The following is a 115,092-nucleotide window of genomic DNA, read 5'->3' as shown; positions in this document are numbered from 1 at the left end:
CGTTGGTGGACTCAAGAGCCGGATCCGGCCGGACTGACCGGGCCGACGAGTCCAGATGTGTTTCGAGCGCAAACGGGCGGCCGGGTGCCAGACTGCCCTTGCGGCCGATGATACACACCGGTGTCCCAATCGTGACCAGCCACCGGTGCGGCCAACCCGGCGGTCCGGTCCGAGGATTGACGCAGCACCTCCTGCCGGGCGCTCCGACCGCGCACGGCCGGCCCCGGAATCCCCGGTCAGGCCCGGTCCGCCGGGGCCCTCCGGGCGCAGCAGCACGGCCACCGGGGCGGGCGGACGGTCCGGGGTCCGCGGGCGGGAACGTCGAAGGCCCCGGAGTGGATCACTCCGGGGCCTTCGGGGAGGTGGGCCTAACAGGACTTGAACCTGTGGCCTCTTCCTTATCAGGGAAGCGCTCTAACCGTCTGAGCTATAGGCCCTCGCCGAACAGAGAGCGTACCCGAATCCGGCCGATCCGCGAAAACGTCGAAGGCCCCGGAGTGGATCACTCCGGGGCCTTCGCGGTGGTGGGCCTAACAGGACTTGAACCTGTGGCCTCTTCCTTATCAGGGAAGCGCTCTAACCGTCTGAGCTATAGGCCCTTGCCGCACTGAAAGATTAGCGGACCGACGGCCGATCTCCCAAATCCGGTTCGGCCGGACCGGCGGCGGGGACCCCGACGGCCTGCTGCGACGCGCCGGCGGCGGGACGCAGCAGCCACTCCTCGCGGGTCGACGGGAGGCCCGCCGTGCCCTCCTCGGTGCTGCGCACGGCGAGGACCTGGTTGATCCCGATCCGGTTCTGCTCGAAGGCCAGCGCGGAGGCCGCCATGTACAGCCGCCAGACCCGGGCGCGGCCGCGGCCGACCAGCCGGACCGCCTCCGTCCAGTGCGCTTCGAGGTTGGCCACCCACTCGCGCAGGGTCAGCCCGTAGTGCTCGCGAAGCGACTCGACGTCGCGGACCTCGAAGCCGGCCTCCTCCAGCCGGGCCACGGTGGAACCGACGGGGGAGAGCTCGCCGTCGGGGAAGACGTAGCGGTCGATGAAGGGACTGGCGTGGTGCTGCTCACCGGGGTGGTTCGGGCGGCGGGCGATCTGGTGGTTGAGCAGCCGGCCGCCGGGCGCCAGCAGCCGGTACAGGACCTCGGCGTAGACCCGGTACTGCTCGGAGCCGACGTGCTCGGCCATCCCGACGCTGGAGATCGCGTCGAACGGCCCGTCGGCGGTCTCCCGGTAGTCCTGGAGCCGGACCTCGACCCGGTCGGCCAGGCCGGCCTCCTCGACCCGCGCGCGGGCCAGCGCGACCTGTTCCGCGGAGATGGAGACGCCGACCGCGGTGACGCCGTAGTGCCGGGCCGCGTGCAGCAGCAGTGACCCCCAGCCGCAACCGACGTCCAGCAGCCGCAGGCCGGGCCGCAGTCCGAGCTTGCGGCAGATCAGGTCGAGCTTGGCCTCCTGGGCCGCCTCCAGGCTCTTCGCCTCCGGCGTCCAGTAGGCGCACGAGTAGACCATCGACGGGCCGAGCACGAGGCCGTAGAAGTCGTTCCCGACGTCGTAGTGGTGGCTGATGGCCGCGCGGTCCCGGCTGCGGCTGTGCAGCCGCCCTGCGGCCTTCCGGACCTCCTCCCGGGGCGGTGCGGGCTCGGGGCCGAGCGCCCCGGCCCGCAGGGCGGCCGCGAGGACCCGACGGCCCTTGGCGCCGAGCACGTCGCGCGGCCCGAGGTCGAGGGTGCGGATCTCCGGCCGTTCGGCGAACCGGCCGACCACCGAGAGCACCTCGTAGAGGTCGCTGCCGGGGGCGATCTCCAGGTCTCCCGCGACGTAGGCGCGGGCCAGTCCCAGCTCGCCCGGCTGCCAGAGCAGGCGGCGCAGTGCCCGGCGGTTGCGCAGGACCAGGGTGGGCGCTTCCGGCGGCCCGGCGACGCTGCCGTCCCAGGCCTGCACCCGCAGCGGTACCGGAACCCCCAGCAGCCCGTCCAGGGCCTCGACCAGTTGACCTGCGAGCTTCGCCACCGCGCGCCTCCGTCCAGTCGTCCTGCTGAACCTCACCTGGCCCGGTCGGGCGGACCGGGGGCGGCCTGCGGCACTCCCAGGCGCGGAACGGGCGGCACCCAGCTAATCCCACGGCAGCCGACCGGCTTCCGGACGGCACGCCGCGGGGTGCCGGCTGTCACCCGAATGCCGACGGGCCCCACCGACCTGAACAGTCGGTGGGGCCCGTGCATTCCGTCCGTGGACGGGGAGCTGAGCGGGGGTCAGGACCCGGCCGGGGTCAGTCCTCCTCGGCCAAGGTCAGCTCGACGCCGCCGGTGAAGCCGGCCGCCGCGTTGTAGATGAACGCGGAGAGGGTGGACAGCGCGGTCAGCAGGACGACGTCGACCACGGCGATCAGCGTGGTGAAGGTCATCACCTTGCCGAAGCCGATGTAGTCCATCAGGTTCACGCCGCCGCTGCTGTCGGAGCCGGTGACGTCCTTGAGGGTCTTGCTCAGGGAGTCGAAGACGCCGAGCGAGTCCAGCGTCATCCACAGCACGGCCGAGGCCACGATGATGATGATGCCGACGGCCAGCGACAGCAGGAAGCTGACCTTCATCACCGACCACGGGTCGACCTTGGTCACCCGCAGCCGGGCCTTGCGGGTCCGGCCGAGGCCCGGTCCGCCGGCCGCGGGCGCGGCGGCGGGACGGCGCGCCGCCCCGGGGACGGGGGTGCCGCCGGGCGGGGTGTTGCCGGAGGTCCGGGTGCCCCGGGCCGGGGTCGGCTGCCCCTTGGCGTAGGTGGTCGGCTGGGAGAAGCCCCCCGAGCCGGGCGCCGGGGTCCCCGGCGCCGGGGGCGTCTGGCCGCCGACCGGCGGCATCAGCGAGGTGGACGCGGTCGAGTGCTCGGTCGGCGGCTGCGGCACGCCGTACGAACCCCCGCCCTGCGCGCCCGGACGGCCGCCGGAGGTCCCTCCCGCAGCACCCGTGGCTCCACTCACCTGGTCCTCCCGCACTTCCACCAGGGCGGCGGCGCCGCCCTGCTTCGTCACTCGTCATCCAGCGCCCGGCGGGATTGCCCGGAACTGGTCGGCGTCCGGTGTCGCCACGCCCTCTGTGTGTGGACGCGGCGACACCGGTCTGCGGTTTCGGGTCAGGCCCCGGCGTCTCCGCCGATTGCCGTCTCCGTACCCTCGGCCGTCTCGGTGGCCTCGGTGGACTCGGTGCCAGCGACCTCGTCCTCCACCGTGTCCTCGTCCTCGGCCTCCGCGTTGCGGGCCATGCCCACGACCGCATCGCGCTTCCCGAGGTTGATCAGTTGGACGCCCATCGTGTCACGTCCGGTTTCACGAACCTCGGAAACCCTCGTGCGGATCACCCCACCCGAGAGGGTGATCGCCATGATCTCGTCGGTCTCGTCGACCACGAGCGCGCCGACCAGCGAACCCCGGCCCTCGACGATCTTCGCCGCCTTGGTGCCGTAGCCGCCGCGTCCCTGGACACGGTACTCGTCCACACCGGTGCGCTTGGCGTACCCGCCGTCGGTGGCGGTGAAGACGTAGGTGCCCGGACGGACGACGTTCATCGAGAGCAGCTCGTCGTCCTCCCGGAAGGCCATGCCCTTGACGCCGGATGTGGCGCGGCCGGTGGGCCGCAGGGCGTCGTCGGTCGCGGTGAAGCGGATCGACTGGGCCTTCTTGGAGACCAGCAGCAGGTCGTCCTCGGAGGAGACCAGCTCGGCGCCGATCAGCTCGTCGTCCCGGCCCTCCTCGTCCTGGCGCAGGTTGATCGCGATCAGGCCGCCGGAGCGCGGGGAGTCGTAGTCCTTCAGCGGGGACTTCTTCACCAGGCCGGCCCGGGTGGCGAGGACCAGGTACGGCTTGTCCTCGTACGTCCGGACGGCCATCACCTGGGCGATGTGCTCCTCCGGCTGGAAGGCCAGCAGGTTGGCGACGTGCTGGCCGCGGGCGTCGCGGCCGGCGTCCGGCAGCTCGTAGCCCTTGGCGCGGTAGACCCTGCCCTTGTTGGTGAAGAACAGGATCCAGTTGTGGGTCGTCGTCACGAAGAAGTGGTCGACGATGTCGTCCTGCTTCAGCTGGGCACCGCGCACGCCCTTGCCGCCGCGCTTCTGCGAGCGGTAGAGGTCGGAGCGGGTCCGCTTGACGTAGCCGCCACGGGTGATCGTGACGACGATGTCCTCCTCGGCGATGAGGTCCTCGATGGAGAGGTCGCCGTCGGAGGGGATGAGCATGGAGCGCCGGTCGTCGCCGTACTTCTCGACGATCGCGGTGAGCTCCTCGGAGATGATCTCCCGCTGGCGGGTCGGCGAGGCCAGGATCGCGTTGTACTCGTCGATCTTGCGCTGCAGCTCGTCGTGCTCGTCGGTGATCCGCTGGCGCTCCAGGGCGGCCAGGCGGCGCAGCTGCATCTCCAGGATGGCGTTGGCCTGGAGCTCGTCGATGTCGAGCAGGCCCATCAGGCCGGTGCGGGCGGCGTCGGCGCTCGCCGAGGCCCGGATCAGCGCGATGACCTCGTCGATCACGTCCAGGGCCTTGAGCAGGGCGCGCAGGATGTGCGCGCGCTCCTCGGCCTTGCGCAGCCGGAAGCGGGTGCGCCGGACGATGACCTCGACCTGGTGGTTGACCCAGTGCCGGATGAAGGCGTCCAGCGACAGGGTGCGCGGCACGCCGTCGACCAGGGCCAGCATGTTGGCGCCGAAGTTGGTCTGCAGCTCGGTGTGCTTGTACAGGTTGTTCAGCACGACCTTGGCGACCGCGTCGCGCTTGAGCACGACCACCAGGCGGGTGCCGGTGCGGGACGAGGACTCGTCGCGGACGTCCGCGATGCCGGCGATCTTGCCGTCCTTGACCAGGTCGGCGATCTTCAGCGCGAGGTTGTCCGGGTTGACCTGGTACGGCAGCTCGGTGATCACCAGGCACTGGCGGCCCTGGATCTCCTCGACCTCGACCACGGCGCGCATCGTGACCGAGCCGCGGCCGGTGCGGAAGTAGTCGTCGATGCCGCGACGGCCGACGATCAGCGCGCCGGTGGGGAAGTCGGGGCCCTTGATCCGCTCGATCAGGGCCTCCAGCAGCTCCTCGTTGGAGGCCTCCGGGTTCTCCAGGTACCAGAGCGCGCCGGAGGCGACCTCGCGGAGGTTGTGCGGCGGGATGTTGGTGGCCATGCCGACCGCGATGCCGGTGGCACCGTTGATCAGCAGGTTGGGGATGCGCGCCGGCAGGACGGTGGGCTCCTGCGAGCGGCCGTCGTAGTTGGCCGCGAAGTCGACGGTGTCCTCGTCGATGTCGCGCATCATCTCCATGGCCAGCGGCATCATCTTGCACTCGGTGTAGCGCATGGCCGCGGCCGGGTCGTTGCCCGGGGAGCCGAAGTTGCCGTTGCCGTCCACCAGCGGCATCCGCAGCGACCACGGCTGGGCCAGGCGGACCACGGTGTCGTAGATCGAGGTGTCACCGTGCGGGTGGTAGTTGCCCATCACGTCGCCGACGACGCGGGCGCACTTGTAGTAGCCCTTCTCCGGGCGGTACCCGCCGTCGTACATCGCGTAGAGCACGCGGCGGTGCACCGGCTTGAGGCCGTCGCGGACCTCGGGCAGCGCACGGCTGACGATCACGCTCATCGCGTAGTCGAGGTACGAGCGCTGCATCTCGGTTTCGAGCTCGACCGGCTCGATCCGCATGGTCGCCTGGGCGGTGGCCTCGGCGGCCTCGGGGGTCTCGGGCTGTTCGCCTTCGGGACGGTTGTCGTCGACCACTGGTGGTCAGTTTCCTTTCACGCGGACTGGTACGTGCGGGGCCTGGGGTGCAGGCGTCACACGTCCAGGAAGCGGACGTCCTTGGCGTTGCGCTGGATGAAGGAGCGGCGGGCCTCGACGTCCTCGCCCATCAGCACGGAGAACAGCTCGTCGGCGCGGGCGGCGTCCTCCAGGGTGACCTGGAGCAGCAGCCGGTGCTCGGCGTCCATGGTGGTGACGCGGAGCTCCTCGGCGTTCATCTCGCCGAGACCCTTGAAGCGCTGGATCGCGTCGTCCTTGGGGAGCCGGCGCCCGGCCTCCACGCCGGCCGCGATCAGCGCGTCGCGCTCGCGGTCGGAGTAGGCGTACTCGAAGTCGTCCTTGCCCCACTTGATCTTGTACAGCGGGGGCATGGCCAGGTAGACGTACCCGGCCTCGACCAGCGGCCGCATGAAGCGGAACAGCAGCGTCAGCAGCAGGGTGCGGATGTGCTGACCGTCGACGTCGGCGTCGGCCATCAGCACGATCTTGTGGTACCGCAGCTTGGACTCGTCGTAGTCCTCCTGGATGCCGCAGCCGAAGGCCGAGATCAGCGCCTGGACCTCGGTGTTCTGCAGCACCTTGTCGATCCGGGCCTTCTCGACGTTCAGGATCTTGCCGCGGATCGGCAGGATGGCCTGGGTGCGCGGGTCACGGCCCTGCTTGGCCGAGCCGCCGGCGGAGTCACCCTCGACGATGAAGATCTCGCACTCGGACGGGTCCTTGGACTGGCAGTCCGAGAGCTTGCCCGGCAGCGAGGCGGACTCCAGCAGGCCCTTGCGGCGGGTGAGGTCGCGGGCCTTGCGGGCGGCGACGCGCGCGGTGGCGGCCTGGATGGACTTGCGGATGATGTCCGCGGCCTCGTTGGGGTTGCGGTCCAGCCAGTCGTTCAGGTGCTCGTGGACGACCTTCTGGACGAAGGTCTTGGCCTCGGTGTTGCCGAGCTTGTCCTTGGTCTGGCCCTCGAACTGCGGCTCGCCGAGCTTGACCGAGATGATCGCGGTCAGGCCCTCGCGGATGTCCTCGCCGGAGAGGTTGTCGTCCTTCTCGCGGAGCAGCTTCTTGTCGCGCGCGTAGCGGTTGACCAGACCGGTCAGGGCCGCGCGGAAGCCCTCCTCGTGGGTGCCGCCGCCGTGGGTGTGGATGGTGTTCGCGAAGCTGTAGACACCCTCGGTGTAGGAGGTGTTCCACTGCATCGCGATCTCCACCGAGATCGCCTTGTCCTTGTCCTCCGCCTCGAAGTCGATCACCGAGGGGTGGATGACCTCGCCCTTGCGGGAGTTGAGGTGGGCGACGAAGTCGGCGATGCCGCCGTCGTACTTGTACGTGACGGTGAGCGGCTTGCCCTCCTCGTCCACGTGCTCCGGGCGCTCGTCGGTCAGCGAGATCGACAGGCCCTTGTTGAGGAAGGCCATCTCCTGGAAGCGCCGGGAGAGCGTCTCGAAGGAGTAGACGGTGGTCTCGAAGATGTCGGCGTCGGCCCAGAAGGTGACGCTGGTGCCGGTGCGGTCGGCCTCCTCGGCGGCCAGCTCGGTGCTCGCCAGGGCGGCGGTCGGGGCGCCCATCTTGTAGTCCTGGGTCCAGCGGCGGCCGTCCCGGAGGATCTCGACGGAGAGCCGGGTGGACAGCGCGTTCACCACGGAGACGCCGACGCCGTGCAGACCGCCGGAGACCGCGTAGCCGCCGCCGCCGAACTTGCCGCCGGCGTGCAGGACGGTGAGGACGACCTCGACGGCCGGCTTCTCCTGACCGGGGACGATGTCCACCGGGATGCCGCGGCCGTTGTCGACGCAGCGGACCGCGCCGTCGGGCAGGATCGTGACGTCGATGTGCGTGGCGTACCCGGCCATCGCCTCGTCGACGGAGTTGTCCACGACCTCCTGCACCAGGTGGTGCAGGCCGCGCTCGCCGGTGGAACCGATGTACATGCCGGGGCGCTTGCGGACGGCGTCGAGGCCTTCCAGCACCTGGATGTTGCTACCGGTGTAGGAAGCCTGGTCGGACTGGTCTGGGGTCTGGCTGGGGTTGCCGGAATCGGCCACGAAGCGCCCTCTCTGGCACAGCACGGGCCGCATTCCCGCCCCGTGCGGGCGAGCGTGCGACCACGGCGTTTCGACTCGGTTGCCACTAGCAACAGTGTTTGGCTCTCAGTCTACCGGTACGACTGACAGAGATGGGCGTTTGGCAGCCCTTGAAGGCAGATACGCCGCCCTGAATCCCCTCTGCACATGTCCCGATACTCGCCCGGGGGCCCCAGAGCGCCTGGGAGGGCTGTCAGGGGTTCCGGAAGATCGGCATCCGATCGGCACGGGGCGGGCGCCGGGGCGACACCGCGCCGGCACCCGTCAGCCCCAGGTGTCGCCCGGCCCCTTGCTCCCCGGCGCGCGCAGCCGGCCGTAGCCGCGGGCGGGCGCCGCGGGGCCCAGCACCTTGATGGTCTTCACCGTGCCGTGGCCCAGCTCGTGGTTCAGACGGGCCACCAACTGCCGCGCCAGCCAGCGAAGTTGGGTGGCCCAGGCGGTGGAGTCGCACTGCACGGTGAGCACCGCGGCGGCCTCGTCGTAGGAGGAGGGGTGGCAGTGCGCGGCGATGTCCGGGCCGACGATCTGCGGCCAGCGGCCCATCACGCCGCCGACGGCGGCCGAGGACTCCCAGCCGCGCTCGGTCAGCAGCCGGTTCAGCGCGGCGCCCAGCGGGACCGGGTCGCGGCCGTCCGAACGGGCACCGCTGCGCAGACCGTGCCGCTTCGCCTCGCGCTTCTCCCGGACCTGCTCGCCGCGCTGCTTGGCCTGGGCCCGGGCCGCCCGCAGCGCGGAGCGGGCGAGGTCGGCACCGGTCGGCTCGGGGGCCCCGGGCCCGGGGGCGCCGGGCTTCGGGGCGCCGGGCTTGGGGGAGTGCTCCGCCGACTCGCTCACGGCGATCTCCTTTCCCCAGCCTGTGGACAACGGTCGCGGTCACGCGCCCGCCGAGCCGTCCAGCCTACGGGAGTACTCGGACGCCGCGGATCGCGGTGGGCCCGGGGGAGCGCGACGGGGGTCGTGGAACGGGTGCGCGGTCAGCCGTCGACGCGGCGCACGGCGCCGTCGGACACCGCGAACCGGGCGCCGGCCAGCGCCTTCGGGACGTCCTCGGCGACCGCCGCGGTCACCAGCACCTGCTCGCCGTCGGCCACCAGTTCGGCCAGCCGGTCCCGGCGGGCGGCGTCCAGCTCGGCGAACACGTCGTCCAGGATCAGCACCGGCTCACCGCCGTCGGAGCGCAGCAGCTCGTACGAGGCCAGCCGCAGCGCCAGCGCGTACGACCAGGACTCGCCGTGGCTGGCGTAGCCCTTGGCGGGCATCGGGCCGAGTTTGAGCCCCAGCTCGTCGCGGTGCGGGCCGACCAGGGTGAGGCCGCGGTCGACCTCCTGCTTGCGGACCGCCTGCAGCGCGCCCAGCAGCTGCTCCTCGGCCTGTTCGCGGCTGGTCGGCAGCTCGCCCTCGAAGGAGCTGCGGTACTCCAGGGCGGTCTCGCCGCCGCCGGGGGCCAGCTGCCCGTAGGCGGCCGTCACCAGCGGCTGCAGGGCGGCCACCAGCTGGATCCGGAAGGCCGTCAACTCGGCTCCGGCGCGGGCCAGGTGGCCGTCCCAGACCTCCAGGGTGGAGAGGTCCGCGCCCTTGCCGCCGCCCGCCCGACGGGCCATCGCGGCGGTCTTCAGCAGGGCGTTGCGCTGCTTGAGCACCCGCTCGTAGTCCTGCCGCACGCCGGCCAGCCGGGGCGCACGGGCCGTCAGCAGCTCGTCCAGGAAGCGCCGGCGCTCGCCCGGGTCGCCCTTGACCAGGCTGAGGTCCTCGGGGGCGAACAGCACGGTGCGCAACAGACCCAGCACGTCGCGCGGGCGGACGTTGTCGGAGCGGTTGATCCGGGCGCGGTTGGCCTTGCCGGGGGTGAGTTCCAGCTCGACCAGGGTGGACCGGCCGCGGTCCACCACCGAGGTGCGGATCACCGCCCGCTCGGCGCCCAGCCGGATCAGCGGGGCGTCGGTGGCGACCCGGTGGCTGCCCAGGGTGGCGACGTAGCCGATCGCCTCGACCAGGTTGGTCTTGCCCTGGCCGTTGGGCCCCACGAAGGCCGTCACGCCCGGGTCGAGGGGAACCTCGGCCCGGGCGTACGACCGGAAGTCGGCGAGCGACAGGTGCGCGACGTGCATGGCTGTGGACTGCGCCCGCCTTCTGTGGATGAACCGGGGCCGCGCCCCGGTGGGGCCGGTCCCCGGAGGGAACTACTTCGACTCGACCGCGTGGCCGCCGAACTGGTTGCGCAGCGCGGCGATCATCTTCATCTGCGGCGAGTCGTCCTGGCGGGACGCGAAGCGGGCGAACAGCGAGGCGGTGATCGCCGGCAGCGGCACGGCGTGGTCGATCGCGGCCTCGACGGTCCATCGGCCCTCGCCGGAGTCGGCGGCCCAGCCGCGCAGCTTGGCCAGGTGCTCGTCCTCGTCCAGGGCGCGGACGGCCAGGTCCAGCAGCCAGGAGCGGATGACGGTGCCCTCCTGCCAGCTGCGGAAGACCTCGCGCACGTCGGTGACCTCGGGCGCGGCCTCCAGCAGCTCCCAGCCCTCGGCGAAGGCCTGCATCATCGCGTACTCGATGCCGTTGTGGACCATCTTGGCGAAGTGGCCGGCGCCCACCGCGCCCGCGTGCACCGAGCCGAAGTCGCCCTCGGGCTTGAGCGCGTCGAAGACCGGCTGGACCCGCGCGACGTGCTCGGCGTCGCCGCCGTACATCAGCGCGTAGCCGTTCTCCAGGCCCCAGACGCCGCCGGAGACGCCGCAGTCGACGAAGCCGATGCCCTTGGCGGCCAGCGCCTCGGCGTGCTTGACGTCGTCGGTCCAGCGGGAGTTGCCGCCGTCGACGACCACGTCGCCGGGGGAGAGCAGCTCGGCGAGCTCGTCGACGGTCGCCTGGGTGGCGGCGCCGGCCGGGACCATCACCCAGACCACGCGCGGGCCCTGCAGCTTGGTGACGAGTTCCTGCAGGCTCTCGACGTCGGAGATGTCCGGATTGCGGTCGTAGCCGATGACGGTGTGGCCGGCGCGGCGGATCCGCTCGCGCATGTTGCCGCCCATCTTGCCGAGACCGATGAGGCCGAGCTCCATGACCAAGTCCTTACCTGTGGTGACGTGCCTGGCGGCGGCGCCGTTGCCGCACTCCCTGAGCCTACGCGCTGAACCACCGGCTCCCGCCTGTGGTCGGGCCGAGCGGGGGAGACGTCCACAGGCTGTGCACAGCGGGTGTGCACAGCCTGTGGACGGTCACGCGGAAGCGGAGCGGATCGGCGGATCAGCCGGAGAGGCGGACCGGCATGATCAGGTACTGGTACGCCTTGTCCTCCTCGGCGTCCACCGAGACCTTGCCGCTGAGCAGGGCGGGCTTGGTCGGGGTGGTGAAGCTCAGCTGGGCGTAGGCGGAGTCGATGGCCTTGAGGCCCTCCTCCAGGTAGCCCGGGTTGAAGGCGATCGAGATGGCGTCGCCCTCCAGGGAGGCCTCGATCCGCTCGGTGGCCTGGGCGTCGTCGCCCGAGCCGGCCTCCAGCGTCAGCACGCCCTCCTCGAAGTTGAGGCGGACCGGGGTGTTGCGCTCGGCGACCAGCGAGACGCGCTTGAGCGCCTCCAGGAAGGGCTGGGTCTGGATCGCGGCGATCGCGTTGAACTCGGTCGGGAAGAGGCTGCGGAACTTGGGGAACTCGCCCTCCAGCAGCCGCGTGGTGGTCCGGCGGCCGGCGCCCTCGAAGCCGATCAGGCCCTCGCCCGCGCCGCCCGAGGAGAGCGCGATGGAGACGTTGTCGCCGCTGCCCAGGGACTTGGCGATGTCCTGCAGGGTCTTGGCCGGCACCAGGGCGACCGCGGAGATGTCCGACTGCTCGGGCTTCCACAGCAGCTCGCGGACGGCGAAGCGGTAGCGGTCGGTGGCGGCCAGGGTGATCCGGTCGCCCTCGATCTCGACCCGGACACCGGTGAGCACCGGCAGGGTGTCGTCCCGGCCGGCGGCGACCGCGGCCTGGCTGACGGCCGAGGCGAAGACGTCCCCGGAGACGGTGCCGGTGGCGGTCGGCATCTGGGGCAGGGCCGGGTACTCGTCGACCGGGAGGGTGGGCAGGGTGAAGCGGGAGCTGCCGCACACCACGCTGACCCGCTGGCCGTCGGTGGAGATCTCCACAGGCCTGTTGGGAAGGTTGCGGGAGATGTCGTTCAGCAGTCGACCGGAGACCAGGACGGTGCCGGCCTCCTCGACGTCGGCCTCCAGCTCGACCCGGGCCGAGACCTCGTAGTCGAAGCCGGACAGCGCCAGGCTGCCCTCCTGCGCCGTCAGCAGCAGGCCGGCCAGCACCGGCACCGGCGGCCGTGCCGGGAGGCTGCGGGCAGCCCAGGCCACCGCCTCCGCGAGGACGTCACGCTCCACCCGGAACTTCACCGGTAACCGCCTCCTGGATCGAGCGCTCCCGCTCGCACTCTGGTTCGTCTGATCTTGATCGTCGGTCGGGCTGTCCGCCGAGCTCTGCCCGCTCTGCTTCCAGTCGCAAGGACAGTCTGACGTACTCCGCCGACAGACGGGGCAGACGGGCGGAAGCAAGCCGAACAGATGTCGGGGCGCGGTTGTCCACAGATTTCGGGCCCACCCACTTTGAAAGCAGGTTCACGGTCTATCTGTGTAGTGGTAGTAGTAGGGCCTGTGGAAACCGTGGATAACCCCGTTTCCGCAGGTCAGGGCCCGGATTTTGTCCACAGCGCATGTGGACGGCGGCTGTGGACGGGCAGGCCGCGCTGTGGACAGCCGAGCGTTACCCACAGGGCACGCAGGGTATCCACAGGTTATCCCCAGGGCTATCCCCAGATCCGGGCCCGGTTATCCACGGGCGCCGGTCAACTTTTCGTGACGCCTTTCACACCAGGGTATGAACGACAGCACACGGTTGTCGAACTGTGGACGCCGCTGTGGACAACCTGGGGATAACCCGCCCCGGCCTGGGGACAACCGGTGGATAACCCGGACGGCCCACTGGCGGGCCGTCAATTGTCCACACCCTGTGGATAACCGTTGTGCACAAGTCCACAGGCACCTGACCTGCGCGGAAGAGCGTAGCGGGGACGGGCTTGTGGACGAATTCTGGATAACTCCGGGCTCCCCGGCCTGTGGACGGCCGGGAGGGTGCCCCGCCTGTGGACAACGGCCTTGCGCGCCCCGGGTGTTCGAATCACCGGTCAGTTGTTCGGCGCGGGCTGTGGACTGGCACACCGTCCGTCGACGGCATTCCTGCCCGGCCGGCGGCGGTCGCACACCTGTGGATGCGCGAAAAGGGCGTCAGGATCGCTCCTGACGCCCTCGGGCCGCGGTGCGCGGCGGTGGCTAGCTCTTGATGCGGTTGGTGAGTTCGGTGACCTGGTTGTAGATCGAGCGCCGCTCGGCCATCAGCGAGCGGATCTTGCGGTCGGCGTGCATCACCGTGGTGTGGTCCCGGCCGCCGAACTGCGCGCCGATCTTCGGCAGTGACAGGTCGGTGAGCTCCCGGCACAGGTACATCGCGATCTGGCGGGCCGTCACCAGGACGCGGCTGCGCGAGGATCCGCAGAGGTCGTCCACGCCCAGGCCGAAGTAGGCGGCGGTCTGCTGCATGATGACCTGCGCGGTGATCTCCGGCCCCGCGTCCTCGTCGCCGCCGGGGATCAGGTCCTTGAGGACGATCCCGGCCAGCTCCAGGTCCACCGGCGCCCGGTTGAGGTTGGCGAAGGCGGTGACCCGGATCAGGGCGCCCTCCAACTCCCGGATGTTGCGGGTGATCCGGGACGCGATGAACTCCAGGACGTCGGCGGGAGCGTTGAGTTGCTCCTGGATCGCCTTCTTGCGCAGGATCGCGATCCGGGTCTCCAGCTCCGGCGGGGTGACGTCGGTGATCAGACCCCACTCGAAGCGGTTGCGCAGCCGGTCCTCCAGCGTGGTCAGCAGCTTGGGCGGCCGGTCCGAGGACAGCACGATCTGCTTGTTCGCGTTGTGGAGGGTGTTGAAGGTGTGGAAGAACTCCTCCTGCGTGGACTCCTTGCTCGCGAGGAACTGGACGTCGTCCACGAGCAGGATGTCCATGTCCCGGTAGCGGCGGCGGAAGGTGTCCGCCTTGCCGTCCCGGATCGAGTTGATGAACTCGTTGGTGAACTCCTCGGAGGACACGTAGCGCACCCGGGTGCCCGGGAAGAGGCTGCGCGAGTAGTGCCCGATGGCGTGCAGCAGGTGGGTCTTGCCCAGCCCGGACTCGCCGTAGATGAAGAGCGGGTTGTACGCCTTGGCCGGGGCCTCGGCGACCGCCACCGCCGCCGCGTGCGCGAAGCGGTTGCTCGCGCCGATGACGAAGGTGTCGAACAGGTACTTGGGGTTCAGCCGCGCGGCCGGTTCGTCCTTGCGGGAGCCGCCGGCCGGGGGAGCGCCGGGCGGGGCGGGCACGCCGGGGACGGCGGGACGCTCGCCCGGCCGCTCCGGGGCCGCCTTCTCGGCCGGGCGGCCGCCGGTGGGGCGGGAGCCGGCGGAACGGCGGCCGGCGCCGCCGCGGGGCTGCTCGTTCGGGCCGGGGCCGTAGGCGCCGCCGAAGAGGTCGCCCTGGGTGGTCGCGGGCGGGCCCGGCAGGGGCCGCGGCGCCGTACGGGGCGCGGGCTCCTCGTGCTCGTAGGAGGCGGGCGGCTGGTCCTGGTAGCCCGGCCAGCCCTGCGGGCCGGCGGAGGGGCCGCCGTAGGGGGCCGGACGCTGCTCGTAGCCGCCGGTGTCGTAGCGGGGGCGCTCGTAGTCCTGCTCGTACGGCTGGTCCTGCTCGTACCGCTGCCGCTGTTCGTAGGGCTGGTCCTGCTCGTACGGCTGCTGGTAGTCCTGGCCGCCGTAGCCCCCGGTGTCCTCGGCGGGACCGGGGTAGGGCTCGGCGGGGGCCTGGGGGGCGGGCGCGGGGGTGGTCGGCACGGCGTTGGCGTCGACCATCACGGCGATCCGGACCGGGCGGCTGAGCTCGCGGCTGAGGGCCTCGGTCAGCTGCGGCAGCAGCCGGCCCTCCAGCACCTGCTTGGCCCGCTCGTTCGGGGTCGCCAGCAGGGCGGTGTCGTGCATCATCCACATCGGCTGGGTGCGCTGCACCCACTGCTTGTCCATCTCCCCGACATCGGGGTCGCTGACCAGCCGCTCGACGACCCTGGCCCAGACCGGGACGAGGTCGCTGTTGACATCAGCCACTGGTGCACGCTTTCCAAGAACAAACCAGACAAGTTCTGCAACGGTAGTCAGCGAACAGGGCGGGATCAAGTCGTTGTCCACAGGCTGTGGGTAAAGCGGGCCGGAGAGGCCGGTTTGACCCTCGTGCCCCGTCCCGCGTACCGTAACCAGGTCGAGTTGTCGATGGCCGCTGCCGCATGTCCGCGGGTCCGCCCGCTCCATAAGGCGCGCAGCACGGGCGCCGTGGATTGCCTCAGACCCCAGCCGAACTGGGGCGATGGGCCGGATTTCCGAATTCAGGGGAGATCACGCGGACGCACGGTGACGGCCAAGCGACTCCCCGTCATCCTACGATTCACCTCAGGAGCCCCCGAGTGAGCAAGCGCACCTTCCAGCCGAACAACCGTCGTCGCGCGAAGACCCACGGCTTCCGGCTGCGTATGCGTACCCGCGCCGGCCGCGCCATCCTGGCTGCCCGCCGTGGCAAGGGCCGCGCCAGCCTGTCCGCCTGATCCGCGCCAGAGTCTGTCGTGCTGCCCTCCGAGAATCGGCTGCGGCGGCGCCAGGACTTCGCGACCGCGGTGAAACGCGGTCGCCGGGCCGGCCGGCCCCTTCTGGTCGTCCATCTCAGCAGAGAGGGTGACCCTCAGGGGCAGACCGACCGGACCAGCGACTCCCGCCCGCACGTCGCCGAGGGGACTCCTTCGGCGCGTGCGGGTTTCGTCGTGAGCAAGGCCGTTGGTCCGGCGGTCGTCCGCAATCTGGTGAAGCGCAGGTTGCGTCATCTCGTTCGTGATCGTCTGTCCAGGCTGCCCGCCGGTAGCCTGATAGTGGTGCGTGCGCTGCCCCAGGCCGCGTCCGCCTCGTACCAGGACCTCGAACGGGACCTGGACGCGGCGCTGAAGCGGTTGCTGAGGGCCGAGCCCGCCGCCACGGCGCCGACGGGAGCAGGGCGATGAAGTACCTGCTGATGGGTCTGATCAGGGTCTACCAGTGGACGATCAGCCCACTGCTGGGTCCCGTGTGCCGTTACTACCCCTCCTGCTCGCACTACGGCTACGAGGCCGTGAAGGTACACGGGGCGGTCAAGGGCGGCGGTCTGACCGTGTGGCGCATCCTGCGCTGCAATCCATGGACGCCCGGCGGGGTCGATCACGTCCCGCCGCGCAAGCATCCGGTGTGGCACCGCCGGCTGCGTGATCTTCTGAGCCCCCAGAGCGGGACCGCCGAGCCGGAGCCGGTGGCGAAGCCCGATGCCCAAGGAGTCTGACCGGTGACCTTCGGTTTTCTGAGTCCCCTCTACACAGCAGTGTCCTGGATCATCGTCCAGTTCCACTCGCTGTACAGCCACATCTTCGACCCGGACGGTGGCTGGGCCTGGGGTCTGTCCATCGCCTCGATGGTGGTCGTCATCCGGATCTGCCTGATCCCGCTCTTCGTGAAGCAGATCAAGGCGACCCGGGCCATGCAGGCGATCCAGCCGAAGATGAAGGCCATCCAGGAGCGCTACAAGAACGACCGCCAGCGCCAGTCCGAAGAGATGATGAAGCTGTACAAGGAGGCGGGTACCAACCCGTTCTCCAGCTGCCTTCCCATCATCGTGCAGGCGCCGTTCTTCACCGCGCTCTACGGCGTGCTGGCCAAGGTGGCCAAGGGCCAGGACATCGGCGTCATCCACGGTGACCTGCTGGTGAGCGCCGGCAAGGCGCACATCTTCGGCGCCCCGCTCTCCGCGACCTTCCTCGGCAGCAGCGAGACCAGCGTCAAGATCGTCACCGCGGTGATGATCATCCTGATGTCGCTGTCGCAGTTCGTCACCCAGCGCCAGCTGATGACCAAGAACGTCGACCTCACGGTCAAGACGCCGTTCATGCAGCAGCAGAAGATGCTGATGTACGTCTTCCCGGTGATGTTCGCCGTGATGGGCATCAACTTCCCCGTCGGTGTCCTGGTCTACTGGCTGACCACCAACGTGTGGTCGATGGGCCAGCAGCTGATCGTCATCCACAACAACCCGACCCCGGGCAGCAAGGCCTTCCAGGAGCGCCAGGCGCGGCTGAAGAAGGCCGGCCGGCTGCGTCCGGACGGCACGGAGATCAAGGGCGCGCTCTGGGGCATCCTGCCCCCGTCCAAGGAGGCCCTCAGCGCCGCGTCGAGTGCGTCCGCGGTGGTCGAGGAGTCGGTGCAGGCGCGCCGCCAGCAGCCCCGTCGGCAGAGCAAGTCGCAGCGCCAGCACGGTGGCGCCGGTCACGCGACGGCCGAGCTGAGCAAGGACATCCCGGCCGAGGAACCCGCCGACGCCGTCCCGGCCGAGCCGGAGACCAAGCCGACGGCTGCCAAGCAGGCCGCGGCCAAGCCGACCGGTACCAAGCAGGGCACCCGGCAGCAGCCGAAGCGCGGTGGCGGCCAGCGGCCGAAGAAGAAGTCCTGACCGGCCCCGGGCCTGTTGTGACAGCCGCGAAGAGCTTCGTTCCCGGCCCGCCAGACGGGCCCATCTCCGAAGGAGTCCATCAGTGACGGAAGGCACCACCTCCGCCATCGAGGCCGAGGCCGCCGCCAGCGCCGACGAGAGCCTCATCACCCGCCTGGAGCAGGAGGGGGACATCGCGGCGGACTACCTGGAGGGTCTGCTCGACATCGCGGACCTCGACGGTGACATCGACATGGACGTCGAGGGCGACCGCGCCCTGGTCTCCATCGTCAGCGACGGCAACGACCGCGCGCTGCAGCGCCTGGTCGGCCAGGACGGCGAGGTGTTGGAGGCGCTGCAGGAGCTGACCCGGTTGGCTGTCCACCGGGAGACCGGCGAGCGCAGCCGCCTCATGCTGGACATTGCCGGCTTCCGGGCCCGCAAGCGTTCGGAGCTGGCCACGCTCGGTGCCCAGGCGGCCGAGCAGGCGAAGAGCAGCGGCGAGCAGGTCAAGCTGCGTCCGATGACGCCGTTCGAGCGCAAGGTCGTCCACGACGCGGTCGCCGCGGCCGGTCTGCGCAGCGAGTCGGAGGGCGAAGAGCCCCAGCGGTGCGTGGTCGTGCTGCCGGCCTGAGGCCGGCGGATCGATGACCGGCCGCGGTGGCGGCCGGAGAGCTTCACCGGACGCGACCCCGTCCGCCTCGTGCGGGCGGGGTCGTCGTCCCTTCCGCGGGCAGCGGCCCGGCGGGAGACGTTTCACGTGAAACAGTGCGTTGAGCGGGTCGGTGGATCCGGGGATCGGAGAGGTCGAGATGGACACGGAGAACGCGGCTGCCGGCCGGCCGGGGGCGGACGTGGATCCGGCCGCCGAGGGGCGGGCCGCCGAGGTGGTGGCGCCGCCGGAGGCCCCGGCCGTCGCCCGGGAGGTCTTCGGCGACCGTTACGACGCCGCCGTCCGGTACACCGAGCTGCTGGCGACCGCCGGTGTCCAGCGCGGGCTGATCGGTCCGCGTGAGGTGCCCCGGCTCTGGGACCGCCACGTCCTCAACTGCGCGGTGCTGGCCGAGCTGCTGCCCGCTGGCACCAGCCTGTGCGACGTCGGCTCCGGCGCCGGCCTGCCCGGCATCCCGGTGGCGCTGGCCCGTCCGGACGTCTCGGTGACGCTGCTGGAGCCGCTGCTGCGCCGGACCACCTTCCTGGAGGAGGTCGTCCGGGAGCTGGGGCTGGAGAACGTCACGGTGCTGCGCGGCCGCGCCGAGGAGATGGTCGGCAAGCTCGCGGTGGACGTGGTGACCGCCCGGGCGGTGGCGCCGATGGAGCGGCTGGCCGGCTGGGGCCTGCCGTTGCTGCGTCCGCACGGTCAGATGCTGGCGCTCAAGGGGGACAGCGCCGAGCAGGAGCTGGCCGACTCGCGCGCCGGGCTGGCCAAGCTGGGCGCGGTCGAGTGGAGCGTGATCGAGGTCGGTGCCGGCACCCTGGAGACCTCCACCCGGGTGGTCCAGGTCAAGGCGGGGGAGAGCCCCGGCGGTGTGAAGGCCGCGACCCGGCGGGCCAAGGCGGCCCGGGCGGGCCGCACCGCGAGCGCCCGCAACGGCGAGCGCGGCCGGGGCGGGCGGCGCCGCGCCCGCTGAGCGGGTGGCGCGGAAGACGTACGGAGACGGGCGGACGGGCCTCCTGGACGGGAGGCGCGTCCGCCCGTCGTCGTCCGGGTGACCAGCGGGACGACTCCGGGGCACCGGAGTGTCGCAACGTCAGATTTCCGGCAAACCGGGCATGGTGTTTCACGTGAAACGTCGCTCCTTGCTCTCGGGCATCCTCCGCCGTGACCGGGCGGCGACTGTTGCCGCTCCGGTTTCACGTGAAACACTGACCTCCATGCAGGACTCGGAGACCATCGACCAGATCGATGACACGCCCATCGCGCGGGCTGCCCAGGCTGCGGTTCAGGCGATCGGCCGAGCGGGTGAGGGGCTTCCCCGGCCCGCCGCGACCCGGGTGATCGTGGTCGCGAACCAGAAGGGTGGGGTGGGCAAGACCACCACCACCGTGAACATGGCCGCCTCGCTGGCCATGCACGGCCTGCGCGTCCTGGTCGTCGACCTCGACCCGCAGGGCAACGCCTCCACGGCACTGGGCATCGACCACCACGCCGAGGTGCCGTCCATCTACGACGTCCTGGTGGAGGGCAAGCCCCTGGCCGACGTTGTGCAGCCGGTGCACGACGTCGAGGGGCTGTTCTGCGTCCCCGCCACCATCGACCTGGCCGGCGCCGAGATCGAGTTGGTCTCCCTGGTGGCCCGGGAGAGCCGGCTCCAGCGCGCCATCGCGGCTTACGAGCAGCCGTTGGACTACATCCTGATCGACTGTCCCCCCTCGCTGGGCCTGCTGACGGTCAACGCCCTGGTCGCCGGCCAGGAGGTGCTGATCCCGATCCAGTGCGAGTACTACGCACTGGAGGGCCTCGGCCAGCTGCTGCGGAACGTCGAGCTGGTGCGCGCGCACCTCAACCCCGCGCTGCACGTGTCGACGATCCTGCTCACCATGTACGACGCCCGGACCCGGCTGGCCGCCCAGGTCGCCGAGGAGGTCCGGACCCACTTCCAGCAAGAGGTGTTGAGCACGGCGATCCCGCGCTCGGTACGCATCTCGGAGGCGCCCAGCTACGGGCAGACGGTGCTCACCTACGACCCGGGTTCGACCGGGGCGCTCTCCTACCTGGAGGCCGCCCGCGAGCTCGCGCTGCGTGCGGTGGGCCAGGGCGGCTCGCTGGTGGGTCAGCAGCGGGACGGCCAGCAGGGGCACGACGCCCCGGTGGCACAGCACGGCACGACGGAGGGTCATCAGTGAGTGGTCGCAGGGGTCTGGGTCGAGGGCTGGAGGCGCTGATCCGCCCCGCCGCGCCGGTGGACGGCGGGGTGGCGGCGAAGCCTGCGACGGCCACGCCCGCACCGGCCTCGGTGGTGGCGAACGGCGCGCCGACGCCGGCCACGGTGCCGCCGCTGCCGGGTGGCCGCGGCACGGTGGCGGCCCGGGCGGCCGCGGAGAAGCAGGCCGAGCAGGCGCAGCCGGCGGGTGCCTACTTCGCCGAGCTGCCGCTGGACGCGATCACCCCCAACCCGCGCCAGCCGCGTGACGTCTTCGACCCCGACAAGCTGGCCGAGCTGGTCACCTCCATCAAGGAGGTCGGTCTGCTCCAGCCGATCGTGGTGCGCCAGGCCGGGGCCGACAGCTTCGAGCTGATCATGGGCGAGCGCCGCTGGCGGGCCTCCCGGGAGGCCGGGCTGGACCGGATCCCGGCGATCGTCCGGGCCACCGAGGACGACAAGCTGCTGCTGGACGCCCTGCTGGAGAACCTGCACCGGGCCGAGCTGAACCCGCTGGAGGAGGCTGCCGCCTACGACCAGCTGCTGCGGGACTTCTCCTGCACCCACGAGGAGCTGGCCGACCGGATCGGCCGCTCGCGCGCCCACGTCTCCAACACCCTGCGGCTGATGAAGCTCGCGCCGTCCGTCCAGGTCCGGCTGGTGGCCGGAACGCTGATGGCGGGGCACGCCCGCGCGCTGCTCGCGGTGCCGGACCCCGAGCAGCAGGAGCGGCTGGCCGCGCGGATCATCGCCGAGGGCCTCACCGTGCGCAACGTGGAGGAGATCGTCGTCCTGATGCGCGCCGAGGAGGAGGCGGACAAGCCCAGGCGCCAGACGCCCAAGGCGGGCAAGCTGCTCTCCCCTGCCTTCAGCGACCTGGCGAGCCGGCTGTCGGACCGCTTCGACACCCGGGTGAAGGTCGAGGTCTCTCAGCGCGGCGGCAAGCTGGGCAAGGGCAAGGTGGTGCTGGAGTTCGGTTCGGTCGAGGACCTCAACCGGATCCTGGACAGCATGGCCCCCGGTGAGGACGGTCTGCGGCTGTCGCAGGGCTGAGCCGGGCTCCGGGCCCGGGTGCACCGACCCGATGGGTGCATGCTTCACGTGAGCGCTGTTTCACGTGAAACATGCACCCATCGGTGTTCGTGGGGGAATGCTCGACCGTGAAGTGGAGGAGGAGGTGCGGGCATGGGACGCCGGATCGCTCCGCTGACGCTGGACAACCTCGGGGACCTGCCGGACGGCTGCCGCTCCTGTGTGTTCTGGGAGCTGGACCCGGTCAGCGCCAAGGCGGCGGTGGAGTCCGGGAAGACGGAGTCGGAGAAGGAGGGGTGGATCTCCACGGTGCTGCTGGAGTGGGGTTCCTGCGGTCGGATCGTCTACGTGGACGACCGGCCCGCGGGGTTCGTGCTCTACGCGCCGCCCGCCTACGTCCCCCGCTCGCAGTCCTTCCCGACCAGCCCGGTCTCACCGGACGCCGTTCAGCTGATGGTCAGCCGGGTGCTGCCGGGCTACCAGCGCCAGGGGCTGGGCCGGGTGCTGGTGCAGACGGTGGCCAAGGACCTGATCGGGCGGGGGGTCCGGGCGATCGAGGCCTTCGGCTCGGCCGGACGGTCGCCGACCAGCTGCGTGCTGCCGGCCGATCACCTGCTGGCGGTCGGCTTCAAGACCGTCCGGCCGCACGCCCGCTACCCGCGGCTGCGGCTGGAGGCGCGGACGACGCTCTCCTGGCGGGGGGACGTGGAGGGGGCGCTGGAGCGGCTGCTCGGCGGTGGGCGCAAGGAGCCGGCGCTGCGGCCCTTCTGAGCCGCGCGGGAGGCGACGGCCGGAAGAGGGCCGGAAACGGGACGGAAAACGGCGGCGGGGCTCCCGGATGGGGAGCCCCGCCGCCGCGCGGTCGACGATCCGACGACCTAGATGAAGCCGTCCAGCTCGCGCAGCAGCGCGGCCTTCGGACGGGCACCGGTGATGGACTTCACCGGCTCGCCGCCCTTGTAGAGGATCAGGGTCGGGATCGAGATGACGCCGTACTGGGCGGCGGTCGCCTGGTTGGCGTCCACGTCGAGCTTGGCGATGGTCAGCTTGTCGGCGTGCTCGGCCGCGATCTCGTCCAGGATCGGGGCGACCTGGCGGCACGGGCCGCACCAGGTGGCCCAGAAGTCGACCAGCACGGGCTTGTCGCTGTCCAGGACGTCGGACTGGAAGGTCGCGTCGGTGACGGTGGTGGTGGCGCCGGCCACGGGGACTCCTCGGGTTCGGACGGAGGGGGCTGCTGCCAGGAGAACAACGGGCGGGCCCGTTCTGTTTCTGCCCGGCGGGGTGCGGGGGTGTTACGGGGGGGGGGCGGGTCAGACCGCCACGGTGGCGGCCTGGGCCTCCAGGTCGTCCAGCGCGGCGAGGTAGCGCTCGGCGTCGAGGGCCGAGGAGCAGCCGGTGCCGGCGGCGGTGATGGCCTGGCGGTAGGTGTGGTCCACGACGTCGCCGGCGCCGAACACGCCCGGGATGTTGGTCCGGGTCGAGGGGGCCTCGACCTTGAGGTAGCCCTCGGCGTCGAGGTCCAGCTGGCCCTTGAACAGCTCGGTGCGCGGGTCGTGGCCGATCGCGATGAACAGGCCGGTGACGGCCAGCTCGCGGGTCTCACCGGTGGTGGTGTCGCGCAGGGTGACGCCGGTCAGCTTCGGGTCGCCGTGGATGGCCTCGACCGCGCTGTCCCACTCGAAGCGGATCTTCGGGTCGGCGAAGGCGCGTTCCTGCATCGCCTTGGAGGCGCGCAGGGTGTCCCGGCGGTGGATGATCGTGACGCTCTTGGCGAAGCGAGAGAGGAAGGTCGCCTCCTCCAGGGCGGTGTCACCGCCGCCGACCACCGCGATGTCCTGGTCGCGGAAGAAGAAGCCGTCGCAGGTCGCGCACCAGGAGACGCCGCGCCCGGAGAGCTTGTCCTCGTTCGGCAGGCCGAGCTTGCGGTGCTGGGAGCCGGTGGTGACGATCACGGCACGGGCCTTGTGCACGTTGCCCTCGGAGTCGGTGACGGTCTTGACGTCACCGGTGAGGTCGACCGCGACGATGTCGTCGGGGATCAGCTCGGCGCCGAAGCGCTCGGCCTGGGCCCGCATGTTGTCCATCAGTTCGGGGCCCATGATGCCGTCCCGGAAGCCCGGGAAGTTCTCGACCTCGGTGGTGTTCATCAGCGCGCCACCGGCGGTGACGGCCCCCTCGAAGACCAGCGGCTTGAGGGAGGCACGGGCCGTGTAGAGCGCAGCCGTGTACCCGGCCGGGCCGGAACCGATGATGATCACGTTACGGACGTCGCTCACTGCTTCTCCTGGTTCGCATCGCGACCCGCGTTTGCTGCGGGGAGGGCGGTCCTGCTCCGCCGCCCGGGACAACGACTGACCAGTGTCTCGCATTCCCAGGCGGATCAGTACCAGGCGCCCGAACTCCGGAAGCGGCGTGCCGCACTGGGCGTGGATCGCATGGGAACCGCTGGTCAGCGACTGGGAACGCTCTGGTGCAGGACGATCCGGCCGCAGTCGGGGGCGCGCAGGTAGACGTCCACGAGGTCGGGCCGGCCGGGCACGGGGTAGACCAGGACGTCCACCGGGGCGCCGTCGAAGCTGCCCCGGTCGGTGGCCACCGGGGCGCCGGGGGCGGGGGCCGGGCAGCCCGGCGACGGGGCGGGGGAGGCGGAGGAGGACGGAGCGGGGGAGGAGAGCTCCGGCCGGGCGCCCTCGGCGGGCAGGACGCTCTGGGGCTCGGCCTGCCCGGTCGGCTGCGGTCCCGGTGCGGTGGCGGCGTTCCCCGAGCGGGCCAGCAGCTGCTGGATCTGGGTGGCGAGCACGTCGGCCCGGTAGACGGTGCCGGCGCTCGCCGCGTGCGGGGTGCGGCCGTTCTGCGCCGCGGCGGCGGTGGTGTCCGCCGGGGCCCCCGCACTGACCGCGGTGCCGCCGGCCCGGTCGTCGGGGTGGAGCAGCACCGCCCCGCCGATGCCGACGGCGGCCAGGGCGGCGGCGGCACCGAGCAGCAGCGCGAACCGCCGGCGGGGGCGCGGGCGGCCGGGCCCGGTGGGGGCCGCGGGCCGGGACGACGGCGCGGAGCGTCCCGAGGCCGCGCGGGCGGGCGGAGCCGGAGTGCCGGGACGGCGGCCGGGAGAGGGCTCCTGCGGGCCCGCCACGGCCGCGTGGCGGGCGCCGGGCGCGGCGTCCGGGGCGTCGGCCGCCCCGGGCACGTCGGTGGCTTCGTCGCCGGCCTCGGCGGCGGCGCGCGCCAGCGCGGCGTCCAGTCGGGCGGCGACGTCGGCGGGCATCGGCGGGGTCTCGACGGTGCCGAGCAGTTCCTGGACCTCGGCGAGGGCGTCGACGGTCTCCCGGCACTCGGCGCAGTCGGCGAGGTGCCGGTGCAGTGCCTCGACGGCCGCGGGGGAGTCGATCAGCCCTTCGGCGAGGTCGGCGAGTTCGTCGACCGGGGGGTGCCCCCCGGCGTGGTCGGGGGAGGAGGGGGTGGCGGTCATCGTGTGCTCGCGTCTCCTTCCAGCATCGTCCGACCGGTGCTCGGGCCTGTCCCTCTGACGGTGCGGGGGCCCGTCGGGTTCCCCGGGGTGCCCCGCCCCGGTGGGGCCGAGCCCGGGGCGCCCGGTGTTTCACGTGAAACATCCGGCCCGCCGCCCTCGTGCAGGTGCCGCACCAGCGGGAGCAACCGGGCCCGGCCGCGTGCGCAGCGGCTCTTCACGGTGCCCACCGGGACGCCCAGCAGCTCGGCGGCCTCGGCGACCGGGTAGCCCTGCATGTCGACCAGCACCAGCGCGGCCCGCTGTTCGGGGGGCAGTTCGTCGAGCGCCGCGGTCACCTCGCGGTGCAGCTCGGCCCGGACCACCGGGGAGTCGGCCGGCTCGGCGGTGCCGACCAGGGTGTCGAGCCGCTGCGGGTCCTCGTCGAGCGGGGTGGTGCGGCGGGTGGCGCTGCGCCGGGCGCGGTCCAGGCAGGCGTTGACCACGATCCGGTGCAGCCAGGTGGTGACGGCCGAGCGGCCCTGGAACCCGGCGGCGGCGCGGAAGGCGGAGACCAGGGCGTCCTGGAGCGCGTCGGCGGCCTCCTCGCGGTCGCCCAGGGTGCGCAGGGCGACTGCCCAGAGCCGGTCGCGGTGGCGGTTCACCAGCAGTCCGAAGGCCTCCCGGTCACCGGCGACGTGCCGGGCGAGCAACGCCGCGTCGTCGTCCGTCCGGTTCACGCTGTCCGCCACCGCCACCTCTTCGTCTCGCCGTGCGGGTGTCGCCCCACGGCCCGCTGCGGGACCGTCGGGTCAGCCGGTGACCTTGACCTCGGCGACGCGGCCCTGGAACTTGCCCTCGGAATTCTTCGGCAGGCCGGTCAGCCAGATCAAGAGGTAGCGGGTGGTGACCGGGTTGTCCAGGGAGAAGTCGGCCGCGGGGCCGCTCTTCTTGCCCACCACCGAGTAGTCGCTGAGCGGGGCGCCCTTCGGGTTCGCCGTGGCCGCGGCGTTGGGCACCCGGAGCTCCGCCGTGTGGTTCCCGACGAACTGGACGTTCACGGAGTTGACGGACTGCGGCGAGCCGAGGTCGATCAGCAGTCCGGTGCCGGCCTTGTAGAGGTTCGGGGCGAACTGGTCCTCGTACCACTGGGTGATCCACTGCGTCTCGGGCTTGCCGTCGATCGCGTTGGCCAGGGTGTCCTTGCCCTCTGCCCCGTCGCCCAGCGGGTTGTACGACTGCGCGTCCTTGATGGCGATCGGCGCCGGGTTGTGGTTGCTGGCCTGCGGACTGGGCGCGGTGCTGCTGACCGAGGGCAGCGGGGACGAGGTCGCGGCGGTGCCGCCGCCGTTGTTGGTGTGGCGCAGGTGGTCGACGAACTGCCACGAGGCGACGCCGATCGCGCCGAGGGCGACCGTCCAGGCGGTGGCCTTGGCCACCCGGCGCAGCCGCCGCTTCATCCGGCGGGAGGCGGTCGGCCGGGAGGAGGCGGGCAGCGGGGCGACCGCCGGGTCGGCGACCCGGGTCGGGTTGGGCGCCGTCGGCAGGGAGTGGGTGTTGTGCCGGGGCGGCACGGGGTAGGCGGGCAGCTCCGGCTCGGGCTGGCGGATCCGGGGCATCTGCGCGATCGCCCGGACCAGCTCCTCCGGGGTGGTGATCGGCTCGGCGTGGTGCGGCGGGTGGTCGAACAGGGCCCGTGCGGCCAGCTCGGACAGGCCCTTGTGGACCCCGGCGCGGACCTGGTCGGGCGCGACGTTCTGGAGGCCCTTGGGCAGGCCCCGGAGGTCGTAGCGGTCCTCCGGGTACGGCCAGCGGTGGGTGAGCGCGGCGAACAGGAGCGCGCCGATCGCGCGGGTGTCGGTGCGCTGGGCGTCCTCGGTGGAGTCCTCCGGAGGCAGCCCGCGCAGGGCGGCGTCCACCGCGATGCCGTTGATCCGGTACTGGCCGCTGTCGGTGCGCAGCACGCAGCGCGGGGTGAGCCGCAGGTGGGCCTGGCCGCGCCGGTGGGCGGCCGCGACCGCGTCGGCGACCTGGCGGACCATCTGGTACGCCTCGTGCGGCTCCATCGGCCCGTTGGCGAGCAGCCGGGCCAGGTCGGAGGAGTGCGGCAGCCACTCCCGCACGACGACGACCAGCTCGCCCTCCTGGACGGCGTCCAGGACCTGGACGAAGCGCGGGTCGCCGAGCAGGGCGGCGGACTTGGCCGCGGCCAGCACCTTGCGGGCCCGCTGGTGGCCGGAGGCCATCAGGTGGATGCCGACGGCCCGGCGCAGCTTCTCGTCGACGGCGCGCCAGCTGCTGAAGGTGTCGGTCTCGGAGATGCACTCCTCCAGCAGGTAGCGGTGGCCGATCATGTCGCCGCTGCGGTGCTGGGGGGCGGGGAGGGTGCGCGGGAGGGTGGCGGTGTCGCGCGGGTCGACCGTGGGCTGCGGGTCGGTGGGGCGGCGTTTGGCGGGCGCCGGCGCGGCGGCGGGGGCCGGCTTCTTCCGGGCGGCGCCCGCGGCGAGTTCGGCGGCGATCTCCTGGACCGAGAGCGGGGCGGTGATCTCCGAGGTCTCCTCGCTCACGGAGGTCTCCGGTCCTCGCACGGCGGCGCCCCCGGGAGCGTCCCCGTCGGTGCTCCCGTCGGTGCTCCCGTCGGTGTCCTTCCCGTCGACGTCCGCGCGGTTCTTCCCGGGAGCGGCGGCAGCGGTGGGGGCGACCTCGCCGTCGACGGCGGAGGCGCGCCCGGCGGTGTCCTTCGCGACGGCGAGCTCGTCGATCGCCGCGGCCAGCGCGGCTTCGTCCGCCGCCGCGTCAGCTGTTGACGTGTCGACGACCGCCTTGGTGCCATCAGCCACCGTGGTCCTGCCTCCCCTTGTGTCGCCCCGGCTGAGAGAGTCGCTGGAGCCCGCGGGTTGGCGGCCCTGTGCTCCAGGACAATTGTGCCCACTCTTCTCCACCGGGTACGACCGCTGAGGGGGCGTCTCGGTTGCCCACCGGTGGAGAGATGTGGTGCAGATAGGACACCGGGTCACCATCAGGCCGCCGGGCGGGCCCGGGGCGACTGGCGGCCCAGCAGTCGGCCGGACGAGCGGCGGAGCTGTCCGCTCCGGTTGACGCCCGCTCAGGGCGCCCGCTCGTCCGGCCGTCGAAGGGTCGGTCAGCGGCCCAGTCGGCCGCGGACCATGCCCAGCATGGCGTTCAGTTCCTCGATCCGCAGGCGCTTGGCGATCAGCACGAAGACCGCCAGCTGCAGGCCGCCGGCCACGACGAGCGAGGCCACGCTGCCCGGCCAGCCGCCGAGCACCTGCTGGACCGCCAGGCTGGCGCCGAGGCCGACCAGGGCGGCCGGGACGCAGGCGGCGGCCAGCCGGCTGTACGTCTTGCCGATCCGCTTGGTGTCCAGCCCGCCGATCTTCTTCTTCAGCTTCGGCACGGCCACCATCACCCCGATGGCGTAGGCGAAGCCGTAACCGAAGGCCATGCCGATCACCGTCCACTGCGGCGGGAGCAGCAGCCAGCACAGCACCGAGAAGGTCGCCTGGCAGACGGCGACCCAGACGGTGTTGGAGAATGGCGTCCGGGTGTCCTCGTAGGCGTAGAAGCCGCGCAGCATCACGTACTGGGCCGAGTACGGGATCAGGCCCAGGGCGAAGGCGGAGAGCATCAGACCGACGTTGGTGGCGTCGTTCAGGACGGACTCGTTGCCGCCGACCGCGTAGATCGAACGGCCGATCACCGGGCCGAGCGACAGGAACAGGAACGCGGCCGGGACGACCGCCACCGCGGTGGTGCGCAGACCGTAGGAGATGTCGTCGCGGACGGCTCCGGCGTCCTCGTCGGCGGCCGCCCGGGACAGCCGGGGGAGCACCGCGCTCATGATCGAGACGGTGATCACGGCCTGCGGCAGCTGCCAGATCAGCAGGGCGTTGGAGAACGCGGCCAGGCCGACGCCGGAGTGGCCGGCCGCTGCGGCGGCGTCGCCGGCGTTGGTGGACAGCTGGGTGATCACCAGGTAGCCGGCCTGGTTGGCGAGCACGAAGAAGAACGTCCACTTGGCCAGCCGGGCGGCCTTGCCCAGGCCGTGGCCGCGCCAGTCGAAGCGGGGCCGGAAGCGGAACTCGGCCGCCCGCAGGTACGGGATCATCGCCAGCGACTGGACGACCAGGCCGATCAGGGTGCCGAGGCCGAGCAGCCGCACGCCCTCGGGCGAGATGGCCTCCGGGGTGACGTGGGTGGTGCCGAACCCGCCGTAGACCCAGATGTAGGCGGCGAAGGTGAAGATCACCACGATGTTGTTCAGGACCGGGGTCCACATCATCGCGCCGAACCGGCCGCGGGCGTTGAGGATCTGGCCCATCACCACGTGGATGCCCATGAAGAAGATCGTGGGCAGGCAGTAGCGGGCCAGCGCCACCGTGGTGTCGGCCCGCTCCGGGTTGGACATCATCGGGTGGGCGATCATCTGGACCAGGACGGGCGCCCCGAGGACCGCCAGGAACACCACGCCGCCGAGCCCGACCATCACCAGGGTGAGCAGCCGGCTGGCGTACGCGGTGCCGCCGTCCTCGTCGTTCTTCATGCTGCGCACCAGCTGCGGCACGAAGACCGCGTTCAGCGCGCCGCCGCCGATCAGGATGTACAGCAGGGTGGGCAGGGTGTTCGCCGCGTTGTACGAGTCACCCATCACGCTGACGCCGATGGCCAGGGTGATCACCATGGTCCGGACGAAGCCGGTGCCGCGGGAGACCAGCGTGCCGGCCGCCATGATCGCGCTGGAGTTCAGCAGGCTCGCGACCTTGCCGCCCCCGCCGGCCGCCGGGGCCGCCGCGGGCTCCGGCTGTGCGACGTGCTCCTCGGCGGCGAGGTCCGCCAGCGGCTCGACCGCCGGGGGCACCGCGACGGCGGCCACCTGCATGGTGGCCTCCTCCTCGGAGAGCGGCGGGTCGAACTCGATCGGCGGTACGAAGGGGCGCTGCCCGTCCGGACCGCCGTGCTGCTGCCGACGGCCCGGGTGGCCGCCCGCCGGCGGGTACGGCGCGGGGCCGCCCGGCGCGCCCGTGCCGCCGGGCGGCACGGCTCCGGGCATGCCCGGGTGGGCGGCCTGCGGGGGGTGCGGGGCCTGCGGCACCGGCGGGGCCGCGGCCTCCGCCTGGCGGCCGCCGAAGAGCGCGTCCACCCCGACGTACTCGGTGGTCTCGGTGTCCCAGGCGGAGTGCGCCGGGCCGGGCTCCCACTGCTGCTGCGGCTGCTCGCCGCCGCCCCAGTGGGGGACGGCCGAAGCCGGGGCCGGGGCCGGAGTCGCCTCCGGCTGCCAGCCGGCCTGCGGCGGGGTGTCCCAGCCGGGCTGCACCGGCGGCACCGGCGGCGAGAACTGGTCCGCCGCCTGGTACGGCGTCGGCGGCACCGGCGTGGGGTAGCCGCCGCCCTGCGGCGGCAGCTGCGGCGGCACGTCGTACGCGGCGGCCTGCTGCTGCGGCTCGGCCGGCCGGCCGGCCCGCAGACCGTACGGGTCCTGGCCGTCCTGCGCGGTCCCGTAGGCGTCGGCCGCGTACGGGTCCTGGGCGTAGGTGTCGGCCACGTACCAGTCGCCGGACGGCGACTCGGCACCCGGCCGGCTCTCACCGCGGCCCGGCGGCCGCTCCTCGCTGCGCCCGGTCATGTCACCTCTTCGATGTCGTGGGGGGAGGCCGGCCCGGCGTCACGGGGGGTCGGCGGTATCAAGGACCAACCTTCTCATCACTGGCGGCCCGATCCCGGCCATCCGGGCTGCTGGCGCGCAGTGTCTGCGCGGGACCCTCACCAGCGGCATCGTCCGCCGGCCCGTCCCCGTCGGACCCGTCGGAGCCGGTGTCCCCGGTGGCCCCGGTGTTCCCGTCGGACCCGGCGTTCCCGCTCGCCCCGTCCGCCGTCGGCTCCCCGGCCTCGGCGCCGTCCGCGGCCGGGCCGTCCCCGACCGGCTGGTCGCCGTCCTGGTGCGGCTGACCGCCCCGCCGCTTGCGCTGGCGCACGAAGCGCACCGCGGCCAGCAGCAGCAGGAGGCCGGCGCCCGCGAAGACGTACAGCACCCCGTTGGTCACCGAAGTCACCTCGACCGTGAACGTCCGGGCCTCGCCGTACGGTCGCGGGTTGGGGCCGGTGGTCCACAGCTGGGCGGTCATCTGGACCGGCCCGTTGTTGTGGGCCTCGGCCTGGTAACGGAGGGTGGCGCTCTGCGAGGCCGGGAGGACCAGGTCCTCCGCCTTGCTCACCTGCAGCCTGTTCGGCTGGAGCGAGGTGAGGACCAGCTTCAGGTTGGTGACCGTCTGGGTCAGGTCGTTGCGGACGCTGACCTGCAGCAGGCCGGTGTCGCCGGCCAGGGTGACCGAGGTCTTCTCCGGCACCTGGACGGCCTTGGTCAGTTCCTTCAGGTACTGCGTGACGCCCGTGCGGTAGGCGCCGCCGGCCGGGGCCTGGGAGCGCCACTCGGTGGACAGCGAGCGGACCATGGCGGCGTTGAACGGGCCGCGGACCCGCTGCGGCAGGGTGAGCACCCGCATCAGCGTGTCCAGGTCGTACTGGATGCGGTTGGTGCTGTCCAGGTCGGTCGCCGTCAGCTCCGAGGCGCGGGCCTGGGTCGGGTAGTCGGTGGCCGCCGGGACGCCGGTGTTGGCCTTCTCGTCGGGCGAGGACTGGGCCACCGCGTCCAGCTTGACCGGGGCGATCCACTTGCCGGTCGCCTGCTGCAGGGCGTTCGCCAGGACCTTGGCGGTGGCGACGCTCAGCTCGCGCGGCGGCATGATCAGCAGACCGCGCTGGTTCTGCGGCTGCTCGTGGGTGATCGCGAAGGTCTCGGCGAGGAAGCGCTGGGTCGACTCGGTCTGGTCCGTGCCGGCGCCCAGGTCCTTCTGGAAGAGCCCGGAGACCGTCTCGTCGGCGACCACGGCGCTCTGCCCGTTGCCGACCGGGCGCGCCGCGCTCGGGGTGTAGTTCAGCGCGTCCGGCTCCGGCATGCTCGCCCCGTTCGCCAGCAGCAGGCCGCTGCCCGCCTGCTGAGCGAGCGAGGCGATCTGCTGGTCGACGTAGCCCTGGTAGGGCCAGGCGATGTCGGAGCGGGTGTCCACGGAGAGCCGGCCCTCGACGGTCAGCCGACCGGCCGTGGCCGCCTTGTTCAGCGCCGTGGGCATCCCGGGCAGGTCGGCGCCGTTGTGGGCGATCGAGGCGATGTCCGGGTCGGCGTACGGCAGCGCCACCACCTGGCTGTCCGGCTTGGCGACGGCGGCCCGCAGCTTGTCCAGCCAGGCGGCGGCCGCCGCCGAGCCGTTGCGCGCGACGGTGTTGTCGTCCCTGGCCGGCTTGCCCGCGGACTCGGTGCCCGGGTTCTGCACCCGGTACGGCTTGGTCATCGCCAGCGCGGCGTCCAGCAGGTCCGGGTCGACCACCCAGGTCAGCCCGGGCAGCTTGGCGCCGGTGTCGACCAGCTCGTACAGCCGGCCGCCCGGGGCGAACTCGGCGGCCAGGCTGTCGTCGCGCAGCACCGGGACGGACTGCTCGTTGTCGGCGACGGTCTGCGCGGCCAGCACCGGCGCGTGCACCAGCGGCCACAGCGTGGCGACCTTCGTCGGCTGCGCCTCGGCGCCGCCCGGGTTGTACGGCAGGAAGCTCCGGGCGATGCCCAGGGCCCGGTCGTGCCCGTTGTCGGCGGTCGAGCCCCAGGCGTCCACCGCGAGCTCGTACACACCACTCGACGACAGCCCGAGGTCGTTCACCGCGACGCTCAGGGTGTACGGCAGCGTCTGGCCCGGATTGAGCTCCGGCAGGGCGTACTGCGGGCTGTCCAGCTCGACGCCGTCCCGCTCGATCGGCGTGGTGCGGCCGGCCACGTTGGCCAGGTCGCTGCGCCGGTCCAGCGGCCTGCCGGAGTACGGCTTGCGGACGGCCGCGTGGGCGTTCTTGAGCGCGGACTTGCCGGCGTTGGTCACGTGACCGGTGATCGTCACGGTGCCGTTGGGCACGGCCACCTGCGGGGCCAGCGACTCGATGCTCAGGACCACCGGGTACTCGGCCGAGGCGGTGGAGCCGGCGGTCGGGTGGGTGTCTCCGCCCGCCGGGTGGGTGCCTCCGCCGGCTGTCAGCGCACCGGCCGGGGCGGCCGTGAAGAGGGTCAGGGCGGCCGCGCAGGCGGCGGCGAGGCGCAGGCCCGCCCGGCGCACCGGATGACGTCCCCCGGCGGGGCGTTCGGCCCCTCCAGGCTGTCGGTGCGCCCCCAGGCCCGAGTGCCGTGCCGGCTCACTCACTCGCTTCGCCCTCGCCGTTCTCGATCGCTGCTGATGCTGTCCGTCCCGTCCGGCGCGGTCCGCCCGACGGTGTTCGCTTGGAACTCTTGAAATTCTTGAAACGCTTGAACTGTTCGCCCGACGCCGTCGCCGCACCGCTTCCGCGGGAGTTCCGCAGGCCGTGGCGGCACGCGACACCGCATCCCCTGTCCGGTGCCCGAGACTCGTCCACCGGCATGGTAACGATGCAGCCTGCGGTGCAGTGTTGCGGGCTGTGGGGTGAGACGCCCAAAACGCGCGGGCGGTTGACCTTCCGGGGCACGTACCCTTGTGAGCCGTGTCCACTGCCAATGAGCCCACCACGCGCACCGACCGTCCCAGCACCGCCGTCCGGGCCGTACCAGGTCTGAGCGAGGCCCAGACCCTGGGTCTGCAAGAGCTGCTGCGGGTGTCGCCGGTCGCCGACGAGATCGCCCGCCGCTTCCAGGCGGCCGGTCACCGGCTGGCGCTCGTCGGCGGCTCCGTCCGGGACGCGCTGCTCGGCCGGCTCGGCAACGACCTGGACTTCACCACCGATGCCCGCCCGCAGCAGGTGCTCAAGCTGGTGAAGGGCTGGGCGGACGCGGTCTGGGACGTCGGCATCGCCTTCGGCACGGTCGGCGCCCGCAAGGACACCGCCGAGGGCTCGTTCCTGATCGAGATCACCACCTACCGCTCCGAGGCGTACGACCGCACCTCCCGCAAGCCCGAGGTGACGTACGGCGAGAGCATCGAGGAGGACCTGGTCCGCCGGGACTTCACGGTCAACGCGATGGCCGTCGACCTGCCCGGGCGCGGCTTCGTCGACCCGCACCACGGCCTGGAGGACCTGGAGGCCCGGGTGCTGCGCACCCCCGCCACCCCCGAGGAGTCCTTCTCCGACGACCCGCTGCGGATGATGCGGGCCGCCCGCTTCGCCGCCCAGCTCGACTTCGACCCGGCGCCCGAGGTGGTCGCCGCGATGACCGAGATGGCCGAGCGGATCACCATCGTCTCGGCCGAGCGGGTCCAGGCCGAGCTGAACAAGCTGCTGCTGGCCAAGCACCCGGTGAAGGGCCTGCGCCTGCTGGTCGACACCGGCCTGGCCGGGCACGTGCTGCCCGAGCTGCCCGCCCTGCGGCTGGAGCGTGACGAGCACCACCGGCACAAGGACGTCTACGAGCACTCGCTGACCGTCCTGGAGCAGGCCATCGGCCTGGAGCAGGACGGCCCGGACCTCACCCTGCGGCTGGCCGCGCTGCTGCACGACATCGGCAAGCCGCGCACCCGCCGCTTCGAGTCGGACGGCCGGGTCTCCTTCCACCACCACGAGGTGGTCGGCGCCAAGATGACCCGCAAGCGGATGCGCGAGCTGAAGTACTCCAAGGAGCTCACCGAGGACGTGTCGCGCCTGGTCGAGCTGCACCTGCGCTTCCACGGCTACGGCGGCGGCGAGTGGACCGACTCCGCGGTGCGCCGCTACGTCACCGACGCCGGGCCGCTGCTGGAGCGCCTGCACAAGCTGACCCGCTCCGACTGCACCACCCGCAACAAGAAGAAGGCGGCCACCCTCGCCCGCACCTACGACGGTCTGGAGACGCGGATCTCCGAGCTGAAGGCGCAGGAGGAGCTGGACGCCGTCCGCCCGGCCCTGGACGGCAACCAGATCATGGAGCTGCTCGCCATCAAGCCCGGCCCGCAGGTCGGCAAGGCGTACAAGCACATGCTCGAACTCCGGCTGGAGCACGGTCCGATGGAGCACGACGAGGCGGTCGCGGCGCTGCGCGCCTGGTGGGCGGAGCAGCAGGGCTGACGCCGGCCGGGGCTTCCGGCACGACGCGAGGGGTGGTCCCGGCACCGGCCGGGGCCACCCCTCGCGTCGTGCGGCGGGCTGTCCGAGCTGCCGGGGCAGCCCGGGCCACGAGAGCTACGAGAGCTTCTTGAGGCAGAGCACGTAGTTCAGGGACGGGAAGTTGGTGTAGGTGCGGGTGTACCAGCTGTCCGACTTCGACTGCTTCTCGCAGACCTTCTCGTCGGACGTGGCGAGGTACTTGAAGATCACCTTGTACTGCGCCTTGGCGTCGGTGCAGGGCAGGACCGAGACCTTCGGGTGGGTGTCGGTGGTCTCGCCGGCCGGGCCGTTCTCGTTGTGCAGGCAGTCGCCCGCCTTGGCCTGGTCGACGCTGTCCGTGTCGGGGGTCGGGGTGGTGACCGGCGGCAGCGTGATGCTCGGCACCGCCGGCATCGTGAAGGTCGGCGACGGGAAGGCCGGCGGCGGCGAGGGCGTGAAGGTGAAGGACGAGGCCGACGGCGAGGGAGCCGCGATGATCGGGTCGGACGGGTCGTCGTGCTTCGCCGGGCCGAGCACGCCGGTGGCGGCCAGGGCGACGGTGACCGCCAGCGAGACCGGCACCACCAGCATCGCGATGTGCGGGCGGCGGGTCAGCGGGACGCCCGGGTCGAGCTGCGGGCCGTGGCTGCCCGGGACGGGCGGCTGCAGCTGCTTGAACCGGTTGTGCGGGCCGAGGTTCATCAGCAGCGTGATCGGGGTCAGCAGCCACGACACCAGGCTCCACCAGCCCTGGACCAGCGTCCGGGCGGACATGTCGCGCACGGTGGCCGTGCCGCAGGTGCGGCAGAACGGGCCGGACATCCGCAGCATGCGGTAGGCCACGAGCAGGCCCTGGTGGCCGCGGACGGTGGCGTTCACCGCCGGGTAGCCGCCGCAGAACCGGCAGGTCAGGCCGTCCACCGGGCCCTGGGGCGGGTACCCGTAGCCGTAGCCGGCCGGGGGCTGCTGGTAGCCGTACGGCTGCTCCGGCGGCGGGGCGCTCGGGTAGCCGTACCCGGGCTGGCCGGGCGGCGGCGCACCGTAGCCACCGCCGGAGGAGTAGGGGTTGCCGTCGCCCGGCGGCGGACCGTACGGCATCTGGGGCGGAGGCGGAACGGACAAGTGGTCCCCCGGGGACGGAGTGGCGGAAGGGTTCAGGACTTCTTCACCGGCGGGACGCCGGTGGAGGCGGGTGTCATCGGGCCGAGGCAGAGCACGTACCGCTTCTTGTTCCAGCGGCGGCCGCTCTTGCCCGAGACGGCGCTCGTGGTCTGCGGCGTCTGCTTGCACCGGTTCACGTCGGTGGTGCCTTCGAACTTCGACAGTACGCGGTAATTCGCTTTGGAATCAGTGCACTTGACGATGTCGACATCACGGGAGCCGCTCACCCGCACACAGTCGCCGGGCTTGGCGCTGCTGACGCTCGGCCCGGCGACGAAGTACCCGACCGCCAGGGCTATGCAGCCGCCGACCAGGCCCACGGCCTTCAGCTTGGACTTGGTGCCGAGCTTCTTCGCGGGGGCGTTCGGCGCTGCGGGCGCGGGCTGCGGGTAGCCGTACGCCCCGGCGGGCGGCTGCTGCCCGTACGGAGCCTGCCCGTACGGGTTCTGCCCCGGAGGCTGCTGGCCGTACGGCTGCTGCCCGTACGGCGGCGGTGCTCCGTAGCCGCCCGGGGCGGGCTGCCCGTAGCCGGGCGGCGGACCGTACGGAGCTGCGGGCGGGGGGACGGGCGCACCGTACGGCGGCGCGCCGGGCGGCCCCGGCGGGGCCGGCTGCGGCGGCCCGTACGGGTTGGGCGGTGTGCTCATCAGTTCGTCCCCCGAGACAGAGTGCTGTCGCTCCGACAGGTCTGACACCTTAGCGACTCGGTCGGACGCCATCCGTCCCGAGCCCCGGGGGATCCGGTGGGAGCGGGTCAGGCGAGTGGCCGGCGGCGGGCGGCGCGCAGGTAGACGACCGCCGTGACGGCGTACACCGCGGCGACCCCGACGACCACCGTGACGGAGCGGCCGGACATCGGCAGCACCAGCGCGGTGACCACGGCGGCGGCCACGAAGGCGACGTTGAACAGCACGTCGTAGATGGCGAAGACCCGGCCGCGGTACTCGTCCTCGACCGTCTCCTGCACCACGGTGTCGGCGCAGATCTTGGTGCCCTGGGTGACCACCCCGAGCAGCAGGGCGGCGATCAGGCACGGCACCAGCGTGAAGCTCAGGCCGAGCGCGGGGACGAAGACCACCGGGGCGACCAGGCAGGCCGTCATCCAGCCGGTCAGGCCGAGCTTCCGGGTGCACCAGGGACTGATCACGGCGGCGACGAAGAAGCCGGCGGCGGAGAGGGCGACCGCCTGGCCGAGGGTGACCAGGCCGGCCGCGGGGTCGGCCGGGTCGTTGAAGGTGTACCGGGCGAGTATCACCACGACCACGATCAGCACGCCGTAGCAGAACCGGGCCGCGGTGACGGCGGCCAGCGCGTGCACGGCGGGCCGGCAGTCCCGCACCAGGTGGCGCACCGCGGCGCCGAGTTCGACGGCGGCCCGGACCAGCGCCTGGCCGAGCGCCGGGCGGTCGGCGTGCTGCTCCGGTCCGAGCAGGTCGCGGTCCATCCGGCGGGCGGCCATCGCGGCCGACAGGTAGAGCAGCGAGGCGACCGTCACCAGTGCGGCGTCCGCCTTCGGGCCGGGGGTCATCACCTGGTGCATCAGGAAGCCGATGACCCCTCCCGAGGCGGCGGCGACCGACCCGAGGGTGGGGGAGAGCGCGTTGGCGGTGACCAGCTGCTTCTGCTCCACCACCCGGGGCAGGGCGGCGGAGAGGCCGGCCAGGATGAACCGGTTGAGCGCGGTGACCAGCAGGGCCGAGGCGATGAACAGCCAGTTCGGCGCCCCGGCCAGGAGCAGTGCGCCGGTGCCCAGGCCCAGCCCGAAGCGGGCCAGGTTGCCGAAGTACAGCACCTGGCGGCGGCGCCAGCGGTCCAGCAGCACCCCGGCGAACGGGCCGACCACCGAGAACGGCAGCAGCATCCCGGCGAGCACCGTGGCGATGTCGGCGGGGGAGGACTGCTTCTCGGGGGAGAAGACTACGTAGGCGGCGAGCGAGACCTGGAAGACGCCGTCCGAGAGCTGGGAGAGCACCCGGGCGGTCAGCAGCCGCCGGAAGTCGCGGCCCCGGAGCAGGTCCAGGAGCGTGGCGCGGTGCGCGGGCTGGTGGGTGCTGCCGTTCTCGGTGATCGCCACCCGCCCAGGGTGCCATGGAACCGGTGGCTGTTTCACGTGAAACATTGGCCGGGAAGAGGTGAAGGGCCCACGATCCGGTGATCGTGGGCCCTTCCGAGGAGCTATCGAGCGGTCAGCTGCTCAGCGCTCAGCGCTCGACAGTCGCGAACCTCGCTGCGCTCAGCGCTCGACCTCGCCGCGGATGAACTTCTCGACGTTCTCCTTGGCCTCGTCGTCGAAGTACTGGACCGGCGGGGACTTCATGAAGTACGAGGAGGCCGACAGGATCGGGCCACCGATGCCGCGGTCCTTGGCGATCTTCGCGGCGCGCACCGCGTCGATGATGACGCCGGCGGAGTTCGGGGAGTCCCAGACCTCCAGCTTGTACTCCAGGTTCAGCGGGACGTCGCCGAACGCACGACCCTCCAGGCGGACGTAGGCCCACTTGCGGTCGTCCAGCCAGGCCACGTAGTCCGAGGGACCGATGTGGACGTTCTTGGCGCCCAGCTCGCGGTCGCGGATCTGCGAGGTGACGGCCTGGGTCTTGGAGATCTTCTTGGACTCCAGGCGCTCGCGCTCCAGCATGTTCTTGAAGTCCATGTTGCCGCCGACGTTCAGCTGCATGGTGCGCTCAAGGATGACACCGCGGTCCTCGAACAGCTTGGCCATCACGCGGTGCGTGATGGTGGCGCCGACCTGGGACTTGATGTCGTCACCGACGATCGGCACGCCGGCCTCGGTGAACTTGTCCGCCCACTCCTTGGTGCCCGCGATGAACACCGGCAGGGCGTTCACGAAGGCGACCTTGGCGTCGATGGCGCACTGGGCGTAGAACTTGGCGGCCTTCTCGGAGCCGACCGGCAGGTAGCAGACCAGGACATCGACCTGCTGGTCCTTGAGGACCTGGACGACGTCGACCGGGGCCTCGTCGGACTCCTCGATGGTCTCCAGGTAGTACTTGCCCAGGCCGTCGAGGGTGTGGCCGCGCTGGACGGTGACGCCGGTCGGCGGCACGTCGCAGATCTTGATGGTGTTGTTCTCGCTGTTGCCGATGGCGTCGGCCAGGTCGAAGCCGACCTTCTTGGCGTCGACGTCGAAGGCGGCGACGAACTCCACGTCACGGACGTGGTAGTCACCGAACTGGACGTGCATCAGCCCGGGGACCTTGCCGGCCGGGTCGGCGTCCTTGTAGTACTCGACACCCTGCACCAGCGAGGCGGCGCAGTTGCCCACGCCGACGATGGCTACGCGAACCGAACCCATTTCCGGTTGCTCCCTGTGATCTCATGAGGACCGCCGGGACCGGCGGAACTCGTCCTGCTTCTTCGATGACTGCTTGTAAGGGCGCGCGAGGCGCCCACTCCTGCCGCGCGGCACAGGGCTGGCGCGGTGTCAGCGCTCCTGGGCGGAGCGCCCCGGGCGGTCGTACGGTGGCCCGGACGGGTCCGAGGACCCGGTCTCCTGGCCACGGCCGTCCGAAGTCTTGTGGGGTACGGCGGAGGGGTCGCCGCCGGTGGCGGGACCGGTCCGGCCGGTGCGGTTGGACCGCTCGGTCTCGATCAGCTCGTTGAGCCAGCGGACCTCGCGCTCCACCGACTCCAGTCCGTGCCGCTGGAGTTCGACGGTGTAGTCGTCGAACCGCTCGCGGGCACGGGCGAGCGAGTTGCGCATCCGCTCCAGGCGCTCCTCCAGCCGGCTGCGGCGCCCCTCCAGGACGCGCATCCGGACGGCCCGGTCGGTCTGGCCGAAGAACGCGAAGTGGACGCCGAAGTGCTCGTCCTCCCAGGCGTCCGGGCCGGAGTCGGCGAGCAGCTCCTCGAAGCGCTGCTTCCCCTCGGCGGAGAGCCGGTAGACGATCTTGGAGCGCTTGCCGTTGAGGGCGGTGGCCGGGACGTACTCGACGTCCGGGTTGTCCTCGACCAGGAAACCCTGGGCGACCAGGCTCTTCAGACAGGGGTAGAGCGTTCCGTAGGAGAGTGCCCGGAACGTGCCGAGCAGGATGTTGAGCCGCTTGCGCAGCTCGTAGCCGTGCATCGGAGCGTCGTGGAGCAGGCCGAGAACGGCGAACTCCAGCACTCCTGAGCGCCTGCCCACTGCCGTGGTCCTCCTCCCTCTCGGCCCTCGTCCGGCCGCTGCATCCGGCGGTATTCCGCTTCGATGTATCGGCTCGATATATCGAGAACAGTAAACCCGACCCCCGGAACGGGCAAGGGGGGCACGCGTGAATGTGATCACAAGCCGACGCGCAGGTGAGCTTGGCAACGGGCGTGTAATGATCTGTCGCCGTTTTGCGGTTATTGGCGACTGATGCCCGATTAGTTGTAATTCCGTGCTGCGTACGCTGTCGCGTGTGCACGAGGACCACCTCCGGGAGTCAGGGCGGTTTTGCGGGCATCGGACGTGAACCCTGCCTTCAGGCTGGAGACGCCTGGCGAGGAGTGGCTGGAAGATGAGCGAACGACGGCGAAGGACGCCCGACCCGGGCGGTGACGGGCAGCAGCCCCCGGGAGGCGGCGGCCGTCGGGGAGGGCCGACGCCCGACGAGTTGACCTCGGACGGGATCGGCCGCCGGCGTCCGTCGGGCGTCCGGGAGACGGCTCAGCAACCCCGGATGACCCGTGCGGAGATGCGCAAGGCGGGGCAGAAGAAGGGCAAGGGGAGCGGCAAGCAGGGCGCCGCCGCGGGTTCCGCCGCGGCCGCGGCGTCCGGCAAGAAGCGCTTCATCGACTACCCGCGGTTCGGCAAGACCGGCGTCCGGCGCTGGCTGCCGTCGTGGAAGCAGCTGCTGAGCGGCTTCCTGCTGGTCTTCGCGTGCTTCGTGGGCGTGGTGTTCTACCTGTACCAGACCACCCAGATCCCCGACATGAACAAGCTGGTGCAGGGCCAGAACACGATCTACTACTGGGCGGACAACACGGAGATGGCCCGCAAGGGCCAGACCAACCGTCAGATCGTCCCGCTCCAGGACATCAGCCCCAACCTGCAGAACGCCGTCATCGCCGCGGAGAACCAGGACTTCCGCAACGACCACGGCATCGACCCCAAGGGCATGCTCCGCGCCGTCTACAACATGGCGAAGGGGGGTGAGACCCAGGGCGCCTCGACCATCACCCAGCAGTACGTCAAGAACGCCTACCTGAGTCAGGAGCAGACCCTCAGCCGCAAGGTGAAGGAGTTCTTCATCACGCTGAAGGTCGACCAGAAGCAGAGCAAGGACGAGGTCCTCACCGGCTACCTGAACACCAGCTGGTTCGGCCGCGGCGCGAACGGCGCCCAGGCCGCCGCCCAGGCGTACTACGGGGTGAACGCCAAGGACCTCAACGCCTGCCAGAGCGCCATGCTGGCCGGTCTGCTGAAGGGCGCGGCGTACTACGACCCCACCAACCCGGCCAACAAGGAACGGGCCCAGGGGCGGTGGTCCTGGATCCTCGACAACATGGTGAAGACCAAGGCCCTCACTCCCGAGGAGCGGGCCAAGTGCACCACGTTCCCGGACCCGATCCCGCTGAAGCCCAGCTCCAACCTGAACGGTGAGATCAGCTACCTGGTCGACACCGCCAACAAGTACGTGATGAACACCGACAAGAACATCACGCAGCAGGTGCTGGACAAGGGCGGCCTGAAGATCTACACGACCTTCGAGAAGGACAAGGTCGACGCCCTGAAGAAGGCCGTCGACGACGTCAAGGCCGAGAACCTCGACCCGCAGAAGCGCCCGGACAACGACACCAACATCCAGTTCGGCTCCGCCAGCATCCGCCCCGGCGACGGTGCGATCGTCGCCCTCTACGGCGGCGACGGCGTGGAGAACGGGCACTTCGACAACAACGCCGACGCCACCGGCGTCCAGGTCGGCTCGACCTTCAAGCCGTTCGTGCTGGCCACCGCCATGCAGGTCGGCGTGCAGACCGCGAAGGGCGACGACGGCAAGCCGAAGCGGATCAACGCCGACAGCCGCTACCTGGCCGACGACATGTCCGAGATCCGCAAGCCGGACGGCTCGCTGGTGATCGGGGACGACGGCAAGACGTACCACCAGAAGAACGAGGACTCCAGCAAGCACGGCTACGTCTCGCTGCGGCAGGCCATGCAGTACTCGTACAACGTGCCCTTCGTCCAGCTCAACCAGGACGTCGGCGGCCAGAACGTGGCCGACATCGCGGTGCAGATGGGCATCCGGAAGGACAGCCTCGCCGACCCGAAGACCGCGACCTTCCCGCTCGGCACCTCCACCATCAGCCCGATCCGGATGGCCACCGCCTACGGCACCCTGGCGGCCAGCGGCAAGGAAGCCGAGCCGTACTCGGTCACCAAGGTCGAGTGGGACGGCGTGGCGCGCACGGGCTTCGCCAAGAAGGAGGCCAAGGTCGCGCTGGAGCCCGCGGTCGCCGACAACGTCACCGACGTGCTGGTGAACGTGGCGGCGAAGGGCACCGGCACCAAGACCCTCGCGCTGGGCCGCCCGGTGGCGGGCAAGACCGGTACCACCGACGAGAACAAGTCGGCCTGGTGGGTCGGCTACACCCCGCAGCTGGTGACCAGCGTCGCGATGTGGCGCGAGGACCCGGCCCAGCACCAGCGGCAGTCGCTCAACGGCACCGGCGGCAAGGCGTCGATCCACGGTGGTGACATCCCGACGGACGTCTTCACCCGGTACATGAAGGTCGCGCTGGCCAACGAGAAGAAGCTGGACTTCCCGAACCCGCAGCCGATCGGCTCCGAGGTCGACTCCTCCGGAGCGCCGTCCACGGCCACGGCCGTGTCGACGCCGACCACGGCGGACACCCCGTCGGCCACGGCGCAGACGCAGCAGCCGACGCAGCCGGCCCAGCCGCAGCCGCCGCAGCCCACCCCGACCTGCGTGCCGGGCGTGGACTGCCCCGGCGACCAGCCGAGCCCGACGAAGACCAAGCCCCCGCGCCCGACCAACACGTGTCTCCCGGTGATCGGCTGCCCGACGACGCCGGCGCCCACGGACACCACGACGCCGGGCGGCGGCGGCAAGCCGACCGGTGGCGGCAAGCCGACGTCGACCGCCACCGGCGGCCCGCCGGGAGTGGGGGGCTAGCAGCCCACGGCGAGCATCCGGAACGGCGGTGGCGGTCCTCCTCGGAGGGCCGCCACCGCCGTTTTCGTCACGGTTCGCGGACCCGCCGGCCCGCGGACCTCCGCAGACCGTTGCGGGGTCCTCCTCGTCCCGGCCGGGATGGTGCGGCAGGATGTTCGGCATGACGTCGAGCGATCGTGACGAAACCACCGGCCCGGTCGGGTCCGGCGGTCTCGCAGGGCCCACCCCGGAAGCCGTCGCCGCGGCCGCGCCGCCGGCCAACACCGTGGTCGTCCCGGCCGACGAGGACCCGGTGGCGGCGGCCGGCAGCGAGGTGATCGGCGGGCCGCCCGGACGCCGGGCGCTGCTCGGCGTCTCCTGGTGGATCCCGGCGCGCTTCCTGGCGCTCGCGGTGATCGTGGTCTCGGTGCTCGGCATGGTGCAGAAGCTGCCCTGCTACGAGCAGGCCTGGTTCCAGCCGGGCTCGCCGCAGTACATCCACGCCTGCTACAGCGACATCCCGCACCTGTTCTCCGGGCGCGGCTTCGCGGCCGGGCTGCACCCGTACGTGGACCGCATCCCGGGCTCCACGGGGGACCTGCAGTACCTGGAGTACCCGGTGCTGACCGGCCTGTTCATGCAGGTCGCGGCCTGGCTGACGCCCGGCGGGGGCGACCAGCAGAGCCAGGAGCAGTGGTTCTGGGCGATCAACGCCGGGCTGCTGATGGCCTGCGCGGTGGTCGCGGTCGTGGCGCTCACCCGCATCCACCGCCGCCGCCCCTGGGACGCGCTGCTGTTCGCGCTCGCGCCCACCCTGCTGCTCAACGGCACCGTCAACTGGGACCTGCTCGCGGTCGCGCTCGCCGCCGTGGCGATGGCCTGGTGGGCCGGCTCCCGGCCGGGCTGGGCCGGCGTGTTCATCGGCCTGGCCACCGCCGCCAAGCTCTACCCGCTGCTGCTGATCGGCCCGCTGCTGGTGCTCTGCTGGCGGGCCGGCAAGTGGCGCGAGTTCCGGGTGATGCTCGGCGGCGCGGTGGGCGCCTGGCTGCTGGTCAACCTGCCGATCATGCTCGCCAACTGGCAGGGCTGGTCGACGTTCTACGTGTTCAGCAAGCACCGCGGCGAGGACTACGGCTCGTTCTGGCTGATCCTGATGCAGGTCCGCGGCGTCGGCCTGGCCGACCTCGACCTCTACATCGGCGTGCTGATGGTGCTGGGCTGCCTGGCCATAGCGTGGCTCGGCCTCTCGGCCCCGCGCCGCCCGCGCCTCGCGCAGCTGGCCTTCCTGGTCGTCGCGCTGTTCGTGCTGGTCAACAAGGTGTACTCGCCGCAGTACGCGCTCTGGCTGCTGCCGCTCGCGGTGCTGGCCCGGCCGCGCTGGCGGGACTTCCTGATCTGGCAGGCCTGCGAGGTGCTCTACACCCTGGGCATCTGGTCCCACCTGGGCTTCGTCACCGGGCCCAAGCAGCACGGGATCGGCGAGGCCTGGTACCACTTCGCGATCGGGCTGCACCTGATCGGCACGCTCTACCTGGTCGGCCTGGTGGTCCGCGACGCCCTGCACCCGGAGCACGACCCGGTCCGCTGGGACGGCAGCGACGACCCCTCCGGCGGGGTGCTCGACCACGCGCCGGACGTGGTCGTGCTGGGCAGCGCCCGACGGCTGCGCGAGGAGGAGAGCTACGCCGCGTACGCGCCGGCCGGCCCCGAGCAGTGGCTGAGCGAGCCCGAACTGTCGGAGCCGGCCGAGAAGCCGTGACCCGTCGCGCGTGACGGGTCCGGAGGTCTAGCGGTCCACCACGCGGTCGAAGTGCGTGGTGGTGTGGCGGACCTGGAGACCGAGCTCCTCGCCGATCGCGGGGGGCTTGGTCTCGCCGTCCAGGAACAGCAGCGAGACCTGCATGTGCGGGGGCTCGGCGAACCAGAGCTGCTTGCCGGCCCAGTGGAACGGCGACTTGGTCTTGTTGACCGTCGCCAGGCCGGCCCGGGCGATGCCCTTGGCCCGCGAGGCCATGCTCGCCACGTACTTGGGCGCCTCCAGGCCGATGCCGTGCGCGGTGCCGCCCGCGACCACCAGGAGGTGGCCGTCGGCGGGCGCCGGGTGCTGGCGGTAGCCGTAGCGGTCGCCCTTCTTGACCGGGGTGACGTCCAGGACGGTGGCCCGGACCTCCAGCGCGGCGTGGTCGCCCAGCCAGAGCCGGGTGCCGATCCGGGCCCGGAAGACGGTCTCCGGGTAGCGCTGGGCCAGCTGCTCCATGCCGGCCGCGCCGAGGTGGCTGACGAACACGGTGTGCACCGGGATGCCGGCCACACGGGCGGTGTCCACCCAGTACGCGACCTCCTCGACCGGGTTGGAGCCGTCCGGCCGGTCCATCGGCAGGTGCAGCGCCAGGCCCTCGAAGGCGACGCCGCCCAGCTCGGCGGCGACGGTCTGCAGGTCGGCGGCGCTCACGCCGTGGCGGCGCATGGTGGTCATGCACTCCAGCACCACCCGGGTGCCGTGCAGCGTCCGCAGCGCGTCCACGCTCGCCACCGTGCGGATCACCCGGGCGTGCGGCAGCGGGAGGACCTCCTCGCCGACCCGGTACGGGGTGAGCACCAGCAGCTCGCCGCCGTACCACTCGGCGGCGTCGGCCGCCTCGTACGCGGTACCGACGGCGAGCACACCGGTGCCCAGCCGTGTCGCCTCCTCGGCCAGCCGGTGGTTGCCCAGGCCGTAGCCGTTCCCCTTGGCGACCGGCACCAGGCCGGGGAACTCGGCGAGGACGGAGCGCTGGTGGGTGCGCCAGCGTTCGGTGTCGAGGTAGAGCGACAGCGTCATCGGGTCAGCCTCCTCAGCGGCGGGACATGTAGAGGTCGAGGGCCTTGTGCAGCAGCTTGTTGAGCGGGAAGTCCCACTCGCCGAGGTACTCGGCCGCCTGGCCGCCGGTGCCGACCTTGAACTGGATCAGTCCGAACAGGTGGTCGTTCTCGTCCAGGGTGTCACTGATGCCGCGCAGGTCGTACACCCCGCCGCCGAGGGCGTAGGAGTCGCGCATCATCCGCCACTGGATGGCGTTGGACGGCTTGACCTCGCGCTTGTGGTTGGCCGAGGCGCCGTAGGAGTACCAGACGTGCTCGCCGACCACGAGCATCGTGGTGGCGGCCAGCGGCTCGCCCTCGTGGTACGCGATGTAGAGGCGCATGCGGTTCGGGTCCTCGGCGGTGAGGGCCTTCCACATCCGCTGGAAGTACGACAGCGGGCGCGGGGTGAACTTGTCGCGCTCGGCGGTGACCAGGTAGAGCTGGTGGAAGATCGGCAGCTCGTCGTAGCCGCCCTGGAACACCTCGACGCCGCTCTTCTCGGCCTTCTTGATGTTGCGGCGCCACAGCTGGTTGAAGTTCTTGTGGATGTCGTCCAGCGAGCGGTTGGCCAGCGGCACCTGGAAGACGTAGCGGGGCTGGACGTCGCCGAAGCCGGCGCCGCCGTCCTCGCCCTGCAGCCAGCCGGCCTTGCGCAGCCGGTCGGCCACCTCGAAGGCGCGCGGCTCGTACCAGTCGGCCTCGACGTCGCGCAGCCGCTTGGCCTGCTTGGCGGCGATGGCCTCCTTGATGGTGGGGGCGTTCCAGCGGCGGATGACCACCGGCGGGCCCATCTTCACCGAGAACGCGCCCTGCGACTTCAGGTGCGCCAGCATCGGCGAGAGCCAGCGGTCGAGGTCGCGGTCGAACCAGTCGATGACCGGGCCCTCGGGCAGGTAGGCGAGGTAGCGCTTGAGCTTCGGCAGCTGGCGGTAGAGGACCAGGCCGGCGCCGACGAGCTGGTCGGCGTCGTCGAACCAGCCGATCGACTCGGACCGCCACTCGGCCTTCACGTCACCCCACGACGGCACCTGCATGTGGCTGGCCGAGGCGCGGCTCCTGATGAAGGCGAGGTGCTCCTCGCGGGTGATCGTCCTCAGGCGCAGGCTCATTGCTCGGTGCTCCTCGTCGGTCGGGCTGCATTGGGCCCCGGGTTCTCGGGCTGACCTTATCGTCCGGGGCCCGGGCGCCCGTCGCTGCGGGCACGACGGCGCCCCCGTCGCGTACCTGTCTTCTTCCAGATACGCGGCGGGGGCGTCAGGGGTTCCGGCGGGGCCGGCCCGGAGGGCCCGGATCAGCCCCAGAGGCCGCCGCGGGCGATGCCGAGGTAGAAGCCGACCGCGGAGGCGCCGAGCGAGACCATCAGGACGAAGCGCTCGGCGGTGGTGACCGAGACGAACACGCCCCAGAACCCCGTGACGATCCCGGCCAGGCCGGTCCAGGACGTCAGCAGGTGCAGGTTGTAGAAGAACGAGGTGGTGAAGGCGATCACGCCGAAGACGGCGGTCAGTGCCACCAGGGTGTTCTCGCGGGGGTGCGGGTGGCCGTCGGTGTTCAGCGTGAGCGCGGGCATGTGGTGGACGGACTGGGCCATGAGTCCCACCTCCAGGCGTGGAGACGAACGGGCAGGAATCCCGTTCCGTCCAGACTGCGGTGGTTGCGCCGGTCTCACAACCCCTGTGCGTTTTGTTCGGCCGTACGGGTGCGGGTAGGCTGTGCCGTCTGCACTGGTGTAGTTGTGCCCCCCTGCGCCCTCTTCCGGGCGACACCCCTCCGGGGTGTGCGGGGCCGACTGTCGGACCCGCCCGCTACGGTGGGCCGGAGTCGTCACCGCACCGGTGCCGACGCTACGCACAACCCTCCTGCCACGGAGAGACCGTGGCCGCTGAGTCCAAAGGAGGTGGGTTACCCATGCGTCACTACGAGGTGATGGTCATCCTCGACCCGTCGGTCGAGGAGCGCGCTGTCTCCCCCCTGATCGAGAACTTCCTCACCGTCGTCCGCAACGCGGGCGGCAAGGTGGAGAAGGTCGACACCTGGGGTCGTCGCCGTCTGGCTTACGAGATCAACAAGCAGTCCGAGGGCATCTACTCGGTCATCGACCTCAAGGCCACGCCTGAGGTCGTCAAGGAGCTCGACCGCCAGATGGGCCTGAGCGAGTCGGTTCTGCGGACCAAGGTCCTGCGCCCGGACACCCACTGAGCCACCTCTGAGGCCTTCGGGTCTCGGGTAGCTCGCGTCCGCTGTTTCACGTGAAACAGCGGTGAACGGACATCTTCCCGAGAGGTCATCACCACCATGGCAGGCGAGACCGTCATCACCCTCGTCGGCAATCTCGTCGACGACCCCGAGCTGCGCTTCACCCCGTCGGGTGCGGCGGTCGCGAAGTTCCGCATCGCGTCCACCCCCCGCACCTTCGACCGTCAGACGAACGAGTGGAAGGACGGCGAGAGCCTCTTCCTCACGTGCAACGTCTGGCGGCAGCCGGCGGAGAACGTGGCCGAGTCGCTGCAGCGCGGCATGCGCGTCATCGTGCAGGGCCGACTGCGCCAGCGGTCTTACGAGACCAAGGAAGGCGAGAAGCGGACGGTCTTCGAGGTCGAGGTCGACGAGGTCGGCCCGAGCCTGCGCTCGGCGACCGCCAAGGTCACCCGGGCCAACCGGTCCGGCGGTCCCGGTGGCGGCTTCGGCGGCCAGCAGGGCGGCGGCCAGGGCGGTGGCAACTGGGGCGGCGGTGGCGGCCAGCAGGGCGGCGGCTGGGGTGGAAACTCCGGCGGCCAGTCCGGCCCCTCCGACGACCCGTGGGCTTCCAGCGCCCCGTCCGGTGGCAACCAGGGCGGCGGCTGGGGTGCCCCGTCCGGTGGTGGTGGTGGCGGCGGCTACTCGGAAGAGCCCCCGTTCTAAGAGCTGACAGATTTCGTGCGGCCCGGCCGCCGGCGTCCCCGGACGCCCGCCGGGCCGTGAACCCCAAATGGAGCACACAATGGCGAAGCCGCCTGCTCGCAAGCCGAAGAAGAAGGTTTGCGTCTTCTGCAAGGACAAGGTCAACTACGTTGACTACAAGGACACGAACCTGCTGCGGAAGTACATCTCCGACCGCGGCAAGATCCGTGCCCGCCGGGTCACCGGCAACTGCACCCAGCACCAGCGTGACGTCGCCACGGCCGTGAAGAACAGCCGTGAGATGGCGCTGCTGCCCTACACCAGCACCGCGCGCTAAGAGAGGGTGACCGAGTAATGAAGATCATCCTCACGCACGAGGTGCCGGGTCTCGGCTCCGCCGGCGAGGTCGTCGAGGTCAAGGACGGCTACGCCCGCAACTACCTGGTCCCGCGCGGCTACGCCATCCGCTGGACCAAGGGTGGTCAGAAGGACGTCGACGCCATCCGTCGCGCCCGCAAGATCCACGAGATCCAGACCCTTGAGGCCGCCAACGAGGTCAAGGGTCAGCTGGAGGGCGTCCAGGTCAAGCTGGCCGTCCGTTCGGGTGACGCCGGCCGTCTGTTCGGCTCGGTGACCCAGGCCGACGTCGTCGAGGCCATCAAGGCCGCCGGCGGCCCGGCTGTGGACAAGCGCGCCGTCGCGATCGCCTCGCCGATCAAGACCGTGGGCACCCACAAGGTCTCGGTCAAGCTGCACTCCGACGTCCAGGCCAACCTGGACATCGCGGTCGTCGCTGCCTGAGTTCCGTAGCAGTGGCTTGAGGGCCGGACTCCTTCGGGAGTCCGGCCCTCGGTCGTTCCCGGGGACGGGTGCCGCCGCCGCTGCGGGGGCGGGGTGCCGCTCCGGGGTGCGGGCCCGCTATCCGCGGACGGCTCCGGTGACCAGCCACTCGCCGCCGCGGGCGCGCCAGACCAGGAAGCCCGCGCGGACCAGCATGAACAGGTTCATCGCCCACCAGAGCCCGGCCAGCCCGGCGCCGGTGGCGGGGACGGCGACGGCCGCCGGGGCGAACACCGCGAGCGTCGCGAGCGCCGCCCGGGCCAGGTACGGACCGTCCCCGGCGCCCATCAGCACCCCGTCCAGCACGAAGACCAGGCCGGAGACCGGCTGGCTGAGCGCGAGCAGCAGCAGGGCGGTGTCCAGCTGCGCCTGCACGGCCGGATCGGGCGTGAACAGCGGGACGTAGAGCGGGCGGGCGGCCACCACCAGCAGGCCGAGTACCACGCCGGAGCCGATGCCCCACTCGACCATCCGCCGGGTCGCGGCCCTGGCACCCGGGACGTCCGAGCCGCCGAGGTAGCGGCCGATGATGGCCTGGCCGGCGATCGCGATGGCGTCGAGCGCGAAGGCCAGGAAGCTGAACAGCGTCATGGTGATCTGGTGCGCGGCCACCTGGTCGTCGCCCAGCCGGGCGGCCACCGCGGTGGCGATCATCAGCACCGCGCGCAGGCTGATCGTCCGGACCAGCAGCGGGCCGCCCGCCCTCGCGCAGGCCCGGATGCCCGTCGCGTCCGGCCGCAGCGAGGCCCGCTCGCGCCGTGCGCCGCGGACCACCACGACCAGGTAGACGGCGGCCATCCCGGTCTGTGCGAGCACGGTGCCCCAGGCCGAGCCGGCCACCCCCAGCCCGGCGCCGTAGACCAGGCCGGCGTTCAGGCCGATGTTGGCGGTGAAGCCCGCGACGGCCACCAGCAGCGGCGTACGGGTGTCCTGCAGGCCGCGCAGCACGCCGGTGGCGGCCAGCACCATGAGCATCGCCGGGATGCCCAGGGAGCTGATCCGCAGGTACGTCACCGCGTAGGGCGCCGCGGTCGGCGAGGCGCCCAGCACGTCGGCGACCCAGGGGGCCACCAGCAGGGTCAGCAGCACCACCGGTACGGCCAGCCCCAGGGCGAGCCAGATGCCGTCGACGCCCTGCTGCACGGCGCCCCGGCGGTCCCCGGCGCCGATCCGGCGGGCGACCGCCGCGGTGGTGGCGTAGGCGAGGAAGACGAACACGCCGGTCGCGGTGGTGAGCGCGGCGGAGGCCACGCCGACCCCGGCCAGCTGGGCGGTGCCGAGGTGGCCGACGATCGCCGAGTCGGCCATCAGGAAGAGCGGCTCGGCGACCAGTGCGCCGAAGGCCGGGACGGCCAGGGAGAGGATCTCCCGGTCGTGGCGGCGTCTGGAGGGCGTGGCGGTCATGGCGTCCAGGCTACTCATCCACAGGTAACGACTGCCAGGGGTATTCGGTCATTACTCGAAATCCTGACCGGGGCCGTTCGACCACTCTGTGCCCACAGCCATTCGGAGGTGTGTGAAGAATTTCTCATGCACAGGCCCGGGAAGAGGTAATCCCAGGTCAGCAAGTTGACGGTGGATCGATGGTCCGGTTATCCACAGGGACGTCCACAGGGGTGTCCACAGCTTTGCGGCAGTTCTCCACAGGTCGGGGCCGCTCATCCACACCCCCTGTGGATAACCGCCTTGGCGCAAGGGCGTCCGGCGCTTTAGCGTGGGCCCTCCGCCCGACACTCGCACCGCCCCGGCGTCCGATTTGTCGGAGCCGTGGCGTACAAAGAGGAGCGGATCCGCTTCACCCAGCCACCGGCAAGCCCGCTCCAACTCGCACCACTCGCTGATCGGGGAACACGCGTGACCGGCCCCCAGTACGACGACCACGACGCCCCGCCGCCGGAGGAGGACTGGCAGACCGCCGAGGACCCCTTCCCGGCCGGTGCCTTCGACGACGCGCCCTTCCCGGACGGCCCCGGCGACCGCCTCCCGGTCTCCCGCGGCCGCGGCGGCCAGGGCGGCGGCCGCGACGGCTTCCAGAAGGACGGCTTCCAGAAGGGCGGCTTCCAGGGGGGCAAGGGCGGCCGGAACGGCTCCTCGCGCGAGGGCGGCCAGCGGGACGGCGGCTGGCAGCGCCGGGGCGAGGGCGACGGCGAGGGCGGGGTGGACGGCTTCGAGCGCGTCCCCCCGCAGGACCTCGCCGCCGAGCAGTCCGTCCTCGGCGGCATGCTGCTCTCCAAGGACGCCATCGCCGACGTGGTCGAGGTGCTCAAGCCCGCCGACTACTACCGGCCCGCGCACGAGATGATCCACGGCGCGATCCTCGACCTCTACGCCCGCGGCGAGCCGGCCGACCCGATCACCGTGGCCGGCGAGCTGACCAAGCGGGGCGAGCTGCAGCGGGTCGGCGGCGCCTCGTACCTGCACACCCTGGTCAACTCCGTCCCGACGGCGGCCAACGCCGAGTACTACGCCCAGATCGTCGCCGAGCGCGGGGTGCTGCGCCGGCTGGTCGAGGCCGGCACCCGGATCGCGGGCATGGGCTACGCGGCCGAGGGCGACGTGGACGAGATCGTCAACTCCGCCCAGGCGGAGATCTACGCCGTCACCGAGCAGCGCACCAACGAGGACTACGCGCCGCTGGCCGACATCATGGAGGGCGCCCTCGACGAGATCGAGGCGATCGGCTCCCGCAACGGCCAGATGTCCGGCGTGCCGACCGGCTTCGCCGACTTCGACGCGCTCACCAACGGCCTGCACCCCGGCCAGATGATCGTCATCGCGGCCCGCCCCGCCATGGGTAAGTCCACCCTGGCGCTGGACTTCGCGCGTGCCTGCTCGATCCACAACAAGCTGCCGAGCGTGATCTTCTCGCTCGAAATGGGGCGCAACGAGATCGCCATGCGCCTGCTCTCCGCCGAGGCCCGGGTCGCGCTGCACCACATGCGCTCCGGGAACATGACGGACGACGACTGGACGCGGGTCGCCCGCCGGATGCCCGACGTCAGCGAGGCCCCGCTGTTCATCGACGACTCGCCGAACCTGTCGATGATGGAGATCCGCGCCAAGTGCCGCCGGCTCAAGCAGCGCAACGACATCAAGCTGATCGTCATCGACTACCTCCAGCTGATGCAGTCCGGCGGCTCCCGCCGGGCCGAGAACCGCCAGCAGGAGGTCTCGGACATGTCCCGTAACCTCAAGCTGCTGGCCAAGGAGCTGGAAGTCCCCGTCATCGCGCTCTCCCAGCTGAACCGTGGCCCCGAGCAGCGCACCGACAAGCGGCCGATGGTCTCCGACCTGCGTGAATCGGGCTCGATCGAGCAGGACGCCGACATGGTCATCCTGCTGCACCGCGAGGACGCCTACGAGAAGGAGTCCCCGCGCGCGGGCGAGGCCGACCTGATCGTCGCCAAGCACCGTAACGGTCCGACCGCGACCATCACGGTGGCCTTCCAGGGCCACTACTCGCGCTTCGTCGACATGACCCGGGACTGACCGGGGGCGCCCCCGGGACTGATCCGGAACCGGGCTGACCAGGGGCCGGCCGGGGGCTGGCCCCGGCCGGGGTGCGATCCCCCGGATGGGCTAGTGTCCGGCGGATGGGCTAGTGTCCGGCGGATGACGATCAAGGGGCCGCCGGCCCGACGGGGGCTGCGGCCGGTCGGGCGGCGCGAGCGCGCCGCCGCACCTGGGAGCCGGCTCGGGTGGCTGGACGCGCTGCGCGGGATCGCCGCGCTGGCCGTGACGGCCCATCACTTCGACATCCTGAAGCTGGTCCCGCACGGCGGCACCGTCGCGGCCCACTTCGACCTCGGCTTCTACGGGGTCATGGCGTTCTTCGTCGTCAGCGGGTACATCATCCCGGCCTCCCTGGAGCGGCGCGGTGACGTCCGGGCCTTCTGGATCGGCCGGATCTTCCGGATCTACCCGGCGCTGATCGTCACCGTGCTCTTCGCCGAGCTGGTGCTGCCGCACGCGTACCAGGTCCTCACCTTCGACGGCTACGGGCACGACCTGCTCTGGCTGGGGGGCAACGGCCTGATGCTGACGGACGTGCTGGGCGTGGTGAACGGGCTCGGCATCATGTGGACCCTGACGTACGAGATGCTCTTCTACTTCTTCGTCAGCAGCCTCTTCACGTTCGGCCTGCACCGGCGCAGCGCACCGATCGCGGTCGGGGCGGCGGCGATCGCCCTCGCGCTGGGCGTCCTGATCCCGTCCTACGGCCTGCAGACCAGCCTCGACGCGATCAGGAACCTCGTGGTCGCCGCCGTGGTCATCGTGGCCACGGGCGTGTTCTGCATGCTCAGCGGCCGTGCTTCCCTGGCCCGGACCGGCGGTCTGCTGCTGGGCGGGCTCGGCCTGCTGCTGGTGTTCACCAACGGCCGGACGCCGGCCTACGAGACCTTCACCATCTTCGCGACGATGTTCGCGGGCACGGTGGTCTACCGCGCGCAGCACGGGCAGGTCGAGCGGATCGAGGCCTGGCTGACGGTCGGTTTCGTGGTGGTGGCGGGCGCCCTCGTGGGCCCGATGTACAACCGGGGCGCGATGGCGGACGCGACCTCGACCTTCAGCTGGTCGGCGTGGACCTTCGCCTACCTGGCGGCGTGGGCGTCGTTCGGCGTGTTCTTCCTGCTGCGCAACCGGCGGTTGGCCCGCCCGCTGGTCCGGCTGGGGGCGGTGAGCTACTCGGTCTACCTGCTGCACTGGCCGGTCAAGAGGTTCCTGCTGTGGCGGCTCGGCTGGGACGGCACCCGCTACCCGGAGAAGCTGGCCGCGATGCCGTTCGTGGAACGGTGGTCGTGGGTGCTGGGGTACTTCGCGGTGCTGCTGGCGGTCTGCTGGGCGGTGTACCGGCTGGTGGAGCTGCCGTTCCAGAACCTGGGCCGCAGGCTGACCACCGCGGCGAACCGGCGGTGGCCGCCGCAGCTGCCGGAGGGGCCGGGGAAGCCGGGCGACTGAGCGGGGCCGGGCAGCGGGAGGGTTCCCGCTGCCCGGCCCCGGTCGGTGGCGCGTCGGCGTCCGCCGGTCAGATGGTCACCGTGGCGCGGAAGACGGTGCCGGCCGCGCTGGAGAGGCGGGTCGGGGTGCCGGTCGCGGGGAGGAAGGCGGAGCCGCCGCGGGCGAGCTCCAGGACGGTGCCGTCGGCGCCGGTGAGCCGGACACCGCCCTCGGTGCAGAGCAGGATCTGCGGGGTGCGGCCGTCGATCGTGCGCTCGACGCCGTCCAGCGTGAACCGGGAGAGCCGGAACTCGTCGATCGGGACGGGGTAGAGCTCCTCGCCCGGGGTGTCCCCGACCGGGACGGGGGCCACCACCTCGGGGGCGCCGCTCTCGAAGACCACGACCTTCAGCAGCTCCGGCACGTCGATGTGCTTCGGGGTGAGGCCGGCCCGCAGCACGTTGTCGGAGTTGGCCTGCAACTCGACGCAGACGCCGGACAGGTAGGCGTGCGGCACCCCGGCGCCCAGGTAGAGCGCCTCGCCGGCCCGCAGCCGGACGTGGTTGAGCAGCATGCCGGCGATCAGGCCGCGGTCGTCCGGGAAGTCCTTGGCGATCCGGGCGTACGGGGCGTAGTACCAGTCCGGGTCCCCGGTGTCGTACTCCGCCAGCGTCTCGGCGGTCTCCCGGACGGTCTTCGCGGCCGTCTCGTCGTCCATGGTGAGGATGGCGGCCAGGGTGCCGCGCAGCGCCTCGGCCTCGTCCTCGACGCCCAGCAGGTCGATCAGCGGCTCCAGGCCGTTCACCGAGAGCCGGGCCATCAGCTCGGCCGCCTCGGCGGGCCGGCGGAAGCCGCACAGGCCCTCGAAGTCGCCCAGTGCGCAGACCATTTCGGGCTTGTGGTTGGCGTCGCGGTAGCTGCGCTCGGGGGCGTCCGGCGGAATGCCGAGGGCGTTCTCGGCGGCGAAGCCGGCGCGGGCCTGGTCGAGCGTGGGGTGCGCCTGGATCGACAGCGGGGTGCCTGCGGCGAGGACCTTGAAGAGGAACGGCAGGGTCGGGCCGAACCTGGCGACGCTCGCGGCGCCCAGTTCGCCCTCGGGATCGGCCGCGATCAGCTCGTCCAGCCGGCGCGGGCCGTCCCCGCGGTCGGCGCGGGACGGGTCTCCGGGGTGGGCGCCCATCCACAGCTCGGCCTGCGGCTCGCCGGTCGGCTGCTGCCCGAGCAGTTCGGGCAGGGCCGTGAGCGACCCCCAGGCGTACGGGCGGACGGTGTTGACGAGCCTGTCCATGCGCGCGGTCCTACTCCTTCACGGTCTGTGCGGGCGTGCCGGATCGCCGGGGGCGAGCCCGGCGGTGCGGGCGGTCCGGGCACGGGCAAGGGCATCGACCCTAGCCGAACGGTGTCACCCACGGGGAAACGGTGGGCGTCCGGTGGGAGTGCCATGGGCGGACCGGTGGTTCCCGGGCGCGGTAGTAGGATGCCAGCACGCAGTAGTCTCCGCCCTGCGCGCAGTTCTCCACCGTGACCACCCCGTCGGAGGGCAGCCGGTGGAGCCGCGTTCCAGCGTGCGGGCGACGGTGCTGTGAGATTCCCCGCCATCGGCCGAGAGGTTTGTACGTGACCGTGAACCAGCAGAGTTTTGCTGATCTCGGCAGGGTCCTGGTGATCATCCCGACCTACAACGAGGCGGAGAACGTCGAGCGGATCGTCGGCCGGGTCCGCGCCGCGGTGCCCGAGGCGCACGTGCTGGTCGCCGACGACAACAGCCCCGACGGCACCGGCGAGCTGGCCGACAAGCTGTCCGCCGAGGACCCCAACGTGCACGTCATGCACCGCAAGGGCAAGGAGGGCCTGGGCGCCGCCTACCTGGCCGGTTTCCGCTGGGGCATCGACAACGGCTACGACGTCCTGGTCGAGATGGACGCGGACGGCTCGCACCAGCCCGAGGAGCTGGACCGGCTGCTGGGCGCGCTGCGCGGCGCCGACCTGGTGCTGGGCTCCCGCTGGGTGCCGGGCGGCCGGGTGGTGAACTGGCCGAAGTCGCGGCTGCTGCTCTCGCGCGGCGGCTCGACCTACTCCCGGCTGATGCTGGGCGTGCCGATCAAGGACGTCACCGGCGGCTACCGGGCCTTCCGCAAGGAGACCCTGCTGGGCCTGGGCATGGACGAGGTCGCCTCGGCCGGGTACTGCTTCCAGGTCGACCTGGCCTGGCGCACGGTGAAGGCCGGGTTCAAGGTCGCCGAGGTGCCGATCACCTTCGTCGAGCGCGAGCTGGGCGCGTCCAAGATGAGCCGCAACATCGTGGTCGAGGCGCTGTGGCGGGTGACCTCCTGGGGTCTCTCCGACCGGCTGGCCCGGCTGCGCGGCGCCCGGAAGCGCTGAACGACCGGCGCGGGAAGCGCCGATGACAACGGATCCACGTGTGTGAGGGGCCCGTCCGCTGGTGACAGCGGGCGGGCCCTTCCGCATGTCCGAGCCCTTCCGCATGTCCGGGCCCTTCCGCATGTCCGGGCGCGGGCGAGTGCGCGGGCGCATGCGAGCGCGAGGGCAGGGCGCGGCGCGCGGTGGCGCCGGCGGGCCCTCCGGGGTCAGCAGCCGCCGTTCTTGAGCGCGCTCTCCGGCAGGTAGCGGTCGGCCCAGACGGCCAGTTCGTTCAGCGCGGGCTTGAGCGCGATGCCGCCCTCGGTGAGCCGGTAGCTGACCCGCAGCGGCGGGCCGGGGTCCACCTCGCGGACCACCAGCCCGGCTTCGGCCAGCTCCGTCAGCCGGTCGGAGAGCATCCGCTCGCTGATGCCCGGGACGGCGCGGCGCAGCTCGGAGAAGTAGGCCTGGCCGCTGTTGTTGAGCACGCCCAGGAGCATGCCGGTCCAGCGCTTGCCGAGCAGGGTGAACACCCGGCCGAGGGCCAGGTCGACGTTCTGGCAGGCGCCCCGGGCGGCGGCGTCGCACGCGTCGAGGGCGGTCGGGGCTCCGTCGGTCACTACCTCGTGCTGGGCCATGGATCCAGGGTACTCGACCGGCACTAGTGACTGCAGAAAAGTAAGCTGCTACCGTACTTACAGCTACAGCGAAATCAGCAGCTACTTATTCTCTGGAGGCCCTGCCATGCCCACGCTCCTGCACATCGACTCCTCCGCGATCACCGACGGCTCCGTCTCCCGCGAGGTCACCGCCGCGTTCCGGGCCGCCTGGGAGGCCGAGCACCCCGAGGGCACGGTGATCTACCGGGACCTCGCCGCCGCCCCCGTCCCGCACCTGGACGCGCACGGCATCACCGCCGGATTCGCCCCGGCCGAGACCCACAGCGCCGAGCAGGCCGCCGCCTTCGCGCTGCGCGAGGAGCTGATGGCGGAGCTGGAGGGGGCCGACGCCGTCCTGATCGGCAGCCCGATGTACAACTTCACGATCCCGTCGACCCTCAAGGCCTGGCTGGACCAGGTGGTCCTGATGGGCCGCACCGCCGGCGAGGCGCCCTCCGCCAAGGGCACCCCGGTCACCGTCGTCGCCTCCCGCGGCGGCTCGTACGCGCCCGGCGCCCCGCGCGAGCCGTTCGAGTTCGTCACCACCTACCTGGAGAAGGTCCTGGCCGACGGGCTCGGGCTGGAGGTCGACTTCATCGTCCCGGAGTTCACCATGGCGCCCGTCGTCCCGGCGTTGGCCGAGTTCATCCCGAACGCCGCCGAGTCCAAGGCCCGGGCCCTGGAGCAGGCCGCCCTGCGGGGCAAGGAACTCGCCGCCCGGGCCGCGGTGCGACCGTGACGTGAGCCGGAGGCGTGCCCCGCCGGGCGCGCCTCCCGCGCATTCGGGCACCGGTACTCCCATGCTGTAGGGCGCAGGAAGACCGTCCGCCGACCAGAGGGAGCAAGCCCGTGACGTCGTCCCCGCCCGAGGAGAGCGCCGGCGCGGAGCGTGCGGGCGCCTCATCCGCCGCGCCCCCGGAGGCCGAGCGCTCCGCCCGGCCGCTGGAGGTCGCCGTCTTCACCGGGCCCGAGTCGGCCTTCTTCGCCACCTCCACCCTGATCCTCGGCGAGCGGACCGCGATCCTGGTCGACGCCCAGCTCACCCGCAGCGCCGGGCGGGAACTGGCCGAGTGGGTCGCGGGCAAGGGCCGCCGGCTGCTCGCCATCGTCGTCACCCACCGGCACCCCGACCACTACTTCGGTGCCGAGGAGGTGCTGAAGCTCTTCCCCGACGCGCAACTGCTGGCCGCGCCCGCGGTGGTCGAGGGCATCCGGACCACCGCCGCCGCCAAGGTCGCGCAGTGGAAGCCGGTGTACGGCGACGACATCCCCGACCACCCGCTGATCCCCGCCCCGCTGCTGCCGCAGCCGCTCATGCTGGACCGCCAGGTGATCCCCGTCCTGCTGCTCGGCCAGGGCGACTGCGCGGACTCCACCGTCGTCCACGTGCCGAGCATCCGGACCGTGATCGCCGGGGACTTCGTCTACAACGGCACCCACGTCTGGACCGCCGACACCACCCCGGCCCAGCGCACCACCTGGGGGCACAACCTCGGCCGGATCGCCGACCTCGGCGCGGACCGGGTGATCGCCGGGCACCGCGCCCCCGACCAGGGCGACGACGCGGCCCGGGTGCTCGCCTTCACCGGCGAGTACCTGAAGGACTTCGACCGCCGGCTGGCCGAGCACCCGCACGACCCGGAGGCGCTGGTGACCGCGATGAACCGGCGGTACGGCGAACTGACGCTGCCGGCCATCCTGGAACTGGGCGCGGCGGCCAACACCGCCCGGGCGGCGGAGGAGGACGGGATCATCGACGCGGAGATCGTCGAGGACGACCAGGACGAGTAGGTCCCGCCGCGGCGGGGCAGATACTGGCCGCATGACGCCGTACGACGTGATCGTTCCGGCGGGCGGGGCCGCGCGGCGCCTCGGCGGGGCCGACAAGCCCGGCCTGACGGTCGGCGAGACCACCCTGCTCGACCGGGTGCTCGCCGCCTGCGCGGACGCCCGCACCACCGTCGTGGTCGGCCCCGCCCGGCCGACCGTGCGCACCGGCGTCCGCTGGACCAGGGAACAGCCGCCCGGCGGCGGGCCGGTCGCCGCCGTCGCGGCCGGTCTCGACCTGGTCACCGCGGACACGGTGCTGCTGCTCGCCGCCGACCTGCCGTTCCTGGACCGGCGGACCGTGCACCGGCTGGCCGAGGCCCTGGACGGGGCCGGGCCCACCGTGGACGCCGCCGTGCTGGTCGACGCGGGCGGCCGCGACCAGCCGCTCGCCGCCGCCTACCGCACCGCCCCGCTGCGCGCCGCGCTGGCCGCCCTCGGTGACCCGGCGGGCCGACCGCTGCGCCGCCTGGTCGGCGGGCTGGCCCGGCTGAGGGTCGCCGACGTCGACGACGTCGCGTACGACTGCGACACCTGGGAGGACCTGGAGCAGGCCCGCGAGCGGGACCGGAGCTGAACCTCACGACGCGGGCCGCCGGACTGTGAGGGAAACGACGCGCCCCGCACACGGGGCGAACACCTCCGGGAAACCGCCGATCAGGCAGCATGGGCGCATGGAGCGCACGCTGGATGACTGGATCGCCGAGGTCAAGGCCGACCTGGGCATCGACCTGGACGTCGACGTCCGAGGTCTGCTCGACACGGCCCGGGTGGTCGCGCACGGGGTGGCCCGGCCGGCCGCGCCGCTGACCGCCTTCCTGGTCGGCTACGCGGCCGCACAGCGGGGCGGCGGGCCGGAGGCCGTCGCCGAGGCCGCCCGGCGGACCGAGGAGCTCGCCGAGGCGTGGGTCGCCGCCGACCGGCCGGGCGAGCAGTGAGTGCGGTCGGGCAGACCACCGTGGCCGCCCCGTCCGCCGACCCCGCCGTACCCGGCTGGTCCCGCGCCCGCGAGACCGCGCGCCGGGCCGGGCTGCGCCCGCTGCCCGGGACCGGGCTGCCGCTGGCCGAGGCGCTCGGCCACACCCTCGCCGAGCCGCTCGGCGCGCTGACAGACCTGCCCGCCTTCGACACCTCCGCGATGGACGGCTGGGCGGTCGCCGGGCCCGGCCCGTGGCGGGTCGCCGGCCGGGTGCTGGCCGGACCGGCCGAGCCGGCGCCGCTGGCCGACGGCACCGCCGTGGAGATCGCCACCGGCGCCCGACTGCCGGCCGGCGCCACCGCCGTCCTGCGCCGTGAGCACGGGCGGACGGAGGGCGCGCTGCTGCGCGACTGCGGCCCCCGGCAGTTGACCACCGGGCAGGACGTCCGGCCGCGCGGCCAGGAGTGCCGCCGGGGCGAGGAACTGCTGCCGGAAGGCACCCCGGTCGGGCCGGCCGTGCTCGGCCTGGCCGCCGCCTGCGGCCACGACCGGTTGGTCGTGCGCCGCCGACCGGTCGTCCAACTGCTCGTCCTCGGCGACGAGTTGCTCGCCTCCGGGATCCCTGGGCCGGGCCTGGTCCGGGACGCGCTCGGGCCGCTGCTGCCGCCCTGGCTACGGGCCGCCGGCGCCGAGGTCGCCGAAGTGCGCCGCGTGCGCGACGACTTCGGGCTGCTCCGGGACGCGCTGCGGCACTCCACCGCCGACGTCGTGGTCACCACCGGCGGGACGGCCGCCGGCCCGGTCGACTTCCTGCACCGGGCGCTCGCCGAGGCCGGCGCCCGCCTGCTGGTCGACGGCGTCGCCGTCCGGCCCGGGCACCCCATGCTGCTGGCCGAGCTGCCCGGCGGACGCCACCTGGTCGGCCTGCCCGGCAACCCGCTGGCCGCCGTCGCCGGGATGGTCACGCTCGCCCTGCCCCTGCTGCACGCCCGCAGCGGACGGGCGGTCGGCGCCCCCGCCCTCGCACCCGCCGCGGCCGTACTGCCCGGGCACCCGGCGGACACCCGGCTGCAGCCCGTCCGGCGCACGGCCGAGGGCGTCGTCCCGCTCGCCTTCGACGGGCCCGCGATGCTGCGCGGTCTGGCCCGGGCCGAGGCGCTGGCCGTGGTCCCGCCCGGCGGGGCGGCGGTGGGGGAGACGGTCGAACTGCTGGAGGTCCCGTGAGCCGGCGAAGCCGGTCGGGCGGATGAGCCGGCCGCGACGCGTCCGGGAGGCGGGGGCCGAGCCCTGGGCGGACGCCGGGATCGTGCTGCCCGCCCGCCGGGCCGCGCCCGCCCTGCGGCAGGTGGGCTCGCGGCTGCTGCTGGCGCTCGCGGTGCTGGTCGTCACCACACTGCTCGTCTATGCCGACGGGGCCGGCTACAACGACAACGCCAGCGGCGGGGTCAGCTTCCTCGACGCGGCGTACTACGCCACCGTGACGCTCTCCACCACCGGGTACGGCGACATCACCCCGTACAGCGACAGCGCCCGGCTCACCAACATCTTCGTGATCACCCCGCTGCGCGTGCTGTTCCTGATCATCCTGGTCGGCACCACGCTGGAGGTGCTCACCGAACGCACCCGCCAGCAATGGCGGTTGAACCGCTGGAGGTCCACCGTGCGCGAGCACACCGTCGTCATCGGGTACGGGACGAAGGGCCGCAGCGCCGTCGACACCCTGCTGGGGCAGGGGGTGAAGAAGGAGGAGATCGTCGTCGTCGACCCGCAGCGCAAGGTGGTCGACCAGGCCGCGCAGCACGGTCTGGTCGGAGTGGTCGGCGACGCCACCCGCACCGACACCCTGGTGCGGGCCGCCCTGCCCACCGCGGCCCGGGTGGTGGTCGCGCCGGAACGGGACGACACCGCCGTGCTGATCACGCTGACGGCGCGACAGTTGAACAAGGGCGCCACCGTGGTCGCCGCCGTGCGGGAGGACGAGAACGCCCCGCTGCTGCGGCAGAGCGGCGCCGACGTCGTGGTCACCAGCTCCAGTTCGGCCGGGCGGCTGCTCGGGCTGTCGATGCTCAGCCCGCGCGCCGGAGCGGTGATGGAGGACCTGCTGACGTACGGCACCGGGCTGGACGTGGTGGAGCGCCCGGTCACCCGGGCCGAGGCCGGGCACGGCCCGCGGGAGTGCGCCGACCTGGTGGTCGCGGTGGTCCGCGGTCGGCGGGTGATCAACTTCAACGAGCCGGAGGCCGCCGTGCTGCAGCTCACCGACCGGGTGATCGTGATCAGGTCGAACGGCTGACGCGGCGTCGACGGGCCGGTGCGGCGCCGAAGGCGCTCGCGGCGTCGGCCGGACGGCGCGGGCCCCGCCCAGCGGACCGCCCTGGCCGGTGAACCGCCCTGACGCGCAGTAGGTTCGGGGCATGCATGCGATGACGATTCCCGTACCCGGCGGCCCCGAGGCACTGGTGTGGGCCGAGGTGCCCGATCCGGTGCCCGGTGAGGGCGAGGTCCTGGTCGAGGTGGCGGCCACCGCCGTCAACCGTGCCGACCTGCTCCAGCGGCAGGGCCACTACAACCCGCCGCCCGGCGCCTCGCCGTACCCGGGGCTGGAGTGCGCCGGGCGGATCGTCGCGCTCGGGCCGGGCGTCGCCGGCTGGGCGGTCGGCGACGAGGTGTGTGCGCTGCTGTCCGGCGGCGGCTACGCGCAGCGGGTCGCGGTGCCGAGCGGGCAGCTGCTGCCGATGCCCGCCGGGCTGAGCGCGGAGCAGGCCGCGGCGCTTCCGGAGGTCGCCTGCACGGTGTGGTCCAACGTCTTCCTCACCGCGCACCTGCGGCCCGGCGAGACCGTGCTGCTGCACGGCGGTGCGAGCGGCATCGGGACCATGGCGATCCAGCTGGCCAAGGCGGTCGGCGCCCGGGTGGCCGTCACCGCGGGCAGCGCGGCGAAGCTGGCCCGGTGCACCGAGCTGGGCGCGGACATCGTCATCGACTACCGCGAGCAGGACTTCGTCGAGGTGCTCCGGGAGGCCACCGGCGGGGCCGGCGCGGACGTGATCCTGGACATCATGGGCGCCAAGTACCTGCAGCGGAACGTGGACGCGCTGGCGGTGAACGGGCGGCTGGTGATCATCGGGCTGCAGGGCGGGGTGAAGGGCGAGCTGGACCTCAACGCGCTGCTGCGCAAGCGGGGGGCGGTGATCGCCACCAACCTGCGCGGGCGGCCGCTGGCGGAGAAGGCGGCGATCGTGGCGGCGGTGCGGGAGCACGTGTGGCCGCTGGTCGAGGCCGGGGTGGTGAAGCCGGTGGTGGACCGGGTGCTGCCGCTGACCGACGCGGGCGAGGGGCACCGGGTGCTGGAGGCCGGGGAGCAGGTCGGGAAGGTCGTGCTGCGGGCCTGAGGCGGCGGCGGGGGGTGCGGCGGTCGGCGCCGACCGCCGCCCGAAATGCCCGGATTGTCGGATCGTGCGAGGCTGGTCCGGAGCTGTCCCGCCGCCGACCCCGCCCCCGGGCGCGGTCGGCCGTCGGAAGGACTCCGACCGTGGCCGCATCTCCGCACGCGTTCCTCGGGCCGCTGCCCGTGGCGCCGCACCACCGTCGTACCCGTCGCATCCTCCGTACCCGTCGCCTGCCGTGCCCGGCCCGCGCCCAGCGGCTGTTCGCGGCGGCCGTGCTGGGGCTCGCCCTCCCGCTGGCCGCCGCGACGGGGGCGGTGGGGATGCCGTCGCCCTCGGCGGGGGTCTCGCCGCTTCCGTCCCCCTCTCCGGCTTCTCCGGCTTCTCCAGCGTCTCCCGCTTCTCCCGCTTCTCCCGCGCCGATGCCGGGCAGCGATCCGGGCGAGGCGGGGGCGGGGGCGGAGGTGGACTCCGAGGAACCGGCGGTCGCCCCGACCGCGCACAAGCCGGCCGCCGTGCCGCCGCAGCACCCGGCACCCCGCCCGTACCAGGGTGACGAGCTCGCCCGGCTCCACCGGCACCGACCGGCGTCGCTGCCGGAGCGTCCGGACGCCACCGTGGACCAGGCGCCGGACCAGGCGCCGGACCGGGCGCCGGACCAGGCGACCGGCCGGGCTCCCGACCGGGCCCCCGGCCAGGCCGCCGATCAGGCCGGCGCGCAGGCTCCCGGCCAGGCCGGCTCACAGGCTCCCGACCAGGCCCAGGACCAGAGCGCGGAGGCCGATCCGGACGGCTCGGACCCGGCGGCCGCCGGTGACGCCGTCGCACCGGACGCCGTCACGGCCGCCCCCGGCCGACCCGTCGCGGCCGTCACCATCCCGGTCGTCCTCCCCGCCCGCTGGCAGGACGCCTCCACGACCCAGCTCCCGCTCGGCGTCGGCCTCGGGCTGATCGGCTGCGGCCTGGGGCTGATCGGCGTGAAACTGCGGAAGGGCTGAGCCCGCCGTCGGGAGCCGGGAGTCGGGAGCCGGGAGTCGGGAGCCGCGCGGCGGGCGGTGGGGGCGGGCGGGTGTCACCCGTCGTGGCCGGGTGGGTACGGGCGGGATCGACGTGCCCGGCGTCCGGTGCGGGTGGGGGTGGAGGTTCGGTGCGGGTTCCGTGCGGCGGGAGCGTCGGCGGTCGGTCGGCCTGTGGGGTGCGGGATCTGAGTAGCCGTACGGATTCCCGCGCGGCGGGCGGGGGCGTACCGTCGTCACGGGTGTCGCAGGACGGCGGGACGAGCGGGGGCTTCCGCCCGACCAACCCCAGTGAGAGAGAATGTTGTTCATGACGAATCCGATGAACGAGCGCTCGTCGCAGGAGCCCTACCAGGCCGCCGGCGGGCAGCCGCAGGACGGCCAGAAGGTGCTGATCGTCGGACCGGACGGGTTGCCCGTGGGCCAGGGGTTCACCAGCCCGGCGGGGGACGGGGACGACGACATGCCGCGTGAGCTCCCGGTGACCGAGATGGTCGAGCAGCCCGCCAAGGTCATGCGCATCGGCAGCATGATCAAGCAGTTGCTGGAGGAGGTCCGGGCGGCTCCCCTCGACGAGGCGAGCCGGGTCCGGCTGAAGGACATCCACGCGAGCTCGATCAAGGAGCTCGAACTCGGTCTCGCCCCGGAGCTGGTGGCCGAACTGGAGCGGCTGTCGCTGCCGTTCACCGAGGAGACCATCCCGACCGAGGCCGAGCTGCGGATCGCCCAGGCCCAGCTGGTCGGCTGGCTGGAGGGCCTGTTCCACGGCATCCAGACCGCGCTGTTCGCCCAGCAGATGGCGGCGCGGGCCCAGCTGGAGCAGATGCGGCGGGCGCTGCCGCCGGGACTGCAGGGCGGGGACCCGGACGAGGACGACCCGGGTCAGGGCCGCGGCATCCGCTCCGGTCCGTACCTCTAGCCCGGCACCCGTCGTAGCCCGCGCCCGGAGCCGGCGTCCGCCGGTGGGCCGGGACGGTCCGCCGGACCGGACGTACCACGACGATCCGCCCCGGGCCGTCGCCGCCGGGATCCGGCGCCGGCGGCCCGGGGCCAGGACCGGCCCCGGGGCCGGTCACCGTCGGCGCGAGCCGATACCCTGACCCCTGTCGCAGGCCGGTCGAGCCGCCGCGACAGGGGTCCGCCAGGCCAGCGGGCCGGGCCCACCAGCACGGACGAGACCGAACGTCACGGTTGCGGCAGTACGGCCGCGCCGAGGGGGAGCAGAGGACCATGAGCGAGCACGGCAACGCGGCGGTCGAGGGCTTCTCCCTGGGCAACGGCCGTTATGTGCTGCAGCGGCTGCTGGGCGAGGGCGGCATGGCGTCCGTGCACCTCGCCTACGACAGCGTGCTGGACCGGCAGGTCGCGCTGAAGAGCATGCACAGCGAGCTCGGCCGGGACGACTCGTTCAAGGAGCGGTTCCGCCGCGAGGCCCAGGCCGTGGCCCGGCTGGAGCACCCGAACATCGTCACGGTGTACGACAGCGGCGAGGACGTCGCCCCGGACGGCTCCAGCACGCCGTACATCGTCATGCAGCTGGTCGACGGCAAGGGCCTGCGCGAGGCGATCAACGAGGCGGTCGCCCAGTACGGCGCGATGCCGACCGAGGAGGCCCTGAAGGTCATCGTCGGCGTGCTGAACGCGCTGGAGGCCTCGCACGACATGTCCCTCGTGCACCGCGACATCAAGCCCGGCAACGTCATGTTCGACCGCAAGGGCAACGTCAAGGTCATGGACTTCGGCATCGCCCGGGCGCTGGAGTCCGGCGTCACGTCGATGACCCAGACCGGCATGGTGGTCGGCACCCCGCAGTACCTCTCGCCCGAGCAGGCGCTCGGCAAGCCGGTCGACGCCCGCTCCGACCTGTACTCGGTCGGCGTGATGCTCTTCGAGATGCTCACCGGCCAGCTGGTCTTCGACGGTGACTCGGCGTTCTCGATCGCCTACAAGCACGTCCAGGAGGAGCCGCCGGCCCCCTCCACCCTCAACCGGTCGGTCACCCCCGAGGTGGACGCCTTCGTCGCCCAGGCGCTGCGCAAGGACCCGGCGCACCGGTTCCAGAGCGCGGCGGCGATGCGCGACGAGGCGGAGCGGCTGATCGCGGCCGCGAAGGGCGGCGGCAGCGGGCACCCGCTGCAGGCCAGCACCCCGCTGGTGATCAACGAGGGCCCGCGCTCGGTGCACGCCGCCCCGCAGGCCCCGCACACGCCGCAGCCGCAGTACCTCCAGCAGGGCGGTCCGCAGGCGCCGCAGTACCAGACGCCGCCGCCGGCCTACCAGGCGCCGCGCCCGCAGGCGCCGCACACGCCGCACCCCTTCCCGCAGCCCCAGGCGCCGCAGTACCAGACGCCGCCGCCGGCCTACCAGGCGCCGCGTCCGCAGGCGCCGCACACGCCGCACCCCTTCCCGCAGCAGGCGCACACCCCGCCGCCGCAGCCGATGCCGCCGTACCAGCAGCCGAAGGCGCCCGGCGGTGGCGGCTGTTCGACGGTCGTGGTCGTGGTCGGGATCATCATCGGCGTGCTCGTGCTGGCCGGCATCATCATCGCGATCGTGGTCAACAACGCCGACAAGAAGACCAACGGCAAGTTCAGCCACTCGGCCCGCCCCGCGAACGTGCTGGTGGTCGACCTCGCGGCCGACCGGAATGGCCGGCTCTGACGGTTTCCGACCGGTTGGCGGGTGCCGGGGCGCGCGCCGGAAGCGGTAGCGTTCGGGGATACGTAAGCGACAGGGCACCGCGATCCGAGCGAACGCCCGGGGCGAGGAGCGATGGCACAGACGCAGCATCCGGACGACGACGCTGGTGCCCGAGCGGTCGGCCGGACCGGCGGGACGCCGAGGATCCCCGAGCCGGGCAGCGAAGCCCCGACCTCGGCGCTGCCGCCCTTCGCCGGCGGGCCGCACACCCCCGGTCGCGGGTCCGCCGTGCCGCTGGGCACCGTCGGTGACGGCCGCTACCGGCTGACCCACCGGCTGGGCCGCGGCGGCATGGCCGAGGTGTTCGCCGCCGAGGACGTGCGGCTGGGCCGCACCGTCGCCGTCAAGCTGCTGCGCGGAGAGCTGGCCCAGGACGACGTCGCCCGGATCCGCTTCACCCGCGAGGCACACGCCGTCGCGGCGCTCAACCACCACTCGATCGTCTCGGTCTACGACACCGGCGAGGAGTACGTCGGGGACGAGTCCACGCCGTACATCGTGATGGAGCTGGTCGAGGGCCGGACCGTCCGGGAGCTGCTGGCGGACGAGGACGCGCCGCCCGTCGACCAGGCGCTGATCATCATCGCCGGGGTGCTGGAGGCGCTCGCCTACAGCCACCGGAACGGCATCGTCCACCGGGACATCAAGCCCGCCAACGTGATCATCACCACCACCGGCGCGGTCAAGGTGATGGACTTCGGCATCGCCCGGGCGCTGACCGGCGGGGCCACCACGATGACCCAGACCGGCATGGTCATGGGCACCCCGCAGTACCTCTCGCCCGAGCAGGCGCTGGGCAAGCCGGTCGACCACCGGTCCGACCTGTACGCGGCCGGCTGCATGCTGTACGAACTGCTCACGCTGCGCCCGCCGTTCACCGGCGACACCCCGCTCTCGGTGGTCTACCAGCACGTCCAGGACCCGCCGGTGCCGCCCTCGCAGGCCAACGGCCGGGTGCCGGTCGGCCTCGACCCGCTGGTGCTGCGCTCGCTCGCCAAGAACCCGGACGACCGCTTCCAGGACGCCGACGAGTTCCGCGCCCACGTGCAGCACGCGCTGCGCGAGATGCACGGCGCGGCCGGGGCCGGCTGGGTCGGCGTGCCGGGGGGTACGGGCGACACCGGTGCGACCCAGGTGCTCCGGCCGGACCAGACGGCGGCCACCGCGGCCTTCGGCGTCGTCCGCCCCGGTGACAAGACCTCCGCACTGCCGTACCAGAGCGACTCGCAGACCCCCTTCACCCCCTACTCGGGGCACGGCGGCCCGTACGGCGGCGGTGGGGACGACGGCGGGGACGACGACGGGCACCGCCGGCGGCGCGGGCCGTGGGCCTGGGTGGCGGGCGGCGTCGCCGTACTGGTCGCGGCCGGTGCCGGGATCGCGTTCGCGCTCAGCGGCACCGACCACGTCACCAAGGACCCCGGGGTGCCCACGCCGCCGGCGCCGGTGGTCAGCACGTCCGAGCCGACCACGCCGACCCAGAGCGGTCTGCCGAGTCCGCCGGCGTCGGTGTCCGGCAGCAAGAAGCCGCAGCAGCCGACCGACACCGGCAACAACAACAGCAACAACACCGGCAACAACAGCGGCAACAACATGTCGCCGTCGCCGAGCACGGGCAAGCACACCCCGACCCCGACGCCGACGGGGACCTCCACCCACACGGCGACGAGCAGCGCCTCCGCGACCCCGACCGGCGGGTCGACGGGCGGGTCGACGCCGACCTCGGGCGGGGGCGGCGGTGGCACGCCCACCAACCCGCCGCCGAAGCCGGACCCGAAGCCGACGGGGACGCTGCCGGCCGGGGGCTGACCCGGTCAGTTGGCGAAGGCGTCCAGGACCTGCTCGTACTCCTGGCACCACCACGCCAGTTGGCCTGCCGAGGCGGGGTAGAGCGGGTCGGCCCGGTGGTCGGCCCGCTGGTACCGCCACTGCAGCATCCAGAAGTCGTTCAGCCGCTCCCACCACACCCGGTGGGCGGCGGCGGCCAGGTGCTCGGCGGTGGCGGCGCCGGAGGCCCGGTAGGCCTGTGAGTAGCGGCGGACCCGGACCAGGTCGAGGGCGCCGGACACGCGGTCGTTGAACAGCAGGGTGGCGGCCCGGACGGCCTCCTCGGCGCGCGGCTGGGTGCCGAGCTTGTCCCAGTCCAGGACGGCGGCCACCCGGCCGCCCGCCGGGTCGTCGCCGTACAGCAGGTTGAGGCCGTGGAAGTCGCCGTGGGTCCAGCCGGTGGGTGGCGCGGCCTGCGGGGCGGGGCGGCGGTGGGCGTGCTCGGCGAGCAGTTCCAGCCGTTCCGTGAGCCGTTGCTCGACCAGTGCGTCCAGGTCCCCGTGCGGGCGGTGCTCGCGGGCGCGGTGCCGCAGGTCACGGGCCAGCCCGGCGCTGTCGGCCGGGTCGGCGCTGCGGTAGCCGGCGGGCTGTTCGAAGGGGGCGCAGACGTCGTCGAGCGCGCCGTGCAGCCGGCCGAGCAGCGCTCCGAGCGCCTCGCACTGCGGGAGACCGAGCTCGGTACCGTGCCGGTGTCGGCCATCGGTCCACGGGAACAGCGCGAACATCCGGCCGCCCTGGCCGGCCACCGTGCCCGAGCGTTCGGCGCAGGCCAGCGGGGGTGCGACGGGCAGCCCGAGGGTGTTCAGCGCGGCCATCGCGCGGTGGTGGGCGAGGATCTTCGGTCGGCTGGCGGTGGCGGTGTCGACGTAGCACTTCAGGAAGTAGTGGCCGGCCTCGGTGGTGACCCGGTACCCCCGGTTCAGCAGGCCTTCGGCGACCGGTTCGGCGGTCAGTGGGCGCCCCACCCGGTAGCGGGCCAGGACCTCGACGAGCGCGGTGTGCGGGACGGGCGGGCTGAGGGTCCCCATCGGCGGTGCGGAGAGATCGGGGCGGGCCGGGGCGCAGGCGAGGGTCTGGCTGAAAGTCACAGCCAGAGGGTATGGCCCCCTCGCGGGGGCCCTTGACAGATCGTCAGTTGTGTGCAGCCCTAAGGTCAGTACTGGTGGTCGGCCTGGTGCCGCGCCACGAAGGCGGCCGCTTGGGTGCGTCGCTCCATGCCCATCTTGGCGAGCAGACTGGAGACGTAGTTCTTCACCGTCTTCTCGGCCAGGTGCAACTCGTTGCCGATCTGACGATTCGTCATCCCCTCGCCGATCAGATCGAGGATCCGCCGCTCCTGCTTGGTGAGTTGGGACAGCCGCTCGTCCTCCTTTCCGCCGCCGTCGCGCAGCCGGGCGAGCACCCGGCTGGTGGCGACCGGGTCGAGCAGCGAGCGGCCCGCCGCGACGTCCCGGACGGCGGTGATCAGGTCGGTGCCGCGGATCGCCTTCAGGACGTAGCCGGAGGCGCCCGCCATGATCGAGTCGAACAGCGCCTCGTCGTCCGAGAACGAGGTCAGCATCAGGCACTTGATGTCCGGCAGCAGGGACCGGACCTCGCGGCAGACCTCGACCCCGTTGCCGTCGGGCAGCCGGACGTCGAGCACCGCGACGTCGGGGTGGACCGCGGGGATCCGGGTCAGTGCCTCGGCGGCCGTGCCGGCCTCGCCGACCACCTCGATGTCGTCCTCGACCGAGAGCAGATCGTGCACGCCCCGCCGGACGACCTCGTGGTCGTCGAGCAGGAATACCCTGATTTGTCCGTTATCAGTCACGTCCAAAGCCTCCCATAACACCGTACGAAAGACCTATCGCTCACATCGCCGTAAAGACGTGATCCGGCCAGAGACATCCGAAACCGATACCGAGAACCCCCTTACGTACGGGCGTCCGCCCGGATAACGTGCGCTGGTGTCCTGAAGGCGCTCGAATTGAGAGCTGCGTCACGTCGCCCGTCACCCCCACCCTTCCGACGGCGGTCCGAGCGCGGCACCCTCGGGGTTGTGGCCCTGAACAAGTAGGACGTCCTAGCGCAAGCGCGCCAAGGGCGGACGCTGGGTAACGTTCTCGTGAGGGACGCCGTCGGAACAGGATCACCACCTGCCCCGCAGTAGGTGCGCACACCCACGCGCGCCCCGCGGGGCGGTGACCGGACCGGTCACCGGCGACCCCGGGCGGCCGGACAGACCGAGGAGTGAACGTGACCGTCAAAAGCACGGCGAGGACCCGCAAGAAGGCGGCCCCCGCTGTCCCTGACACCCTCCGCGCCACGGGTAAGGACGCCGAGCCGGAGCTCGTCCAGCTGCTCACGCCGGAAGGCGAGCGGGTCGAGCACCCGGACTACCCCCTCACCACCACTCCGGAGGAGCTGCGCTCCCTCTACCGCGACCTGGTGCTGGTGCGCCGGTTCGACGGCGAGGCCACCGCGCTGCAGCGCCAGGGCGAGCTGGGCCTGTGGGCCTCGCTGCTCGGCCAGGAGGCCGCCCAGGTCGGCTCCGGCCGCGCCATGCGCACCGGCGACTACGCCTTCCCCACCTACCGCGAGCACGGCGTGGCCTGGTGCCGCGACGTCGACCCGCTGAACCTGCTCGGCATGTTCCGCGGCGTGAACCACGGCGGCTGGGACCCGAACGAGAAGAACTTCCACCTGTACACCATCGTGATCGGCTCGCAGACCCTGCACGCCACCGGTTACGCGATGGGCATCACCAAGGACGGCGCCGACGACGCGGTCATCGCGTACTTCGGCGACGGTGCCTCCAGCCAGGGCGACGTCAACGAGGCCTTCACCTTCGCCTCGGTCTACAACGCTCCGGTGGTCTTCTTCTGCCAGAACAACCAGTGGGCGATCTCCGAGCCCACCACCACCCAGACCAAGATCCCGCTGTACCGCCGCGCCTCCGGCTTCGGCTTCCCCGGCGTGCGCGTCGACGGCAACGACGTGCTGGCCTGCCTCGCGGTCACCCGCTGGGCGCTCGACCACGCCCGCAGCGGCAACGGCCCGGTGCTGATCGAGGCGTTCACCTACCGCATGGGTGCCCACACCACCTCCGACGACCCCACCCGCTACCGGCACGCCGAGGAGACCGAGGCCTGGAAGGCCAAGGACCCGATCACCCGGCTCCGCGCCCACCTGGAGAAGGAGGGCCTGGCCGACGACGAGTTCTTCGCCGCGGTCGACGCCGAGAGCGAGAAGCTGGGGCTGCGGGTGCGCGAGGGCGTGCGCAGCATGCCGGACCCGGACCCGACCCTGATCTTCGACCACGTGTACAGCGAGCCGCACGCGCTGGTCGATGAGGAACGGGCCGAGTACGTCGAGTACGCGGCCTCCTTCGAGGCGGGGGAGAACCTCTGATGGCCGGTCAGCTGAGCATCGCCAAGGCGCTGAACGAGGCGCTGCGCAAGTCGCTGGAGAACGACCCGAAGACCCTCCTCATGGGCGAGGACATCGGCAAGCTCGGTGGCGTCTTCCGGATCACCGACGGCCTGCAGAAGGACTTCGGCGAGGGCCGGGTGATCGACTCCCCGCTCGCCGAGTCCGGCATCGTCGGCACCGCGATCGGCCTGGCACTGCGCGGCTACCGCCCGGTGGTGGAGATCCAGTTCGACGGCTTCGTCTACCCGGCCTTCGACCAGATCGTCTCCCAGCTGGCGAAGATGCACGCCCGCGCGCTCGGACACGTCAAGATGCCGGTCACCATCCGCATCCCCTACGCGGGTGGAATCGGCGCGGTCGAGCACCACAGCGAGTCGCACGAGGCGTACTTCGCGCACACCGCCGGTCTGCGCGTGGTCACCCCCTCCAACGCGCACGACGCGCACTGGATGCTGCGCCAGGCCATCGAGTCGGACGACCCGGTCATCTTCCTGGAGCCCAAGCGCCGCTACTGGGACAAGGGCGAGGTCGGCGACGCCGCCGACCTGGGTCTGCACGACGCCCGGATCGTCCGCCCCGGCACCGACGCGACGCTGATCGCGTACGGCCCCATGGTCAAGGTCTGCCTGGAGGCCGCCGCGGCCGCCGAGGAGGACGGCCGCCGCCTGGAGGTCGTCGACATGCGCTCGCTCTCCCCGGTGGACTTCACCACCCTGGAGGAGTCGGTCAAGCGCACCGGTCGGGCCGTCGTGGTGCACGAGGCACCGGTCTTCCTGGGCATGGGCGCCGAACTGGCCGCCCGGCTCACGGAGAAGTGCTTCTACCACCTGGAGGCACCGGTCCTGCGGGTCGGCGGCTACTACGCGCCGTACCCGCCGTCCCGGGTCGAGGAGGCCTTCCTCCCCGACCTGGACCGCGTGCTCGACGCCGTCGACCGCGCGCTCGCGTACTGATCCAGGGGAGCGAAGATGACCACCGAAGTTCGCTCGCTCCGCGAGTTCAAGATGCCCGACGTGGGCGAGGGCCTCACCGAGGCCGAGATCCTCAGCTGGTACGTCAAGCCCGGTGACACCGTCACCGACGGGCAGGTCGTCTGCGAGGTGGAGACCGCCAAGGCGGCCGTGGAGCTGCCCATCCCGTTCAACGGGGTGGTCGAAGCGCTGCACTTCCCCGAGGGGACGACGGTCGACGTCGGCACCGTGATCATCTCGGTCGCGGTCGCCGGGGAGGCGGGAGCCGAGGCCCCGGCCGCCCCCGCCGCGGCTCCGGCGGCCCCGGCTCCCGCCGAGGAGGCCGAGCCGGAGCGCCGCGAGGTGCTGGTCGGCTACGGCCCGCGCACCGGCACCGCCCAGCGCCGGGCCCGCCGGACGACCACCACCACGGTCACCGCGACCAAGCCGGCTCCGGCTCCGGCCGCGCCCGCCCCGGTGGCTCCGGCGCCGGTCGCCGAAGTGCCCGCCGGGGAGCGGCCGTTGGCGAAGCCGCCGGTGCGCAAGCTGGCCAAGGACCTGGGTGTCGACCTGCGGGGCGTCACCCCGACCGGCCGGGACGGCGTGATCACCCGCGAGGACGTGCACGCGTACGCGGCGGCCCAGGCCGCTCCGGCCGAGCCGGTCGCCCCGGTCGCTCCAGCCGCTCCTGCGGTCGAGACCGCCGTGGTCGAGCCGGTCGCGGCGCCGGCGCTCGTCCCCACCGCGGGCGACGTCCGGGTGCCGATCAAGGGCGTCCGCAAGGCGACCGCGCAGGCGATGGTGGCCTCGGCCTTCACCGCCCCGCACGTCACCGAGTTCGTCCAGGTCGACGTGACCCGCACGATGAAGTTCGTCCGCCGGCTCAAGGAGAGCGGCGAGCTGGGCCGGGACGTCCGGGTCAGCCCGCTGCTGCTGGTCGCCAAGGCGCTGCTCACCGCGATCAAGCGGCACCCCGAGATCAATGCCCAGTGGGACGAGGCGGCCCAGGAGATCGTCATCAAGGGCCAGGTGAACCTCGGCATCGCCGCGGCCACCCCGCGCGGCCTGATCGTCCCGAACATCAAGGACGCCGGGTCCAGGACCCTCTCGGGGCTGGCCGTCGCGCTCGGCGAGCTGGTCGAGACCGCCCGCCAGGGCAAGACCTCGCCGGCCGACATGCAGGGCGGGACGGTCACCATCACCAACGTCGGCGTCTTCGGCGTCGACACCGGCACCCCGATCCTCAACCCGGGTGAGGCGGCCATCCTCGCCTTCGGCGCGGTCCGGGAAATGCCGTGGGTGCACAAGGGCAAGGTGGTCCCGCGTCAGGTGACCACGCTGGCGCTCTCCTTCGACCACCGCCTGGTGGACGGGGAGTTGGGCTCCAAGGTGCTGGCCGACGTGGCCGCCCTGCTGGAGTACCCGAAGCGCCTGATCACCTGGGGCTGACCGGTCACCGGACCGGTCACCGGAACCACAGAAGGGGCCCTTCCCCGCACCTCCGTGCGGGGAAGGGCCCCTTCGTCGTGACCGGCCGTCGACTAGTGCTGGGGACGGAGTCGGCGGACGGCGATCAGGACGCCGGCACCGAGGGCGAGGAGTACGGCGGAGGAGACGGCGAGGAAGGTGTTGGTGGAGGAGGCGCCGGTCTGCGCGAGCTCCGGGGTGCCGGCGGGCGCGGTGGTGGCCGGTGCGGCGGTGGGAGCGGCGGACGGGGTGGCGGCGGGCGCCGTGGTGGGCTCGGCGGCCTTGACGGGGGTCTTGTCGGCGGCGGGCTCGGCCTTCTTGGTCTCCTTGGCCGGCGCGGCGGGCTTGGTGGGCGCGGGCTTGGCCGGGGTGGTCGGCTGCGCGGGGGTGGCGGTTCGAGCCACGTGGTAGGTGTGGATCTCGCCCGTCACATCCGGGAAGCCGGGAGCCTGGGCCCCCGTGCCGACCTGGATCTCGGTCACGTCCTTCGGCGCCTTCGCGGAGAGGCCCACGCGGAACGTGAAGTTGGCGGCCCGGCCGTTCTCCAGGCGCGGGGTGGTGGTGGCGGGGGAGGCGACGGTGAAGAGCGAGGGGTCGCAGCCGTGGCGCAGGGCGACGGGCTTCCAGCCGCCGGCGGTGGCGACCTCGACCGTGAAGTCCTGGAGGTTGGTGCTGCCCTTCGGGTTGAACAGCCAGAGGTTCGCGGAGACGTTCCGGTACAGGGCGCCGGTGAAGTTGGTGACGCCGACGCCGATCTCGACCTTGGGGCCGCCCGCGGTGATGGTCTGGCCGTCCGGGGTCATGTGGAAGCCGGACTGGTAGGTGCCGTCGTGCTTGGCCGGGTCGGCGGCCGGAGCAGTGACGGCGGTGGTGTCGCCGGTCTCGTCGCCGCAGGCCCAGGCGCTGTCGGTGGCGAGGAACTGGATGCCGCCGGCGAGGACGGTGGTGGCGGCCAGGACGGCGATGCGGCGGCGGCCGGAGAGGGCGCGGTCGTTCTTCGCAAAACGGGTGATAACGGACGTGCGCATGACGTGACTCCCCAGGGTCATGTGACTGACGGTGTGTGTGGGTGAAGACGACCGGCCCCGCTCCTCCTGAGCGGAAGCGCCCCCCGGCTCTGCCGGTCTCGCTCTCCGTGCCTTCATCCGTATAGACGCGCATCCCCGGCAGAGGTTGCAGGTCGATCCAAAAACTTTTTCGGGAGCCTTCGTCAGGTCTCCGGGATACTGCCGGGATGACGGATGAGCTGACGATCCGACCGGAAACGACGCCGGTCGGGAGCGGGGAACGTCGGTCGCTGCGGCGGGACGCGTCGGGGCCGGCACTGCTGGCCGGGCTGGTGTGCGTCGCGGTGTCCTTCTCGGGGCCGCTGGTGGTGGTGCTCGCGGCGGCCGCGGCCGGACGGCTGGACACGGCGCACACCGCCTCCTGGATCTGGGCGGTGGCGATCGGCAGCGGGGTGAGCGGCTTCGCGCTGAGCTGGTGGACCCGGACGCCGGTGATCACCGCCTGGTCCACGCCGGGGGCCGCGCTGCTGGTGACCAGCCTGGGCGACTACCCCTACCGGGAGGCGGTCGGGGCGTTCCTGGTGAGCGCGGTGGTGGTGACCCTGTTCGGGGTGACCGGCTGGTTCGGCCGGCTGATCGCGGCGGTGCCGGTCGGGATCGTGAACGCGATGCTCGCGGGCATCCTGTTCTCCTTCGGTGCCGGGATCTTCGGCGCGGTGCACAACGCGCCGGTCCTGGTGGTGGGCAGCTTCGCGGCCTTCCTGCTGGCCAAGCGGTTCGCGCCGCGGTACGCCGTACCGGTCGCGCTGCTGGTCGGCGGGGTGCTGGCGGCGCTGACCGTCGGACTGCCGCTGCACCCGGGCTCGGGCGGGCCGACCGTGCCGGTGCTGACGGTGCCGGCGTTCTCCTGGTCGGCGCTGGTGGGGCTCGCATTGCCGCTCACGAGCGTCACGCTGGCCTCGCAGAACGCCCCGGGCCTCGGCGTGATGCGGGCCTTCGGCTACCGGGCGGATGACCGGCTGCTGATCGGCTCGACCGGTGCGGTGTCGATGCTGATGGCCCCGTTCGGCTCGCCCGGGGTGAACCTGGCGGCGATCACGGCGGCGATCTGCTCGGGCCCGGAGGCCCATCCGGACCCGCGCCGCCGGTACGTCGCGGGCATGTCCTCGGGCGCGCTGTACGTGCTGGTGGGCAGCTTCGGCGGGGTGCTGGTCAGCCTGTTCACCGGGCTGCCGAAGGAACTGATCGCGGTGATCGCCGGGGTCGCGCTGCTGGCCTCGCTGCAGGGCAGCCTGGCGGCGGCGGTCGCGGAGGAGCGCGGGCGGGACGCGGCGGTGGTGACCTTCCTGGCGAGTGCCTCGGGGATGAGCCTGTTCGGGATCGGCTCGGCGTTCTGGGGGCTGCTCTTCGGGCTGGGCACCCATCTGGTGCTGGGCCTCCGGAAGACCTGACCGGGGCTGCGGGAGGGCGGCTGGGCAGGGGGTGGGAGGGCGGCTGGGCAGGGGGCGGGAGGGCGCCTGGGCAGGGGGTGGGAGGGCGCCTGGGCGGGGGTGCTGGAAGGCCTGGGCGGGGACGGTCTGGGCAGGGGTGTGGTTGGTATGACCCATATGACCTGCATGGTCCTCACGGCAGGGAGAATGCGGATCGTTCGGCCAGGTCGGTGACATTTGCGCCCGCCGGTGGGGGCGACACGCCGGTCCGGGTACGTCTCCGCTCCACCACCCGGGCGACACCGGGTGACCGGAGCCCCGAGGACGCACCCGTATGCCGCCTGGCAACCCTGGCCGTCTCGTCCGGAGTCTGGCCGCCCTCGTGCTGGTGTCCACCGCCCTGCTGCCCGCCGCCCTGGAACTGGTCGGTCCCTCGCCGTTCGGCGTGATCGGGCCCGGCGCCCCGGCCGACCGTGCGGTGCCGCCGCACACCGCGCTCCGCGCCGACCAGCGAATAGCCGGGGCCGCCCCGACGGTCGACATACGTCGGACCGGCGACCCGGCCAACCGGATCACGCTGGTCCTGCTCGGGGACGGCTACACGGCGGGCGAACAGGACCTGTTCCGGCAGCAGGCCGACAAGGCCTGGCACGCCCTGATGGACATCGAGCCCTTCCGCACCTACCAGGGCTTCTTCAACGTACGACGGGTCGACGTGGTCTCCCCGGTGTCCGGGATAGCCGAGACCGAGAGCCGCGGCCGCAACCCGGCCACCCCGCTCGGCATGCACTTCTGGTGCGAGGGTACCGCCCGGCTGCTCTGCGCCGACGAGGCCGCCACCGCCCGGTACGCGGGGGACGGCAGCGGGCCGCAGTACCTGATCGCGCTGGCCAACTCCACCGAGTACGGCGGCGCCGGCGGCACCGGGGTGACCACCCTGGCCGGCGGCAGCCAGGACGCCGGGCGGATCATCCAGCACGAGATCGGGCACACCGTCGGGGACCTCGGCGACGAGTACGACAGCGCCCCCGACGACGCCGACTACCCGAACCTCTCCACCCTCAACGCCGACGACATGCGCAAGAAGCAGACCAAGTGGTGGCGCTGGCTGGGCGCCGCGTCCCCGGACGGTGCCGGGGTCGTCGGCGCGTACCGCAGCGGCAACGGCCTCTACCGGCCGACCCCGGACTCGGTCATGCGCACCCTGGGCAGCGCGTACAACCTGCCCTCGCGCGAGGCGATCATCGAGGAGCTCTACCGCAAGGTCCGGCCGACCGACGCCCCGCTGCCCGCGCCCGGCGAGGTGACCGGGCGGCCCCGGCTCGACGTCCGACCGCTGCCGCTGAACGGGGCCCGCCAGCTGAAGGTGGAGTGGAAGGTGGACGGGGTCCCGGTGGCACCGCAGTCCGCGGACGCCTCCTGGCTGGACACCGCCCGGCTGGACCTGGCCCCGGGCCGGACGGCCACCGTGACGGCGACCGTCCGGGACACCACGGACTGGGTGCGCGACGAGGCCTTCCGGGACCGCTTCATGACCCGGTCGGTGTCCTGGACGCTGACCGGTTGAGGCCGGCGGGAGTTGTCGGGGCTGTCGGAGGCTCGCTGAGTCCGGCGGGGGCTGTGTCGGGGGCTGTCGGGGCTCGCCGGGGCCGGATGTCGCCGGGGAGCGCACCGGCGGATCCACCGGCCCGGGGGGTCGCGGGTTCGCGCCCGGGCGACCGAACCCCGCCCTGGGCGTCCAATCATGGGATGACTAGTCTGGTCGCACTATGTCCGTGGAGCCCGCCCCTTCAGCCGCGCCCCCGTCCGCCTCCGCTCCCCGAGCCACTGCCGGGCCCCCGACCGCCCATGCGCCCGCGCCCGCACCCGTTCCCGGCCCCGCACCCGTTTCCGGCCCCGTTCCCGCGCCGCCGGGTGGCCGTGCCGCGTGGACGGCCTGGTCCGTCGGCGTCAGCGTCTACGTCCTGGCGGTCGTCCACCGCACCAGTCTCGGCGTGGCCGGGCTGGACGCCGCCGACCGCTTCGGCATCGGCGCCTCGGCGCTCTCCACCTTCTCCATCCTCCAGGTGCTGGTCTACGCGGCCATGCAGATCCCGGTCGGCCTGCTGGTGGACCGCTTCGGGCCGCGCCGGGTGCTGCTGCTCGGCGTCGTGCTGCTCAGCACCGGTCAGCTGGCCTTCGCGTTCAGCTCCTCCTTCGCCCCCGCGCTGGCCTCCCGGGCGGTGCTCGGCTGCGGCGACGCGATGACCTTCATCAGCGTGCTGCGGATCGCCGCCCGCTGGTTCCCGGCCGCCCGGAACCCGTTCGTGGCCCAGCTGACCGGTCTGGCCGGGATGGGCGGCAACCTGGTCACCACCGTGGTGCTGGCGCAGGCGCTGCACAGCGAGGGCTGGACGCCCACCTTCGCCGCGATCGCGCTGCTCGGCGTGGCGGTGTTCGCGCTGGTCGCGCTGTTCCTCCGGGAGGCCCCGGCGCAGGCGGAACCGATCCGGCCGGTGGAGCACCGGGAGCGCCCCGGGGTCGGCCGGCTGGTCCTGGACTGCTGGCGGGAGCCCGGCACCCGGCTCGGGCTGTGGATCCACTTCACCACCCAGTTCCCCGGCAACGCCTTCGGCCTGCTCTGGGGCCTGCCCTACCTGGTGCAGGCGCAGGGCATGTCCCGGGCCGGGGCGGGCGGGATGCTGACCCTGCTGGTGCTCAGCAACATGAGCTTCGGGTTCCTCTTCGGCCGCCTGCTCTCCCGCACCGCGCGCGCCCGCATGCCGATCGTGCTGACCGTCATCGCCACCACCGCGCTCGGCTGGGCGCTGGTGCTGGCCTGGCCCGGCGGGCACCCGCCGGTGTGGCTGCTGGTCGGGATCATTCTGGTGATGGGCAGCAATGGCCCGGCCTCGCTGGTCGGCCTGGACTACGCGCGCTCCCGGAACCCCGCGGAGCGGCTCGGCACCGCCTCCGGAATCGTCAACATGGGCGGCTTCATCGGCACGATGATCACCCTCTTCGGCGTCGGCGTCCTGCTGGACGCCCTCACCCCGGAAGGCACCGACGGCTACCCGGCCGATGCCTTCCGCTGGGCGTTCTGCTGGCAGTACGTCCCGCTGGCGGTGGGGACGCTGATGATCCTCCGGTTGCGGCGGAGGGTCCTCGCCTCGGAGACGTAGGGTTTCCGACCTGCGAAGACGTGCCGTCCCCCGCTTCACCCGGGGGTCGGCGGGGGCATCAGCGGCCGTACGCCCGCATGAAAGCGGCCAGCTGCGGCGGTGTCCCGAAGAGCCGGGCGCCGTGCAGTTCCGCACGCATCGGCCCGTGGTCCGGCACGGGCCCGGTGCCGGGGGCGGGCCGTGCTTCGCGCCGCAGGCGGATCAGGTCCACCAGCTTCAGCTTCGGGCAGCCGGGGACGACCCGGCTGCCCCGGATGCCGACCCGCTCCCCGCCCGGGCAGGCGAAGTACGCGCCGAACGGCGGTCCGCTGTCCTCCTCCCGGCCCGGCAGGTGGAGGACCATCTCCCCGTGCCGGCAGTGGACCGTCCCGTCGGAGCGGACGGTCAGCCCGGGCCAGTCCTCGTGGTCGATCTCCGCGACGATCTGCACCTGCTGCCCGATGGCCTCGGCCAGGGTCTCCGCCATCCGCCGCTGCTGGGTGGGGATGTCGGTGTCCCCGCGGCGGACGGAGGGGAGCAGTTCCTCGGTGACCCATGCCCGGAACGGTCGGGCGGACTTCTTGTCCGACCTCATGAGGAGGCTGTACAGCCCCGCCTCGCTCACCAGGCCGAGCAATGGATTTCCCCGTCGGTAGGGTTTCTGACCTGCGGAATCGTCGTAACCCTCCATCTGCTGGACGGTCAGCGACCGCAGGTCCACGGTGCGGTGCTGGTGGGGATCCAGCCCGTACACGGCGGTGGCCGGGTTTCGCCGGCCCATGACCCGGCACACGTCGGCCGTCGCGAACCAGGGCTCGCCGTCGATCATCACGACCCTGATCGGCTGCCCCGTGACCGGGAAGCTCGACCGCACCAGCACCATCCGTTCCTGCTGTTCCCGTTCGTCGTCCATCGGGACGTTTCCTCCTTCTTCCGAGTGATGGCATGACTGCCCGGAACAACGAGGCCGAACGGGTGAGGTGGCTGGTGCTGCATTGACGTGCGGATGCACGAGAGGTGCCGACCCGGCGTGCGTTGGTGCGTGTACGCCGGGTGGCGTGCGCCGGTGGGCCTCAGATGGTGACGGAGAAGTTCGCAAGCACCCGGTCGGCCAGTTCCTTGTCGCCCTCCACCGACACCGGCCCCGGGCGGCCGCGGCCGCAGGCGAGCCGGACGTACGTCTCCCAGCCCATGCTGAGCTGGACGTCGGGGGCCAGGCTGATCGACTCGTCCACGGTGCAGTGGCCGGAGGCGTCGACCCGGACGGTGCGCAGGAACTCCACCGGGCCGGTGACGTCCAGCACCATGGCCGTCCCGGCGGGGACGCCGGCCTTGTTGGCGACGGCCTTGGGCAGCAGCTCCAGCAGGAGGTCCCGGGAGATCAGGGCGGCCGGGGCGTCCAGGTTGCCGGGGGCGTCCAGGGCGCGGCGCAGGTCCTGCTCGTGCACCCAGACGTCGAAGGCCCGCATCCGCAGGAGCTCGTGGTACGGGACGTCCCGGGCGAGCGGCCCGGCCGGCCAGCGGACCGGCTCGCCGGGCGTCTGCTTGGCGTTCCGCAGCGCCCGGGAGCGGCGGATGATCGTGTACTCCAGCTCGCTGGTCATCTCCAGCGCGGTGTGGCACCGGCGCTTGTCCACCGGCAGCTCGACGTAGCGGGCGAACTCGGTGGTCACGTGACGGAGGTCACGCGGCAGGGAGTGGATCGGGCGGGGGTCGCCGAGCAGCTCGGACTCGACCGCGATGACGTGCGAGACGACGTCCCGGACGGACCAGCCGGGGCACTCGGTGGCCCGGTTCCAGGAGCCCTCGGGGAGGGGGGCGACCAGCTCCGATATGGACTCGATGCTCTGGGTCCACGCCTCGGTGTAAGCCTGCACGGTCTGGTTGTCCGTCACGGGAATCTCCGGCCCTCCGTCAGCTTCCTTGCCGCCTGTGCCCCGCCGTCACCGCCGGCCGGGATGGTCCGGCTTTCCGGGCGCACACGCTAACCGCACGTTACGCTGCCGGGGAACAGCAGGGCAGCGCTTTCGGGTGACGATCGTAGGACTCTTGCCGTGGACGGTGGTACTGTGCGCGCTTCATTGATCCAACTCGCGGTCTCCGACGCCGAGCCGCCCGCCGAGCGGCGGGCCAGGGCGGCGGCGCTGGTGCGGGCCCAGCAGGGCGCCGACCTGGTGGTGCTGCCGGAGCTGTGGCCGCTCGGCGGTTTCGCGTACGACCTCTGGTCGGACGGCGCGGAGGGCCTGGACGGGCCCACCTCGGACGCGATGGCGGCCGCCGCCCGGGCCGCCGGGGTCTGGCTGCACGCCGGTTCGATCGTCGAGCGGGACCCGGACGGGCCGATCTACAACACCTCGATGCTGTTCGCCCCGGACGGCGAGCTGGTGCACACCTACCGCAAGATCCACCGCTTCGGCTTCGACAGCGGCGAGGCCGTGGTGATGGGCGCGGGCCAGGAGATCGTCACCGCGCCCACCGACTTCGCCACGCTGGGCCTGGCCACCTGTTACGACCTGCGCTTCCCGGAGCTGTTCCGGGCGCTGCTGGACGCCGGTGCGCAGCTGCTGGTGGTCCCGGCGGCCTGGCCGGCCCGGCGGCGCGAGCACTGGACGCTGCTGGCCCGCGCGCGGGCGGTGGAGGAGCAGGCCTTCGTGCTGGCCTGCAACACGGCCGGGACGCACGCCGGGGTGGAGCAGGCCGGGCACAGCATCGTGGTGGACCCGTGGGGCCGGGTGCTGGCCGAGGCGGGGACGGAGGAGGAGGTGCTGACGGTCGACTTCGACCCGTCCGAGGTGGCCGCGGCGCGCAAGGACTTCCCGGTGCTGCGGGACCGCCTGCTGGGGATCCCGGCACCGGTCCAGCGCTAGTCGGTCCGGCCCCGGTCGGACCGGCCGGGGCCGGGGGACCGTCTTGTCGGAGGGTTGGTTCGGACCTGGCCCGGGCGGGTTTGAGAAGATGAGCACTCGTCGTGTTCCCGCCGGTCCGTCCAGGGTCGGCACGGTCGGCCCGCCCGAGGAGGTCGCGCCCATGCCTGTCGACGGCGCAGGCACCCCCCGTCCCGTCATCCACCGCAACAGCCTGCGCGAGCAGATCGCCGGCGCGCTGCGGGAGGAGATGATGGCCGGCCGACTGGCGGCCGGCCGCAACTTCACCGTCAAGGAGATCGCCGAGCTGTACGGCGTCTCCGCGACCCCGGCCCGCGAGGCGTTGGTCGACCTCGGCGCCCAGGGGCTGCTGCGGGCCGAGCACCACCGGGGCTTCACCGTGCCCGAGCTGTGCTGGGACGACTTCCTGGAGATCTTCGAGTCCCGGGTCCTGCTCACCGACAGCTTCCACCGGCAGTTCTCCACCCGCCGGGCCCTGCCCGACCTCAGCCGGCTGCCCTCGCTGCGCCGCCGGGCCGACGCGGCCGTCCGGGCCGCCCGGGCCGGGAACCTGGACGTGATGGTGGGCTGCGACCGCCGGTTCTGGCAGGAGGTCGCCGGACTGCTTGGCAACCGGCGGGTCGCCGACTACCTGGACTGGCTGCGGGTGCAGTCCTGGATGTTCGCCGCGCCCTACCTGCGGGCGATGCCCGGCCTGGCCGGGGTCTGCTGGGACCGCCACCAGGACCTGGTCGGGGCGATCGAGGCGCACGACCTGGCCGGCGCGTACCGGATCATCTGCGAGTACAACCTGGCCACCGCGCGGCTGCTGGCCGAGCTGGCCGGGCAGCCGCTGGAGTCGGTGACGGTCCTGGGGCTGCTCACCGAGACCACCGGGACGCAGCCGCCGCCCGTCCCGGTCGAGCCGTCGGCCGCCGAGCCGGGGCCCGGCTCCGTCGTCGAGCCCGCCGAGCCCGCCGACCGCGCCGAGCCCGCCGACCGCGCCGAGCTCGCCGACCGCGCCGAGCCCGCCGACCGCGCCGAGCCCGCCGACCGCGCCGAGCCCGCCGACCGCGCCGAGCACGGCGAGCCCGGTGCGGTGCGCGGCGAGCGGCCGCTGCGCGGTGACGAGGTCGGCCGTGAGCTGGGCCGGGAGCTGGGGCTGGGCCTCGGCCTGGTGCCGCAGCCCCGCGCGGTGCCCTACGGCCGGTTCGGCCGGCGGCCGTCTCCGGCGCCCCCCGAGGCCCCGCTGGGGCGGCCCGACCCGCACGCCGCCCCGGGCCGGTAGGGTGACGGGCGTCGAACCGGGCGTCCGCGAAGGGCCGTCCGGGTACCGACCCCGCCCCCGTCGTCGCCCCGCCCCGCGGGCGATCCCCCACCGCCCGGAGAGGAACTGCCGGCCATGGCCTGCGACCTCTGGCTCGTCCCGCTGGTGGACGTGCTGAGCCACAGCCCCGACAACCCCTTCCGGGACGATCTAGCCCTCTACAACGAGGTGTTGGCCGCGCGCGGGCTGCCCGGGGTGCCGGTCTACGAGTACGTCCCGGGCATCAGCGGCGCGGTCGAGCCGATAGCCGCCTTCGACTACGACTCGCTGCACTTCCTGCGGCGGGCCTACCTGCTGGGCCTCACCGGCCTGGACATCACCCCGGTCGACGCGCTCGGCGGCGACTACGAGCAGCTGCTGGAGATGTTCGAGAGCAGCGCCGAACAGTCGCACCTGGTCTGGCACTTCGACCACGCGGGCGCGTACGTTCCGGTCGAGTTCGCGGTGCCGCTGGTGGACGACGCGCTGCTCGCCTCCGGCGGCCCGCTCGGCTCCAGCCACGGACTGCTGCGCGAACTGCAGGCGGTGGCACCGGCGCTGGGCATCGACCCGCTCAACCCGCCGGACCCGACCCGGCCGCTCGGCCCGACCGGCCTGGAGCAGCCGTTCGGGCCGCCGATCGACGACGTGCACCCCTTCGCCCGGGAGCGGCACGCCTGGTCGGGCCTGTACGCGGCGGCGACCAGGAGCGTCACCCAGGGCTCGATGATCGTCTTCGCCTAGCGCCACGGAGGCCCGCCGACGGCCCACCGTGGCCCGGCGTGGGCCCTTCGGTCCCTAGCGCAGCGGCCCCTCCGGCGGCCGCTGGCGCGGCATGGTGGGCCGGGTGCCCGGCGGCGGCAGCACCCGCACCTGGGCGCCCACCCCGGGCTCGGAGCGGCCGCCCCAGCTCCCGGGGGCCTGGGTGGGCAGCTGGGTCATCGAGGCGCGGAACTCCAGCATCCACTCCGAGGTCTCGGTGCGGACCATGTCCGAGACGTCCTCGCAGAACCGGCGCAGCACGCCCAGGCAGCGTTCCGCGGCCTCGCCCGCGGTGCCCTCGGTGGGGCCGAGCACCTCGCGCACGCACTCCGACGCCCAGTCGAACTGGAAGGCCTCCAGCCGGCGCTGCAGGGCCTGCCCGGTGGAGACGTCCCGCATCCAGCCCGAGCTGAGGCCGAAGGCTCGGTCGGCGCCGTAGCAGGCGGCGGAGAGCGCCAGGCCGACGTAGCCCCAGCCGGCGCCGTGCGCGAAGCTGCCGGCGAGGTCGACCAGCGGGGCCGTCACGGCGCCCACCGCGAACCCGGCCGAGCCGAACCGCAGCAGGCGCGCCCACCGGCGCTTCCAGACCCGGTCCCGGCGGTACCACTCGATCGCCTCGACCGCCCGCTCCTCGGACCAGCGGTAGAGCTCCTCCAGTCGCTCGGCCGGCTCGCCCCAGTCCCCGAGGGGGAACTGTCGGGTGCTCAGATCGGTCCGGCGGCGGGTGGGCTCCCGGCGGACCACGGCGGTGGCGGGCGGGTCCTCCTCGCCGATCTCCTTGCCCCAGGCACTCTCCTCGGGCTGCATTTCCGGCTGGCTCACCTGTGGGGCTCCCTGTGGCGGGCGGGCGGCTGGGTCTGGCGGCGCATCGGCTGACGTGGCGTCTGCCGGTGGTTGTCCAACAGCACTTCTTACCGCCAAATGGCTGACCGTGGGGGAGCTTCCCGGTTGATCGTTACCGGTTCAAGCCATCGGAACCCGAGGTGAGCGGGTTGCGGGGGGCGGCGAGATTTCACCCGTCCGAGCGAGGGCCCGGTGACCCGTGGTCGTGACCCGGGCACCCAGCGCCCACCCGGGGGCCCCGGGCTTGGAGGATCCTCCGGTATCGTCGGCGTACGGACCTCTTCTCCTGGAGGATCCGACGGGACCGGGGAGCGGCCGGAACAGGCCACCGACTACGCTTGCGTGGCGTGAAGGTCCTCGTCATCGGCGGCGGCGCCCGCGAACACGCCCTGTGCCGCTCTCTGTCCCAAGATCCCGCTGTCACCGAGCTGCACTGTGCCCCGGGCAACGCCGGGATCGCACGGGTGGCGACGGTCCACCCGGTCGACCAGCTCGACGGTGCCCAGGTCACCGATCTGGCCCGGCGGCTCGGCGCCGCCCTGGTGGTGGTCGGCCCGGAGGCCCCGCTGGTCGCCGGCGTCGCCGACGCCGTGCGCGCGGCCGGCATCCCGGTCTTCGGTCCCTCCGGCGCAGCCGCGCAGCTGGAGGGCTCCAAGGCGTTCGCCAAGGACGTGATGGCCGCCGCCGGCGTCCCCACGGCCCGCTCCTACGTCTGCACCACCGCCGCCGAGGCCGCCGAGGCGCTGGACGCCTTCGGCGCCCCGTACGTGGTCAAGGACGACGGCCTGGCCGCCGGCAAGGGCGTCGTGGTCACCTCCGACCGCGAGGCCGCGCTGGCGCACGCCGCCTCCTGCGAGCGCGTGGTCATCGAGGAGTACCTGGACGGCCCCGAGGTCTCGCTGTTCGCGATCACCGACGGCACCACCGTCCTCCCGCTGCAGCCAGCGCAGGACTTCAAGCGCGCGCTGGACGGCGACGAGGGCCCCAACACCGGCGGCATGGGTGCCTACTCGCCGCTGCCGTGGGCGCCCGCCGGGCTGGTCGAGGAGGTGCTGGAGACCGTCCTGCAGCCGACCGTGGACGAGCTGCGCCACCGCGGCACCGAGTTCTCCGGCCTGCTGTACGCGGGCCTGGCGCTCACGTCCCGCGGCACCCGGGTGATCGAGTTCAACGCCCGCTTCGGCGACCCGGAGACCCAGGTCGTGCTGGCCCGGCTGCGCACCCCGCTGGCCGGTGTGCTGCTGGCCTCGGCCAACGGCACCCTGGACCAGCTGGAGCCGCTGCGCTGGGACGACGGCGCGGCTGTCACCGTGGTCGTCGCCTCCGAGGGCTACCCGGCCGCGCCGCGCACCGGCGACCCGATCGAGGGCCTGGCCGAGGCCGAGGCGGACGGCAGCGCGTTCGTGCTGCACGCCGGGACCAAGGCGGGCGAGGACGGGCAGGTGCTGAGCGCCGGCGGCCGCGTGCTGTCGGTCACCGCGACCGGCGCCGACCTGGCCGAGGCGCGCGAGCGCGCGTACGCCGCGGTGGACCGGATCTCGCTCAAGGGCGGCCAGCACCGCACCGACATCGCGCTGAAGGCGGCCACCGCGTAGGGCAGTTAGGCCGAGCCGAGCCCGTACCGGGGGCGCTGCGGACCGTGGGAATCAACCCCATGGACGCAGCGCCCCCGGCGTTTCGGGGCCGGACCGCTTCCGGGGGCCGACGCACCGATCGGCCGACGGATTCCAGCCCATCGGGTGACAGCGCCCGCATCCGGCTGACGTAACGGGGCGCCCGGCCTTATGGTGCGCTGGATCGCAGTGCGCGGGGCCCGCGCGCCGGGGTCGCCGCCGGGTAGCGGCGCCCCTGCGGGGGGATGCTGGACGGCGTCCGGCCGGGCGGTCGCCGGGTGCTTCGCACCGGACCGGTCGCGGGCGTCCGGAATCCGGGCGACGTCACCGGGACGAGTGGAAACCGGGGCGATCCGGAACGACCACCCGGGCCGGGGCGTCGAAAATGTCAGTAGCGCCACGCAGCATGCACTACCGGGATCGGACGCCTCCGCTTCCCGGTCGGAACTGATCGTTTCGAGTCGGCTCAGGGCCCGTCGTCGGGCGCCCGAGGGCTCCGAAGGGGGTGCCGCACCGTATGGCCGCTGTCGACACCGCGCGCGCTCACGCCCAGGCGGTCCTGCGGGTCCGAGGCCTCGCCCTGGCCGCCGCCGTCCTGCCCGCCGCCGTGGCGGTGGTCCTGCTCGCGGGCCGGTTCACCGGCCGGATCGGCGCGCCCGGCGCCGCCGACGCCGCCGGCTGGGACGCCGTCCGCTGGGCGGTCTGCGCGGTCGCCGCGCTGACCCTGCTGGTCGCCGGGCTGACCGCCCGCGCCCTGCACCGGGCCGAGCCGCCCCGGACCCCCGCCGTGCCGCTGGAACGCGCCGAGGCCCCCGAGCTGTACCGGCTGATCGCCGAACTCGCCGACCGGCTGGACGTCCCCGCGCCCTCCGCGGTCGCCCTCACCCCGGACTGCGACAGCTGGCTGGAGGACGTCCCACCGGTGCGGCGGCCGGGCCCGCCGCGGCCGCACCCCGAGCCGCCCGCCCCGGTCCTGGTGATCGGTTCGCCCTTCCTCTGGTGGATGCGGGCCGGCGAGCTGCGCGCCCTGCTGGCCCCGGTGGTGGCCGGCGCCGCCGCCTCCGCCGATCCGGAGATCGCCGCCGCCCGCCGGTTCCTGCGCAGCCTGGACGCCTGCCTGGACTCCGGCCGGGGCACGTCCCCCGGCCTCGGCGGCGGAACCCTGGCCGCCCCGCCCCGGCCGCCGCGGCGCGGTCCGGCCGCGCTCGCCGACCGGATCGCCCGCCGGATCGCCCGCCGCCTGCTCGGTGCCTGCCGCGGCCACTCCGCCGAACTGGAGCGCTCCGTCGCGAGCTGGGCCTCCGAGCAGGCCAGGGTGGTCGACTACGGCCTGCGGATCGCCGCCCAGGAGCAGGTCGGCCTCGCCTACGCCGGCTGGGACCGGCTGCTCACCCGGGTCGCGCTGCCCGCCTGGCGGCTCGGCCGCCACCCCGCCCACCTCAACGCCGGCGTGGTCGCCGCCCTCACCGAGCTGTCCCGCCGCGACCGGCTGGCCGACGGCTACGGCACCCGGCTCGGCGACCGCCCCGCCTGCGACCTGCTGGAGGAGCCCGGAGCCGTCGACCGGGCGGTCTCCCGGCTCGCGGCCGAGCTGTTCTTCGGCCGCCCGGCGGCCGGAGCCTGGCACGAGCTGGAGTGGGCCGACTACCCGGCCGACGTGGTGGACGCCGGCTGGCGGGCGGGCGCCGCCGCCCTGCAGGCCCCCCTGGACCGGCTCGCCCCGCACTCCCGCCCCGGCGCCCCGACCCTCACCCGGCTGCTGGTGCGGCTCGCCGAGGGCGACGGCGAACGGCTGGCCGCCGCGCTCGCCGCCCAGGTGGCCCGCACGACCGCCCCGGCCCCGCTGCTGGAACCCGACCGCACCGGTCGCGACCTGCTGGTCGACCACGTCACCGCGATGGTCTGCTGCGCGGCCGTGGACACCGCGGGCGGCGCCCCCGGGCTGGACTGGCTGGACGGCCCGGTGCTGCTGCTCGGCGGGGTCCGCCGCACCGACCTGGCCGGCCCGGTCGCCCAGGCCGTCGAGCAGGGCCAGGACGGCCCGCTGCGCGCCTGGCTGGACGCCGCCGACGTCCGCCTGGAGAAACCCGTCCGGCTGTGACGGGTGGGACGGCGCTCGACACCCCCGCACGCGCCCCCGGACGGCTCGGCCGCCGGTCGTCTCCGCAGGCCGGAGGCCCCCTCCGGGCGGACCGCGAGATTCCCGGCACCAATTGCCACCGGAGGGTGACGGAGCGCCAGCACTCTGTGGTGTATTAGACCGCACGCACATCCGGGGGGCACGTGCCAACCGGGCGGAAGTGCACCTGGGAGGGGCGCGTGGGCACCGAACTCAACCGCCGCTGGGAGTCCGGAACGCACGCCTACAGCGTCTCCGACCCCTTCGGACAGGGCCCGCTGCCCTGGCTGCGCAGCCCGGACCAGTACCTGGCCGGAGCGGAGGGCGCCGTCCCCTGGTACGTCTCGGTGGACGCGCCCGGCCAGCAGCCGCTGACCGCCGGGTCCCGGCCCAAGCCGTCGGTCGGCACCCCGCAGAGCTCCAACGACGTGGACCAGCAGATCAAGGGCTTCGCCTCGGCCGGGGTGATCCGCCCCGGCGGCTCGGTGGACTTCCGGGTCACCGTCAACCCGCCCCGCGAGTTCACCGTGAGCGTCTTCCGGATCGGCCACTACGGCGGCGACGGCGCCCGCCACATGACCACCAGCCCGCCGGTCTCCGGCCTCGCCCAGCCCGCCCCGCTGGTGGTCGACCGGACGGTCTCCTGCCACCACTGGTGGCACTCCTGGCGGCTGCAGGTCCCGGCGCACTGGAAGCCCGGCGCGTACGTCGCCGTGCTGACCACCTCGGACACCGCGCACCGCAGTCACATCCCGTTCACCGTGCGGGACTTCGAGGACCGCGGGCACAACACCGCCGAGCTGCTCCTGGTGCTCCCGGACGTGACCTGGCAGGCGTACAACCTCTTCCCGGAGGACGGCCGCACCGGCGCCAGCCTCTACCACGCCTGGGACGGCCGGGGCGGCCTGCTCGGCGAGCCGGAGGCGGCCGTCACCGTCTCCTTCGACCGCCCGCACGCCACCGCCGGGCTGCCGCTGCACGTCGGCCACGCGTACGACTTCATCCGCTGGGCCGAGCGCTACGGCTACGACCTCTCCTACGCCACCGCCACCGACCTGCACGCCGGCCTGGTCGACCCCGCCCGGCACCGGGCGCTGGTCTTCCCCGGCCACGACGAGTACTGGTCCGCCCCGATGCGCCGGGCCGCCGAACGGGCCCGGGACGGCGGCACCTCGCTGGTGTTCCTCTCCGCCAACACCATGTACTGGCGGGTCGAGCTGACCGCCGCCGCCTCCGGCGAGCCCCACCGGCTGCTCAACTGCCGCAAGCGGCAGAAGGTCGGGCCCGGCAGCCCGGCCGCGGGCGTGTCCGGCTCCGCCAGCGCGCTGTGGCGGGACGCGGGGGAGCCCGAGCAGCACCTGCTCGGGGTGCAGTACTCGGGCCGGGTCGCCGCGCCCGTCCCGCTGGTCGCCCGGCACACCGCGCACTGGCTCTGGGACGGCACCGGCCTGCAGGAGGGCGACGAGCTGCCCGGCCTGGTCGCCGGCGAGGCCGACCGGTACTACCCCAAGGTGGCGCTGCCCGAGCACACCGAACGCGTGCTGCTGGCCCACTCGCCCTACCAGGACCTGTCGGGCCGCACCCGCTACCAGGAGACCTCGCTGTACCGGGCGCCCAGCGGCGCGTACGTCTTCGCGGCCGGCACCTTCGCCTGGTCGCCCGCGCTGGGCCGCCCGGGACTGACCGACGAGCGGATCCAGCGGGCCACCGCCAACCTGCTGGACCGGCTCTGCAAGAACTGAGCCCCGGCGGCCCCGGGGGAGCGGGACCGGCGGTCGTGAAAGACTGCGGGGGCAGTGACCTCCCCTTTCGCAGTGCCCCACGCCCGCGAACGACCCCTGAGGACTGAGACACCTTGAGCGGATTTGTCACCAAGCCCGAGCCGGTCCAGGTACCCGGCCTGGTCCACCTGCACACCGGCAAGGTGCGCGACCTCTACCGCACCGAGTCGGGTGAGCTGGTCATGGTCGCCAGCGACCGGACGTCCGCCCACGACTGGGTGCTGCCGAACGAGATCCCCGACAAGGGCCGCGTCCTCACCCAGCTGTCGCTGTGGTGGTTCGAGCGGATCGCGGACATCGTCCCCAACCACGTGATCTCCACCGAGGTCCCGGCCGGCGCCCCCGCCGACTGGAAGGGCCGCACGCTGGTCTGCCGCAGCCTGGACATGATCCCGGTCGAGGCCGTCGCCCGCGGGTACCTGGCCGGCTCCGGCCTGACCGAGTACGAGCAGAGCCGCACGGTCTGCGGCATCGCCCTGCCGGAGGGCCTGGAGAACAGCTCCGAGCTGCCCGCCCCGATCTACACCCCGGCGCTCAAGGCCGAGGTCGGCGAGCACGACGAGAACGTGCCCTACGAGGAGACCGCCCGCCGGATCGGCGCCGAGCTGGCGAACCAGCTGCGCCGCACCACCCTGGACGTCTACGCCCGTGCCCGGGACATCGCCCGCGAGCGCGGCATCATCCTGGCCGACACCAAGTTCGAGTTCGGCCTGCTGGACGGCGAGCTGGTGATCGGCGACGAGGTGCTCACCCCCGACTCCTCGCGCTACTGGCCGGCCGACGAGTACCGGCCGGGCCGCTCGCAGTCCTCGTTCGACAAGCAGCTGATCCGCGACTGGCTGGTCTCCCCGGCCTCCGGCTGGGACCGCCACGGCGAGCTGCCGCCGCCGGCGCTGCCGGACGAGGTCGTCGAGCAGACCCGGGCCAAGTACATCGAGGTCTACGAGCGGCTGACCGGCACCACCTGGGTCTGACGCCCACGGGGACGCCCCCACGGGGACGCCCCGATGACGCCCGCGGGCACGGCTGCGGCTCAGATCCAGCCGTGCTCGCGGGCGATCCGCACCGCCGCGTGCCGGTTCTCGGCGCCCAGCTTGGTGGCCGCCGAGGACAGGTAGTTGCGGACGGTGCCCTGGGAGAGCGCGGCCCGCTCGGCGATCTCGGCGATCGGGGTGCCGTCGGCGGCGAGCTCCAGGACGTCCGTCTCGCGCGGGGTCAGCGGGGTCTCGCCCGCGCTGATCGCGTCCGCCGCCAGCTCCGGGTCCACGTACCGGCCGCCGGAGCGCACGGTGCGGATGATGCCCGCCAGGTCCGCCGCCGAGACGGTCTTCGGCAGGAAGCCGCGCACCCCGACCTCCAGCGCCCGCTTCAGGTAGCCGGGGCGGCCGTGCCCGGTGACGATCATGCAGCGGCAGTCCGGCAGCAGCCGGCGCAGCTCGGCGCTCACCTCGATGCCGTCCTTGCCGGGCATCTGGAGGTCCAGCACCGCGACGTCCGGCCGGTGCGCCTGCGCCATCGCCAGGGCCTCAGGGCCGGAGCCGGCCTGCGCGACCACCTCGATGTCGTCCTCCAGCGAGAGCAGCGCGGCCAGCGCGCCCCGGATCAGGTGCTCGTCGTCGGCGAGCAGGACGCGGACGGGCGCGGTGTCGGTCATCGGTCGGCACTTCCTCGGGTCGCTCGGGTCGGGCGGATCGCCCGGGTCCGTTCGGTTCGCCCGGGTCCGTTCGGTTCGGCCGTCCGCTCAGTTCGGCAGCGGGACGGTGGCGAGCATCCGGAAGACGCCGGGCCCGGTGGTCGGCACGGTCAGCTCGCCGTCGTGGGCGGCGAGCCGCTCGCGCAGGCCGCGCAGCCCGGTGCCGCCGCCCTGGGAGGGGAGCGGCACGGCGGGCACCCCGTCATTCTCCAGCTCCAGCACCGCCCGGCCGCCCTGCCGGCGCAGCCGGATCAGGCAGCGCTCGGCCTCACTGTGCCGCAGCACGTTGGTGGTGGCCTCGCGGATCACCCAGCCGAACACCGCCTGGACGTGCGGCGGCAGTTCGTCGGCGTCCTCGCCGAGGTCGATCTCGCAGGCGACGTCGGCGGAGCGGAGCACCGCGCGGGCGCCGATCGCCTCGGCGTGCAGGTCGGCGGTGCGGTAGCCGCGGATGACGTCGCGGACCTCGCGCTGCGACTCCTGGGCGATCCGCTGCACCTCGGCCATCTGCTCGGCGGCCTCGGGGCGGCCCCGGCGGGCGAGCTGGACGGCGAGTTCGCTCTTCAGCGCGATCGTGGTGAGGTTGCGGCCCATGACGTCGTGCAGGTCGCGGGAGAAGCGCAGCCGCTCCTCGGCGACGGCCAGCCGGGACTGCGTCTCGCGGGCGCCGTCCAGTTCCCAGACCACCGCGGTCAGCCAGGCGAAGCTGCGGCAGCTCAGCGCGATCAGGGGCATTCCGAGCAGCGTGCCGATCAGCTGCCCGACGGTGGTGCCGGCGCTCACCCCGGCCAGCACCATCGCCGGGGCGACCGCCGCGGCGAGGGCGACGGCGGCCGGGGCGGACCACCGCAGCCGGAGGCCGACGGAGATCGGGCCGTAGGCGACGATCAGCAGGACGGTGGCGACCAGGACGGTGGAAGGCGGAGCGCCGGTCCCGTCCGCCCGCGGGCCGGCCAGCAGCAGGGCCCAGATGCCGCCGACGGTGACCGCGCCGTTGACGACGAGCCAGCGGCGGTGGTCGGCCGGCCGGCCGAGGTAGTGGTCGAGCGAGGTCCGGCAGGCCCGGATGCCGACCAGGGTGGTGACCAGCGAGACGGCCAGGGAGACCCGGGCGGCGCCGGGCGAGTACTCGTCGAGGTGGGCGCCGAGGCTGAGCAGCGCCACCGGCACCGCGGCCAGTGGCATCAGGTAGATCGACCAGCGGAAGTAGAGCTCCGCGCGGTGGGGTTTGCCGTAGCCCTTCCACCTGCGCAGTGGTGAGCGCATGTCCACGTGTCGTCCCCCCAGTTCCACCATGATCGTGCTGTTGCCTTCATATCAGAGGTCGAACCGGGGGAAATCCTTGGTTTGCTGTCGCGCGGTCAGCGGCGCGGCTCCCAGCGGAAGTAGCGCACCGCGCCCCAGACCGCCAGGCCCAGCCAGATCGCACCGGTGACGAGGTGCGGGCCGGCGGCGCCCCAGCTGCCGGCGAAGCCGGTCGCGGCGGCCGAGCCGTCGGTGCCGAACCAGCCGACGCGGATCAGCTGGAAGGCCGGGGTGGTCGGCAGCAGTCGGCAGGCGTCGGCCAGCTGCGCGGGCATGACCTCCAGCGGGATGAACAGGCCGGAGCCGAGCTGGATGATCAGCATGACCGGCAGGGTGGTGATGCCGGCGCTCTCGACGGTCCTGGTGAAGGCGCTGGACAGCGCTGCCAGGGCGATCATCGTGGCCAGCACCAGCACCAGGCCGACGACCATCAGCAGCGGGTTGACCGGCACCGCCAGGTGCAGTCCGACGCTGCCGCCGATCCCGATCAGTGCGGCCATCAGCAGGCCGAGCGCGAGCGAGGGGACGGCCGTGCCGAGCAGGATCTCGATGTCCCGGGCCTCGCCGGTGCGCAGCCGCTTGAGGACCAGCTCTCCGCGCCGGGCGACGTAGGCGGCGGTCAGGTTGTAGTAGACGACGAAGGACAGCATCATCCCGACCGAGCCGTAGACCAGCAGCGAGTCGACGTCCAGCCCGGGGTTGTCCTCGGCCTGCTTGCCGAGGGTGCCCTTCAGGGAGAAGACCAGGAGCAGCGGCAGCAGCAGGGCGGTGAACATCGCCGTGCGGTTGCGCAGCAGCAGGACGGCCTCGGCGCGGCCGAGGGCGAGCAGCCGGCGGGCGGCGGTGCCCTGCGGGCCGGTGGCGGTGGGCGCGGCGGTGGCGGTGGCGGCGGTGGTCATCGGGCGGATCCGATCAGGCGGCGGCGGGCGGGACGGGCGGGGGCGGCGGGGGCCTGCGGCGGGGCCTGGTGGGCGGCCTCGGAGGCGATGGCGAGGAAGGCCTCCTCCAGCGAGGCGCTGCGGGCGTCCAGGGCGCCGAGCGCGACGCCGTGCCGGTGCGCCCAGTCGAGCAGGGCGTGGAGGGTGTGCTGGAGGTCGCCGGTCTGCACGGTGACCTTGCGGCCGTCGACGGTGACCTCGGCCGGGGCGAGCAGCGGGAGCGAGGTCCCGGCGAACTCGGGCAGCTCGAAGGCGATCCGGGACGGCCGTCCGGCGATCACCTCCGCGACGGTGCCGGAGGTGATGATCCGGCCGCCGTGCATGATGGCCAGCCGGTCGGCCAGCTCCTCGGCCTCCTCCAGGTAGTGCGTGGTGAGCAGCACGGTGGTGCCCTGGGCGCGCAGTTCGCGGACCAGCCGCCAGACGGCGGCGCGCGCCTCGGGGTCGAGGCCGGTGCTGGGCTCGTCCAGGAACAGCACCTCGGGGCGGCCGAGCAGGGCCATCGCGAGGTCGAGCCGGCGCCGTTCGCCGCCGGACAGCTGCTTGACCCGGACGTTGCGGCGGTGGGTGAGGCCGACCAGCTCCAGGGCCTCCTCGACCGGCCGGGCGTCGCTGGTCATCCCGGCCCAGACGCGGCCGGTCTCGGCGGCGGTGAGGTCGCCGGGGAAGCCGCCCTCCTGGAGCATGATGCCGATCCGGGGGCGGACGGCGGCGCGCTCCCGGTGGGGGTCGTGGCCGAGCACCCGGACGGTGCCGTCGCTGGGGGTGGCCAGGCCCTCGATGAGCTCCATGGCGGAGGTCTTGCCCGCCCCGTTGGTGCCGAGCAGGGCGAACAGCTCGCCGCGGCCGACGGTCAGGTCCACGCCCCGGACGGCGTGGTGGCCGGTGGCACCGCTGCCGTAGTGGCGGTGCAGGTCGGTGACCTCGATCACATGGTCGCTGGGGCGGGAGGGGCGGCTCGTTTCCATGCCCCAAGCCTTCCGCCGGCCCGGCCGTGCGGGCAGTGCGCGCCGTCATGACATCGCGGTGGGGATCCACGGGTCGGCGATGACAAATGTCATGGAGCATTCGCGGGCGGGAATGCCGAAGGGCCCCCTCGATCGAGGGGGCCCTTCGTTCCGGAGCGGACGACGAGATTCGAACTCGCGACCCTCACCTTGGCAAGGTGATGCTCTACCAACTGAGCCACGTCCGCATGGTCAAACTATTGAGTTGTGCTGTGCTCGCGCACTGCGAGCGGACGACGAGATTCGAACTCGCGACCCTCACCTTGGCAAGGTGATGCTCTACCAACTGAGCCACGTCCGCATGGTGCCTGGTGGGGCACCCGCCGCCTCTTCGGATCTCTCCGTTGCGGCGACGAGGAATACTCTACAGCATCGTTCGGGGTGGTCGCCCCACCCTTTCGATCCGGGCGGGCAGGGCGACCGGGGGCCTGGTGCCCCGGGGGTCAGTTCGCCTCGGCGAACGCCTCGTACACGTGCTTGGGGATGCGGCCGCGGGCCGGCAGTTCCATGCCGCGGGACAGGGCCCAGGCGCGGACGGCGGCGGGGTCCGGGGTGAGCGCGGTGCGGCGGAAGGACTTTCCGGTGCGGCTCTGGCGCCGCCCGGCGGCGACGAACGGGGCGAGGGCCTCCCGCAGCTTTTCCGCGTTGTCCACGGACAGGTCGATCTCGTACGACTTCCCGTCGACGCCGAAGTGGACGGTTTCTGCGGCGGCGCCGCCGTCCAGGTCGTCGGAGAGCGTGACAACTACACGCTGAGCCATGGGTGTCAATCCTCTCGGGCAATTCGGCCACCGGTCCACGGGGGTGCTCCCGGGGCCTGATGTGCACCAACTCGCGCAAGCGCATACGGGCAGGCCGGTGGCCCGCCTGATACGCAGCACTTGCCGCGACAGGTGGCCCTATTCTGCACCCGAAGGGGGTCGAAATCGAAGAGTCCGGCATTCTTTTCCGGATATTCACGTGTCTTCGCGGGACTGTCGGATACCGATGTGCGGGACGGGCGGATCTGTCCCCAAGTGCCGTATTCGGGTGTTCTCCGGAGGGGGCGGTTCCGGGCGCCGAAACCCCGGAAACGGGCCGCTCCGGACGGGGGGCCGGGGCTCCGGATCCCTTGCGGCGTAAGGGGCCCGGGTCTACGCGCGTCGCTATCCCCGGCCAGCAATCCTGCCCGAAACCACCGGTAGTCTGGAGTTCCCCCGCCTCACCGAAGACACCACCGGGAGTGCCAGTGGCACGCGTCGTAGTCGACGTCATGCTCAAGCCGGAGATCCTCGACCCCCAGGGACAGGCGGTGCAGCGTGCACTGCCCCGTCTCGGATTCACCGGGATCGCCGACGTCCGCCAGGGCAAGCGTTTCGAGCTGGATGTGGAGGGCCCGGTCGACGACGCGGCGCTCGCCCGTATCCGCGAAGCCGCCGAGACCTTTCTCGCCAACACCGTGATCGAGGACTTCACCGTCCGGGTCGAGGAGGAGGGCAAGTGACCACCCGCGTCGGCGTCGTCACTTTCCCCGGCTCCCTCGACGACCGCGACGCCCAGCGGGCGGTCCGTCTCGCGGGTGCCGAGCCGGTCGCCCTGTGGCACCGTGACAAGGATCTCCACCAGGTCGACGCCGTCGTCCTGCCGGGCGGATTCAGTTACGGCGACTATCTGCGCTGCGGTGCGATCTCGCGCTTCTCCCCGGTGATGGAGACCGTCATCGAGCAGGCGAGGCTCGGAATGCCGGTCCTCGGTATCTGCAACGGCTTCCAGGTGCTCTGCGAATCCCACCTGCTGCCCGGTGCGCTCACCCGCAACGACTCGCTGCACTTCATCTGCCGCGACCAGAAGCTGCGCATCGAGAACGCCGGCACCGCCTGGACCCGGGATTACGCGGCGGGCCAGGAAATCGTCGTCCCGCTGAAGAACGGCGAGGGCCGGTTCGTCGCGGACCAGCACGTCCTGGACGAGCTGGAGGCGGAGGGCCGGGTGGTCGCCCGTTACCTGGACGTCAACCCGAACGGTTCGTACCGCGACATCGCCGGCATCACCAACGCCGCCGGCAATGTCGTCGGCCTGATGCCGCACCCGGAGCACGCCGTGGAGCCGCTCACCGGTCCGACCACCGAGGGCCTGGGCTTCTTCACTTCCGTCCTGAAGCAGCTGGTGAACGCCTGATGAGCCTCGACACCGTCAAGAACGCCGAGCAGACCCCGGACGCCGCCCAGCCCTGGGCCGAGCTCGGCCTCAAGGAGGACGAGTACGCGCGCATCCGGGAGATTCTCGGCCGCCGCCCGACCGGCGCCGAACTCGCGATGTACTCGGTCATGTGGTCGGAGCACTGTTCGTACAAGAGCAGCAAGGTCCACCTGAAGCAGTTCGGCGAGAAGAAGCCCGATTCGGACGCGATGCTCGTCGGCATCGGCGAGAACGCCGGTGTGGTCGACGTCGGCCAGGGCTACGCCGTCACCTTCAAGGTCGAGTCGCACAACCACCCGTCGTACATCGAGCCCTACCAGGGCGCGGCCACCGGCATCGGCGGCATCGTGCGCGACATCCTGGCGATGGGCGCCCGCCCGGTCGCCGTGATGGACCCGCTGCGCTTCGGCGCGGCCGACCACCCGGACACCCGGCGCGTGCTGCCCGGGATCGTCGCGGGCATCGGCGGCTACGGCAACTGCCTGGGCCTGCCGAACATCGGCGGCGAGGTCGTCTTCGACTCCTGCTACCAGGGCAACCCGCTGGTCAACGCGCTGTGCGTGGGCGTCATGAAGCACGAGGACATCCACCTCGCGCAGGCGTCCGGCGCCGGCAACAAGGTCGTCCTGTACGGCGCCCGCACGGGCGGCGACGGCATCGGCGGCGTCTCGGTGCTGGCCTCCGAGACCTTCGACGACACCAAGCCGGCCAAGCGCCCGGCGGTCCAGGTCGGCGACCCGTTCCAGGAGAAGCTCCTCATCGAGTGCACCCTGGAGATCTTCCGCGAGAAGCTCGTCAAGGGCATCCAGGACCTCGGCGGCGCCGGACTGTCCTGCGCCACCAGCGAGTTGGCCTCGGCCGGCTCCGGCGGCATGCGGATCGAGCTCGACACCGTGCACCTGCGCGACCACACGCTCTCGCCGGAGGAGATCCTCATGAGCGAGTCGCAGGAGCGCATGTGCGCGATCGTGGAGCCCGACAAGATCGACCGCTTCCTGGAGATCTGCGAGAAGTGGGACGTCATCGCCAACGTCATCGGTGAGGTGACCGACGGCGAGCGCCTGGAGATCTACTGGCACGGCGAGCTCGTGGTGGACGTCCCGCCGCGCACCGTCGCCCACGAGGGCCCGACCTACGAGCGCCCGTTCGCCCGCCCGAGCTGGCAGGACGCGCTGCAGGCCGACGCCCCGACCGCCGAGCGGCTGGCCCGCCCGACCACCGGCGAGGGCCTCAAGGCCGACCTGCTGAAGGTCGCGAGCCACCCGAACCAGGCCTCCAAGTCCTGGATCACCGACCAGTACGACCGCTACGTGCTCGGCAACACCGTGCTCTCGCACGGCGAGGACTCGGGCATGATCCGAATCGACGACGAGACCAACCTCGGCGTCTCGGTCGCCACCGACGGCAACGGCCGCTTCGCCAAGCTGGACCCGTACACCGGCGCCCAGCTGGCCCTGGCCGAGGCGTACCGCAACGTCGCGGCCGGCGGTGCCAAGCCGCTCGCCGTCTCCGACTGCCTCAACTTCGGCTCCCCCGAGGACCCGGACGTGATGTGGCAGTTCGCCGAGGCCACCCGCGGCCTGGCCGACGCCTGCCTGGTGCTCGGCACCCCGGTCACCGGCGGCAACGTCTCGCTGTACAACCAGACCGGCGAGGTCGCCATCCACCCGACCCCGGTGGTCGCGGTGCTCGGCGTCATCGACGACGTCACCCGGCGCACCCCGGTCGCCTTCGCCGAGGAGGGGCAGCTGCTCTACCTGCTCGGCGACACGGCGGACGAGCTCGGCGGCTCGGCCTGGTCCCAGGCGGTCCACGACCACCTCGGCGGTCTGCCGCCCAAGGTCGACCTGGAGCGCGAGCGGCTGCTCGGCGAGATCCTGATCGCCGCCTCGCGCGACGGCATGATCGACGCCGCGCACGACCTCTCCGACGGCGGCCTCGGCCAGGCGCTCGTGGAGAGCTGCCTCAAGGGCGGCCACGGCGCGCGGATCATCGTGCCCGAGGGCGCGGACCCGTTCGTCCTGCTGTTCTCGGAGTCCGCGGGCCGCGCCGTCGTGGCGGTGCCGCGCAGCGAGGAGCTCCGGTTCAACGACATGTGCACCGCGCGCGGCCTGCCGGCCACCCGGATCGGTGTCGTGGACGGCCAGGACCTGGAGGTCCAGGGCCAGTTCAGCGTTTCGCTGGCCGAGCTGAAGGACGCCCACACCGGCGTCATCGAGGCCCTGCTGGGCTGACGGCACCCGTCCCGAGGGGCGGCCGGCTCTGCGGAGCCGGCCGCCCCTCGGCGTATCTTGGGGCCCATGCCTCCCAAGTCCCGTACGTACCAGCCGCAGAAGGTCCGCGCCGCACTGGCCGCCCAGACCGGGGCGCTGTGCTCCGTCGTGAGCGGCCTCACCGCGGAGCAGCTGGACCTGCCGACGAGGCTGGGCGAGTGGACGGTCCGGGAGCTGGTCGCGCACCTCGCCGTCCAACTCGACTACGTGCCCGCGCACCTGGACGATCCGCTCCAGGGCCGCCCGCCCCTGGACCTGTCGGGGTGGGTGGCGGCGGTCGGCACGGTCGCGGCAGTGCTGGACGAGCAGGCCAGGGAGCGGGCCTCGGCGGACTTCGGCGGGGATCCGGCCTCGGTGGCGGCGGCCTTCGGACGGTCCGCCGACGCGCTGACCGGACTGCTGGAACGGCCCGAAGCGGCAGACCCGGCACGGCGGTTCGAGATCCGGCTCGGCTCGATGACGCTCGCCGACGTGCTGGTGACCCGGTTGGTGGAGACCGTCGTGCACGCCGACGACCTGGCCGACGCGCTCGGCCTCGACGCCTTCCCGCACGACCGCCAGGCCCTCGCCGCCGTCACCCGGATGCTGGCCGACGCCTTCGCGGACCACGTCCCCGGCGGCGCGGTGGAGCTGCGGATCCCGCCGTACGCCGTCGTCCAGGCCGTCGAGGGCCCCCGGCACACCCGGGGAACCCCGCCCAACGTGGTCGAGACCGACCCGCTGACCTGGATCCGGCTGGCCACCGGGCGGACCGACTGGGCGGCGGCGGTGGAGGCGGCCGCGGTGTCCGCCTCGGGGGAGCGTAGCGACCTGCGGGCGCACCTGCCGGTGCTCGGGTAGCCGGCCGGCTCGGCGCAGTCGCCCCGTCGGCGCCTCGGCGACCTTGCGCAGCGGCTCGCCGGCGATGTCCCGACTCCGTTCCCGTTGCGGTCGGGTTCGGGACCGCCGGGGGCTACGGGACGGCCGGGCCGCCGAGGTAGGTGCCCTCCGCCGAGTACGGCCAGGCGTTGGGCGTGCAGCCCTTGAGGCCGTAGATCTGCTGCATCATCGCGGGTGCCGGCTTGCCGGGGGCGGGGCAGCCCTCGTGGCCGTGGCCGATCCGGTGGCCCACCTCGTGGTTGACGATCAGCGCCCGGTACTCCTCGATCGGCCCGCTGAACTGCGGTGAACCGGTGTTCCAGCGCTTGGAGTTGACGACCACCTGGTCGCCGACGTTGCAGTTGACCTCGCCGTGGGTGTCCAGGCCGGAGGCGCCGCAGATCCGGTCCACGGTGGCCGGCGAGGCGATCTTCACGGTGAAGTCGTACGAGCCGGTCGCGACCAGCTGGAAGCCGTTCCGGCGGTCGTTGGTCCAGCCGCGCGGGTCGCCGAGGATGCCGTGGATCTGGGCGGCGGCGTCCGCCGCGTCGATCCCGATGCCGTCCTCGACCTCGACCCGGTAGCGGCGCACGTTGCCGCGCCCGACCGCCTTGGCGCCGGCCGGGGCGGTGGTGAAGGTGCCCGGGCCCTTGGTGGGGCCGGGATCCGGTGCGGTGGGCGTGGGCGTGGGCGTGGGCGTGGGCGTCGGTGTGAGGGTGGGGGTGGCGACCGGGGTGGGGGTCGGCGTCGCCGCGGCGGTCTCCTCGCCGGGCGGGACGGCCCGCGCCTGGGTGGTCGGGGCGGCGGCCGGAGTGTCGGAGTGCCGGTCCAGCAGGACCGCGGTGGCGCCCAGCAACACGGCGGCTGCCACCACTGCCGTGAGCATGCCAGGGCTCACTCTCCGACGGGGCCGGCGGCGTCTGCGGCCGCCCTTCTTCTGCTGGGCGGCTCGCCTACTGGCGGGTCGGACTGCGGGCACGACCGTCACCTTGGCATGGCGAACGGGTGAATGTCCATGTACCCGGTATGCAGATCGCCGGGCCTTCCTCCACACCGGGCCGTGCGACGGCGCCGTGACATCGCCGATCGACCGCACCTCGGACGATGCACCCACGGTGCGGCGGTTGACCCCTGCGTCTCGGGTGGCAGACTTCAGGGCATGGCGATTCACAGGAATCTTCTCGACGGTCCCGAACCGACCCTCCTGCCCGAGGAGGAGCGGCCCTACCGCATGCTGGCGGAGGAGTCCGCCTCACCGACCCAGGTGGCGGCCGAGTTCCCGTCCTTCTGCCTGGCCTGGGCCATGCTCGCCGACGACGCCTACGCGGCCGGCCGGTACGTCGAGTCGTACGCCTACGCCCGTACCGGCTACCACCGGGGTCTGGACGCGCTGCGGCGCAACGGCTGGAAGGGCCACGGCCCGGTGCCGTGGGAGCACCGCGGCAACCGCGGCTTCCTGCGCTGCCTGGCGGCGCTCGCGCGGGCGGCCGGCGCGATCAAGGAGACCGAGGAGGAGGCCCGCTGCTGGCAGTTCCTGAAGGACAGCAGCGCGGAGGCGTACGCGGAGCTCAAGCAGTAGGAACCCGGACGTGCGGGTGCCCCCGGCGGAGGACCGCCGGGGGCACCCGTGTTCCACGCGGCTGCCGCGCTCGCACGCGGCCGCCGGGCTCACTTCAGGCGCTTGCCCGCCGAACGCAGCTGCTCGGCGGCCTCGACCACGCGGGCGGCCATGCCGGCCTCGGCCAGCTTGCCCCAGGTGCGGGGGTCGTAGGTGTTCTTCTTGCCGACCTCGCCGTCGACCTTCAGCACGCCGTCGTAGTTGGCGAACATGTGGCCGGCGACCGGGCGGGTGAAGGCGTACTGGGTGTCGGTGTCCAGGTTCATCTTCACGACGCCGTTCTCCAGCGCGGTGGCGATCTCCTCGGCGGTGGAGCCCGAGCCGCCGTGGAAGACGAAGTCGAACGGGTCGGTCTTGCCGTATTGCTTGCCGATCGCGTCCTGCAGCTCGCGCAGCAGCTCCGGCTTCAGCACGACGTTGCCCGGCTTGTACACGCCGTGCACGTTGCCGAACGAGGCGGCCAGCAGGTAGCGGCCCTTCTCGCCCAGGCCCAGCGCCTCGGCGGTGCGCACGGCGTCGTTGACGGTGGTGTACAGCTCGTCGTTGATCTCGTGGGTGACGCCGTCCTCCTCGCCACCGGTCGGGGTGATCTCGACCTCAAGGATGATCTTGGCGGCGGCGGCCTGGGCCAGCAGCTCCTGGGCGATGGTCAGGTTGTCGGAGAGGGTCTCGGCGGAGCCGTCCCACATGTGCGACTGGAACAGCGGGTTCTCGCCCTTGGCCACGCGCTCGGCCGAGACCGCCAGCAGCGGGCGGACGTAGCCGTCGAGCTTGTCCTTCGGGCAGTGGTCGGTGTGCAGCGCGACGGTGATGTCGTACTTGGCGGCGACGATGTGCGCGAACTCGGCGAGCGCGACCGCGCCGGTCACCATGTCCTTGTTGTGCTGACCGCCCAGGAACTCCGCGCCACCGGTCGAGATCTGGATGATGCCGTCGCTCTCGGCCTCGGCGAATCCACGCAGCGCGGCGTGCAGGGTCTGCGACGACGTGACGTTGATGGCCGGGTAGGCGAACTTGCCCGCCTTGGCCCGGTCGAGCATCTCGTTGTAGACCTCGGGAGTTGCGATGGGCATGCGATCCGCTCCTGTCGGGTTGCGGCGTACGGACGGTGCTGTCCGACGCTGTGTACGCCTTCGTGACGACTCCGTGCCGGCCCGCCGACGCGCGGCGTTGCGATGTGGCTCTCCGGCACCAAGGTTCGAGCGACCTCCGCGGTACGGCCATGAGGGTGGTGGGCCGCCGCGGACCGGACGCCTCGGCCATCTTCCCAGACTCGTGCCCGCAGGTCAGCAGGAGCCCGCCTGTCGGAACGCGGCACCGTGCGGCCGGTGGGGCGGGTGGGGCCCGCGTGCGACGGGCGGCGTCGGGAGCCCGGCGCACGGTACGCCCGCCCGCCCGCAAGGTACGCCCGCCCGCCCGCAAGGTACGCCCGCTATCCTGCGCCCGTGGACTACAACCAGCTGGCCGTCAACCTGCTCGACGCCAAATCCCTGATCTCGTCCCTCGGCGCCATCGGGCTGATCGCGATCATCTTCGCGGAGACCGGCCTGCTGGTCGGCTTCTTCTTCCCGGGTGACTCGCTGCTGATCATCGCGGGCGTCGCCGCCTCGAACGCCGCCTCGTCGGTGCTCGGCGACGGTGCCAGGCTGCCGATCGCGGTCCTGCTCATCGGCTGCCCGGTGGCGGCGATCGCCGGCGCCCAGCTGGGGCACCTGATCGGTGCCAAGGTCGGGCCGAAGATGTTCGACAAGCCCGATTCGAAGATCTTCCGACGCCAGTACGTGCAGAAGGCGGAGGAGTACTTCAACAAGTTCGGCTCCGGCAAGGCCGTGGTGCTGGCGCGCTTCATCCCGGTCGTCCGCACCTTCCTGAACCCGGTCGCCGGCACCCTGGAGATGCCCGCCCGGACGTTCTTCGTGTGGAACGTCATCGGCGGTGTGCTCTGGACCGAGTCCATGCTGCTGATCGGCTATTTCTTCGGCGAGGCGCTCGCCCCGGTGATCGACAAGTACCTGATCCCGGCGGCGCTGCTGATCGTGCTGCTGTCGATCTCGCCGATCCTGATCGAGGTCATGCGCGAGCGGAAGAAGAAGAAGGCCGGCGGCGGCGACGTCGGCGACGGCCACGCGCAGGCCGGTGGCGGTCGGCACCGGCGGAGCTGAGTGCCCAGCCCGTAGCACGGCCGGAGGGCCGGGTCTGTTTCACGTGAAACAGACCCGGCCCTCCGTCGTTCGTGCGGTCGTCCGCGGGCTGGGGTCGTCCGCGGGCGTGGGGTGGTCGGGAGGTCAGAGACCCAGGTCGTCCAGGGTGTACGCGGTCACGTACTCCAGGCCCTGCTCCTGGACGGCACCCGCGCCGCCGCGCTCCACGATCACCGCGACGCCGACCACCTCGGCACCCGCCTCGCGCAGCGCCTCGACGGCGGTCAGCACCGAGCCGCCCGTGGTGGAGGTGTCCTCGACCGCCAGCACCCGGCGGCCCTTCACCTCCGGGCCCTCGATCCGGCGCTGCAGGCCGTGCGCCTTGCCGGCCTTGCGGACCACGAAGGCGTCCAGCTTCTGCCCGCGCGCGGCGGCGGCGTGCAGCATCGACGCGGCCACCGGGTCGGCGCCCAGGGTCAGACCGCCGACGGCGTCGTACTCCAGGTGCGAGGTCGCGTCCAGCATCACCCGGCCGACCAGCGGGGCGGCCTCGCCGTCCAGCGTGATCCGGCGCAGGTCGACGTAGTAGTCGGCCTCCTTGCCGGAGGAGAGGGTGACCTTGCCGTGCACGACGGCCTTGTCCTTGATCTGTGCCAGCAGGGCGTCGCGGTCGTTGCTCATGAGCGTTCAGTCTAGGGCCTGGCGACGCCCCCGGCGCTCCCGACTAGCGGCGACGCAGCGCCCTGACCAGCACCACGGCACCGCCCAGCAGGGCCACGGAACCGCCGATCACCCACGGCATCGCGTTGCGGCCGCCGGTGCCCGGCACCACGATCCCGCCGGCCTCGCCGCCCCACCGGGACGCCGCCCGGGCCCGCGCACTGCGGGCCGGCAGTGCCGGGGCGTACGGGCCGCGCGGCGGGGCGTGGTCCACCTCCTCGGCGGACCGGCCGACGATGCTGCGGCGCACCGGGCCGGTGAGCGCCGGCTCCTCCTCGTACGCGAAGAGCGGCTCGACGGGGATCTCCTCGGCGACGGCGTCCTGCTCCGCGGCGCCGGGCTCGACGTCGTCCTCGGGCTCGACGTCGTCCCGGTCCCGGCCGGTGGCGCGGTCCGTGTCCTCGCTCTCGTCCTCGTCCTCGTCCTCATCGGCGGAGCCGGTGGGGAGGCCGAAGCGCTCGGCGTCGGCGTCGGAGAAGGCGATCAGGTCGGAGAGGTCGTCGTCGAGGTCGTCACCGGGCTGGTCCTGGCGGTCCTCGATGAAGATCACCCCGGCGGTCTCGGTCTCGGTCTCGGTCCCGGCCTCGGCTTCGGTCTCGGCTTCGGTCGCCGCCTCGGCGTCGGAGTCCTCGTCCTGGTCCCGGTCCTGCTCGCCCTCCGGGGCGACCAGGGCGGCGGCGAACCTGTCCAGCAGACGGCGGCCAGTGGCGTCGAGGGTCTCCTCGTCGAACTCGGTCAGCCGACCGGTGGCGCTGAGGTCGCCGGTGAAGCGGATGACGGCGGTGCCGTCCTCGGCACCGTCCGCGACGCTGACCCGGACGGTGGCCGTCGCCTCGCCGCTGCCCCGGGCCTCCTGGCCCTCGGCGAGCACCGTCAGAACGCCCTCCCGGCCCTCGATCAGCGACAGCACGCCCTTGTACGTGATCGTGGAGCTGCCGACCCGCAGCTTCAGCCGCCCGCTGATCTCCTCGGCGGGCCCGGCCCCGACCGCAGCCGGCTCGGTGCTCAGCCCCGGCACACTCCGCGCCAGCAGCGCCGGATCCTGCAGGGCCTGCCGCACCAGCTCGGCGGGCATCGGGACGACAACCTCATGCTCCATGCCACGGAGCCTACCGACCCAACCCCGCCCGGTCCCTACCCACCACCACCCGACTTTCCCCACCCCACCCGCCCCACCCCGGCCCACCTCCTCGGCCCGTCGAGGAGGCGGCCCCGCTCCGCGCGGGGCGTCCAGGGCCGGCGGTGCGCGGCGACCCGCCGGCTGCGCCCGCTGCGCCCCCCACCGGCTGTGGGCTGTCGTGGTCAGTGCGGGCTGAGGAGGGTGAGGGCGGCCGGGGGGCGGGCGGGGCGGAGGGCGGCGAGGCGGGTGGTGGAGGCGCGGAGGGTGTCGGGGGTGAGGGCCCGGGGCGGTGGGGCGTCGGGGGCGAGGGCGAGCGGGGGGTGGGTGGCGGCGGCGAGGAGGTAGTTCTGCCCGGAGGAGTCCGGCTGCCCGGGACGGCAGCTGGCGCTGGGGCTGCCCGGGACGGCGTACGGGGCGGTCTGCAGTCCGGCCGTGCGCAGGCCCGAGTCGATCTGCCAGAGGCCGTTCAGGTCGCTCCCGGCCCGGACGGCGATCCGGCCGCCGGGGGAGAGCAGCCGGGCGGCGAGGCCGTAGAACTCCTGGGAGTGGAACTTGACCGGCCCGCCGTCGGCCGGTGCGGGCAGGTCGGCGAGCACCACGTCGTACGGTCCGTCGTCCTCGGTGGCGCTCGCGCCGCGCAGCCAGGCCATCGGGTCGGCGGCGGTGGTGCGGACCCGCGGGTCGTCCAGGGAGTGGCCGCCGAGGCCGGCGAGCCCGGGGTCGGTGCGGGCGAGCCGGGGGAGGGCGGGGTCGGCGTCGACCAGGCGGACGGAGCGGACGCCGCGGTGGCGCAGCACCTCCCGCAGGGCGAGCCCGTCGCCGCCGCCGAGCAGCAGGACCCGGCTGTCCGGCCCGGCGGCCATCGCGGGGTGGACCAGGCCCTCGCTGGCCCGGTACTCGTCGGGCCCGCAGACCGCGAGCCGTCCGTCGAGGTAGAGCCGGAGCGGGCCCTCGGCGGGGCCGGTGAGCACGATCTCCTGGTTCCGACTGCGGGTGGCGAAGCGGACCTGGTCGCCGTAGAGGGCGTGCCGGGCGGCGCGTTCGATCGCGTCGGAGCCGGCCGCGGCCGCGGCGAGCAGGCCGAGGACGAGCAGGCAGCCGCCCCAGAGCAGCCGTCGTATCCGCGGGGCGGGTTCCTCCCGGAAGAGCCAGAGCACCAGGGCGGCGCCCGCGACGGCGTTGACGGCGCCGGTGAGGAGCGCGCCGTCGCCGGGGCCGAGCGCCGGCATGATCAGGAACGGGAAGGCGAGTCCGCCGATCAGTGCTCCCACGTAGTCGGCGGCGAACAGGTCGGCTGCCGCGCGCCCGGCGTCCTCGCGTCTGATCCGTTGGACGAGGGTCATCAGCAGGGGGATCTCGGCGCCGATCAGGATGCCGATGAGGCAGGTGAGGCCGACCATCACGGCCTGGTAGCGGCCGAGCCAGGCCCAGCAGGAGTAGAGGGCGAGGACGGAGAGGCCACCCGTGAGGGCGAGCGCGCACTCGACGAGGGCGAAGGCGGTGGCGGGCCGGCGGGTGAGCCGTTTGGCGAGCAGCGAGCCGAGGCCCATCGCGAAGACCATGACGGAGAGCACCACGGAGGTCTGGGTGACGGTGTCCCCGAGCAGGTAGTCGCCGAGCGCGACGAGTTCGAGTTCGTAGACCAGCCCGCAGGCCGCACAGACGAAGGCGGCCGTCAGGACGGCCAGCCGGGCGAGCCGGGGGCGGGAGCGCAGCCGGGATCGACGGCGGGCGGGCAGTGGGGCGAGGCCGTGCCCGGGCCGGGGTGGGGCGCCGTCGTCGAGGTCCACTCGCGGGCGTGCGGGCGGACCGGCCGGATGGTTGATCACGAACAAACGCTAGGGGACGTGCGGGACTGATAGCTGCGCCCATCCGACGGACAGTGGGCCACGCCGGATTGACGAACCGTTCCTGCGTACGATTCGAAGGGCTTTCCTTGGCAGCCTATGGCCGGGTCGGTGTTCGCGTCCCGGCTTTCGGGAGTCACGGCCCCGACACCACGAGCGAGGAGCGGGTGCACACCAGCTGCCCCTCCTGCGGGTAGGCGTGCCAGGTCCGCCAGAGCAGGCGGTCGGTGCCGCCCTGGGTGACCAGCGCGGTGAAGGCGCTCGGGTCGCCGGGGAAGACCCCGGCGAGGCCGCGCGGGTGGCCCTCGACCAGGGCCAGAAGTTCCTGGGCGCGGGCGGCGAAGTCGTGCGGCGGCAGCGCCTCGATCCGGGCGGCGAACTCGTACTCCCAGCCGCCGACCTGCTTGGCCACCCGGGCCGGCAGCGGGGTGCGGCGGCCGGGCAGGCAGGCGACGGTCTCCAGGCACCGGCCGGGACCGGCGTCGATCACCACCTGGTGCGAGGCGCCCAGCAGCCGCAGCTGGAGGGTGCCGGTCGCGCCCGGACGGCCGCCTCCGTCGAGTCTCAGGTCGCGGACCGCGAGAGCGGGCAGCGGGTCGCCGCCGAGGCACCAGGCGAGGTCACCGGCGCGGGTGTCCGTGTAGGAGGTCTGCAGTGTGGTGAGCATGCTCGGCTCCGCGTTTCAGCTCCGTGCGCGCCCGCCGAGCAGCAGCGAGTAGGCCTAGGCGATGGCGAGGCTGTTCGTGGCTGTGCGGCCCTGGGCGCGGCCGACCGTGGAAGGAAGGATTCCGGCTGGAGATTCAGCAGCAGAGAAGCACGAATACGCCGGGTCCGCCGGTGATTTACCCAACTTTGTCAAGCATTCACCGTTTCGAGCACACCTGCTTCCCGGCTCTGATCGACCCGGTGTGCGACTTTGCACAGCGCGCGCCCCTACCACCGGGTCGTGCGCCGTGCGCGCCGGTTGTGCGCTGCCAGCGCGCATCGCGCGCCGCCGCCCTCCACACACGGGGCGGGGAGGGCGGCGGAGGTGCGCCGGACGGTGCGCCATTTTTGTCCTGGTGGCGGCAAACGGGCTGTCCGATCAGGCGAGTTGATGGTCCTTCAGGATAGGCGTCCGGTCGGCGTCGACCGTCGCCGCGAGGCGTGAAAGGGGGCGCGCGGGCCCTCGGAGGCGCCGTAGGCGGGACACGCGCTCCCGGCGGACGTCATCCCTTTTGCAGGAAGTGAAGCGGATCAGGCTACGGCCGGTGTCGGAGCCGTCGTCCGGCGCGGCATGGCAGGTGTGACCCGCCTCACGGGCGCCAGTCGAAACTGCGTCAGCTTCCCTCGCCATCTCACTCTTCGCACTGATCCGAGGTGCGGACAGCATGGGGGTGTCGTTGTGGCGGATGACGGGGCGAAGGCGGGTGGGCCGGAGTTCAAGGTCCGGCCGGGGGAGTTGACGGACGCCGCGCCGACCTTCGAGAACCAGAGCAAGGCGCTGAAGACGGCGCTCGACACGCTCAAGCGCAGCCTGGCCGACGCGGGCAGTCCGTGGGGCGGTGACAAGCAGGGCAACGAGTTCGCGACGGCGTACAACGGTCCGCACGACAAGGTGCTCTCCGCGCTGGACGTCCTGGTCCAGGGGCTCGGCAGCATCGGCGCGGGGCTGCGCGCGCATGCCGACAACCATGCCGGGGCCGACGACCACGCCAAGAACCTGCTGTCGTGACCCGCCCCGTCCCCGGCCGAGAGCCGGCCTGTGGGTGAGTCCACGGTCGCGAAGGCCGTCCAGAAGGTCACCGGCATGTGGTGGCCGGATGCCGACCCGGACAAGCTGCGCAAGGTCGCCCACGAGGTCGACAAGGCGATCAAGAAGCTGGAGGAGGAGGCCGCGATCGTCGGCGGCACCCTGGTCGTCGGCGCGGCCCTGGCGTTCGTGACCTTCGGCATCTCGGCGGACACCGCCGCCACCGCCGCGTCGGTCGGTGTCGCGGTCTCCGGGCGAAAGGTTACGACCTCAAGTGAGTTCCGACGCTGTGCAGTCGATGGTTGATCGCCTCAAGGCCGTCGACTGGAAGCCCCCGGGCGAGGCCATCGAGAAGGGCTATTCGCGCGCTGCGCTGATGGAGGAGTACTTCCGGCGGGCCGCGCTCTGGCTCGACGCCTACGGAGAGCCCCAGATGTGGCCCTTCTTCGACCTCGCGGAGATCGTGGACCCTTCCGTCCGTGCCGACCCGGCGGTGATCGCGGACATCGAGAACTTCATCGACGACGCCTCCGGCTCGTCGTACGCCATGGACAGCGGCGCGGCCGCCGTCCAGTGGGCCGCCCTGACCAGTGCGCCCGGAGTGCAACTGCCCCCGCTGCCGGATCCGTTCGAGCCCCTGCTCCGCCTCTACGAACGCGGCGGCTCCAGCTTCCGCTTCACCAACGGCTTCATCGACTTCGGCATGACCATGGTGCCGCGCAGCACCTGGCGGAAGCACCTGTCCCCGAGCCCGGCCGTCGAACTGGACGACCGGGCCCTGGACGCACTGGATGCGGAGGGCTGGGCCCGCTTCGACAACCCGACCGGCTGACGTCCACAACCCGACCGGCTGACGTCGACACCCCGACCGGCCGGCGCGCCGGTCAGAGCCGCTGGAGTCGTGCCACCGCCTCGCGCAGGACCTCGTCCTTCTTGCAGAAGGTGAAGCGGATCAGGCTGCGTCCGGCGTCGGCGTCGTCGTAGAAGACGGCGTTGGGGATGGCGACGACGCCGCAGCGCTCGGGCAGGGCGCGGCAGAACTCGACGCCGTCCTTCTCGCCGAGCGAGGTGATGTCGGTGGTGACGAAGTACGTGCCCTCGGGGGTGAAGGCCTGGAAGCCGGCCGCGGTGAGGCCGTCGACCAGCAGGTCGCGCTTGCGCCGCAGGTCGGCGCGGAGGGTGTCGAAGTACGCGTCGGGCAGCCGCAGGGCCTCGGCGACGGCGTACTGGAACGGGCCGGCGCTCACGTAGGTGAGGTACTGCTTGGCGGTGCGCACGGCGGAGACCAGGGCCGGGCTCGCGGTCACCCAGCCGACCTTCCAGCCGGTGAAGGAGAAGGTCTTGCCGGCGGAGGAGATGGTGACGGTGCGGTCGCGCATGCCGGGCAGGGCGGCGATGGGGTGGTGGGCGGCGCCGAAGACTAGGTGTTCGTAGACCTCATCGGTGATTACCAGGAGGTCGTGCTCGACGGCAAGTTCGGCGATCCCGCGCAGTTCGTCGGTGGTGAGGACGGTGCCGGTGGGGTTGTGCGGGGTGTTGATCAGTAGGAGGCGGGTGCGCGGGGTGATCAGCGAACGCAGCTCGTCCAGGTCGGGCCGGAAGGTCGGGACCCGGAGGGTGAGCGGGACGCGGACGGCGCCGGCCATGGCGATGCAGGCGGCGTACGAGTCGTAAAACGGCTCGAACGCGATCACCTCGTCGCCGGGTTCGAGCAGGGCCAGCAGGGCCGCCGCGATCGCCTCGGTAGCTCCGGCGGTGACCAGCACCTCAGCATCCGGGTCGTACGACAGGCCGTAGAAGCGCTGCTGGTGCTCGGCGATGGCTTGCCGCATCTCAGGGATACCGGGGCCAGGCGGGTACTGGTTGCCGTGGCCCTCGCGCAGGGCGCGCACGGCCGCCTCGCGGACCTCCTCAGGCCCATCTGTGTCAGGGAAGCCCTGCCCAAGGTTGATCGAGCCGGTGGCAGTGGCCAGGGCGGACATCTCGGCGAAGATCGTCGTTCCCATGCCGGCCAGTCGGCGGTTCAGCAGCGGCCTGGTACCCATCTCGGCTCCTCACGGCTCGTCGTGAGGGCCATCCTCTGATGGTTGGCGGGGGATGGACAAGCACGCACAACCCGCCGACCCAGTAATCCAACTGGTGCCGTAGCCGGGCCGGTGGCAACCCAGGCATATAGGATCACCGCCGCCAAGGCTGAACGGCTGGCCGCAGGGGAGGCGGAGGAGCGCGTGAACCAGTGCACCACCATGACGAAGGCGGGGACTCGCTGCCGGAACAAGCTGATGCCCTGGTACGGCATCGGCGAGCACCCAGGAGTGTGCGCACGGCACGCCACCGCCGAACAGACCGCAGCATCGACAGCGGCGCTCGATATGCCCCTTGACGTCGCCAGCGCGGATCCAGCTGCCCCGTTTCCCGACGTGTCTATCACGCCCCAGCGCCTCATCTGCTCCGTCTCGGCTGGCTGGGTCGCCAAGATCCGTGGCACGAACGAGAAGTACGTGTACGCGCGCACCTTCCTCAGCCGGAGCGGCCAGCCCTACGGTTGGCCGCTCCGCGGTAACGGCCTCTACGAGTGCCGAGAGATCGGCCCGTACGGGAGGTTCTCGTGCTTCTTCGTGGTCAAGGGCCTGTTTCGCCGCCGAGTGGAGCTGGTGTTGCCGGAGATTGCTGCGCGTCTCGCTCGTCGGCTGGGCCCAGAGGGTGCTGATTCCTGATGCTGTCCAGGAAGGCCATCAGCCCATAACAGGGCAGGCCCGGTACATCACGTATGCCCACGGGGGTACCTCTATGAGCCTGGGGGATGGCCGAATCGGGTTGCCGCAGTCGACCCAAAACCTTGATTGTCAGTCTACTTGAGTACCATCTCTGCATGCCTGCCAAGCGAGCTAATGTGCGACGTGAGCTGCAGCCCGCGATGCTGTGGAAGCCGGGAATTGCTGCGCGATACCTACTTTCCGGGCAGTGCTGATGGAGATGCCCACATCGTTGCGGCACCAGTCGGAGCAGTAGCTGAGGGGGAGCTGAAATGACCAAGGTACGCGCCACAAGGGTCACCGAAAGGGCCGGGGTAAACGAGTTTCGCTCGTTGATGGAGTCTGCGGGTCACATCGTTCAAGAAATCGATGGGGGGAATGACCAAGGTGAGGACTGCTACCTGAGCTTCACCAGGCTAGGGGAGCGGACAGGCGAGATCGTAGCTGTCCAGGTGAAGAGTGGCGGAGCTTATAGGCGACCCGTCGGATACGGAATTCCATGCCGTAATCATCTCAGAGATTGGACCCTGAGCCGGATTCCAGTGATCGGTGTTGTCTATGACCCGGAGCTGCGCAAGCTGTTCTGGGTTAATATGACCGAACACCTCCTGGAACGAGTTGGTCGGGGTGAGACTCCGAAGAGCGTTCCGATTGGTGAGACTGAAATCCTTGACGCGACCACCGTGGCTCATTTCGTAGCCAGCGTGTCGCGCTTTATAGAGACGCGTGACGGGGCAATGCCAGATGCCCCAAGGACCTTTCCGCAGGTGATCGGACGTGCGGTGCGGCGGCTCGGCAGTCACAGGGCAGTTGCCGAGGTGCCGATCGGGGGGATTCCGTATGAGCTAGGGGTTGCCTCCGTTGACTTTCGTGAACGCCATCCCCATTTCGATAGTCAAGCGGTCAAAGTGTCTTTCTTTATTGT

97 protein-coding genes, 4 tRNA genes and 1 pseudogene are annotated in these 115,092 nt (G+C 72.5%); 53 read left to right on the top strand and 49 right to left on the bottom strand.

Annotated features, from left to right (window positions below; genetic code table 11):
- Positions 1-363: 363 nt before the first annotated feature.
- The 11 genes from ACIGG8_RS21550 to dnaA form a co-directional block, all read right to left on the bottom strand.
- A tRNA-Ile gene (locus ACIGG8_RS21550) sits at positions 364-437 on the bottom strand.
- 85 nt (positions 438-522) lie between these two features.
- Positions 523-599 (bottom strand) — tRNA-Ile (locus ACIGG8_RS21545).
- Between the two features lie 16 nt (positions 600-615).
- On the bottom strand, positions 616-2,010 hold the full coding sequence (locus ACIGG8_RS21540) for a class I SAM-dependent methyltransferase (RefSeq protein ID WP_396549873.1): 1,395 nt from the start codon (positions 2,008-2,010) through the stop codon (positions 616-618).
- A gap of 259 nt (positions 2,011-2,269) precedes the next feature.
- On the bottom strand, positions 2,270-3,025 hold the full coding sequence (locus ACIGG8_RS21535) for a DUF3566 domain-containing protein (RefSeq protein WP_396549871.1): 756 nt from the start codon (positions 3,023-3,025) through the stop codon (positions 2,270-2,272).
- A gap of 101 nt (positions 3,026-3,126) precedes the next feature.
- A complete protein-coding gene (gene gyrA / locus ACIGG8_RS21530; protein WP_396549916.1) occupies positions 3,127-5,673 on the bottom strand; it encodes a DNA gyrase subunit A in 2,547 nt (848 codons plus the stop codon).
- Between the two features lie 131 nt (positions 5,674-5,804).
- Positions 5,805-7,832 (bottom strand): DNA topoisomerase (ATP-hydrolyzing) subunit B, encoded by a 2,028-nt coding sequence (gene gyrB, locus ACIGG8_RS21525; RefSeq protein ID WP_350526569.1) that lies wholly within the window; start codon positions 7,830-7,832, stop codon positions 5,805-5,807.
- 279 nt (positions 7,833-8,111) lie between these two features.
- A complete protein-coding gene (locus ACIGG8_RS21520; RefSeq protein WP_396549868.1) occupies positions 8,112-8,681 on the bottom strand; it encodes a DUF721 domain-containing protein in 570 nt (189 codons plus the stop codon).
- Between the two features lie 140 nt (positions 8,682-8,821).
- The gene (gene recF, locus ACIGG8_RS21515) at positions 8,822-9,955 is read right to left on the bottom strand and encodes a DNA replication/repair protein RecF (protein WP_396549866.1); all 1,134 of its coding nucleotides are present in this window, start codon (positions 9,953-9,955) and stop codon (positions 8,822-8,824) included.
- A gap of 72 nt (positions 9,956-10,027) precedes the next feature.
- The gene (gene gnd / locus ACIGG8_RS21510) at positions 10,028-10,903 is read right to left on the bottom strand and encodes a phosphogluconate dehydrogenase (NAD(+)-dependent, decarboxylating) (RefSeq protein WP_350526571.1); all 876 of its coding nucleotides are present in this window, start codon (positions 10,901-10,903) and stop codon (positions 10,028-10,030) included.
- 184 nt (positions 10,904-11,087) lie between these two features.
- Positions 11,088-12,218 carry a DNA polymerase III subunit beta gene (gene dnaN / locus ACIGG8_RS21505; RefSeq protein WP_350526572.1) on the bottom strand — a complete coding sequence of 377 codons (1,131 nt, stop codon included), beginning with the start codon at positions 12,216-12,218 and terminating at the stop codon, positions 11,088-11,090.
- Positions 12,219-13,151: 933 nt separating this feature from the next.
- Entirely contained in the window at positions 13,152-15,008 is a 1,857-nt protein-coding gene (gene dnaA / locus ACIGG8_RS21500; protein WP_396549864.1) for a chromosomal replication initiator protein DnaA, read from the bottom strand.
- Between the two features lie 353 nt (positions 15,009-15,361).
- Here dnaA and rpmH point away from each other — a divergent pair, with 353 nt between their 5' ends.
- From rpmH to ACIGG8_RS21455, 9 genes are all read left to right on the top strand, one after another.
- Positions 15,362-15,499, top strand: coding sequence for a 50S ribosomal protein L34 (gene rpmH, locus ACIGG8_RS21495; protein ID WP_030059672.1), 138 nt, complete (start codon positions 15,362-15,364; stop codon positions 15,497-15,499).
- An 18-nt stretch (positions 15,500-15,517) separates the two neighbouring features.
- Positions 15,518-15,946: a ribonuclease P protein component gene (gene rnpA, locus ACIGG8_RS21490; RefSeq protein WP_350526574.1), complete on the top strand. Its 429-nt coding sequence runs from the start codon at positions 15,518-15,520 to the stop codon at positions 15,944-15,946.
- The gene (yidD, locus tag ACIGG8_RS21485) at positions 15,943-16,257 is read left to right on the top strand and encodes a membrane protein insertion efficiency factor YidD (RefSeq protein WP_350526575.1); all 315 of its coding nucleotides are present in this window, start codon (positions 15,943-15,945) and stop codon (positions 16,255-16,257) included. The genes rnpA and yidD overlap by 4 nt, the downstream gene beginning before the upstream one ends.
- Before the next feature lie 3 nt (positions 16,258-16,260).
- Entirely contained in the window at positions 16,261-17,418 is a 1,158-nt protein-coding gene (gene yidC / locus ACIGG8_RS21480; RefSeq protein WP_396549862.1) for a membrane protein insertase YidC, read from the top strand.
- Positions 17,419-17,500: 82 nt separating this feature from the next.
- Positions 17,501-18,031: a protein jag gene (locus ACIGG8_RS21475; RefSeq protein WP_396549860.1), complete on the top strand. Its 531-nt coding sequence runs from the start codon at positions 17,501-17,503 to the stop codon at positions 18,029-18,031.
- Positions 18,032-18,209: 178 nt separating this feature from the next.
- Positions 18,210-19,028, top strand: a complete 819-nt coding sequence (gene rsmG, locus ACIGG8_RS21470; RefSeq protein WP_396549858.1) for a 16S rRNA (guanine(527)-N(7))-methyltransferase RsmG — start codon at positions 18,210-18,212, stop codon at positions 19,026-19,028.
- A gap of 271 nt (positions 19,029-19,299) precedes the next feature.
- The gene (locus tag ACIGG8_RS21465; RefSeq protein ID WP_350526582.1) at positions 19,300-20,244 is read left to right on the top strand and encodes a ParA family protein; all 945 of its coding nucleotides are present in this window, start codon (positions 19,300-19,302) and stop codon (positions 20,242-20,244) included.
- A complete protein-coding gene (locus ACIGG8_RS21460) occupies positions 20,241-21,314 on the top strand; it encodes a ParB/RepB/Spo0J family partition protein (protein ID WP_396549857.1) in 1,074 nt (357 codons plus the stop codon). The genes ACIGG8_RS21465 and ACIGG8_RS21460 overlap by 4 nt, the downstream gene beginning before the upstream one ends.
- A 132-nt stretch (positions 21,315-21,446) precedes the next feature.
- Positions 21,447-22,064: a GNAT family N-acetyltransferase gene (locus tag ACIGG8_RS21455; RefSeq protein ID WP_350526580.1), complete on the top strand. Its 618-nt coding sequence runs from the start codon at positions 21,447-21,449 to the stop codon at positions 22,062-22,064.
- Positions 22,065-22,171: 107 nt separating this feature from the next.
- On the opposite strand, the gene trxA is transcribed toward ACIGG8_RS21455, so the two are convergent.
- The 7 genes from trxA to ACIGG8_RS21420 all read right to left on the bottom strand — a co-directional run bounded on the left by trxA (position 22,172) and on the right by ACIGG8_RS21420 (position 32,915).
- On the bottom strand, positions 22,172-22,498 hold the full coding sequence (gene trxA / locus ACIGG8_RS21450; protein ID WP_350525915.1) for a thioredoxin: 327 nt from the start codon (positions 22,496-22,498) through the stop codon (positions 22,172-22,174).
- Positions 22,499-22,606: 108 nt separating this feature from the next.
- Positions 22,607-23,572 (bottom strand): thioredoxin-disulfide reductase, encoded by a 966-nt coding sequence (gene trxB / locus ACIGG8_RS21445; RefSeq protein WP_350525916.1) that lies wholly within the window; start codon positions 23,570-23,572, stop codon positions 22,607-22,609.
- 173 nt (positions 23,573-23,745) lie between these two features.
- On the bottom strand, positions 23,746-24,765 hold the full coding sequence (locus ACIGG8_RS21440; protein WP_396549855.1) for a hypothetical protein: 1,020 nt from the start codon (positions 24,763-24,765) through the stop codon (positions 23,746-23,748).
- Positions 24,762-25,499 carry an RNA polymerase sigma factor SigM gene (gene sigM / locus ACIGG8_RS21435; RefSeq protein WP_396549853.1) on the bottom strand — a complete coding sequence of 246 codons (738 nt, stop codon included), beginning with the start codon at positions 25,497-25,499 and terminating at the stop codon, positions 24,762-24,764. Before sigM ends, ACIGG8_RS21440 begins: the two co-directional genes overlap by 4 nt.
- A 54-nt stretch (positions 25,500-25,553) precedes the next feature.
- Positions 25,554-27,581 carry a serine/threonine protein kinase gene (locus tag ACIGG8_RS21430; protein ID WP_396549851.1) on the bottom strand — a complete coding sequence of 676 codons (2,028 nt, stop codon included), beginning with the start codon at positions 27,579-27,581 and terminating at the stop codon, positions 25,554-25,556.
- A gap of 302 nt (positions 27,582-27,883) precedes the next feature.
- Positions 27,884-30,385, bottom strand: a complete 2,502-nt coding sequence (gene murJ / locus ACIGG8_RS21425; RefSeq protein ID WP_396549849.1) for a murein biosynthesis integral membrane protein MurJ — start codon at positions 30,383-30,385, stop codon at positions 27,884-27,886.
- 58 nt (positions 30,386-30,443) lie between these two features.
- Entirely contained in the window at positions 30,444-32,915 is a 2,472-nt protein-coding gene (locus ACIGG8_RS21420) for a DUF6049 family protein (protein WP_396549847.1), read from the bottom strand.
- Positions 32,916-33,384: 469 nt separating this feature from the next.
- Here ACIGG8_RS21420 and ACIGG8_RS21415 point away from each other — a divergent pair, with 469 nt between their 5' ends.
- Entirely contained in the window at positions 33,385-34,809 is a 1,425-nt protein-coding gene (locus ACIGG8_RS21415; RefSeq protein ID WP_350525953.1) for a CCA tRNA nucleotidyltransferase, read from the top strand.
- 114 nt (positions 34,810-34,923) lie between these two features.
- On the opposite strand, the gene ACIGG8_RS21410 is transcribed toward ACIGG8_RS21415, so the two are convergent.
- The 5 genes from ACIGG8_RS21410 to ACIGG8_RS21390 all read right to left on the bottom strand — a co-directional run bounded on the left by ACIGG8_RS21410 (position 34,924) and on the right by ACIGG8_RS21390 (position 40,135).
- On the bottom strand, positions 34,924-35,925 hold the full coding sequence (locus ACIGG8_RS21410; protein WP_396549845.1) for a hypothetical protein: 1,002 nt from the start codon (positions 35,923-35,925) through the stop codon (positions 34,924-34,926).
- Between the two features lie 56 nt (positions 35,926-35,981).
- A complete protein-coding gene (locus ACIGG8_RS21405) occupies positions 35,982-36,635 on the bottom strand; it encodes a hypothetical protein (RefSeq protein ID WP_396549843.1) in 654 nt (217 codons plus the stop codon).
- Positions 36,636-36,742: 107 nt separating this feature from the next.
- Entirely contained in the window at positions 36,743-38,062 is a 1,320-nt protein-coding gene (locus tag ACIGG8_RS21400; RefSeq protein ID WP_396549841.1) for an MFS transporter, read from the bottom strand.
- Between the two features lie 159 nt (positions 38,063-38,221).
- Positions 38,222-39,304 (bottom strand): inositol-3-phosphate synthase, encoded by a 1,083-nt coding sequence (locus ACIGG8_RS21395; protein WP_350627479.1) that lies wholly within the window; start codon positions 39,302-39,304, stop codon positions 38,222-38,224.
- Positions 39,305-39,433: 129 nt separating this feature from the next.
- Positions 39,434-40,135: a PadR family transcriptional regulator gene (locus tag ACIGG8_RS21390; RefSeq protein ID WP_350525926.1), complete on the bottom strand. Its 702-nt coding sequence runs from the start codon at positions 40,133-40,135 to the stop codon at positions 39,434-39,436.
- A 517-nt stretch (positions 40,136-40,652) separates the two neighbouring features.
- On the opposite strand from ACIGG8_RS21390, the gene ACIGG8_RS21385 reads away from it, so the two are divergent.
- Together ACIGG8_RS21385 and ACIGG8_RS21380 are read left to right on the top strand one after the other, a co-directional pair.
- Entirely contained in the window at positions 40,653-43,109 is a 2,457-nt protein-coding gene (locus tag ACIGG8_RS21385) for a transglycosylase domain-containing protein (protein ID WP_396549839.1), read from the top strand.
- 160 nt (positions 43,110-43,269) lie between these two features.
- Positions 43,270-44,847 (top strand): glycosyltransferase family 87 protein, encoded by a 1,578-nt coding sequence (locus ACIGG8_RS21380; RefSeq protein WP_396549837.1) that lies wholly within the window; start codon positions 43,270-43,272, stop codon positions 44,845-44,847.
- Positions 44,848-44,874: 27 nt separating this feature from the next.
- On the opposite strand, the gene ACIGG8_RS21375 is transcribed toward ACIGG8_RS21380, so the two are convergent.
- The 3 genes from ACIGG8_RS21375 to ACIGG8_RS21365 all read right to left on the bottom strand — a co-directional run bounded on the left by ACIGG8_RS21375 (position 44,875) and on the right by ACIGG8_RS21365 (position 47,523).
- Positions 44,875-45,909, bottom strand: a complete 1,035-nt coding sequence (locus ACIGG8_RS21375; protein WP_396549835.1) for an alanine racemase — start codon at positions 45,907-45,909, stop codon at positions 44,875-44,877.
- A 13-nt stretch (positions 45,910-45,922) separates the two neighbouring features.
- Entirely contained in the window at positions 45,923-47,041 is a 1,119-nt protein-coding gene (locus tag ACIGG8_RS21370; protein WP_396549833.1) for a lipid II:glycine glycyltransferase FemX, read from the bottom strand.
- A 182-nt stretch (positions 47,042-47,223) separates the two neighbouring features.
- Positions 47,224-47,523, bottom strand: coding sequence for a hypothetical protein (locus tag ACIGG8_RS21365; RefSeq protein ID WP_350525931.1), 300 nt, complete (start codon positions 47,521-47,523; stop codon positions 47,224-47,226).
- A 317-nt stretch (positions 47,524-47,840) separates the two neighbouring features.
- Here ACIGG8_RS21365 and rpsF point away from each other — a divergent pair, with 317 nt between their 5' ends.
- The 4 genes from rpsF to rplI all read left to right on the top strand — a co-directional run bounded on the left by rpsF (position 47,841) and on the right by rplI (position 49,613).
- On the top strand, positions 47,841-48,131 hold the full coding sequence (gene rpsF / locus ACIGG8_RS21360) for a 30S ribosomal protein S6 (RefSeq protein WP_063348486.1): 291 nt from the start codon (positions 47,841-47,843) through the stop codon (positions 48,129-48,131).
- Between the two features lie 96 nt (positions 48,132-48,227).
- Positions 48,228-48,833: a single-stranded DNA-binding protein gene (locus ACIGG8_RS21355; RefSeq protein WP_396549830.1), complete on the top strand. Its 606-nt coding sequence runs from the start codon at positions 48,228-48,230 to the stop codon at positions 48,831-48,833.
- 79 nt (positions 48,834-48,912) lie between these two features.
- Positions 48,913-49,149 carry a 30S ribosomal protein S18 gene (gene rpsR, locus ACIGG8_RS21350; RefSeq protein ID WP_030059640.1) on the top strand — a complete coding sequence of 79 codons (237 nt, stop codon included), beginning with the start codon at positions 48,913-48,915 and terminating at the stop codon, positions 49,147-49,149.
- A 17-nt stretch (positions 49,150-49,166) separates the two neighbouring features.
- Positions 49,167-49,613, top strand: a complete 447-nt coding sequence (gene rplI / locus ACIGG8_RS21345) for a 50S ribosomal protein L9 (RefSeq protein WP_350525933.1) — start codon at positions 49,167-49,169, stop codon at positions 49,611-49,613.
- A 117-nt stretch (positions 49,614-49,730) separates the two neighbouring features.
- Here rplI and ACIGG8_RS21340 read toward each other — a convergent pair whose 3' ends face one another.
- On the bottom strand, positions 49,731-51,056 hold the full coding sequence (locus ACIGG8_RS21340; RefSeq protein WP_350525934.1) for an MATE family efflux transporter: 1,326 nt from the start codon (positions 51,054-51,056) through the stop codon (positions 49,731-49,733).
- 450 nt (positions 51,057-51,506) lie between these two features.
- Between ACIGG8_RS21340 and dnaB the strand changes: the two genes are divergently transcribed.
- Complete coding sequence (gene dnaB / locus ACIGG8_RS21335) at positions 51,507-53,141, top strand: replicative DNA helicase (RefSeq protein WP_396549828.1); 1,635 nt, start codon at positions 51,507-51,509, stop codon at positions 53,139-53,141.
- Positions 53,142-53,264: 123 nt separating this feature from the next.
- Positions 53,265-54,611 carry an acyltransferase family protein gene (locus ACIGG8_RS21330; RefSeq protein WP_396549827.1) on the top strand — a complete coding sequence of 449 codons (1,347 nt, stop codon included), beginning with the start codon at positions 53,265-53,267 and terminating at the stop codon, positions 54,609-54,611.
- 67 nt (positions 54,612-54,678) lie between these two features.
- Here ACIGG8_RS21330 and manA read toward each other — a convergent pair whose 3' ends face one another.
- Entirely contained in the window at positions 54,679-55,878 is a 1,200-nt protein-coding gene (gene manA / locus ACIGG8_RS21325) for a mannose-6-phosphate isomerase, class I (protein WP_396549825.1), read from the bottom strand.
- Positions 55,879-56,207: 329 nt separating this feature from the next.
- Between manA and ACIGG8_RS21320 the strand changes: the two genes are divergently transcribed.
- The gene (locus ACIGG8_RS21320) at positions 56,208-56,972 is read left to right on the top strand and encodes a polyprenol monophosphomannose synthase (RefSeq protein ID WP_350525938.1); all 765 of its coding nucleotides are present in this window, start codon (positions 56,208-56,210) and stop codon (positions 56,970-56,972) included.
- Between the two features lie 206 nt (positions 56,973-57,178).
- Here ACIGG8_RS21320 and ACIGG8_RS21315 read toward each other — a convergent pair whose 3' ends face one another.
- Positions 57,179-57,589, bottom strand: coding sequence for a winged helix-turn-helix transcriptional regulator (locus tag ACIGG8_RS21315; RefSeq protein WP_396549823.1), 411 nt, complete (start codon positions 57,587-57,589; stop codon positions 57,179-57,181).
- Positions 57,590-57,695: 106 nt separating this feature from the next.
- On the opposite strand from ACIGG8_RS21315, the gene ACIGG8_RS21310 reads away from it, so the two are divergent.
- The 10 genes and pseudogenes from ACIGG8_RS21310 (at position 57,696) to ACIGG8_RS21265 (ending at position 69,267) form a co-directional block, all read left to right on the top strand.
- On the top strand, positions 57,696-58,349 hold the full coding sequence (locus tag ACIGG8_RS21310) for an FMN-dependent NADH-azoreductase (RefSeq protein WP_396549821.1): 654 nt from the start codon (positions 57,696-57,698) through the stop codon (positions 58,347-58,349).
- 110 nt (positions 58,350-58,459) lie between these two features.
- Positions 58,460-59,401: an MBL fold metallo-hydrolase gene (locus tag ACIGG8_RS21305; protein WP_396549819.1), complete on the top strand. Its 942-nt coding sequence runs from the start codon at positions 58,460-58,462 to the stop codon at positions 59,399-59,401.
- Between the two features lie 31 nt (positions 59,402-59,432).
- Positions 59,433-60,375, top strand: a pseudogene (locus tag ACIGG8_RS21300) (NTP transferase domain-containing protein).
- Positions 60,372-61,580 (top strand): molybdopterin molybdotransferase MoeA, encoded by a 1,209-nt coding sequence (locus ACIGG8_RS21295; RefSeq protein WP_396549914.1) that lies wholly within the window; start codon positions 60,372-60,374, stop codon positions 61,578-61,580. The pseudogene ACIGG8_RS21300 and the gene ACIGG8_RS21295 overlap by 4 nt, the downstream one beginning before the upstream one ends.
- A gap of 22 nt (positions 61,581-61,602) precedes the next feature.
- The gene (locus tag ACIGG8_RS21290) at positions 61,603-62,649 is read left to right on the top strand and encodes a potassium channel family protein (protein ID WP_396549817.1); all 1,047 of its coding nucleotides are present in this window, start codon (positions 61,603-61,605) and stop codon (positions 62,647-62,649) included.
- A gap of 121 nt (positions 62,650-62,770) precedes the next feature.
- Positions 62,771-63,748, top strand: coding sequence for an NAD(P)H-quinone oxidoreductase (locus ACIGG8_RS21285; RefSeq protein ID WP_396549815.1), 978 nt, complete (start codon positions 62,771-62,773; stop codon positions 63,746-63,748).
- A gap of 416 nt (positions 63,749-64,164) precedes the next feature.
- The gene (locus tag ACIGG8_RS21280; RefSeq protein ID WP_396549814.1) at positions 64,165-64,740 is read left to right on the top strand and encodes a hypothetical protein; all 576 of its coding nucleotides are present in this window, start codon (positions 64,165-64,167) and stop codon (positions 64,738-64,740) included.
- Positions 64,741-65,068: 328 nt separating this feature from the next.
- A complete protein-coding gene (locus tag ACIGG8_RS21275) occupies positions 65,069-65,677 on the top strand; it encodes a bacterial proteasome activator family protein (protein ID WP_396549813.1) in 609 nt (202 codons plus the stop codon).
- A 311-nt stretch (positions 65,678-65,988) separates the two neighbouring features.
- Entirely contained in the window at positions 65,989-67,419 is a 1,431-nt protein-coding gene (locus ACIGG8_RS21270; RefSeq protein WP_350525946.1) for a protein kinase, read from the top strand.
- Positions 67,420-67,530: 111 nt separating this feature from the next.
- A complete protein-coding gene (locus ACIGG8_RS21265) occupies positions 67,531-69,267 on the top strand; it encodes a protein kinase (RefSeq protein WP_396549810.1) in 1,737 nt (578 codons plus the stop codon).
- 5 nt (positions 69,268-69,272) lie between these two features.
- Here ACIGG8_RS21265 and ACIGG8_RS21260 read toward each other — a convergent pair whose 3' ends face one another.
- Together ACIGG8_RS21260 and ACIGG8_RS21255 are read right to left on the bottom strand one after the other, a co-directional pair.
- Positions 69,273-70,313: a phosphotransferase gene (locus ACIGG8_RS21260; RefSeq protein WP_396549912.1), complete on the bottom strand. Its 1,041-nt coding sequence runs from the start codon at positions 70,311-70,313 to the stop codon at positions 69,273-69,275.
- A gap of 125 nt (positions 70,314-70,438) precedes the next feature.
- Positions 70,439-71,098, bottom strand: coding sequence for a response regulator transcription factor (locus ACIGG8_RS21255; RefSeq protein WP_350525949.1), 660 nt, complete (start codon positions 71,096-71,098; stop codon positions 70,439-70,441).
- Positions 71,099-71,523: 425 nt separating this feature from the next.
- Between ACIGG8_RS21255 and pdhA the strand changes: the two genes are divergently transcribed.
- The 3 genes from pdhA to ACIGG8_RS21240 are packed head-to-tail and all read left to right on the top strand — an operon-like array spanning position 71,524 to position 75,098.
- The gene (pdhA, locus tag ACIGG8_RS21250; protein WP_396549808.1) at positions 71,524-72,678 is read left to right on the top strand and encodes a pyruvate dehydrogenase (acetyl-transferring) E1 component subunit alpha; all 1,155 of its coding nucleotides are present in this window, start codon (positions 71,524-71,526) and stop codon (positions 72,676-72,678) included.
- Positions 72,678-73,652: an alpha-ketoacid dehydrogenase subunit beta gene (locus ACIGG8_RS21245; protein WP_396549807.1), complete on the top strand. Its 975-nt coding sequence runs from the start codon at positions 72,678-72,680 to the stop codon at positions 73,650-73,652. The genes pdhA and ACIGG8_RS21245 overlap by 1 nt, the downstream gene beginning before the upstream one ends.
- A 15-nt stretch (positions 73,653-73,667) precedes the next feature.
- Positions 73,668-75,098, top strand: a complete 1,431-nt coding sequence (locus tag ACIGG8_RS21240; RefSeq protein ID WP_396549805.1) for a dihydrolipoamide acetyltransferase family protein — start codon at positions 73,668-73,670, stop codon at positions 75,096-75,098.
- A gap of 92 nt (positions 75,099-75,190) precedes the next feature.
- Here ACIGG8_RS21240 and ACIGG8_RS21235 read toward each other — a convergent pair whose 3' ends face one another.
- Complete coding sequence (locus ACIGG8_RS21235; RefSeq protein WP_396549803.1) at positions 75,191-76,144, bottom strand: LPXTG cell wall anchor domain-containing protein; 954 nt, start codon at positions 76,142-76,144, stop codon at positions 75,191-75,193.
- Positions 76,145-76,350: 206 nt separating this feature from the next.
- On the opposite strand from ACIGG8_RS21235, the gene ACIGG8_RS21230 reads away from it, so the two are divergent.
- From ACIGG8_RS21230 to ACIGG8_RS21220, 3 genes are all read left to right on the top strand, one after another.
- Positions 76,351-77,574, top strand: a complete 1,224-nt coding sequence (locus ACIGG8_RS21230) for a benzoate/H(+) symporter BenE family transporter (protein WP_396549801.1) — start codon at positions 76,351-76,353, stop codon at positions 77,572-77,574.
- A 313-nt stretch (positions 77,575-77,887) separates the two neighbouring features.
- On the top strand, positions 77,888-79,120 hold the full coding sequence (locus ACIGG8_RS21225) for a M64 family metallopeptidase (RefSeq protein WP_350519615.1): 1,233 nt from the start codon (positions 77,888-77,890) through the stop codon (positions 79,118-79,120).
- Positions 79,121-79,322: 202 nt separating this feature from the next.
- Positions 79,323-80,714 carry a nitrate/nitrite transporter gene (locus ACIGG8_RS21220; protein WP_396549799.1) on the top strand — a complete coding sequence of 464 codons (1,392 nt, stop codon included), beginning with the start codon at positions 79,323-79,325 and terminating at the stop codon, positions 80,712-80,714.
- Positions 80,715-80,772: 58 nt separating this feature from the next.
- Here the strand turns inward: ACIGG8_RS21220 and ACIGG8_RS21215 are convergent, their stop codons facing one another.
- Together ACIGG8_RS21215 and ACIGG8_RS21210 are read right to left on the bottom strand one after the other, a co-directional pair.
- Entirely contained in the window at positions 80,773-81,606 is an 834-nt protein-coding gene (locus ACIGG8_RS21215) for a Bro-N domain-containing protein (RefSeq protein WP_396549797.1), read from the bottom strand.
- Positions 81,607-81,766: 160 nt separating this feature from the next.
- Entirely contained in the window at positions 81,767-82,588 is an 822-nt protein-coding gene (locus ACIGG8_RS21210) for a maleylpyruvate isomerase family mycothiol-dependent enzyme (RefSeq protein WP_350519618.1), read from the bottom strand.
- Between the two features lie 174 nt (positions 82,589-82,762).
- On the opposite strand from ACIGG8_RS21210, the gene ACIGG8_RS21205 reads away from it, so the two are divergent.
- The 3 genes from ACIGG8_RS21205 to ACIGG8_RS21195 all read left to right on the top strand — a co-directional run bounded on the left by ACIGG8_RS21205 (position 82,763) and on the right by ACIGG8_RS21195 (position 85,607).
- Positions 82,763-83,560, top strand: coding sequence for a carbon-nitrogen family hydrolase (locus ACIGG8_RS21205; protein ID WP_350519619.1), 798 nt, complete (start codon positions 82,763-82,765; stop codon positions 83,558-83,560).
- A gap of 160 nt (positions 83,561-83,720) precedes the next feature.
- Complete coding sequence (locus ACIGG8_RS21200; protein WP_396549795.1) at positions 83,721-84,845, top strand: GntR family transcriptional regulator; 1,125 nt, start codon at positions 83,721-83,723, stop codon at positions 84,843-84,845.
- Positions 84,846-84,959: 114 nt separating this feature from the next.
- The gene (locus ACIGG8_RS21195; RefSeq protein ID WP_350519621.1) at positions 84,960-85,607 is read left to right on the top strand and encodes a hypothetical protein; all 648 of its coding nucleotides are present in this window, start codon (positions 84,960-84,962) and stop codon (positions 85,605-85,607) included.
- 54 nt (positions 85,608-85,661) lie between these two features.
- Here ACIGG8_RS21195 and ACIGG8_RS21190 read toward each other — a convergent pair whose 3' ends face one another.
- Entirely contained in the window at positions 85,662-86,447 is a 786-nt protein-coding gene (locus ACIGG8_RS21190; RefSeq protein WP_396549793.1) for an SLATT domain-containing protein, read from the bottom strand.
- 368 nt (positions 86,448-86,815) lie between these two features.
- On the opposite strand from ACIGG8_RS21190, the gene purD reads away from it, so the two are divergent.
- The 4 genes from purD (at position 86,816) to ACIGG8_RS21170 (ending at position 92,955) form a co-directional block, all read left to right on the top strand.
- Positions 86,816-88,063 carry a phosphoribosylamine--glycine ligase gene (gene purD, locus ACIGG8_RS21185; RefSeq protein WP_396549791.1) on the top strand — a complete coding sequence of 416 codons (1,248 nt, stop codon included), beginning with the start codon at positions 86,816-86,818 and terminating at the stop codon, positions 88,061-88,063.
- A 535-nt stretch (positions 88,064-88,598) separates the two neighbouring features.
- The gene (locus ACIGG8_RS21180) at positions 88,599-90,182 is read left to right on the top strand and encodes a hypothetical protein (protein ID WP_396549789.1); all 1,584 of its coding nucleotides are present in this window, start codon (positions 88,599-88,601) and stop codon (positions 90,180-90,182) included.
- 218 nt (positions 90,183-90,400) lie between these two features.
- On the top strand, positions 90,401-91,942 hold the full coding sequence (locus ACIGG8_RS21175) for a N,N-dimethylformamidase beta subunit family domain-containing protein (protein ID WP_396549787.1): 1,542 nt from the start codon (positions 90,401-90,403) through the stop codon (positions 91,940-91,942).
- A gap of 113 nt (positions 91,943-92,055) precedes the next feature.
- On the top strand, positions 92,056-92,955 hold the full coding sequence (locus tag ACIGG8_RS21170; RefSeq protein WP_396549785.1) for a phosphoribosylaminoimidazolesuccinocarboxamide synthase: 900 nt from the start codon (positions 92,056-92,058) through the stop codon (positions 92,953-92,955).
- A 59-nt stretch (positions 92,956-93,014) separates the two neighbouring features.
- On the opposite strand, the gene ACIGG8_RS21165 is transcribed toward ACIGG8_RS21170, so the two are convergent.
- From ACIGG8_RS21165 to ACIGG8_RS21135, 7 genes are all read right to left on the bottom strand, one after another.
- Positions 93,015-93,635, bottom strand: coding sequence for a response regulator transcription factor (locus ACIGG8_RS21165; RefSeq protein ID WP_350519627.1), 621 nt, complete (start codon positions 93,633-93,635; stop codon positions 93,015-93,017).
- Between the two features lie 87 nt (positions 93,636-93,722).
- The gene (locus ACIGG8_RS21160) at positions 93,723-94,970 is read right to left on the bottom strand and encodes a sensor histidine kinase (protein ID WP_396549782.1); all 1,248 of its coding nucleotides are present in this window, start codon (positions 94,968-94,970) and stop codon (positions 93,723-93,725) included.
- 65 nt (positions 94,971-95,035) lie between these two features.
- On the bottom strand, positions 95,036-95,878 hold the full coding sequence (locus ACIGG8_RS21155) for an ABC transporter permease (RefSeq protein WP_396549780.1): 843 nt from the start codon (positions 95,876-95,878) through the stop codon (positions 95,036-95,038).
- Positions 95,875-96,885 (bottom strand): ABC transporter ATP-binding protein, encoded by a 1,011-nt coding sequence (locus ACIGG8_RS21150; protein WP_396549778.1) that lies wholly within the window; start codon positions 96,883-96,885, stop codon positions 95,875-95,877. Before ACIGG8_RS21150 ends, ACIGG8_RS21155 begins: the two co-directional genes overlap by 4 nt.
- A 154-nt stretch (positions 96,886-97,039) precedes the next feature.
- Positions 97,040-97,112: transfer RNA gene (locus ACIGG8_RS21145), tRNA-Gly, on the bottom strand.
- Positions 97,113-97,152: 40 nt separating this feature from the next.
- Positions 97,153-97,225: transfer RNA gene (locus tag ACIGG8_RS21140), tRNA-Gly, on the bottom strand.
- A 142-nt stretch (positions 97,226-97,367) separates the two neighbouring features.
- A complete protein-coding gene (locus tag ACIGG8_RS21135) occupies positions 97,368-97,685 on the bottom strand; it encodes an Lsr2 family protein (RefSeq protein ID WP_030056585.1) in 318 nt (105 codons plus the stop codon).
- Positions 97,686-98,152: 467 nt separating this feature from the next.
- Between ACIGG8_RS21135 and purS the strand changes: the two genes are divergently transcribed.
- The 4 genes from purS to ACIGG8_RS21115 all read left to right on the top strand — a co-directional run bounded on the left by purS (position 98,153) and on the right by ACIGG8_RS21115 (position 102,215).
- Positions 98,153-98,407: a phosphoribosylformylglycinamidine synthase subunit PurS gene (purS, locus tag ACIGG8_RS21130; protein WP_049654013.1), complete on the top strand. Its 255-nt coding sequence runs from the start codon at positions 98,153-98,155 to the stop codon at positions 98,405-98,407.
- Positions 98,404-99,081 carry a phosphoribosylformylglycinamidine synthase subunit PurQ gene (gene purQ, locus ACIGG8_RS21125; protein ID WP_350519631.1) on the top strand — a complete coding sequence of 226 codons (678 nt, stop codon included), beginning with the start codon at positions 98,404-98,406 and terminating at the stop codon, positions 99,079-99,081. Before purS ends, purQ begins: the two co-directional genes overlap by 4 nt.
- Positions 99,081-101,336, top strand: coding sequence for a phosphoribosylformylglycinamidine synthase subunit PurL (gene purL / locus ACIGG8_RS21120; RefSeq protein ID WP_350519632.1), 2,256 nt, complete (start codon positions 99,081-99,083; stop codon positions 101,334-101,336). The genes purQ and purL overlap by 1 nt, the downstream gene beginning before the upstream one ends.
- 66 nt (positions 101,337-101,402) lie before the next feature.
- Positions 101,403-102,215, top strand: coding sequence for a sterol carrier family protein (locus tag ACIGG8_RS21115; protein ID WP_396549775.1), 813 nt, complete (start codon positions 101,403-101,405; stop codon positions 102,213-102,215).
- 112 nt (positions 102,216-102,327) lie between these two features.
- Here the strand turns inward: ACIGG8_RS21115 and ACIGG8_RS21110 are convergent, their stop codons facing one another.
- The gene (locus ACIGG8_RS21110; RefSeq protein WP_396549773.1) at positions 102,328-103,119 is read right to left on the bottom strand and encodes a DUF3152 domain-containing protein; all 792 of its coding nucleotides are present in this window, start codon (positions 103,117-103,119) and stop codon (positions 102,328-102,330) included.
- Between the two features lie 273 nt (positions 103,120-103,392).
- Here ACIGG8_RS21110 and ACIGG8_RS21105 point away from each other — a divergent pair, with 273 nt between their 5' ends.
- On the top strand, positions 103,393-103,812 hold the full coding sequence (locus tag ACIGG8_RS21105; RefSeq protein WP_350519635.1) for a DUF3151 domain-containing protein: 420 nt from the start codon (positions 103,393-103,395) through the stop codon (positions 103,810-103,812).
- An 89-nt stretch (positions 103,813-103,901) separates the two neighbouring features.
- Here the strand turns inward: ACIGG8_RS21105 and fbaA are convergent, their stop codons facing one another.
- The gene (fbaA, locus tag ACIGG8_RS21100; RefSeq protein WP_396549771.1) at positions 103,902-104,924 is read right to left on the bottom strand and encodes a class II fructose-bisphosphate aldolase; all 1,023 of its coding nucleotides are present in this window, start codon (positions 104,922-104,924) and stop codon (positions 103,902-103,904) included.
- A gap of 372 nt (positions 104,925-105,296) precedes the next feature.
- Between fbaA and ACIGG8_RS21095 the strand changes: the two genes are divergently transcribed.
- On the top strand, positions 105,297-106,013 hold the full coding sequence (locus tag ACIGG8_RS21095; protein WP_396549769.1) for a DedA family protein: 717 nt from the start codon (positions 105,297-105,299) through the stop codon (positions 106,011-106,013).
- Between the two features lie 123 nt (positions 106,014-106,136).
- Here the strand turns inward: ACIGG8_RS21095 and pyrE are convergent, their stop codons facing one another.
- The 4 genes from pyrE to ACIGG8_RS21075 all read right to left on the bottom strand — a co-directional run bounded on the left by pyrE (position 106,137) and on the right by ACIGG8_RS21075 (position 110,346).
- Complete coding sequence (gene pyrE, locus ACIGG8_RS21090) at positions 106,137-106,673, bottom strand: orotate phosphoribosyltransferase (protein ID WP_350519638.1); 537 nt, start codon at positions 106,671-106,673, stop codon at positions 106,137-106,139.
- Positions 106,674-106,716: 43 nt separating this feature from the next.
- Positions 106,717-107,811: a hypothetical protein gene (locus tag ACIGG8_RS21085; RefSeq protein WP_396549767.1), complete on the bottom strand. Its 1,095-nt coding sequence runs from the start codon at positions 107,809-107,811 to the stop codon at positions 106,717-106,719.
- Positions 107,812-108,014: 203 nt separating this feature from the next.
- A complete protein-coding gene (locus tag ACIGG8_RS21080) occupies positions 108,015-109,661 on the bottom strand; it encodes a polyamine aminopropyltransferase (protein ID WP_396549766.1) in 1,647 nt (548 codons plus the stop codon).
- 154 nt (positions 109,662-109,815) lie between these two features.
- Entirely contained in the window at positions 109,816-110,346 is a 531-nt protein-coding gene (locus tag ACIGG8_RS21075) for a DUF2617 family protein (RefSeq protein WP_350519641.1), read from the bottom strand.
- A gap of 717 nt (positions 110,347-111,063) precedes the next feature.
- Between ACIGG8_RS21075 and ACIGG8_RS21070 the strand changes: the two genes are divergently transcribed.
- From ACIGG8_RS21070 to ACIGG8_RS21060, 3 genes are read left to right on the top strand one after another with little or no spacing between them, the layout of a single operon-like run.
- Complete coding sequence (locus ACIGG8_RS21070) at positions 111,064-111,393, top strand: WXG100 family type VII secretion target (protein WP_350519521.1); 330 nt, start codon at positions 111,064-111,066, stop codon at positions 111,391-111,393.
- A gap of 30 nt (positions 111,394-111,423) precedes the next feature.
- Entirely contained in the window at positions 111,424-111,717 is a 294-nt protein-coding gene (locus ACIGG8_RS21065; RefSeq protein WP_396549765.1) for a hypothetical protein, read from the top strand.
- Positions 111,710-112,243 (top strand): hypothetical protein, encoded by a 534-nt coding sequence (locus ACIGG8_RS21060; protein ID WP_396549764.1) that lies wholly within the window; start codon positions 111,710-111,712, stop codon positions 112,241-112,243. The genes ACIGG8_RS21065 and ACIGG8_RS21060 overlap by 8 nt, the downstream gene beginning before the upstream one ends.
- A 52-nt stretch (positions 112,244-112,295) precedes the next feature.
- On the opposite strand, the gene ACIGG8_RS21055 is transcribed toward ACIGG8_RS21060, so the two are convergent.
- Positions 112,296-113,456: a pyridoxal phosphate-dependent aminotransferase gene (locus tag ACIGG8_RS21055; protein WP_396549762.1), complete on the bottom strand. Its 1,161-nt coding sequence runs from the start codon at positions 113,454-113,456 to the stop codon at positions 112,296-112,298.
- Positions 113,457-113,567: 111 nt separating this feature from the next.
- Between ACIGG8_RS21055 and ACIGG8_RS21050 the strand changes: the two genes are divergently transcribed.
- Positions 113,568-114,128 carry a hypothetical protein gene (locus ACIGG8_RS21050; RefSeq protein ID WP_396549761.1) on the top strand — a complete coding sequence of 187 codons (561 nt, stop codon included), beginning with the start codon at positions 113,568-113,570 and terminating at the stop codon, positions 114,126-114,128.
- 311 nt (positions 114,129-114,439) lie between these two features.
- Positions 114,440-115,092: DUF4365 domain-containing protein (locus ACIGG8_RS21045; protein ID WP_396549759.1), on the top strand; the 653-nt coding region annotated here is incomplete at its 3' end.

The sequence above is a fragment of the Kitasatospora sp. NPDC085464 genome, assembly GCF_044541955.1.
Classification (GTDB): domain Bacteria; phylum Actinomycetota; class Actinomycetes; order Streptomycetales; family Streptomycetaceae; genus Kitasatospora.
Note: the sequence above shows the minus strand (reverse complement) of the source record. Positions and strands in the feature narration are given on the sequence as shown.

Coding starts and splice junctions, on each gene's coding strand:
- ACIGG8_RS21075 (WP_350519641.1), bottom strand. CDS start 110,346: ATGCTCACCACACTGCAGACCTCCTACACGGACACCCGCGCCGGTGAC.
- ACIGG8_RS21440 (WP_396549855.1), bottom strand. CDS start 24,765: ATGACCGCCACCCCCTCCTCCCCCGACCACGCCGGGGGGCACCCCCCG.
- ACIGG8_RS21240 (WP_396549805.1), top strand. CDS start 73,668: ATGACCACCGAAGTTCGCTCGCTCCGCGAGTTCAAGATGCCCGACGTG.
- yidD (WP_350526575.1), top strand. CDS start 15,943: ATGAAGTACCTGCTGATGGGTCTGATCAGGGTCTACCAGTGGACGATC.
- ACIGG8_RS21115 (WP_396549775.1), top strand. CDS start 101,403: ATGCCTCCCAAGTCCCGTACGTACCAGCCGCAGAAGGTCCGCGCCGCA.
- ACIGG8_RS21280 (WP_396549814.1), top strand. CDS start 64,165: ATGCCGGGCAGCGATCCGGGCGAGGCGGGGGCGGGGGCGGAGGTGGAC.
- ACIGG8_RS21330 (WP_396549827.1), top strand. CDS start 53,265: ATGACGATCAAGGGGCCGCCGGCCCGACGGGGGCTGCGGCCGGTCGGG.
- ACIGG8_RS21270 (WP_350525946.1), top strand. CDS start 65,989: ATGAGCGAGCACGGCAACGCGGCGGTCGAGGGCTTCTCCCTGGGCAAC.
- ACIGG8_RS21245 (WP_396549807.1), top strand. CDS start 72,678: ATGGCCGGTCAGCTGAGCATCGCCAAGGCGCTGAACGAGGCGCTGCGC.
- ACIGG8_RS21160 (WP_396549782.1), bottom strand. CDS start 94,970: ATGGTGGAACTGGGGGGACGACACGTGGACATGCGCTCACCACTGCGC.
- ACIGG8_RS21155 (WP_396549780.1), bottom strand. CDS start 95,878: ATGACCACCGCCGCCACCGCCACCGCCGCGCCCACCGCCACCGGCCCG.
- ACIGG8_RS21060 (WP_396549764.1), top strand. CDS start 111,710: ATGGTTGATCGCCTCAAGGCCGTCGACTGGAAGCCCCCGGGCGAGGCC.
- ACIGG8_RS21225 (WP_350519615.1), top strand. CDS start 77,888: ATGCCGCCTGGCAACCCTGGCCGTCTCGTCCGGAGTCTGGCCGCCCTC.
- ACIGG8_RS21180 (WP_396549789.1), top strand. CDS start 88,599: ATGGCCGCTGTCGACACCGCGCGCGCTCACGCCCAGGCGGTCCTGCGG.
- ACIGG8_RS21135 (WP_030056585.1), bottom strand. CDS start 97,685: ATGGCTCAGCGTGTAGTTGTCACGCTCTCCGACGACCTGGACGGCGGC.
- rsmG (WP_396549858.1), top strand. CDS start 18,210: ATGGACACGGAGAACGCGGCTGCCGGCCGGCCGGGGGCGGACGTGGAT.
- ACIGG8_RS21395 (WP_350627479.1), bottom strand. CDS start 39,304: ATGGGTTCGGTTCGCGTAGCCATCGTCGGCGTGGGCAACTGCGCCGCC.
- ACIGG8_RS21150 (WP_396549778.1), bottom strand. CDS start 96,885: ATGGAAACGAGCCGCCCCTCCCGCCCCAGCGACCATGTGATCGAGGTC.
- ACIGG8_RS21230 (WP_396549801.1), top strand. CDS start 76,351: ATGACGGATGAGCTGACGATCCGACCGGAAACGACGCCGGTCGGGAGC.
- ACIGG8_RS21385 (WP_396549839.1), top strand. CDS start 40,653: ATGACCCGTGCGGAGATGCGCAAGGCGGGGCAGAAGAAGGGCAAGGGG.
- ACIGG8_RS21290 (WP_396549817.1), top strand. CDS start 61,603: ATGAGCCGGCCGCGACGCGTCCGGGAGGCGGGGGCCGAGCCCTGGGCG.
- ACIGG8_RS21375 (WP_396549835.1), bottom strand. CDS start 45,909: ATGACGCTGTCGCTCTACCTCGACACCGAACGCTGGCGCACCCACCAG.
- ACIGG8_RS21220 (WP_396549799.1), top strand. CDS start 79,323: ATGTCCGTGGAGCCCGCCCCTTCAGCCGCGCCCCCGTCCGCCTCCGCT.
- ACIGG8_RS21275 (WP_396549813.1), top strand. CDS start 65,069: ATGACGAATCCGATGAACGAGCGCTCGTCGCAGGAGCCCTACCAGGCC.
- gyrA (WP_396549916.1), bottom strand. CDS start 5,673: ATGCGGATCGAGCCGGTCGAGCTCGAAACCGAGATGCAGCGCTCGTAC.
- ACIGG8_RS21355 (WP_396549830.1), top strand. CDS start 48,228: ATGGCAGGCGAGACCGTCATCACCCTCGTCGGCAATCTCGTCGACGAC.
- manA (WP_396549825.1), bottom strand. CDS start 55,878: ATGGACAGGCTCGTCAACACCGTCCGCCCGTACGCCTGGGGGTCGCTC.
- ACIGG8_RS21340 (WP_350525934.1), bottom strand. CDS start 51,056: ATGACCGCCACGCCCTCCAGACGCCGCCACGACCGGGAGATCCTCTCC.
- ACIGG8_RS21410 (WP_396549845.1), bottom strand. CDS start 35,925: ATGCCGTACGGTCCGCCGCCGGGCGACGGCAACCCCTACTCCTCCGGC.
- ACIGG8_RS21165 (WP_350519627.1), bottom strand. CDS start 93,635: ATGACCGACACCGCGCCCGTCCGCGTCCTGCTCGCCGACGACGAGCAC.
- ACIGG8_RS21110 (WP_396549773.1), bottom strand. CDS start 103,119: ATGCTCACGGCAGTGGTGGCAGCCGCCGTGTTGCTGGGCGCCACCGCG.
- ACIGG8_RS21285 (WP_396549815.1), top strand. CDS start 62,771: ATGCATGCGATGACGATTCCCGTACCCGGCGGCCCCGAGGCACTGGTG.
- ACIGG8_RS21235 (WP_396549803.1), bottom strand. CDS start 76,144: ATGCGCACGTCCGTTATCACCCGTTTTGCGAAGAACGACCGCGCCCTC.
- ACIGG8_RS21085 (WP_396549767.1), bottom strand. CDS start 107,811: ATGGAGCATGAGGTTGTCGTCCCGATGCCCGCCGAGCTGGTGCGGCAG.
- rpsR (WP_030059640.1), top strand. CDS start 48,913: ATGGCGAAGCCGCCTGCTCGCAAGCCGAAGAAGAAGGTTTGCGTCTTC.
- ACIGG8_RS21365 (WP_350525931.1), bottom strand. CDS start 47,523: ATGGCCCAGTCCGTCCACCACATGCCCGCGCTCACGCTGAACACCGAC.
- ACIGG8_RS21215 (WP_396549797.1), bottom strand. CDS start 81,606: ATGGACGACGAACGGGAACAGCAGGAACGGATGGTGCTGGTGCGGTCG.
- ACIGG8_RS21055 (WP_396549762.1), bottom strand. CDS start 113,456: ATGGGTACCAGGCCGCTGCTGAACCGCCGACTGGCCGGCATGGGAACG.
- rpsF (WP_063348486.1), top strand. CDS start 47,841: ATGCGTCACTACGAGGTGATGGTCATCCTCGACCCGTCGGTCGAGGAG.
- pyrE (WP_350519638.1), bottom strand. CDS start 106,673: ATGAGCAACGACCGCGACGCCCTGCTGGCACAGATCAAGGACAAGGCC.
- murJ (WP_396549849.1), bottom strand. CDS start 30,385: ATGACCGGGCGCAGCGAGGAGCGGCCGCCGGGCCGCGGTGAGAGCCGG.
- ACIGG8_RS21105 (WP_350519635.1), top strand. CDS start 103,393: ATGGCGATTCACAGGAATCTTCTCGACGGTCCCGAACCGACCCTCCTG.
- rplI (WP_350525933.1), top strand. CDS start 49,167: ATGAAGATCATCCTCACGCACGAGGTGCCGGGTCTCGGCTCCGCCGGC.
- ACIGG8_RS21380 (WP_396549837.1), top strand. CDS start 43,270: ATGACGTCGAGCGATCGTGACGAAACCACCGGCCCGGTCGGGTCCGGC.
- ACIGG8_RS21315 (WP_396549823.1), bottom strand. CDS start 57,589: ATGGCCCAGCACGAGGTAGTGACCGACGGAGCCCCGACCGCCCTCGAC.
- gnd (WP_350526571.1), bottom strand. CDS start 10,903: ATGGAGCTCGGCCTCATCGGTCTCGGCAAGATGGGCGGCAACATGCGC.
- ACIGG8_RS21455 (WP_350526580.1), top strand. CDS start 21,447: ATGGGACGCCGGATCGCTCCGCTGACGCTGGACAACCTCGGGGACCTG.
- ACIGG8_RS21265 (WP_396549810.1), top strand. CDS start 67,531: ATGGCACAGACGCAGCATCCGGACGACGACGCTGGTGCCCGAGCGGTC.
- ACIGG8_RS21310 (WP_396549821.1), top strand. CDS start 57,696: ATGCCCACGCTCCTGCACATCGACTCCTCCGCGATCACCGACGGCTCC.
- ACIGG8_RS21405 (WP_396549843.1), bottom strand. CDS start 36,635: ATGAGCACACCGCCCAACCCGTACGGGCCGCCGCAGCCGGCCCCGCCG.
- ACIGG8_RS21370 (WP_396549833.1), bottom strand. CDS start 47,041: ATGAGCCTGCGCCTGAGGACGATCACCCGCGAGGAGCACCTCGCCTTC.
- ACIGG8_RS21200 (WP_396549795.1), top strand. CDS start 83,721: ATGCCTGTCGACGGCGCAGGCACCCCCCGTCCCGTCATCCACCGCAAC.
- recF (WP_396549866.1), bottom strand. CDS start 9,955: ATGCACGTCGCGCACCTGTCGCTCGCCGACTTCCGGTCGTACGCCCGG.
- ACIGG8_RS21260 (WP_396549912.1), bottom strand. CDS start 70,313: ATGGGGACCCTCAGCCCGCCCGTCCCGCACACCGCGCTCGTCGAGGTC.
- fbaA (WP_396549771.1), bottom strand. CDS start 104,924: ATGCCCATCGCAACTCCCGAGGTCTACAACGAGATGCTCGACCGGGCC.
- purL (WP_350519632.1), top strand. CDS start 99,081: ATGAGCCTCGACACCGTCAAGAACGCCGAGCAGACCCCGGACGCCGCC.
- ACIGG8_RS21195 (WP_350519621.1), top strand. CDS start 84,960: ATGGCCTGCGACCTCTGGCTCGTCCCGCTGGTGGACGTGCTGAGCCAC.